Origin of the sequence: Pinirhizobacter soli (assembly GCF_015905305.1) — a bacterium.
Lineage (GTDB): Bacteria > Pseudomonadota > Gammaproteobacteria > Xanthomonadales > Rhodanobacteraceae > Pinirhizobacter > Pinirhizobacter soli.
The window spans coordinates 1-115,343 of the sequence record NZ_JADZLQ010000002.1; the positions used below are offsets into that span (position 1 = coordinate 1).

At 63.4% G+C, this 115,343-nt stretch carries 93 protein-coding genes, 1 tRNA gene and 1 pseudogene (1 of these 95 running past the window's edge); 43 read left to right on the forward strand and 52 right to left on the reverse strand.

Going from position 1 to position 115,343, the window contains the following annotated elements; genetic code table 11:
* The 9 genes from NDK18_RS09760 to NDK18_RS09795 form a co-directional block, all read right to left on the reverse strand.
* Nucleotides 1–434 (reverse strand): hypothetical protein (locus tag NDK18_RS09760; protein ID WP_250627674.1); only part of this gene is annotated, 434 nt, incomplete at its 3' end.
* Nucleotides 435–874: 440 nt separating this feature from the next.
* On the reverse strand, nt 875–1,390 hold the full coding sequence (locus NDK18_RS09765; protein WP_250627675.1) for a hypothetical protein: 516 nt from the start codon (nt 1,388–1,390) through the stop codon (nt 875–877).
* Between the two features lie 82 nt (nt 1,391–1,472).
* Complete coding sequence (locus NDK18_RS09770; protein ID WP_250623317.1) at nt 1,473–1,835, reverse strand: CarD family transcriptional regulator; 363 nt, start codon at nt 1,833–1,835, stop codon at nt 1,473–1,475.
* Entirely contained in the window at nt 1,832–6,448 is a 4,617-nt protein-coding gene (locus NDK18_RS09775) for an RHS repeat-associated core domain-containing protein (protein ID WP_250627676.1), read from the reverse strand. Before NDK18_RS09775 ends, NDK18_RS09770 begins: the two co-directional genes overlap by 4 nt.
* Nucleotides 6,449–6,653: 205 nt before the next feature.
* Entirely contained in the window at nt 6,654–8,108 is a 1,455-nt protein-coding gene (locus NDK18_RS09780) for a hypothetical protein (protein ID WP_250627677.1), read from the reverse strand.
* A 282-nt stretch (nt 8,109–8,390) separates the two neighbouring features.
* Nucleotides 8,391–8,843, reverse strand: coding sequence for a hypothetical protein (locus NDK18_RS09785; RefSeq protein WP_250627678.1), 453 nt, complete (start codon nt 8,841–8,843; stop codon nt 8,391–8,393).
* Between the two features lie 637 nt (nt 8,844–9,480).
* Nucleotides 9,481–9,798, reverse strand: coding sequence for a YecR family lipoprotein (gene yecR / locus NDK18_RS19475; protein ID WP_425600636.1), 318 nt, complete (start codon nt 9,796–9,798; stop codon nt 9,481–9,483).
* Nucleotides 9,799–9,984: 186 nt separating this feature from the next.
* Nucleotides 9,985–12,225: an AAA family ATPase gene (locus tag NDK18_RS09790; RefSeq protein ID WP_250627679.1), complete on the reverse strand. Its 2,241-nt coding sequence runs from the start codon at nt 12,223–12,225 to the stop codon at nt 9,985–9,987.
* A 480-nt stretch (nt 12,226–12,705) separates the two neighbouring features.
* Entirely contained in the window at nt 12,706–13,050 is a 345-nt protein-coding gene (locus NDK18_RS09795; RefSeq protein WP_250627680.1) for a hypothetical protein, read from the reverse strand.
* Between the two features lie 1,242 nt (nt 13,051–14,292).
* On the opposite strand from NDK18_RS09795, the gene NDK18_RS09800 reads away from it, so the two are divergent.
* Nucleotides 14,293–15,882, forward strand: a complete 1,590-nt coding sequence (locus NDK18_RS09800) for a hypothetical protein (RefSeq protein WP_250627681.1) — start codon at nt 14,293–14,295, stop codon at nt 15,880–15,882.
* A 97-nt stretch (nt 15,883–15,979) separates the two neighbouring features.
* On the opposite strand, the gene NDK18_RS09805 is transcribed toward NDK18_RS09800, so the two are convergent.
* The 3 genes from NDK18_RS09805 to NDK18_RS09815 all read right to left on the reverse strand — a co-directional run bounded on the left by NDK18_RS09805 (nt 15,980) and on the right by NDK18_RS09815 (nt 18,103).
* Nucleotides 15,980–16,069 (reverse strand) — tRNA-Ser (locus tag NDK18_RS09805).
* A gap of 75 nt (nt 16,070–16,144) precedes the next feature.
* Nucleotides 16,145–17,425 (reverse strand): serine--tRNA ligase, encoded by a 1,281-nt coding sequence (gene serS, locus NDK18_RS09810; RefSeq protein ID WP_250627682.1) that lies wholly within the window; start codon nt 17,423–17,425, stop codon nt 16,145–16,147.
* A gap of 72 nt (nt 17,426–17,497) precedes the next feature.
* Complete coding sequence (locus NDK18_RS09815; RefSeq protein WP_250627683.1) at nt 17,498–18,103, reverse strand: hypothetical protein; 606 nt, start codon at nt 18,101–18,103, stop codon at nt 17,498–17,500.
* Nucleotides 18,104–18,530: 427 nt separating this feature from the next.
* Here NDK18_RS09815 and NDK18_RS09820 point away from each other — a divergent pair, with 427 nt between their 5' ends.
* The 3 genes from NDK18_RS09820 to NDK18_RS09830 all read left to right on the forward strand — a co-directional run bounded on the left by NDK18_RS09820 (nt 18,531) and on the right by NDK18_RS09830 (nt 23,367).
* Nucleotides 18,531–19,829 (forward strand): carbohydrate-binding protein, encoded by a 1,299-nt coding sequence (locus NDK18_RS09820; RefSeq protein ID WP_250627684.1) that lies wholly within the window; start codon nt 18,531–18,533, stop codon nt 19,827–19,829.
* Between the two features lie 418 nt (nt 19,830–20,247).
* On the forward strand, nt 20,248–22,737 hold the full coding sequence (locus NDK18_RS09825; RefSeq protein WP_250627685.1) for a protease pro-enzyme activation domain-containing protein: 2,490 nt from the start codon (nt 20,248–20,250) through the stop codon (nt 22,735–22,737).
* Between the two features lie 147 nt (nt 22,738–22,884).
* Nucleotides 22,885–23,367 carry a VOC family protein gene (locus NDK18_RS09830; protein WP_250623336.1) on the forward strand — a complete coding sequence of 161 codons (483 nt, stop codon included), beginning with the start codon at nt 22,885–22,887 and terminating at the stop codon, nt 23,365–23,367.
* A 434-nt stretch (nt 23,368–23,801) separates the two neighbouring features.
* Here the strand turns inward: NDK18_RS09830 and NDK18_RS09835 are convergent, their stop codons facing one another.
* The 10 genes from NDK18_RS09835 to NDK18_RS09880 form a co-directional block, all read right to left on the reverse strand.
* Nucleotides 23,802–25,010 (reverse strand): glycoside hydrolase family 27 protein, encoded by a 1,209-nt coding sequence (locus NDK18_RS09835; RefSeq protein ID WP_250623337.1) that lies wholly within the window; start codon nt 25,008–25,010, stop codon nt 23,802–23,804.
* 2 nt (nt 25,011–25,012) lie between these two features.
* On the reverse strand, nt 25,013–26,869 hold the full coding sequence (locus tag NDK18_RS09840; RefSeq protein ID WP_250627686.1) for a glycoside hydrolase family 35 protein: 1,857 nt from the start codon (nt 26,867–26,869) through the stop codon (nt 25,013–25,015).
* Nucleotides 26,869–29,748, reverse strand: a complete 2,880-nt coding sequence (locus tag NDK18_RS09845) for a TonB-dependent receptor (protein ID WP_250623339.1) — start codon at nt 29,746–29,748, stop codon at nt 26,869–26,871. The genes NDK18_RS09840 and NDK18_RS09845 overlap by 1 nt, the downstream gene beginning before the upstream one ends.
* Before the next feature lie 298 nt (nt 29,749–30,046).
* Complete coding sequence (locus NDK18_RS09850; protein WP_250627687.1) at nt 30,047–33,454, reverse strand: glycoside hydrolase family 125 protein; 3,408 nt, start codon at nt 33,452–33,454, stop codon at nt 30,047–30,049.
* Nucleotides 33,455–33,487: 33 nt separating this feature from the next.
* Nucleotides 33,488–34,822 carry a replication-associated recombination protein A gene (locus NDK18_RS09855; RefSeq protein WP_250627688.1) on the reverse strand — a complete coding sequence of 445 codons (1,335 nt, stop codon included), beginning with the start codon at nt 34,820–34,822 and terminating at the stop codon, nt 33,488–33,490.
* 76 nt (nt 34,823–34,898) lie between these two features.
* Nucleotides 34,899–36,287 carry a DUF3999 family protein gene (locus NDK18_RS09860; protein ID WP_250627689.1) on the reverse strand — a complete coding sequence of 463 codons (1,389 nt, stop codon included), beginning with the start codon at nt 36,285–36,287 and terminating at the stop codon, nt 34,899–34,901.
* Nucleotides 36,277–38,994, reverse strand: a complete 2,718-nt coding sequence (locus tag NDK18_RS09865) for a DUF2339 domain-containing protein (protein WP_250627690.1) — start codon at nt 38,992–38,994, stop codon at nt 36,277–36,279. The genes NDK18_RS09860 and NDK18_RS09865 overlap by 11 nt, the downstream gene beginning before the upstream one ends.
* A 59-nt stretch (nt 38,995–39,053) precedes the next feature.
* Nucleotides 39,054–39,707: an outer membrane lipoprotein periplasmic chaperone LolA gene (gene lolA, locus NDK18_RS09870; protein WP_250623344.1), complete on the reverse strand. Its 654-nt coding sequence runs from the start codon at nt 39,705–39,707 to the stop codon at nt 39,054–39,056.
* Between the two features lie 40 nt (nt 39,708–39,747).
* On the reverse strand, nt 39,748–42,078 hold the full coding sequence (locus NDK18_RS09875; RefSeq protein ID WP_250627691.1) for a DNA translocase FtsK: 2,331 nt from the start codon (nt 42,076–42,078) through the stop codon (nt 39,748–39,750).
* Between the two features lie 35 nt (nt 42,079–42,113).
* Nucleotides 42,114–43,175: an alanine dehydrogenase gene (locus NDK18_RS09880; protein WP_250627692.1), complete on the reverse strand. Its 1,062-nt coding sequence runs from the start codon at nt 43,173–43,175 to the stop codon at nt 42,114–42,116.
* 203 nt (nt 43,176–43,378) lie between these two features.
* Between NDK18_RS09880 and trxB the strand changes: the two genes are divergently transcribed.
* From trxB to aat, 4 genes are read left to right on the forward strand one after another with little or no spacing between them, the layout of a single operon-like run.
* Nucleotides 43,379–44,338, forward strand: coding sequence for a thioredoxin-disulfide reductase (gene trxB / locus NDK18_RS09885; protein WP_250627693.1), 960 nt, complete (start codon nt 43,379–43,381; stop codon nt 44,336–44,338).
* Entirely contained in the window at nt 44,335–45,453 is a 1,119-nt protein-coding gene (locus tag NDK18_RS09890) for a GNAT family N-acetyltransferase (protein WP_250627694.1), read from the forward strand. The genes trxB and NDK18_RS09890 overlap by 4 nt, the downstream gene beginning before the upstream one ends.
* Before the next feature lie 3 nt (nt 45,454–45,456).
* Nucleotides 45,457–45,861 (forward strand): VOC family protein, encoded by a 405-nt coding sequence (locus tag NDK18_RS09895; protein WP_250623349.1) that lies wholly within the window; start codon nt 45,457–45,459, stop codon nt 45,859–45,861.
* Nucleotides 45,862–46,557 carry a leucyl/phenylalanyl-tRNA--protein transferase gene (aat, locus tag NDK18_RS09900; protein ID WP_250627695.1) on the forward strand — a complete coding sequence of 232 codons (696 nt, stop codon included), beginning with the start codon at nt 45,862–45,864 and terminating at the stop codon, nt 46,555–46,557.
* On the opposite strand, the gene NDK18_RS09905 is transcribed toward aat, so the two are convergent.
* The 3 genes from NDK18_RS09905 to NDK18_RS09915 all read right to left on the reverse strand — a co-directional run bounded on the left by NDK18_RS09905 (nt 46,554) and on the right by NDK18_RS09915 (nt 50,658).
* Nucleotides 46,554–47,384, reverse strand: a complete 831-nt coding sequence (locus NDK18_RS09905; RefSeq protein ID WP_250627696.1) for an aldo/keto reductase — start codon at nt 47,382–47,384, stop codon at nt 46,554–46,556. The genes aat and NDK18_RS09905 overlap by 4 nt on opposite strands.
* 26 nt (nt 47,385–47,410) lie before the next feature.
* The gene (gene ispG / locus NDK18_RS09910) at nt 47,411–48,664 is read right to left on the reverse strand and encodes a flavodoxin-dependent (E)-4-hydroxy-3-methylbut-2-enyl-diphosphate synthase (RefSeq protein ID WP_250623352.1); all 1,254 of its coding nucleotides are present in this window, start codon (nt 48,662–48,664) and stop codon (nt 47,411–47,413) included.
* A 65-nt stretch (nt 48,665–48,729) separates the two neighbouring features.
* The gene (locus tag NDK18_RS09915) at nt 48,730–50,658 is read right to left on the reverse strand and encodes an acetyl-CoA hydrolase/transferase C-terminal domain-containing protein (protein ID WP_250627697.1); all 1,929 of its coding nucleotides are present in this window, start codon (nt 50,656–50,658) and stop codon (nt 48,730–48,732) included.
* 55 nt (nt 50,659–50,713) lie between these two features.
* Between NDK18_RS09915 and NDK18_RS09920 the strand changes: the two genes are divergently transcribed.
* The 7 genes from NDK18_RS09920 to NDK18_RS09950 all read left to right on the forward strand — a co-directional run bounded on the left by NDK18_RS09920 (nt 50,714) and on the right by NDK18_RS09950 (nt 58,239).
* Nucleotides 50,714–52,204, forward strand: a complete 1,491-nt coding sequence (locus tag NDK18_RS09920; protein WP_250627698.1) for a phospholipase D-like domain-containing protein — start codon at nt 50,714–50,716, stop codon at nt 52,202–52,204.
* 94 nt (nt 52,205–52,298) lie between these two features.
* Complete coding sequence (locus NDK18_RS09925; protein WP_250627699.1) at nt 52,299–53,303, forward strand: aldo/keto reductase; 1,005 nt, start codon at nt 52,299–52,301, stop codon at nt 53,301–53,303.
* Nucleotides 53,300–54,175: an amidohydrolase family protein gene (locus tag NDK18_RS09930; protein ID WP_250627700.1), complete on the forward strand. Its 876-nt coding sequence runs from the start codon at nt 53,300–53,302 to the stop codon at nt 54,173–54,175. Before NDK18_RS09925 ends, NDK18_RS09930 begins: the two co-directional genes overlap by 4 nt.
* Nucleotides 54,172–54,924 (forward strand): SDR family oxidoreductase, encoded by a 753-nt coding sequence (locus NDK18_RS09935; protein ID WP_250623357.1) that lies wholly within the window; start codon nt 54,172–54,174, stop codon nt 54,922–54,924. Before NDK18_RS09930 ends, NDK18_RS09935 begins: the two co-directional genes overlap by 4 nt.
* 10 nt (nt 54,925–54,934) lie before the next feature.
* Entirely contained in the window at nt 54,935–55,789 is an 855-nt protein-coding gene (locus NDK18_RS09940; protein WP_250627701.1) for a fumarylacetoacetate hydrolase family protein, read from the forward strand.
* Between the two features lie 2 nt (nt 55,790–55,791).
* Nucleotides 55,792–57,105, forward strand: a complete 1,314-nt coding sequence (locus NDK18_RS09945; protein WP_250627702.1) for an L-fuconate dehydratase — start codon at nt 55,792–55,794, stop codon at nt 57,103–57,105.
* Nucleotides 57,106–57,108: 3 nt separating this feature from the next.
* Nucleotides 57,109–58,239, forward strand: coding sequence for an alpha-hydroxy acid oxidase (locus tag NDK18_RS09950; protein WP_250623360.1), 1,131 nt, complete (start codon nt 57,109–57,111; stop codon nt 58,237–58,239).
* A gap of 5 nt (nt 58,240–58,244) precedes the next feature.
* On the opposite strand, the gene NDK18_RS09955 is transcribed toward NDK18_RS09950, so the two are convergent.
* Nucleotides 58,245–58,598 (reverse strand): L-rhamnose mutarotase, encoded by a 354-nt coding sequence (locus tag NDK18_RS09955; protein WP_250623361.1) that lies wholly within the window; start codon nt 58,596–58,598, stop codon nt 58,245–58,247.
* Nucleotides 58,598–59,860: an L-fucose:H+ symporter permease gene (fucP, locus tag NDK18_RS09960; protein WP_425600641.1), complete on the reverse strand. Its 1,263-nt coding sequence runs from the start codon at nt 59,858–59,860 to the stop codon at nt 58,598–58,600. The genes NDK18_RS09955 and fucP overlap by 1 nt, the downstream gene beginning before the upstream one ends.
* 172 nt (nt 59,861–60,032) lie before the next feature.
* On the opposite strand from fucP, the gene NDK18_RS09965 reads away from it, so the two are divergent.
* Nucleotides 60,033–60,785, forward strand: a complete 753-nt coding sequence (locus tag NDK18_RS09965) for an IclR family transcriptional regulator (protein ID WP_250627704.1) — start codon at nt 60,033–60,035, stop codon at nt 60,783–60,785.
* An 8-nt stretch (nt 60,786–60,793) separates the two neighbouring features.
* On the opposite strand, the gene NDK18_RS09970 is transcribed toward NDK18_RS09965, so the two are convergent.
* The 3 genes from NDK18_RS09970 to NDK18_RS09980 are packed head-to-tail and all read right to left on the reverse strand — an operon-like array spanning nt 60,794 to nt 63,182.
* Entirely contained in the window at nt 60,794–61,096 is a 303-nt protein-coding gene (locus NDK18_RS09970; protein ID WP_250627705.1) for a DUF6587 family protein, read from the reverse strand.
* Nucleotides 61,093–62,940: a ferrous iron transporter B gene (gene feoB / locus NDK18_RS09975; protein ID WP_250627706.1), complete on the reverse strand. Its 1,848-nt coding sequence runs from the start codon at nt 62,938–62,940 to the stop codon at nt 61,093–61,095. The genes NDK18_RS09970 and feoB overlap by 4 nt, the downstream gene beginning before the upstream one ends.
* Nucleotides 62,937–63,182 (reverse strand): FeoA family protein, encoded by a 246-nt coding sequence (locus NDK18_RS09980; protein ID WP_250623365.1) that lies wholly within the window; start codon nt 63,180–63,182, stop codon nt 62,937–62,939. The genes feoB and NDK18_RS09980 overlap by 4 nt, the downstream gene beginning before the upstream one ends.
* A gap of 79 nt (nt 63,183–63,261) precedes the next feature.
* On the opposite strand from NDK18_RS09980, the gene NDK18_RS09985 reads away from it, so the two are divergent.
* The 19 genes from NDK18_RS09985 to NDK18_RS10075 all read left to right on the forward strand — a co-directional run bounded on the left by NDK18_RS09985 (nt 63,262) and on the right by NDK18_RS10075 (nt 85,408).
* On the forward strand, nt 63,262–64,050 hold the full coding sequence (locus tag NDK18_RS09985) for an enoyl-CoA hydratase-related protein (RefSeq protein WP_250627707.1): 789 nt from the start codon (nt 63,262–63,264) through the stop codon (nt 64,048–64,050).
* A gap of 100 nt (nt 64,051–64,150) precedes the next feature.
* A complete protein-coding gene (locus NDK18_RS09990; RefSeq protein ID WP_250627708.1) occupies nt 64,151–66,151 on the forward strand; it encodes an acetyl-CoA carboxylase biotin carboxylase subunit in 2,001 nt (666 codons plus the stop codon).
* Nucleotides 66,152–66,163: 12 nt separating this feature from the next.
* The gene (locus NDK18_RS09995) at nt 66,164–67,063 is read left to right on the forward strand and encodes a hydroxymethylglutaryl-CoA lyase (RefSeq protein ID WP_250627709.1); all 900 of its coding nucleotides are present in this window, start codon (nt 66,164–66,166) and stop codon (nt 67,061–67,063) included.
* A gap of 39 nt (nt 67,064–67,102) precedes the next feature.
* The gene (locus tag NDK18_RS10000) at nt 67,103–68,389 is read left to right on the forward strand and encodes a metal-dependent hydrolase family protein (protein WP_250627710.1); all 1,287 of its coding nucleotides are present in this window, start codon (nt 67,103–67,105) and stop codon (nt 68,387–68,389) included.
* The gene (locus tag NDK18_RS10005; protein ID WP_250627711.1) at nt 68,386–68,877 is read left to right on the forward strand and encodes a GNAT family N-acetyltransferase; all 492 of its coding nucleotides are present in this window, start codon (nt 68,386–68,388) and stop codon (nt 68,875–68,877) included. Before NDK18_RS10000 ends, NDK18_RS10005 begins: the two co-directional genes overlap by 4 nt.
* A gap of 3 nt (nt 68,878–68,880) precedes the next feature.
* On the forward strand, nt 68,881–69,354 hold the full coding sequence (locus tag NDK18_RS10010) for a GNAT family N-acetyltransferase (RefSeq protein ID WP_250623371.1): 474 nt from the start codon (nt 68,881–68,883) through the stop codon (nt 69,352–69,354).
* Nucleotides 69,351–69,920 (forward strand): GNAT family N-acetyltransferase, encoded by a 570-nt coding sequence (locus tag NDK18_RS10015; protein WP_250623372.1) that lies wholly within the window; start codon nt 69,351–69,353, stop codon nt 69,918–69,920. Before NDK18_RS10010 ends, NDK18_RS10015 begins: the two co-directional genes overlap by 4 nt.
* A 36-nt stretch (nt 69,921–69,956) precedes the next feature.
* A complete protein-coding gene (locus NDK18_RS10020; RefSeq protein ID WP_250623373.1) occupies nt 69,957–70,724 on the forward strand; it encodes an SDR family NAD(P)-dependent oxidoreductase in 768 nt (255 codons plus the stop codon).
* 34 nt (nt 70,725–70,758) lie between these two features.
* Nucleotides 70,759–71,322, forward strand: a complete 564-nt coding sequence (efpL, locus tag NDK18_RS10025; RefSeq protein WP_250623374.1) for an elongation factor P-like protein EfpL — start codon at nt 70,759–70,761, stop codon at nt 71,320–71,322.
* Nucleotides 71,323–71,367: 45 nt separating this feature from the next.
* Nucleotides 71,368–73,419 carry an FUSC family protein gene (locus NDK18_RS10030; RefSeq protein ID WP_250623375.1) on the forward strand — a complete coding sequence of 684 codons (2,052 nt, stop codon included), beginning with the start codon at nt 71,368–71,370 and terminating at the stop codon, nt 73,417–73,419.
* Nucleotides 73,420–73,458: 39 nt separating this feature from the next.
* Nucleotides 73,459–74,493, forward strand: coding sequence for an amidohydrolase family protein (locus NDK18_RS10035; RefSeq protein ID WP_250627712.1), 1,035 nt, complete (start codon nt 73,459–73,461; stop codon nt 74,491–74,493).
* A gap of 5 nt (nt 74,494–74,498) precedes the next feature.
* The gene (locus NDK18_RS10040; protein ID WP_250623377.1) at nt 74,499–75,020 is read left to right on the forward strand and encodes a hypothetical protein; all 522 of its coding nucleotides are present in this window, start codon (nt 74,499–74,501) and stop codon (nt 75,018–75,020) included.
* An 11-nt stretch (nt 75,021–75,031) separates the two neighbouring features.
* Entirely contained in the window at nt 75,032–76,303 is a 1,272-nt protein-coding gene (gene kynU / locus NDK18_RS10045; protein ID WP_250627713.1) for a kynureninase, read from the forward strand.
* Nucleotides 76,304–76,446: 143 nt separating this feature from the next.
* Complete coding sequence (locus NDK18_RS10050) at nt 76,447–77,439, forward strand: L-tyrosine/L-tryptophan isonitrile synthase family protein (protein WP_250627714.1); 993 nt, start codon at nt 76,447–76,449, stop codon at nt 77,437–77,439.
* Nucleotides 77,436–78,296, forward strand: coding sequence for a TauD/TfdA family dioxygenase (locus NDK18_RS10055; protein WP_250623380.1), 861 nt, complete (start codon nt 77,436–77,438; stop codon nt 78,294–78,296). Before NDK18_RS10050 ends, NDK18_RS10055 begins: the two co-directional genes overlap by 4 nt.
* A gap of 552 nt (nt 78,297–78,848) precedes the next feature.
* The gene (locus tag NDK18_RS10060; RefSeq protein WP_250627715.1) at nt 78,849–81,692 is read left to right on the forward strand and encodes a TonB-dependent receptor; all 2,844 of its coding nucleotides are present in this window, start codon (nt 78,849–78,851) and stop codon (nt 81,690–81,692) included.
* A complete protein-coding gene (locus NDK18_RS10065) occupies nt 81,692–83,077 on the forward strand; it encodes an APC family permease (protein WP_250623382.1) in 1,386 nt (461 codons plus the stop codon). The genes NDK18_RS10060 and NDK18_RS10065 overlap by 1 nt, the downstream gene beginning before the upstream one ends.
* Entirely contained in the window at nt 83,056–84,003 is a 948-nt protein-coding gene (locus NDK18_RS10070) for a carbohydrate kinase family protein (RefSeq protein WP_250627716.1), read from the forward strand. The genes NDK18_RS10065 and NDK18_RS10070 overlap by 22 nt, the downstream gene beginning before the upstream one ends.
* Complete coding sequence (locus NDK18_RS10075; RefSeq protein ID WP_250623384.1) at nt 83,981–85,408, forward strand: family 4 glycosyl hydrolase; 1,428 nt, start codon at nt 83,981–83,983, stop codon at nt 85,406–85,408. The genes NDK18_RS10070 and NDK18_RS10075 overlap by 23 nt, the downstream gene beginning before the upstream one ends.
* 275 nt (nt 85,409–85,683) lie before the next feature.
* On the opposite strand, the gene NDK18_RS10080 is transcribed toward NDK18_RS10075, so the two are convergent.
* The 5 genes from NDK18_RS10080 to NDK18_RS10100 form a co-directional block, all read right to left on the reverse strand.
* Nucleotides 85,684–86,847 (reverse strand): AAA family ATPase, encoded by a 1,164-nt coding sequence (locus tag NDK18_RS10080; RefSeq protein WP_250623385.1) that lies wholly within the window; start codon nt 86,845–86,847, stop codon nt 85,684–85,686.
* 11 nt (nt 86,848–86,858) lie between these two features.
* Entirely contained in the window at nt 86,859–87,530 is a 672-nt protein-coding gene (locus tag NDK18_RS10085) for a DUF1345 domain-containing protein (protein WP_250623386.1), read from the reverse strand.
* Between the two features lie 25 nt (nt 87,531–87,555).
* Entirely contained in the window at nt 87,556–88,194 is a 639-nt protein-coding gene (locus NDK18_RS10090; protein ID WP_250627717.1) for a TMEM175 family protein, read from the reverse strand.
* 71 nt (nt 88,195–88,265) lie between these two features.
* Nucleotides 88,266–88,736 (reverse strand): GNAT family N-acetyltransferase, encoded by a 471-nt coding sequence (locus tag NDK18_RS10095; RefSeq protein ID WP_250623388.1) that lies wholly within the window; start codon nt 88,734–88,736, stop codon nt 88,266–88,268.
* Between the two features lie 6 nt (nt 88,737–88,742).
* Nucleotides 88,743–89,156 (reverse strand): hypothetical protein, encoded by a 414-nt coding sequence (locus NDK18_RS10100; protein ID WP_250623389.1) that lies wholly within the window; start codon nt 89,154–89,156, stop codon nt 88,743–88,745.
* Between the two features lie 260 nt (nt 89,157–89,416).
* On the opposite strand from NDK18_RS10100, the gene NDK18_RS10105 reads away from it, so the two are divergent.
* The 3 genes from NDK18_RS10105 to NDK18_RS10115 all read left to right on the forward strand — a co-directional run bounded on the left by NDK18_RS10105 (nt 89,417) and on the right by NDK18_RS10115 (nt 94,024).
* Complete coding sequence (locus NDK18_RS10105) at nt 89,417–92,317, forward strand: bifunctional diguanylate cyclase/phosphodiesterase (RefSeq protein ID WP_250627718.1); 2,901 nt, start codon at nt 89,417–89,419, stop codon at nt 92,315–92,317.
* 69 nt (nt 92,318–92,386) lie between these two features.
* Nucleotides 92,387–93,514, forward strand: coding sequence for an acyltransferase family protein (locus tag NDK18_RS10110; RefSeq protein ID WP_345777077.1), 1,128 nt, complete (start codon nt 92,387–92,389; stop codon nt 93,512–93,514).
* Nucleotides 93,515–93,622: 108 nt separating this feature from the next.
* Nucleotides 93,623–94,024 (forward strand): DUF6326 family protein, encoded by a 402-nt coding sequence (locus NDK18_RS10115; RefSeq protein WP_250623391.1) that lies wholly within the window; start codon nt 93,623–93,625, stop codon nt 94,022–94,024.
* Between the two features lie 7 nt (nt 94,025–94,031).
* On the opposite strand, the gene NDK18_RS10120 is transcribed toward NDK18_RS10115, so the two are convergent.
* Entirely contained in the window at nt 94,032–94,427 is a 396-nt protein-coding gene (locus NDK18_RS10120) for a DOPA 4,5-dioxygenase family protein (RefSeq protein WP_250627719.1), read from the reverse strand.
* A gap of 107 nt (nt 94,428–94,534) precedes the next feature.
* Here NDK18_RS10120 and NDK18_RS10125 point away from each other — a divergent pair, with 107 nt between their 5' ends.
* Both NDK18_RS10125 and NDK18_RS10130 read left to right on the forward strand, forming a co-directional pair.
* On the forward strand, nt 94,535–95,428 hold the full coding sequence (locus NDK18_RS10125; protein WP_250623393.1) for a LysR family transcriptional regulator: 894 nt from the start codon (nt 94,535–94,537) through the stop codon (nt 95,426–95,428).
* A gap of 50 nt (nt 95,429–95,478) precedes the next feature.
* The gene (locus tag NDK18_RS10130) at nt 95,479–97,005 is read left to right on the forward strand and encodes a tetratricopeptide repeat protein (RefSeq protein WP_250627720.1); all 1,527 of its coding nucleotides are present in this window, start codon (nt 95,479–95,481) and stop codon (nt 97,003–97,005) included.
* 64 nt (nt 97,006–97,069) lie between these two features.
* Here NDK18_RS10130 and NDK18_RS10135 read toward each other — a convergent pair.
* The 6 genes and pseudogenes from NDK18_RS10135 to NDK18_RS10160 form a co-directional block, all read right to left on the reverse strand.
* Nucleotides 97,070–97,564, reverse strand: a pseudogene (locus NDK18_RS10135) (PQQ-dependent sugar dehydrogenase family protein); the annotation flags it as partial.
* Nucleotides 97,565–97,630: 66 nt separating this feature from the next.
* A complete protein-coding gene (locus NDK18_RS10140; protein ID WP_250623396.1) occupies nt 97,631–97,957 on the reverse strand; it encodes a hypothetical protein in 327 nt (108 codons plus the stop codon).
* Nucleotides 97,958–98,035: 78 nt separating this feature from the next.
* On the reverse strand, nt 98,036–100,090 hold the full coding sequence (locus tag NDK18_RS10145; protein ID WP_250627722.1) for a M13 family metallopeptidase: 2,055 nt from the start codon (nt 100,088–100,090) through the stop codon (nt 98,036–98,038).
* Nucleotides 100,087–100,581, reverse strand: coding sequence for a cytochrome c oxidase assembly factor Coa1 family protein (locus NDK18_RS10150; RefSeq protein ID WP_250623398.1), 495 nt, complete (start codon nt 100,579–100,581; stop codon nt 100,087–100,089). The genes NDK18_RS10145 and NDK18_RS10150 overlap by 4 nt, the downstream gene beginning before the upstream one ends.
* Nucleotides 100,582–100,811: 230 nt before the next feature.
* Nucleotides 100,812–101,327 carry a pyridoxamine 5'-phosphate oxidase family protein gene (locus NDK18_RS10155; protein ID WP_250627723.1) on the reverse strand — a complete coding sequence of 172 codons (516 nt, stop codon included), beginning with the start codon at nt 101,325–101,327 and terminating at the stop codon, nt 100,812–100,814.
* 84 nt (nt 101,328–101,411) lie between these two features.
* Nucleotides 101,412–101,834 carry a cupin domain-containing protein gene (locus NDK18_RS10160; protein WP_250627724.1) on the reverse strand — a complete coding sequence of 141 codons (423 nt, stop codon included), beginning with the start codon at nt 101,832–101,834 and terminating at the stop codon, nt 101,412–101,414.
* 118 nt (nt 101,835–101,952) lie between these two features.
* Between NDK18_RS10160 and NDK18_RS10165 the strand changes: the two genes are divergently transcribed.
* The gene (locus tag NDK18_RS10165) at nt 101,953–102,903 is read left to right on the forward strand and encodes a LysR family transcriptional regulator (protein WP_250627725.1); all 951 of its coding nucleotides are present in this window, start codon (nt 101,953–101,955) and stop codon (nt 102,901–102,903) included.
* On the opposite strand, the gene NDK18_RS10170 is transcribed toward NDK18_RS10165, so the two are convergent.
* The 10 genes from NDK18_RS10170 to NDK18_RS10215 form a co-directional block, all read right to left on the reverse strand.
* Complete coding sequence (locus NDK18_RS10170) at nt 102,845–104,092, reverse strand: glutamate-5-semialdehyde dehydrogenase (RefSeq protein WP_250627726.1); 1,248 nt, start codon at nt 104,090–104,092, stop codon at nt 102,845–102,847. The genes NDK18_RS10165 and NDK18_RS10170 overlap by 59 nt on opposite strands.
* Nucleotides 104,089–105,222, reverse strand: a complete 1,134-nt coding sequence (gene proB / locus NDK18_RS10175; protein ID WP_250623403.1) for a glutamate 5-kinase — start codon at nt 105,220–105,222, stop codon at nt 104,089–104,091. Before proB ends, NDK18_RS10170 begins: the two co-directional genes overlap by 4 nt.
* A 6-nt stretch (nt 105,223–105,228) precedes the next feature.
* Nucleotides 105,229–106,524, reverse strand: a complete 1,296-nt coding sequence (gene argH / locus NDK18_RS10180) for an argininosuccinate lyase (protein ID WP_250627727.1) — start codon at nt 106,522–106,524, stop codon at nt 105,229–105,231.
* A gap of 5 nt (nt 106,525–106,529) precedes the next feature.
* Entirely contained in the window at nt 106,530–107,480 is a 951-nt protein-coding gene (argC, locus tag NDK18_RS10185) for an N-acetyl-gamma-glutamyl-phosphate reductase (protein ID WP_250623405.1), read from the reverse strand.
* Nucleotides 107,477–108,826 (reverse strand): acetylglutamate kinase, encoded by a 1,350-nt coding sequence (locus NDK18_RS10190; RefSeq protein ID WP_284691330.1) that lies wholly within the window; start codon nt 108,824–108,826, stop codon nt 107,477–107,479. The genes argC and NDK18_RS10190 overlap by 4 nt, the downstream gene beginning before the upstream one ends.
* A complete protein-coding gene (locus tag NDK18_RS10195; protein WP_250623407.1) occupies nt 108,783–109,910 on the reverse strand; it encodes an acetylornithine deacetylase in 1,128 nt (375 codons plus the stop codon). Before NDK18_RS10195 ends, NDK18_RS10190 begins: the two co-directional genes overlap by 44 nt.
* Nucleotides 109,907–111,097, reverse strand: coding sequence for an argininosuccinate synthase (locus NDK18_RS10200; protein WP_250627728.1), 1,191 nt, complete (start codon nt 111,095–111,097; stop codon nt 109,907–109,909). Before NDK18_RS10200 ends, NDK18_RS10195 begins: the two co-directional genes overlap by 4 nt.
* A 31-nt stretch (nt 111,098–111,128) precedes the next feature.
* Nucleotides 111,129–111,740, reverse strand: coding sequence for an FMN-binding negative transcriptional regulator (locus tag NDK18_RS10205; RefSeq protein ID WP_250627729.1), 612 nt, complete (start codon nt 111,738–111,740; stop codon nt 111,129–111,131).
* Between the two features lie 5 nt (nt 111,741–111,745).
* Nucleotides 111,746–112,753, reverse strand: a complete 1,008-nt coding sequence (locus NDK18_RS10210; RefSeq protein ID WP_250623410.1) for an N-acetylornithine carbamoyltransferase — start codon at nt 112,751–112,753, stop codon at nt 111,746–111,748.
* Nucleotides 112,754–113,051: 298 nt separating this feature from the next.
* Nucleotides 113,052–113,603: a glycine zipper 2TM domain-containing protein gene (locus NDK18_RS10215; RefSeq protein ID WP_250623411.1), complete on the reverse strand. Its 552-nt coding sequence runs from the start codon at nt 113,601–113,603 to the stop codon at nt 113,052–113,054.
* Nucleotides 113,604–113,749: 146 nt separating this feature from the next.
* Here NDK18_RS10215 and cysS point away from each other — a divergent pair, with 146 nt between their 5' ends.
* Both cysS and NDK18_RS10225 read left to right on the forward strand, forming a co-directional pair.
* A complete protein-coding gene (gene cysS, locus NDK18_RS10220) occupies nt 113,750–115,123 on the forward strand; it encodes a cysteine--tRNA ligase (protein ID WP_250627730.1) in 1,374 nt (457 codons plus the stop codon).
* Nucleotides 115,120–115,343, forward strand: the 5' portion of a protein-coding gene (locus NDK18_RS10225) for a SufE family protein (RefSeq protein WP_250623413.1). It continues 220 nt past the right edge of the window; the window shows 224 of its 444 coding nt (coding positions 1–224); it begins with the start codon at nt 115,120–115,122; the stop codon falls past the right edge of the window. Before cysS ends, NDK18_RS10225 begins: the two co-directional genes overlap by 4 nt.

Here is a 115,343-nt window from a genome sequence, read left to right on the forward strand (position 1 = left end):
CAGTGCGCATTGGTCGGCAGGCTCGACGCCAGCGAGTTGCACGACAAAGGGGAGCACTCGGCCATGTTGCCCATCGTGAACGACGCTATATCGAACCCTTCCAGCTTCTTGCTGATGGGAGCGACAACGTCCGTGGCAAATGGCTCGGGTTCAAACGCTTCCCAGGCCTTCTCGTCCTCGTCAAATTGAAGCTCGTACGCCTCGTAGTAGAAAAGCCTTAGCCCTTCAAGGGAGATTGAGGCGGCGTTCGCCAACTCGGTGATCTCGTGCGGCGAATTGAATAGCCAATACCCGTTGTGCTTCCAATAGTCGACGTAGTCGGCGAAAGGCTTTGAAACGCAACCGCTGAGCGAGTAGACGTCTGCCACATGCGCGGCCGTCAACCATTCAGGACGGTCGGCGACATGCTTGTAGAGATATCCCAGCGGGATCATGTAAGGTCCCAGAGGTCCATGGAGGTGGCAAAGTCGACGCGAGATAATTCCAAAGAAGGGCGCGACCCCTTCCCCATCCGGTCGACTACATCGAACCACCTATTCTGCTCCCACCACCTATAAAATCGTCACGTGAGCCGTAGCTGTGCGGCCTTCACACAAATCGAAGCTCTCGCCCGTCCTTAGTCTATCCAAGGGCGCGGCTGGCGAAAGAAACCTCGCTCTAGCATTAAACTCGGTGTGTTGAGCTTCCGTCGTATCGAATTCAAGCACCACGCTCCACGTGTCGCCGTTTGGCCAGTCTGTATCCTCAGCAAATCTGGCTACCGTGGAGTAAATTCCACTGGAAGGTCGGTTTAGCTTGGATTGTGACCAAGCAACTCGAACGCGGACTGTTTTTCTCACACTACACGCCCCTTTCTGCTCGTCGCCTTGCATTGTCACCAAACGATATCCATCTTCCCTCTTTGGTGATGGAAAGTTCCTGCCTCTACTTGTACCCGCGAGTCCTGGTCTAGTGGCAAGGTAAGTGTCATGCCGTTCTTGAACGAGATCTTGAAAAATTCATCGGGCTGCTCTTCTGCGCTGTCGACTACTTGACCGATCAACTCACATATCTTGTCTCGAAAACCAAGCTCTCTCGTGTCGCCCGGAGGTAGCGTCACAATAGGATCTGAGAACATATACATCAGAGGTCCGTTGAAATCCACGCCCACGTAATCTTGTACAAAGAGAATAGCGCTGACGGGATTGTCGGCCACACTTGCAAGAAAGTTCGCTTGATTGCTTGTCTTACTAGTCATTGTCGGCGGGTCTATGGAAACGTGACGCAGGGCGACTTTCTCGACCTTGGCGAAAAAACAGTGCATGAAGCGGTCGTGGCTCCAGCCACGCCACACAAACAACTCGGCCTGTTTTCTTCCTGATCCGCACCGGACGGTTACCTCGAATCGCAAGGATGGGTTGATTCGCTCAGCAATTCGCCCTGATCACTCATAACAGCACTGTCGAAGTACCGCGCCTTCCTTTAATACGCGGCTACCAGACAATGTCCGTTACACCTCTATCACTTCGAAAGGTCCCAGCCTCAACCTGCACGCGCGATTCTTGGTCAAGCGGGAGCGTCAGCGTCATTCCGCTCTGAAAAGTTATCTTGAAAAATTCATCCGGCACTTCTTCAACGATCGATACAACTTGACCAATCAATTCACACATTTTGTCTCGAAAGCCAAGTTCTCTTGTGTCTCCGGGAGCAAACGTGACGATAGGCTTCGAGAACATGTACAGCACGGGACCGTTGAAATCCACACCAACATAATTTTGAACGAAGATGATCGCGCTTACGGGGTCATCCTGAACATTTTCAAGAAAAATTTTTCGATTGATGGTTTCAGTGATCATTTGGGCGGCCCGAAAGGTATGTGTCGAATAGGGTCGTTATCTGGAACCGTACGACCTGTGAAAGGGTCAATTCCTTGGTTGGTTTTATTTTCGTAGGTCGCGTAACCATAAGGATACGGGTACTTCCCCGTAGTGGTTGGGTCCATTATGCGCACGCCCGTTGTCTTCGGATCGAATCCATTGCCTCCACTCCCGCCCTCATAACGATATCCCTTGCCGTTCGGAACAGGCTCTGGTCCCTCTGCGCCATCGGGGATAGGCACCACAGTACCGTCAGGAGCGACAACAAAATTCGGGCTATTGCGCCGAGAACTTCCTGGACTGCTCATTTCTTGAGCAGCATCGAAATCTCTAGCCGCACATTCGCCTAACGGCGCGAACTCCGAAGCCGGTATTGGTGGTACGTATTGAGTATGGTCGGCGCGATTTGCCGCCTCCCTCGCCTCCTCCGCCGTTTGTCGATCAAGCCTTTCGATCTCCCGGTTGACTTCCGGAATATTTTCTTCGATCGCATCTTCGTCCGGCGGCCCACCAAACAGTCCAGATGGATCGACCATGCTAAGCGGTCTGCTTGCGGCATAAGCAAAGGTCGAGGGACCTCCTGCCAACTCTAAAGGGTCGCTAGTAAGGTACCGACCTACCGACGGATCGTAGTAGCGGCGGGCGTTGTAGTTGAGGCCGGTCTCGGCATCGGCATACTGCCCGGGGAAGCGTAGATTAAAAAGGTACGAGCCGGTCGGGGCCTTTTCGCCAAACGAATTACCTGCGAGAACCCAGGCCCAAACAACGTTGCCGACGGAATCGGTCACCGCGCGCGGCGTTCCTACAGCGTCGGCATGGATATAACGTACGGCTGTTGCCGTACCTGAAGTGTCCAGTACCGCCACGGGCAAATCGCCGAGCCAAACGTAGGATCGAGGCGTCGAGTTACCCGTCTCCGCTAAAACATGCCCCGCTTCATCATAGGTGAACCGCGCCGAAGCGGGACTACCACCTGCAGAGGTCCGGGCCACGCGTTGCGCCAACGCGTTGTAGGTGTAACTGCCAACCGTCCCGCCGTTGAATTGCGCGAGTGTCAGCTGACCACGTGCATCGTAACCAAAACCGTAGGTCCCACCAGCCTGCGCCACAGCTGTGGTATTGCCTGCTCCATCATTGGCCCGCGCCAAATTGCCAACCGCCGAAACCTGGTGCGTGCCAGCTGTATAGGCAACGGTACCGTTGTCAACCACGCCACCCGATTTCGACAGGCGGTCCCCGGTGCCATTGTAGGTATATGTCTCCAACGCCGCGCCTGCTGCACTGAACGTACCGGTCAGGCGGCGCAACGGATCATAGCTATAACTTTCCGTTGCAGGGCTCGCGCCGGGGTTATCGCCCTGCGCGACCACATCACCCATGGCACTGCGCGCCAAGTGTTCGGAAAATCCAGGTGCCACGACATCGTTGAGCTGATAGTTAGCGTCGTAGCCGCGCGTCACCGTTGCCCCGGAAGCCAGCGTGTAGCCCGACAGCGAGCCAAACGGTAGGTAAGTTGCGGCGGTGATAATCGGTGTGACTGCCCCGCCTGGTGCCGTAACGGAAACAGTAGTCGTATTGCCCAGCGTATCGTGGCCGTAGTTCACCTTGCTGCCATCGGCCCGGGTCTCGCTGAGAAGTCTATTTCCAGGCGTATAGGTGTAGCTGGTGATATCAAGTTGGCCTGCAATCGTTTGCCTCTGCTGGCTGACATTCCCCTGCCGGTCATAGCAAAAGCTGGTCGTCACCCCAGCATCGACCATTCGTGTCAAATGCCCGGCCGGAAATGAGGCCGTGCATCCGGTAACGGTATTGGCTTCATCGTAGAAGTAACTCGTGTCCGCGCCGGTTTGAGAGAAGGTTTCCGACACCTTTCGGTTAAGCGCATCGTAGTGGGTCGTTCGAGTGATGCCCCTGGCGTCCTTGCGCGTGGCTTCATTGCCGGCCAAATCGTAGGTGAAGGTCGAAAGGCCGGTGTCGGGGCTAGTCAAACTCTTCCGCTGACCATAGCCATCAAAGGCCTGAGTGGTCAGCAGCCCGTTCGGATCCGTCACCTGCGTCGTATTGTCCAGCGCGTCGTAGAGATAACCGATGGTCGTGTTGGCAGTCGGGCCAGTGCCCGCACTGTCCTGGATGACATTGGACACGCGGTTGAGTGGGTCATATACGCGTTGGGACTGTGTGCCAACGCCATCCGTCGACTTGACCAGATTGCCATTGGCATCAAAGCCATCGTTGGGCACAGTGAACACCGCACGTCCCATCGCGTCCTTCTTCGACGACAGCAACCCCGTTGCCGTATAGCCCGATGTCCGGCTGCTTACGATGTGCTGACCGCCGTCGATGATCTGAACACCGGTGACCTGACCCGCTGCATTCAGGAACTGGGCGAGTCTGTTGGCTTTCCCGTCAACCGTTCCCACCAACCGATGCGCGTCATCGTAGAGATAGGACAAGACCACCCCATCGGGATCGGTTAACGAGGAAACGTGGTCGAAATGGTCATACACGGTAGACCAGGTGGCATCAGCCGCCGATGGCGTGCCATCACTATTGGCCCGGACGATCAAGCTTTTGACGTTGCCGTTAACATCGTAGCCATAGTCCGTCACCACCCCATTGCTCGACACGGCCCGGGTAGGCCGCCCCACTGCGTCGTATGTCGGGTACCTAGTAACATGCCCAGCCGCATCGGTCACCGACGCTACATCGCCGAAGCTATCGGAATAGGCATAGGTGATGACATCGACCACATCCGTGCGCGGGCCGTCCACCGTCAGCAGCAACCCGACTTTCGGACAAGCGGTGCTCACCGCATCGCAGTAGGTATAGACCGTGCGCCGTACCGATACAGGCGCCGTCCCGGTTGGCGCACAGGTGTAGCTGGCATTGGCTTCGGCATCGAATACGCAGGCCGCGGTCGTCTGACCCCTGGCGTTATAGGCCCAAGCTTGCTTTGCAACGAGCTTGCCCGATGCATCGGCCAGGGTCCGGGTCAAAGGCTTGCGCAGGTTGATATCCCACGTGGTTACGTGCTTCCGGGCGACCGATGTGCCGAAGGCCTCTGTGCGTGAGGTCTCCAGACCCGCGGTGTTGTATTCGCTGACGGTTTGGTAGCCGCGGAAATCGGTATGGACCGTAGGATTGAAGCTACCGTCATAACTGATGGCCGCACTCGATCCACAAGACAGGCAGAAGCCGTCGACGCTGGATAGCTTCGCCCGCTTGTTAACGATCGAATAACCCATCGTGCGAGCGACACCCTCGGGAAACGTCACCGTACTGGTCGTTGAGGTGTAAGCCACCGACACCGCATTGGCCCCTGCGGGTTGGGATGCGCTGGTTACGGCGCCTGTCGTGTCGTAGGTCCAGGATGTGATCGGTTTGCCATCGTCTTCTATCGCCGACAGCGTGTCGATGGCATTCACTGGGGTGAAGTCGAATGTGCGGATAAGCCCGTTGGGATAGGTGATTTTCGTGATGTAGAGGGGGCGGGAATGGGCATACCGGATGGCTTGGCCATCCGGACCTGTCACGGTCGCCAACATGTTGGAACTATCGTAGGTCAGCTGAAGATGACGACCCACGGGATCCGTTACGGTGATCAGAAGCCCAGCTTCGGAGGCGATCGACGTTGAGGTCGTACTGGTGCTGTAAGCGAGGGTCGTTACATGGCCCGTATCGTCCGTAATGGTCTGAAGCACGCCATTGCCGTCGAAATGCTCGTGATTCAGGGTGTCGGGCCGGAACACGTCAAACGCGGTAACCGTACCATCCGCTTTTTTCGAAAGCGTCATCTGGACGTGCACGTCGGGCCGCGCAGTGATGACCGGCGGCCGCTGCGTGTAATCGATAGAGGCGGGTTGGAGGGTGCCGTTGATATAGGCAAACTGATATTCCTTCCCGTCTTCGGTGTCGTAGAGCACACCGGCGGGAACATTCGGCCCAGCCTGCTGTTGGTAAAAGATCCGGCGAACATAGTTCGTGGTCCAGTTCACTCCGACCTGGCCGCTGCGGTCGATGGAATTGAAATAGCGGACGAATGCGCTGGTGCTGGTGTTGTAGTAACGAGCGAACCGAAGCCACGTTCCCCAGTGGCCGTCCTCCTGAACTTCGAAGCCGTTGCCGGTGGCTGCATTGATGGGGTCTCCCACGTTTGGGGAGGTGCCGTCACAATCGCAGTCGGCGCCATCGTTGGCGCTATCACTGAAAGGTATCCACGTGCCCTGGATCTGGCCTATCTCGACAGATTCGCACCAGCCGCCCGCACCGGTGACCGTGGTGAGGTTACCCTCGGTCTCCAGGGTGTACCCAGGGCATTGATCGCCATTGTTGACGTCTTGCAGGAGGATGGCATCCGCCGCTTCCTTGATGGTCAGGAACGACCCAGGAATGGCGTCATCCTCGCCGGGGTTGGCGTAGTAAGGCGCACCGTATTGCCCCATGGTTGCGGGCGCCGCCTGCGCGATCGCCGCCTGGTGCCAGGCACCCGACACGAAACCCATAATGATTACGATGATCGATATCAAGGAAGCGCGAGCGGCGCGCACTCTTTGGTCCGCGAACTTTCGCGGCAGCAGCTTCCATCCAAGCATTCGAATTATCCCCAGTCCGAAGGCGTGATCCCTTCCCACGCCGAGCGTCCGGAGTATTGCCGCTAGCGGTTTTTTTTAGAGCGCACTAATTCGAAAAAACTATGATGGCTGAACGAAAATGGTATGTATTTTCGGCAACAACGACTCAGGCATGAAGCTCAACTGTCCTGCGCTTCTCCAAACCCGCCCTCCCCCAGCCTTCTGGTTAGCCGGAAGACTTGGCTGCGGGCGCCGGCTGTGGCGGGGACGGCTGCAGGGGCGGCAACGGACCCGGCTGGATAACGCAATGCTTAACGGCTTCAGTGCCAGTCGCTGCTCCATCCCCGGGGAAGTCCTCCTGATAACCGGCTGCGCTCTTTTGCGACTCGGTGCTCTGACAAAATACTGCTACCAGCCCGCTGCCGTAAACTTTGTTGTCAGCGATGCCGGTCACTTGATAGCGCACGAGCACACTCGCCTGCATAAGCAGAAGCTGCGACTTGGCCCATGTTGTATAGGTGCCCGCACTGGCGACATTAGCTCCGAGCGCGACGTCAAGCAGGAACACCAGCGACGGACGCGGCTTGCCTTGTTCGGGTTCGGCCTGACTTGCTCGATAAACTTGGTAGCTCCGGTTCATGGCTGCCAACGCGAGGCCGATTTTAGGCTCATACGTGGTTGGGCTTGAGACTCCAACACCGCCGAGCTGATCGATTTTCCCAAGGGCCGATTTGAGCTGGGTATCAGCGTCATCGATCTGCTGCAATGCGCTCGTGCAATCGCTGCTCCCGTTGGACTTCCCAAGCGATTTCCGTCGGGCTGATACCGCACCCTGGTTGACTACCATGGACTTGCGAATGGCATCGAGCCGGTCGAACAAGTCGGGCTTGTACATGCCATCTGGCGTAACGACGTTTCCCTTGCTGAGAAGCGCCCCGGTCACCACAGCTTCCACATCGGCCTGCTCAAGCCCAGACGATCCGGGCTCGCCGCGTTCCACCGTGGCTGCAAACCTGCCAACGATCGACACAAGCGTGCCGACCCCTAGATCGACCCCTGCCAGAAGCGCATTGGCGTGTGGAAAGGCCACACTCAACGCCGCCGTGCTCTGGGTTGAAGCAGCGGCCGCTGGTGCCGTACCCGACTTGATCTGGGCCTCATATAGATTTGACTGTGCGTACAGATTCGCTCTAGCCAGCACGCTTTCAAGGTGCCGCTGAGTAGTTGCTGCCGCAGGTGCCGCGCAAGCCTTCGCCGGAATGTCCTTGATTTCGCTCACCTGGAGCGCGACCGCTTGTTCGATCTCACCGAGTGCATGGTCAATCGTGCGACCCTGTGGCGCAGCCGGTGAATAATCTTGCAGCCTGCCCAGGACGCATTTGTTGGTGCTATCACAACTTCCGGCAATGCCATCCGCGATAGTAGTGCCTGCGCGCTGCAGTGCTACCGCCGCGAGAAAGCTCGCAAGGTTGGGCTTGGTTGCACTGGCCTCACCCGCGCCAGGCTTAGGCGTGTCGGACGCCGGTACATCGGGCGCCCCACCTACGGTACCCGCCGCCGCAGGTGCATTGGCACCTTTGATAGCCGGGGCCGGGCCGGGCTTTTTTGCTGCTGCAAGGGAGGTCGGCTCAATGAGGACCAGTGCCAGGCCACCCAGCAACAGGGACCAAATCGCATTCATGGATCACCTCGAGGGATGTCTGTGAATCCTGCCAGCGGGCCGGGCCCGTGCTCCCCGCACCGGCCCAGGCATAGTTTCAACATGTAGCGGATGTTGTTCCCACGCCAAATGAATCCTTCTCTGAAACTCAAAGAAGTGATCTTCAAGGAACTGCAAGATCCCCAGTTGCGAAAACGTGGCCCTGGCCAAGCTCATGTAACCCAATGTGCGATAGAGCGCTACTGGCCGAACGTTATAGCAGCGGCCCATGACTGAGGCCCGCCACACTTTCTTTCGCGGCGGTCACAAGGTCAGCGGCACACAGTGCGCATTGGTCGGCAGCCTCGACGCCAGCGAGTTGCACGACAAAGGGGAGCACTCGGCCATGTTGCCCATCGTGAACGACGCTATATCGAACCCTTCCAGCTTCTTGCTAATGGGGGCGACAACATCCGTGGCAAATGGCTCGGGTTCAAACGCCTCCCAAGCCTTCTCGTCTTCGTCGAATTGAAGCTCGTACGCCTCGTAGTAGAAAAGCTTCAGCCCTTCAAGGGTGATCGAGGCGGCGTTCGCCAACTCGGTGATCTCGTGCGGCGAATTGAATAGCCAATACCCGTTGTGCTTCCAATAGTCGACGTAGTCGGCGAAAGGCTTTGAGACGCAACCGCTGATCGAATAGACGTCTGCCACATGCGCGGCCGTCAACCATTCAGGGCGGTCGGCGACATGCTTGTAGAGATATCCCAGCGGGATCATGTGCTGCTCCGGGTCATTGCCGGAGGGAGTGCTATGGGCCGAGATCTTAGCCTACGGCGCCGTCAGCGCAGGATTGAGGATCGTTCGATGGGATGTGTAGGGCAACTTTGAGAATATTCGTATGGAGTGGACGCGTGGAAATCGGGATTATGCGCGGGTTGCCGGGAGAGCCTGGCAACCGGGTGTAGAAAACCCGTCAATCGGACCGGCCCCGCAGTCGCTTACCTGCGGGGCCGGTAGGTTCCACGCCATTATGGCGGGCGACCAGGCGGGCTTATGCCCGGCCGTTCGATTGCGGTTTTTCTACCCTGGCTCGCCCGCCACCCTACCCTTTCAAACGGGACCGGGCGACGAGCCACGGTGGCGAATGAACGTACTCGGCGACATGGAGCAGTCTGGTTGACCGTTATTCCAGTGGCGGAAGACCAGGCTAGGGTGTAAATGCCGAGGCGTTCATTCGCCTGATCCGTTTGGGGCACGCGAGATCGTTCTCTCAAGGCGGCAATTCAAGACGCCTGGAGCCCTTCCAGGGAAACCAACCCCTCTTGCCACACCTTCGTTCTATTCTGAGAACCACCCTCAGCAACTTGCCAACTGTTAACAATGGAGGAGTGCCATCCATGGCGCTGATAACCTGTTACTGGCGCGAAGTCCCGCCAGTGCATTGATACTCCTTTACCACCTCCCACGTAGCGCACCCCATGCCGCCGGTTTGCTCGCAGTGTTGCTGAGAACCCCCAAAAGCTTCTGCACTCTGATATCCCCATGCCGCGCATCGTTGCGTCGCTGTGTTCAATGCTTGAGCTTCGCTCAACTGCGGCTTCTCAAACTGCCCATATTCGAACGCTAGGCGCACAACACCATCCGCCCTACTGCCCCCGACAGGGGTCCAAACCTTCTGCGTGGCGCATCCCGCCAATGTTGATACGCATAGGACAAATATGACGCTTTTCATGAATCTCCCCCTGTGTGAAATAACTCAATCAACTCACCATTAGTTCCCTGCCGTAAAACCTCCATTTTCACCCTCTATCGAAAACTCGATAACGCTCAGATGCGAAATCTCCCTTATGGAACTGATTCAACAAGCTAATAGTCGTGGAGCGGGAGGCCAGGGTTGGCATCTATGGCTACCTCGCATTCAGACCGGCTCGGCAATCTGCACCGTAGGAGCATCACCTCCAGCTTGCTCTTCAGTGATGCCCATCATCATTCGGTAGTGCTGCCCCTGCCCTGCCCGCTCGAAAATCAGCTTAAATACGTAGAGGTAAGTTTCAACGGCAACTGCATTGACGGTCATGTACACATCATCAGGCACACCGTGTGATCCGTCATGGGTCCAGGACACCAGCGATAAACAAACCTGAAGCTCCCGGCCCGAGAACTTCGATTGAAGCTTGTCAAGGTTAAGGCCGCCCAGGATACGGAAATAAGACTCAAGGATTCTCCGTAGCGTGTTCTGAATACTTGACTCGACGTTCACTGGATGGCGAACGTCGTGCCATAGAAGTTCATACGAGGATTTGACGGGATTGTCAGGCTGACGCTCAACTACCGAACGCTCGTTACGCTTGCGAACCATCCAGAAGGCTACTTTGTTGCTCGCATCCACCTTGAATGTCACTTCCTTGTGGAAATAGACATTGTGGGTCAGAACGAACAGCTGCCGGACTATCCCGCTCTGGCTCCGCACCTCATCGGCTAGTGTGCGCACTAGAGTCGAAACCACAAACAAGACATCACTATCAAGGCTCGAAACGGGGTCATCAATCACCACTACCCGTTGATCACCCACGCCTGACTCAGTGTTGCTGCCCTTCATGAGGTGATAGAAATAGAGGAAGGTGATGAAGGTTCGCTCGCCTTCGCTGAGGGTATCGGTTGCGTCATCTCCGTTGGTTCGGAGAAGACGATACTCGCTACCGCCCGATTCGCCGAGCTTGAAGCCCGTGAAATTGAAGTCCGTCAGCGTCTGATTAATGGCAGGAATTGACGGCCTCGTGCTGGTAACCTCCCGCTCCAGGGTCCGGATGTCAGCCTGCAGCGTAGCAATGGAAGATTTGTCATTGTCCACTTGTGCCCGGAGCGACTGGATAGCCTTCTCCAATCCGGGTGCATGGCGGTCAAACTCTTCAAAAAAGCCCTTGCACCCCACATCAAGCATGTACCGCCAGACCTCGCCCACAAGGATGATCTTCTGGTTCTCTCTGTCGGCTAGCAGGCGATTGTGCTCATCAACGCGGGTATTGACCACGTCGATAGCAAGCGCAATCTCCCCGAGTACATCACCGACGCGTTCAAGGGTCACCGGCGCGCTTGGCTCGGCCCGCTTCTGTACGAGCCTCGTCCGGTTGATGGCGACCAAGGAGTCAAATAATTCCAGCTGTTTGGTGACGTAGGGCCTGTCTAGCATCTCACCACTTTGGGCCAGGGCCGTCTCGACCTGGCGCCTTGTTGCCTCAACCACTTGCTCATAGGCCTGGATTACCGTCTCGATGGTCGCGATACCTTCGACGAAGGAGCGGTCAAAATAAGCTTCCAGATCTGCCTTGAGCGAGGACGGGATGACTTGCTGGCAAAACGGGCACTTCGGATCGCTCAAGTCGAGGAATCTACGACCCTGGGCCACCCAGTCGGAGTTTTGGAGATGATTGATGAGAGCCGCAATATCAACGTCACTGCGGCCAAGAACACGCTTTGCTAGGACGGGTGAATCTCCGGCCCGGTCAACGGCCTCCACATCAACCATCCCTAGTCTAGGAAGGGCCACGGGCGCAGGCCCAAAGAGAGTTATGGCCTTCGAGACCAGGTCCGCCTCCGTGAGCAAAAGGGACCGGTTGCCCTCCCGGTCTCGGAGCAACCGATCGACAAATCGCTCCTTGTTGTTGCGCACCCCCTCAAAAGCATCCTTGAACCGACCCTCGTTTTCGCGCATAACCTCAAAGGAACGATCACGCAACCGGATCCGAGCCGCCTCCAGCTCACCGACCTTGCCGCCTTTCCCATCCTCCCCCTGCAACGTTCTGGTGTGCTGAATGAGATCAGCCTGCGCGCCTTCCAGCGCACCGCGCGTGGCCCGCAATTGGTCCTGTACCTCAATGGTTGCCTTGCCCAGGGTGAAGATGCCTTTAACTGTCGATGAGCGGAAATTGGCTTCCACGAAGGCGCGGTTGTACGCAAGCACTTGAAGGGGCGAAGGGGTTGTCCAGCTCAGTGCACACCCATCGAAAGGGGGCGCGCATCCACTGGCGAGCAGCGATCCCAGCGTGGATTTCCCCACGCCATTGCCACCAAAGATGTAGTTGCAAGCGGGGACGTCCGCCAGCGTGCACCCAACAGCGGGATAAGTCGCTACATTTGCGACGCGGATGGTCTTGAACATGGTCACCGCCCCCTGGTCGGCGGCCACATCATGGACAGGTACAGATGTACGGGCAAGCGTGAAAATCAAACTTGCCGAATATGCATAGGGCCAGCTGTGAGCGAGAGGGCGATGGCGCCTGCATAGATACAAGGACAAGGCAGCTCAGCACCGTGTCATGGATGGATGCCGAGTCCATTGCCTCCGACACCGCACTAGGCGGCGCGCTTTGGTGCCGTGGGCCATTATTTACATCCAACCAGCTGAGCCGAGGTGTATGCCGCTCTGGCCGTGAAATTGAACGCCCACGCCATCCGTTCAGCGCCAGGAATGGCCGAGCATAAGACAAGAATAAGTATCAACGTTGATCAAATAGCAACGCGCATCTTGCTGCGTGAACCGTCCGCGGCGAACTAAACGCTCCACTCTCCTGAGTTGTCAAAACGACAACCAACTGATCCTGGCCGACGTTCAGTAAGAAGCCGCGTCATAGATCAGTCATTACTTTGAAAGCGACTCCAGCCATCCCGCAAACCTCTCGCAAGTATCCTTTGAAACCATTTCACGGGTGATCTCTCCGGCTGCTACACGACCGTGAAAGCAGAGAGCCAGCATCGGCCTGGACAGACGCGCAATCTTCACCGCGTGAGACACCGATTTGTCAGGGAAGATGGCCAACCCCGGCGAAACCAGAGCCGCGAAGTCTTCGCGCCCGAACGCACCTTCGATACCCGGACAATCTTTAAAAAGCAAGATTCGCCGTTGCTTGTCCTCATCGCTGAACATCCATTTCTTTGCAATATCGCGAGATACTTTTCGACCTTTTTCGTCATCGTCGAACGCCATTTAAAAGTCCAATCGCCAAGCCACGAACAGGTCCGCAATGGTTTTTACATTGTCTGCGCTGGTAATGAGGCGAACGGTCCATGGTGCGAATGCGTAAGCCAATGCGCCCGTTAGACAAATGATGCCGACATCCCAATCGGGAAAGTGATAAGTCAGCGCACCCCAGAGCAACCAGCCCATCCCCAGGCAAAAAAACAAAAAGCTTCCAAGGCCGGAGAACTTCAGCCAGCTCCCCGCGAAGATCAAATCCTGGACCAACCTCCCTCATACGCGGTCCGCCTTCCCGGATTTGATAGGCGGAAGCCGTCTACTCAAGTAGTAGTTCGCGCACAGGACACCAGTAATCATGACAAATATCGAAAAGTTTATTACTCGTGTGGGCATGGGCGGCGAGAGTTCCGGTTCATACGATGGCAATAGGCCGAATCCCAGAAAAAATGTTGCCACGCCCGCAAGTGCCGCGCTTAGTTTGATCGCGAGGCTGCGCATCTGAAGATGCCCGTACGCCAATGGCAGCGCAACCAGAACCAGGATGACTGCGAAGACTCTAGAATGATCTCCCTGGATCAGCATCCATACCGCTCGCACGGCCACGACGATGTAAACCACTGCGATCAATCGATTTAACCACGGCAACAGGCGCGTAACCATTAGCAATTCCCCCTGTTTTTTGCGCAATTACAGCTCGGCGTCCCGCCAAACAAACCATCATTAGCACCCTCAATACCGGCCTCCAGTTCATCAGGCGTCACCGGGCTCCCTCGATAGGGCGAAGCTCCAAACGGCCATTGACCGCCGCCGGCGTTCGCGTAGAACTTAGTCGTATGGTATCCGACGGTTGCGGCAACCATAGGTCCCCATTGATAAGCATTAGCGGCAGCACCACGGGATTCGATTTGCGATTTGCATCTGCGACCCGCTTGGTGTTTTCCCTTTGTATACTTCTTACGTCGTGGAAATTACGCACCATGCCTGTTTTTCATCTGCAGCATAGATGTCACCGCATAGGCCAACGGCCAAATCGTAATTTCTTGCCGGCATTTCCGCAGCATCGGCGCACGATGATGCGCTCAAAGCAAGCGACGCATAAATTGCGACTCTTTCTTGGGTTCTCGTAATCAGGTTACGTGTAGGGAAAATCCTACAAAAAAGCAGGATGTACCTCACAGGATTCGAAACAGATGGGTGCGAAAGTAAAAGGGAGAATCCCTTTCCAACTTTTTCATTTGAAGTGAGAAAACCATGGCCTACTTGACGGTAGTAGACAACGTCTCTGCAATGCTGGCGCTCTCCCACGCGAACGTGGCGTCAGGCGTACAAACAATGGGTTATTACTCGCCCGGTGACGGTGGCGACGGCGTTTATCGAATGGATCTTTCGGATACAACCTCGCCGAGCGACGGCGTTTTGGTGCAGGTGGCCACCGATGGCACTCGCTACAAACTTGAGCCGACCAATGGGGTCGTCAACGTTCGCCAAGGCGGGGCTCGAGGGAATTCGAACGGAACGCCTGGAAATGGTGCTGACGACACAGCGAGAATCCAGGCAACGGTGACTGCGGTGGGTCATGGGGCAATGTACGTGCCAGCGGGGATCTATAGAACGACGTCGGTCATCAATGTGGGCGCTGCCACGAAGATTTATGGTGACGGCTACACGGTCAACAGAACTGGAAATCAGACCGCGCCTAACACTATAGGTAGCGGCTCCTGGTTCTATTTTGACCATACGGGTATAGGCTTTTACCTCACAACGACATTCGCAGGCGGTCTTTTTCGAGGTATCGCCACGTTGAGAAACCAACCACTCAACCTCGTTGCTGGCTGGACGCCCACTGCTAACGACTTTGACTTCCTTCAGAATCCAAGTACGCCAGAGTGGTCTTGGGAGGATGTCATGGTCCTCAACCCTACAAAGGGTTTCTCCCTTGCCAGTCGCCCTCGCTTGCAGAATGTCAGGGGCCAGCCGTTCCAGATTGGTGTATATGTCGACCAATCCACAGATACGGGTAGATTCGAGTCGATACATTTTTGGCCCTACTGGGCCGACAATGCTGCGGTAGAGAACTACCAGATGCACAATCTGGCGCTCTATCAGTTTCTCCGGGCAGACAACCATACTTTGCTAAATTGTTTCGGGATCTTTGCCTGTTGGGGGGTGCGAATCTCAAACGGAGCAACAGGCACGGTGAGCAAGTTGCGCATCACAAGCTGTGATTTTGATTCAGTGGGATACGCGATCATTGTGGAGACGGCAGCAAACGCTGCGACGTTGCAAATTGACAACGTCTCGGTTCAGGGCGATCTCAACAATCAAACATTCGGATTTGGGCTGTACGTGCAATCGAGCAATTGCCGCGTCATGGCATCTGTTTTTAATGCCGTTTACTGCCATCAAGGCGTGGTGCGCTGCGAAGGATCCGGGAACCACATTCAAATCGGCAACATAGAGGGGATCGACTGGGATGTCGCCGCGGCAGGATTTGCTGGCATTGACATAGCTTCCGGCAACGTGTGCTCCGTTGGAACGTATTACCTCACGACAAAGTACAACGCCACCACGAACTATCTCACAGGGCCAATCCAGGTGTACCTCGGTTCGTCAGCTACGACGGGTACGACGGACGCGAACGGGATCATTAACATTCCTCATGGACTCAGGGCGCGACCATCAGTAGCCCATATCGAGCCAGTATCCGATTCCGCGATGGTGACCATTGTCACCGCGACGTCGAATACGACTGTATCCGTTAAGTTCCGGCAAAGCGGGAACGCAGCTCCTTATGTAAATACGCCCATCGCTTTCCAAGTCTCCTATCACAACACGATCTGATGCCAGTAAAAAAAGCGTGTTTGAGTTCGGGCATCAAACGGTGCCCAAGCTGGGATAAATAAAAAAGGCATCCGTTAGGATGCCTTTTTTCAATATTTGGCGGAGAGAGTGGGATTCGAACCCACGGTAGGCTTACACCTACGGCAGTTTTCAAGACTGCTGCCTTAAACCACTCGGCCATCTCTCCGTTGTTTTTCCAGCCAGGCGCATTGCACGCCTGGGTCTTGCCGAACCATTGTACCGTGCCCTACGCCCTCTTGCCTCAGGCAATCGCCTCAAGCCCAGCCATATAGGGCCGCAGCACCTCCGGCACCTCGATCGACCCATCCTCGTTCTGGTAGTTCTCCATCACCGCCACCAGGGTCCGGCCCACGGCCAGTCCGGAGCCGTTGAGCGTATGCACCAGCTCCGGCTTCCCCGTCTCCGGGTTACGCCAGCGTGCCTGCATGCGCCGTGCCTGGAAGTCGTCGCAGTTAGAGCAGCTGGATATCTCGCGGTAGGTGTCCTGGCTGGGTAACCACACTTCCAGGTCATACGTCTTGGTGGCCGCGAAGCCCATGTCGCCCGTGCACAGCAGCACCTTCCGGTACGGCAGGCCCAGCTTCTGCAGCGTTACTTCGGCATGCCCCACCATCTCTTCCAGCTGCGCATGCGATTGTGCGGGGCTGGCGATCTGCACCATTTCCACTTTCTCGAACTGGTGCTGGCGGATCATGCCGCGGGTGTCGCGGCCGTAGCTGCCGGCTTCGGCGCGGAAGCACATGGAGTGCGCGGTCATGCGCATGGGTAGCGCGTCGGCTTCCACGATGGAGTCGCGCACCAGGTTGGTCAGGGCTACTTCGGAGGTGGGGATCAGGTAGCGCTTGGTGTCGGCCACCTGGGTTGCGAAGAGGTCTTCCTCGAACTTCGGCAGCTGGCTGGTGCCTTCCATCGCGTCGGCGTTGACGATCAGCGGCACGTTGCATTCCAGGTAGCCGTGCTGCGTGGTGTGCAGGTCCAGCATGAACTGGGCGAGCGCGCGATGCAGGTGGGCCAGCTGGCCGCGGAGCACCGTGAAGCGGGCGCCGCTGAGCTTGGCGCCGGCGTCGGCGTCGAGCCAGCCGTGGCGGATGCCAAGGTCCACGTGGTCTTTCACCTTGAAGGTGAAGCTGCGCGGCTGGCCCCACTTCAGGATTTCGAGGTTCTCTGTTTCGTCCTTGCCTACCGGCACGCTTTCGTGCGGAAGGTTGGGGATGCGTAAGGATATGGCGGCGAGCTTTTCCTGCACGTCCAGCAGGGCCTGCTCATTCGCCTTGAGCTTGTCGCCAATGCCGGCGACCTCGGCCATCAGCGCGGCTACATCCTCGCCCTTGGCCTTGGCCTGGCCGATCGACTTCGAGCGGGTGTTGCGCAGGTTTTGCAGTTCCTGCGTGGCGGTGGCCAGCGTCTTGCGCTCGGCCTCCAGCGACTCGACCTGGACGATGTCCAGGTCGAAGTTGCGGGTGGTTTTAAGGCGCTCGGCGGTTTCGGCCAAGCGCCCGCGCAGGAGCACAGGATCCAGCATGGGTAGTTCCGGTCAAATCAACAGGTTGGCCGGGGATTATGCTGGTCCCGTGGGCGCACTGGCAATGCGCGGTTACGGCGCCTTGCTCTGGCACGGGACGTAATCACCCCGCTCCTTCGCTCCACGGCCCAGCCACCAGGCCATCGCGGCACCGGCGATCAGCCAGCCCACCAGCTGATAGGCGAAGGTGCCGCCCACCAGCGCCGTGGGGAACGAGTACCAGTTGCCGAACGGCACGATGTTGGCCAGCACGCCGAACAGGCCCATCAGCCCGGCGATGATCACCCGCCGACAGAAGCTCATGGCGGCCGCGGCCATCACGAAGGCAAGGAACAAGGCGCACAAGGTATCGCCTATCCATTGCACCGTCAGTTGGTGGCCCATGGCGGTCATGTCCCGCGGTTCGCTGCGCAACACCACGAAGGCAAAGGGCTCGCGGCTGGATTTTTCGGACATGGCCTTCACCGCAGTGGCGTCGCCCATGTGTGCGGGGTCGGGCGAGGGCAGCAGGAAAGCGTGGTTGCCTGCGGGCAAGGCCACTTTCAAGGCGGCCAACGCGATGTCTTCATTCACGGGCTGGGCAAAGCCCGCTTCCCCTAGCGGCGTGGCCATGTGGGCGAAGGCGCCCCAGATGAACATCACGATCCCGCCCAGAATCCCGGCGATCAAGGTACGCATGCGTTTTCTCCCCTCCCAAGGTGGAACGGACGATAGCGCGTTATTCGGCAAGCGAAACATGTCCGTGGATGGCTTACGGGCGACAACGTTGTCAGATCGGACAAGATCTTGGCTTGATCGTCCTGGGCGACTGGCGCTGCAGCGCAGCGTTGCGAATTGCCTGCCGTGGAAGGTTTTACTTCACAAACGGCCTTGCATCGCAACATAAGCCGTTAAAACTCAAACGTTTACGTCTTCACGACCGATATCACACTTCGCTTCATTGGCGATAGACAACGTTGTCATTCCGGTCTACACCGGACACGGTTTCTCGGTTGACAGCAAGCGCAGGGACGCGGCACGGGCGGTGAGGGGCGCCTCGGGGGAGTCGATGGCGCGCCGCTCGACATTCCTTCCATGGCGGTACATCTAACCGGAGGCAACACCCATGAACCTTAAGACGTCCGGCCTTGCGCTCGGCACCCTTTCCAGTGCGCTCGGCGCCGCGCTGGCCACCCTCGCTCTTTCCGCCGTGCCCGTGCAGACGGCGGAAGCGGCAGGCACCTGCGCAGCAGCCTGGAGTGCTACCCAGGTGTACACCGGCGGCAACACCGCCAGTGAGAACGGCAACAACTACATCGCCAACTGGTGGACACAGGGCAACGACCCGGCCACCAACAGTGGCGGCAGCGGCTCGGGCCAGCCGTGGACTTCGCAAGGGTCATGTACGGGCGGTGGTGGCGGAACCACCCCGCCGGTGGATCCGCCGCCGCCGACCAACCCGCCGCCGGCCGCAGGCTCGCTGGTGTTCAGTCCTTATAAGGACATCACCATAAACCTGGACTGGAACACCAACATCATGTCCACGCTGCTCACCGGCACCCGTATTCCGGTAGTGGGCAGTGGCAGCCTGGTGTCCACGCAGGTGCCGAACCTTGGCGCCATTACGCTTGCCTTTGCTACCGGCGAATGCGGCAGCGAGAACTGGGGCGGCGTGCCGGGTGCGTCGTTCGCGTCGGCCAATATCGCAAGGCTCAATAACGCTGGTGTGAACTACATCGTCTCCACCGGTGGCCAGGCGGGCGTCTTCAGCTGCGGCAGCACGGCGGGCATGGCGTCGTTCCTGAGCCGGTACGGTGGCTCTCACCTGATCGGCATCGACTTCGACATCGAGGGCGGCCAGTCGGCGGCCACGATCAATGGTCTGGTGTCGTCGGCGGTGTATGCGCAAGGCCTGAACCCGAACCTGCGTTTCTCCTTCACCCTGGCAACGCTTGGTGCGTCCGACGGCAGCTTCGGCGGTGTGAACTCGCTGGGCGACAGCGTGATCCGGGCGATCCAGGCATCGAGCCTGCAGAACTACACCATCAACCTGATGGTGATGGATTTCGGCGGACCAAGCGCGGGTGTGTGCGTGGTGAGCGGCGGCGTGTGCAACATGGGCCAGTCCGCGATCCAGGCGGTGAAGAACCTGCAGCACACCTACGGCACTCCGTTTAGCAAGATCGAGCTCACGCCGATGGTTGGCTTGAACGACAACACGTCGGAAACCACAAGCGTGGCCGATGTCGACACGATCACCGCGTACGCCGCCACCAATAAACTCGCCGGCGTGCACTTCTGGTCGCTCGATCGCGACACGCCCTGCCCCGGCGGCTCCACGGGCTTCGCCTCGCCCACCTGCAGCTCGATCAATTCCACCACGCTGCAGTTCACCAAGCGGTTCCTCAGCGACCTAGGCCGCTAACCCTCAAGGGGAACCGAAGGGAGCGTCGTGCCATGGCACGGCGCTCCCTTTTTTTGCGCCGCCAGCCCTTCACTAGGGGTCAGAGTCATTGCGGTTGCAATGACTCTGACCCCTAGTGATTTTTGTGAGGGCGGCCACGCCTACACGGAAACGGCAACTGTATGTGATTGATTTGTGAGCGTAATCGTTTGCGGGTAGTCAAAGTGATGACGTGTGCCGCAAAACCGTCAACCTGACCGGGGTTCGAAAGATTGACGAAAGATGGACCTGCCAACTCTCGGAGGGGGAGGGTCACTAAGGCTGGGGGCCGAGGTGAGTCCATTCCCGTACGACGCATCTGCAGTACTCGTTTAACGAAGTACCGGAGCCGACCGGCAGGGCCGGCGGCACGTCTATGGGTTCATAAAGGACTTAAAGAATGAAGATCGAGGGTTCGAGTAAGTCATTCCGCAAAACGCTTCTTGCACTGGCCGTGACCTCGGCCGTGCTTTCGTTCTCGGCGCATGCCGCGGACAGTTGGGTGAGTACCAATACACGCGCTGCCATGCAGCCGTCCGCCGCCAGCAACGTCGCCACCACGCAAAGCGTGGCCGCCACGGGCTATACCCTTAATGTCACCGGTTCGCCGCACATCGACAGTGGCCTGGTCACGGCGCTTGCGCCCAGCCACCCGCTGCATGTGGAAGTGAGCCTGAAGCTTCGCAATCCGGAAGACCTCGCCGCGTTCAACCAGGCGGTGAATCAGCCGGGTAATGCCAACTTCGGTAAATTCCTCACCCCAGCGCAATTCAAGGCGCGCTTCGCGCCCACCGACGCCCAGGTGCAGAAGGTGGTGGCCCACCTGACGCAAGCCGGCTTCAGCAACATCCAGGTATCGCCGAACAACCTGATGGTCTCCGCCGACGGTACGGCCACCAACGCCACCAACGGCTTCAACACCACCATGAAGTCGTTCACGGCCAACGGCCGCGACTTCTACGCCAACGACCAGCCGGCCATGGTGCCCGCGGCGCTGGGTGATTCCGTCAACGCCGTGCTGGGTCTGCAGAACGTGTCGGTGAAGCACACGCTGCACCACGTCTATCACCCCGAGAACATCGTGGTGCCCGGCTCCAGCGCCACCCCGCAGGCCGCAGGCTCCATCGGCGCGCACAACCCGCAGGACTTCGCCACGATCTACGACAAGGGCTCGGTGCCGGCGGCGACCAACACCGCGGTGGGCATCATTACCTGGGGTTCGATGACCCAGACCATCAAGGATCTGAAAACCTTCACCACCAATGCGGGCCTGGCCACCGTCAACACGCTGGAAACGCGCGTTGGCAGCGGCACCTTCGCCAACGACAACGACAGCAACGGCGAATGGTCGCTCGACAGCCAGGACATCGTGGGTACGTCCGGCGGCGTGAAGCAGCTGATCTTCTATACCTCGGCCAACGGCAACAGCAGCAGTTCGGGTATTACCGACGCCGGGATTACCGCCACCTATAACAAGGCCGTCACCGACAACATCGTCAAGGTGATCAACGTGTCACTGGGTGAAGACGAAACGGCCGCCGAGCAGTCGGGCGTGCAGTCGGCGGACGATGCGATCTTCCAGCAGGCTGTGGCGCAAGGCCAGACCTTCTCGGTGAGCTCCGGCGACGCCGGCGTCTACCAGTGGTCCACCGATCCGCAGTCGGGCTCGCCCGGTTATGTGGCGAACTCCGCCGGTACGGTGAAGATCGACCTCACCCACTATGGCGTGAGTGAGCCGGCCAGCTCCCCGTACGTGATCCAGGTGGGCGGCACCACACTCTCCACCACGGGCACCACGTGGACGGGCGAAACCGTGTGGAATGAAGGCCTGGCCCAGATCGCACCGCCGACGTACACCAACGAGCGCCTGTGGGCGACGGGCGGCGGCACCAGTGCGTTCGAGTCGGCTCCGTCCTGGCAGGTTACGGCGCTGGGCTCGGGCACCACCCATCGTGTGGGCCCGGATGTGTCTTTCGACGCGGCATCGTCGTCGGGCGCATTGATCATCGTGGATGGATCGACCGAGCAGGTGGGTGGTACCAGCCTTGCCTCGCCGATCTTCGTTGGCGTGTGGGCACGTATCGAGTCGGCGGCGAACAACACCATCGGCTTCCCGGCGTCGAACTTCTACGCCGCCTTCCCCACCAATGGGGCGATCCTGCATGACGTGACCTCGGGCAACAACGGTTACCAGAGCCACGGCTACACCGCCACCACGGGCTTCGACCAGGCCACCGGCTACGGCAGCCTGGATATCTCCCAGCTCAACACCTATGCCCAGGCCCACTGGGCCACGGGTGGCGGCGGCGGTACCAACGTGCCGCCGGTGGCGAACTTCAGCGTGGTCACCAGTGGCCTTACCGCCACCTTCACCGACAGCTCCACCGATAGCGATGGCAGCATCGCCTCGCACAGCTGGACCTTCGGCGATGGCGGCACGTCCACGGCCACCAGCCCCAGCCACACCTATACGGCGGCAGGCACCTACACCGTGACCGAAACGGTTACCGACAACGGCGGCGCGACGAATGCGAAGTCGTCTTCCGTCACGGTAACCAGCAGTGGCGGCGGTGGCGGCAACGTGCTGCAGAACGGCGTGGCGGTAACTGGCCTGTCGGCCGCGCACAACGGCAAGCTCAACTACACCGTGGTTATTCCTGCAGGCGCGACCAACCTGAAGATCGCCATCAGCGGTGGCACCGGCGATGCGGACCTCTACACGAAGTTCGGCTCCGCCCCCACCACCAGCAGCTACGATTGCCGCCCGTACGTCACGGGTAACACCGAAAGCTGCTCGGTCACCCATCCTTCAACGGGCACGTACTACATCATGCTCAACGGGTATGCCGCTTTCACGGGCGTCACCTTGAAGGCGACCTGGACGAACTGACACCTTTAAAATGGGTGGGTAAAAAAGGAGGGCCCGGCAGCTTTTGCCGGGCCCTTTCTCGTTTGCTGCCATGGACAGAATTTCCCGTCACGCGGAATCGCGGGCCGTCATTTATATTCGGCCATTCCACCACCAACGGGAGTCGTCATGGCCGGGCCCTATCAGCGCATTTCGCCGTTCCTCTGGTTCGATGACAAGGCCGAAGAAGCAGCGAAGCTCTACGTATCGATCTTCCCCAATTCAAAGATCCACGGCACCACGCAGTATCCCAAGGGCGACACCGGGCCCAGCGGACGGCCGCCGGGCTCGGTAATGACGGTGTCGTTTTCGCTGGACGGCCAGTTGGTGACCGCCATCAACGGCGGCCCGATGTTCAAATTCACCGAGGCGATTTCGCTGGTGGTGATGTGCCATGACCAGACGGAAATCGACCACTACTGGTCGAAGCTCGGCGAAGGTGGCGATCCCAAAGCCCAGGTCTGCGGCTGGCTGAAAGACAAATATGGCCTGTCCTGGCAAATCGTGCCGGAGAATATTTCCGAGATCGCCAACAACCCGAAGGCGATGGAAGCGGTGATGCAGATGAAGAAGCTGGACCTGGCCGTCCTCAACAAAGCGCTCGCGTCGTAGCGGTTGGGGGTTGGGCGGTGGTTGCGTAAGCTGTAATGCGGGCGGCCTTGGGTGGCCGCCCGCACTACTTATGACAAACAGGGGACTTCCATGCCCCATTCATTTCGCTAAGCCGCTTTCGTGCTCGGTGCCGGCGAAATTCCTGAAGAGCGATGGCGCGCAGACCATCTATCGTTTTGCCATATCCCAGAATGGTGGCCGATTCTGCGATTCACTCTTCAACAGCAACCTCACGCTCACGCAGGTTTCCGGCGCTCAGCTGAAGGTCGCCTTTGACGCGGCCAGGAAAACGTGGAGCGGAGAGCTCAGCCCGCGCTAGGCAGCGATGGGACCTAAAAAAGAAGGGCGGACAGGTCACTGTCCGCCCTTCGGCTGTCTGCTGGCCTGTAGAAGCGTCGGGGGTCAGAGTATTCACTCTGACCCCCGCTCTATCTTCAGTTGTTGCTGATCCTATACATGGCGATCGCATGCGCCGGCAGGTTGACCTTGATGGAGCCGTCTCCGCTGGCGTCCGAGTGCTGCCAAAGGTCGCGAACCTTGTACTTGGCTGCAGCTTTCAGGCCAATCTCTTTAGCCGTCACGCTTGCATCCACCGCGGCATCGGTTTCGTTGAACACAGCCACCGCGCGGCTGCCGTCCTTCATGGGTTTGACGATCACATGGATGCCATCGGCGTCGCGCACCTGCTTGCCCTGCACGCCCAGCGGATCCTGGTCCACCGCGATCACTTCCTTGTTCAGCAGGATCTGCAGCGCATCGGGTTTGATCTTGCGAATGTCCGTGCCCACCAGGAGCGGCGACGCCATGATCGCCCAGAGACTGAAGTGGCTTTGGTACTCGACATCCGTCATGCCGCCATTGCCCACTTCCAGCATGTCCGGATCGTTCCAGTGGCCCAGCGAGGCATATTTGTCGAGCACCACGTTCTGCTTGAAGATCTTCAGCATCGAGGCATAGGTATCGGTGATGTCACCGGTGGTACGCCAGGACTGCGCCGATACCGGCGGCTTGCCGGCCCACAGCCACGGCTTGTTCTCGCCCCATTCGCACATGCTGAAGAAAATCTGCCGATGGGTGGCACGCAAGGCGTTGGCCATGTCCAGGTAGCGCTTGTGGGCATCGACCTTGTTGTTGTTGCAGTTGTCGTACTTCAGGTAATCCACGTCCCAGGATGCGAATGTCGCGGCGTCCTGTTTCTCGTGGCCCAGGCCACCGGGGAAACCACGGTTCTCCTGCAACGGCTCACAGGTGGACGTGCCGGCGCTCGAATACAGGCCGAACTTCAGGCCGTGCTCGTGGATGTAAGCGGCCAGTGCCTTGATCCCGCCAGGAAAGCGCTTCGGATTGGCCTGCAACGCGCCGTCCTTGTCGCGCTGCCAGTTGGCCCAGCAGTCATCGACGTTGACATAGGTGTAGCCGGCGTCCTTCAACCCCAGGCTGATGAACTTGTCGGCAACACCGCGGATCATGGCTTCGTCGAACTCGTCGCGGCAATGCGTGGAATTCCAGTTGTTGAAACCCATCTGCGGCAAGGGCGCACTGGCAGCGCCGGCAGCAGCGGCGCCAGCTGAAATAACGGAAACAACGGCGAACGAGACAGCAGTGCGCAGCCAACCGGCACGGCGATGGTTCTTAAGCTTCATCTTCAAGGGACCTTTATGCTGGTTGTTCCAAGGATGGGGTGCTTCAACGTATTGAGCGTGGGCTGGCCTTCCACGAGCAGGTCCAGCACCACCAGTTCATTGCCTTTGGGCTTGAGCCAAGCGCCCGGCACGTAGAGGGTGCGCTGCGGGCCGATGCTCCAGGTGCGTCCGAGCGGACGACCATTGAGCCAGACCATGCCCTTGCCCAGGCCCTTCGTATCAAGGAAGGTGTCCGCCGATGCACTGCCCGAGACCGGCGCGTCGAAACTGCCGCGGTAGAAACATGGTGCGTGGGTGCAAGCTGCGCTGGTGAACTTCAAGGCATCGTTGTTGGTGAAAGGCAGGGAATAAATCTGCCAGTCGGACAACGTCTGCCCTTGCACGCTTACCGAACCTAAGATGCCCTTGCGCTCGGTGCGCACATGCTCGCCAAAATTGATGCGCCCGTCGTTCTGTACCAGCACGTCCAGCGTGTCGCCCTTGGCCAGCTTGATCGGCAACGTGTCCTGCTTCAGCCGGCGATCGAGCGTTCCGATCCGCTTGCCGTTGACATAGACCTGGGCATAGTCCTGAAGCCCGTCGATGTGCAACTGGCCCGCGGCAGCGGTGTCGATGCGCTTGCGATACAGGATGTCGCCATAGGCCTGGTCCAGCGCCTCCATGGTTTTCAGCTCGTGCGAGGTCACCGGCGTGGGCAATGCATCCCACAGCGATGCGGATTCGCCAAGCTTGATGTTACTGATGGCCTGCGTTCCCGGCGTCGGTGGCACGGGAGGCAGATGGTCCCCCGTGGCCTTGGCGATCACTTGGCGAAGCGCAAGGTACTTCGGCGTGACCCTTCCGCTCTCGTCCAGCGGACTGTCGTAGTCGTAGCTGGTGACGTCCGGCTGGTAGCTATCGTCGTCCCAGTTGGCGCCGTTCATCCAGCCGAACGAGGTGCCGCCGTGGAACATGTAGAACGTGACTGAATAGCCTTGGCTCAGCATCCACGCCAGTTCGTCGGCCACCACTTTGGCGTCGGCGACATGATGCGGCGCGCCCCAATGATCGAACCAGCCCACCCAGTATTCGCCGGCCATGAACGGGCCATCGGGCTGCCACGTCTTGAGCCGGGCGAACTGCTCGCGCGCATGGCCGACGCCGAAGTTGATGACCTTGGCCAGGCCCGGCAGCGAACCGGGATGATCGGCGCTATCGGACGTATACAACAGCGAGGCATCAAGACCGCTATCAGTGATGGCCTGGCGGATTTGCGTAAGGTAGGTGCTGTCCGTGCCGAAGCTGCCGTACTCGTTCTCCACCTGCACGGCAATGATGTTGCCGCCGCGGGCCCGCTGCAGCGGAGCCACTTCCTGGCCCAGGCGATGCAACCAGCGTTGCACCGGCTGCATGAACTTCGGATCCGTACTGCGGATCGTGATGTTCGGATCCTTCAACAGCCAGGAGGGGAAGCCGCCCATTTCCCATTCGGCGCAAACATAGGGGCCGGGACGCAGGATCACATAAAGGCCTTCCTGTTGCGCCTCGCGGATGAACTCGGCAACGTCGTTCTGGCCGCTGAAATCGTAGTGGCCGGGCGTGGCTTCGTGCGCGTTCCAGAACACATAAGTGGTGATGGTATTCAGGCCCATGGCCTTGGCCATCTTCAAGCGATCGCGCCAGTACTCGCGTGGGACGCGGGTGTAGTGCATCTCGCCGGAAATCACCCGGAACGGTTTGCCATCGAGCATGAAATGGCCCTGCTCGATGGCGAGACTGCCCCCCGCCACGGTGGGAGACGTGGCGGGGGCCGCTGGCGCGTTGCTCGAAAGCAACGCGCCGAACAGGAGGCCCAATAAGGCATTCCAGGATGATTTCATCAGAAGCTGCCGCGTACCCCCACGGTATAGACCGTGCCATCGGCCTCGGCGTACAGGAACCGGTTCCGATAGACCGAGTAGTCATACAGGTGCTGGTGGGTCAGGTTGGTACCGGAGGCGAACACCGACAGGAATTTATTGATCTGGTAGCTCGCGCTCAGATCTACCTGGCCGTAGCTGCTACGTGTGGCAGGGTTTGCACCGGAACCGTAGGCGATGCTTTCCAGGTACTTGCCGCGCCAGTTATAGGCCACTCGCACCTGTACCGGACCCTTCTCGTAGTACACGCTCGCGTTCGCCGAGTCGCCGATGCCCGGCACGGCAAACTTGCCGCCCGCCGATATTTCGCTGGGCCCAAGCGATGTGCTGCTCTTCACCTTGGTGTAGTTCACGGCCGTCCCCAATCCGTCGAACGGCGCCGGCAGGATGTCCTTGAACTGGTAGTTGAAGGTGAACTCTGCGCCGTAGATGTTGGACGAATTCAGGTTCACCGGCTGCGTCAGCGACCAGATGAACGGCTGTCCGGTGTTGACGTTGGTCAGGAACGGGAACGGCGAGCTGATCAGCGTGCTGAAGTTGCTGACCTTCTTGTAGAACCCTTCCAGCGCCAGGTAGCTGGCGTCGTTCATGTACCACTCCAGGCCCATGTCGTAGTTCCGCGAGGAATACGGCTGCAGCTGCGGGTTACCCTGGGAAATGGTCAGCGAGTTCGGGCGCGTGCCGTAGCTCTTGCTGTAGTACAGGTTGCTCAGCTCAGGCGGGGTCAGGGTCTTGGACAACGAGAAGCGGTAGATCAGGTCGTCAAGCAGGTTCAACTTGAAGTTCATCGAGGGCAGCCACCGGTGGTAGCCACCATCGGCCTGCTGCGGCGCCAGCGCACCATAGGTCACCTGGCCGTTGCTGGTGTCGTTCGGGTCGATGGTGAGGGTCGCCGGCGGCTGGTTGATCGCGACGCTCTCGGAGGTGATGTTCAGGTAGCGCACACCCAGGTCCAGCTGCCAGGGCATCGTGCCGAAGTTGCCGCCGAACAGGGCCCTGGCATAGAACGCCTTCTGGTTCTCCGAGACCTTGTTGAAGCTGCCGGGGTTCGGCGCGGCCCCCAGGGTTCCGCCGTTTGCCGCCAGGCCCGCCAGCAGTGCAGCCCTCTTCTCAGGCGTCAGCTGGTTGTACGCCGCGGGCGTCGCCAGCCATGCCAGGTACTTCCTGCCGTCGTACTGGATCCACTGGTCCGGCACGCCCGGCGAGGACACGCCATGGATCGGCGACGGCGGGGTGTAGAGATATGCGCCGATGGCATCCGCTGGAGCGCTAATCGAATAGCCGCAATAGGCATTGCAGAGGATACCGTTGGGCGTGCTCACGCTCACCGACTTCACCGACTGGTCGGTCTTCTGGATGCCGAAGTCGAGCTCGGTAAGGACCATCCCGTCGAAGGCCTTGGTCAGGTCAATCTTGTACTGCTTGACGTTGTTGGTGACGTTGTTCGTCTGGCCGCCGGCGTTGCAGCAATGCGCCGTGAGGTTGTTGAAGTTGTCCGGAGCCAGGATGTTGCTATAGGACGGCGGCTCGCTGTTGCCGTTGTTGGTCCAGGTGGGATTGGTGCCGAAGTTCTTGGCACCGACCACGAGGAAGTAGCCGTTGGGGCTTTCCTTGTTCCATGCCTTGGAGTTGGACACGTCCACGCTGAGCTTGGTGGTGTCGTCGATCTGGTACGCCGCGTTCAGGCCGTTCTGGAAACTTTTCTCGTAGCTGGGAATGGACGACACGACATAGTCGTTCGCCATCACGTTGGGGCCTTCACCCTTGCGAATGAACTGCGTCACCGTGCCGTTGGCATCGGTGGTAAGGGACTGGATGTCGCCTGTGTTGCCGTACTCGCCGAACTCGTGTTCGAGCTTGTCCACTTTGTAGCTGGAATACAGGCTATCGAGCTGGAAGGTCAGCTTGTCGGTCGGCCTCCAGTCCATCGCCGTGCTGAAGCCCTTGCGCGTGCGCGTCTCGTCCAGGATGTTGCTGGCGAGCGTCTCGGGAACGGCGACGTTCGTGTAGTTGGGATTGGCCGTGCCCGACAACTGTGAAATATTCTGGTTGGTGTACCAGGAGTTGGCCTGGGTGTTGATCTGGGTGTCTTTGCGCTTGTAGTACATCGCCGAGGCAAGCACGCCAAACGTGTGGTCGTCGTTCGTCCAGCCGCCCAGCAGCGATGCCTTGGGCGTGGTCTTGCCTGCCCAGTCACCGGTCAGGTTGCTGTTCACGCCGGCCGCGCTCCACGCGCCGTGAAAACCGCTGAAATCCAGGGGCCGCGCGGTCTGGATGTCCACCACGCCACCGATGTCGACCTCGGGGATGTTGGCCGACGAGGTCTTGTTGACCTGGGCGACGTTGATGATCTCCGAAGGCAGCACGTCGAAGTTGAAGGCGCGCGAACCCGATGACGTGGCCATCGGCCGGCCGTTGATCGTGACGGCGACGAACTCCGGGCCGAAGCCGCGCACGGCGATCTGGCTGGACTCACCGCCACTGCGGTTCACCGACACGCCAGGCACGCGCTGCAGAGCGTCGGCGACGTTCGGATCGGGAAACTTGCCGGTTTCTTCCGCGGAGATGGAATCCACCGTGTTGACCGAGTCTTTCTTGATCGCCTGGGCGCGCTGCAGGGCCGCCAGCTGGCCGGTCACCGTGACCGTGTTCAGGTTGGTCGCATTCTTCTCGTCGGGCTTTTGAGCCGTGCCCGAGGCCGGTGGTACCGCCGCCGTTGAACTGGCTGCTGGTGCGTCTGCGGCCGCTTGCGCAAACCCCTGCGCGCTGTAGCCGAGCAGGCCAACACCGACCATCGCCAATGCCTGACCCACTGAAAGAGCCAACTTGGTTCGCTTCATGGAACGCCCTTTGAATTATTGTGGAAACCCCTCAAAACCCCCCACACCGGATGTGGCATGACTGCGAATCCGGCGCGCCCTAAACACCCACTAAAATCTAATTGTCATATTTTATAATAGTAGTATTCATGCAGCCGCAAGTTGCAGTGCAGCATTTGGCAACATGAATCGGGGAGGGGTCCGATGATGGTATCGATGGCCAGCTTGGGGCATTGCCCAGGAGGCCCTGGCTGCAACGCGGCCAGTACCAACGGTTGCCGCCGACGGCGGGGCACCGAATGGAGGCGAGCTGCCCGTCCTAGGGCCTGGGATGGTCCGGCGCGCCGCGCAGCTTGTTCATATATTCGGTGAAAAAGGCATTGGGCCAGCCGAAATCCTCACGGGTGAGAATCTTCGGGCTGGATGGGTCGAACGACTCGTGCAGGCGGTGGTCGCCCGGGTCGCTGGCCAGCAACATCTTCAGCACGGCCTGCTGCCGTGCCGGATCGTTGGTGGTGAAACCATCGGCCAACAGGCCCAGCGGCCACACCATGCCCTTGGGGGTATGCGGGCTGCCCAGGCCTGCCGCCACGGTGCCGCTGTAGTAGTACGGGTTGGCCGGCGACAGCACGAAGCTGCGCGTTGCTTGGTACACCGGATCATCCAGCCCCACATAGCCGAAGTACGGCGCGGACAGCAGGTTCGGGATGTTCGCATCGTCCATCAGCAAGGCGTGGCCCAGGCCATCCACCTCATACGCATACATGCGCTTGCCATCGGGCCCAGCAACGATGCCGTACTTCTCGATGCCCGCGCGCACTTCGCCTTGCATCTTGCGTGCGCGCCTGCCCATCGAGGCGTCGTGCATCACGTCAGCGGCTTCGGCCATCGCGCCCAGCGCCTGCACCGCCATCATCTCGGCGGGGATCAAATAATTGTAGGTAGACAGGTCATCCGAGGGACGGAAGCCCGTCCAGATCATGCCCGTGCGCGCCACTGGGTTTCGGCCGGACTGTTCGGTTTTCGATTTGAAAACGTACTTGCTGCGCGCCGTGTGGTCCTGTTCGATCTCCATGGTGTCCAGCACGCGGCGAAACGCCTGGCGCACCTGCGGGGTGAAGATCGTGGCGTCGCCGGTTACCTTGTAGTACTTCCATGCCAGCAGCACCGGGTAGCACAGGGAGTCCAATTCGAACTTCCGCTCCCAGATCGAATAATCCTCGCGGAAGGCATTGGCGTAGGGATCGATCAACAGGTACTTGGCCTGGCGCTGCACGACGGCCTTGATCAGCGCCTGCACCTGGGCATCGTGGGCGAAGCCAAGATAGGTGGCCTCCACCTGCACCGAAGAATCGCGCAGCCACTCGGCGGGAATATCGCCCGTGCGCACATAGGCCGTGCCGTCAGCGGTGGCGGCGATCTGCGTGCCGGTGTTCAGCAGCGCCGCGCGCATCATCGCCACCAGTGCCGGGTTAGGATCGGTAAAGTTGCGCGCAGCGTCCACCACCACGTCGGGCTGGGTTACCAGGGCATTGGCCGGGCCGGCGGTGATGAATACCAGTTCCGAGGAGTTGGGTACGGGCAACTTCACCGTCACGCCATCACGCATCAGCACATCGCCGCGTACCGTAGTGTCAGGCGAACTACCGTCGTTGAAATGCAGGCGGTAGTTGCGCGTAGGCTCCAGGCCCTTCAGCACAAAGGCATGCGACCTGGTGGACGTGTCGCTGCCGTGGAAGGCATACAGCACCCCCTGCCCGGTCACCTTGTCGAAGTACTGCATGCCATCGAAATGTGCACCATCCGGGCGCTGGCCCACATGGAAAAGATCCGCCCGGCGGATCAGCGGGCGTAGCTTCGCCTTGTACGTGGCAAGTTCCGCCGCTGCCACGTCGTGCTGCTCGCGCGTCCACTTGCTGCTGTCCATCATCAGGGTGAACCAGCCCATCATCCCGCTGCGCAGCATGTAGCGGAAATTCTCGATGCGCGGGGTGGGCACCTCCATGGCATACGCCTCGAGCATCGCCGGAGGCAGCAGATGGCTTGCGTCGAAGAACGCCTGGCGGTTCGACAACGGATCATACGTATCGACGATGGAGAAATAATCTCCCACCGCAGCGCTACCGAAGTCGACCATGCGGCCGCCGTCGTTGCAGATCTCAAGCAGTAACCCGGGGTGGTCCTTCTTCAGCTTGCGGTAGATGTCGTAATAGGCGAGCGCGGCGTGGTAGCTCACATCCGTGCTGTTGGGCCCGTCCTGCCAGAAGAATTCCTCCTCCTGGTAGCGCTTCACCATCAAGCCATCGCAGATGGCATGAGGATGGTCCTGTCGGTCGCAGCCCTGAGCCACCACGTAGCCATCGTGTTCGAGCATGTCCAGGTGATAGTCGCGCACCAGGCGATCGGCTTCCCCGGCCACCCAGGCCTTGGCCGCGGGCAGGCCAATGTCGATGGTGACGCCCTTGAACTCGGCGGGTTTCCAGCCCTTGGGTGGATCGGTGGTGAGCCAGTTCCTGGTGGCGGGATTGGCCACGCTCATCGCGCCTTTGCGCTTGCTGATACCGGCCTGGGCCCAATCCACCCACAGGCCGAACTTCAAGCCCTTGGCATGGGCGTAGTCGGCGATGGAGGCCAGTCCCTGGGGAAATTTCGCTGGATCCGGAATCCAATCGCCCACGCCGGCAAACCAGCCGGCATCGAGGTGGAACATCTCGAAACCAAGCTCGGCCGAGTCGTCGATCATGCGGCGGGCCTGCGCCGCGTCGATCTTCATGCCGCTGCCCCAGCTGTTGTTGGTCAGCAGCGGATACTTCGGGTCGTTCACCACCACCGGATCGTTCAGCACCTCGCGCACCCATCGACGCTGCAGGTTGCCGGCATCGTCGAGCGTGCCGTGGGTGGCACCGAGGAAGATCGTGGGCGTGGTAAACGCCCTACCGGTGGGGACGATGGTCTGGAATCGTTCGCCGGGATCCTCGTTGAGGCCGGCGCTGATCTCCAGCGTATTGGCTTTGCGGGCCACGTGCATGGCGATGCGACCACTAAATTCCACGCCCATGTAAAGGCCATCGCTGGGCGCGTCACCGGCTCCCCGCAGCATTAGCCAGGGGATGATCTCGCGCGGCTCGCCTTCTTTCGGGTGCGCGAACGGGCTCGAAGTACCCATCCATGTATAACCATCGACCGCGGGCACCACGTGCGTACCTACCGGCGGCGCCTTGCCGGCTCCTTTGTCGATGAACACATGCTCAAGGGCCTGCCCCGGCCAAACATCCAGCGACAGTTGTACGCTTTGCTGCAGGAGCAAAAGCACTGGCTTCCTGCTCCTGTTCTCGATGCGGATATCGTGTTCGAGCGGTCCCTGCTGGGCACGGGCGCGCCATGTCCAGGACAGGCGCAAGTTTGGTTTGGTGGATACGTACACCAGTGTCAACGCGTCACTGGAACTACGCGTGGCGGACGCGTCGAAGGTCCAGTGCACTGGCACCGACGTCTGGCCGATGGTAACGCGGTCGACCAGCGGAACGGTCCCGTTCGACGGCCACGTGGAACCGCGAGCATCGGCTACCGCGATGATGCGCGGCGCGCTGGGCGTAGCCTCGATGGTCAGCGCAGTACTGGTATTGCCGACTCGGTACGTGGTGGCGGCATCGGGCGCGGCGAAGGCGGGCGTGATACCCAGGGTGGCAAGTGCAAGCCATGCAACCTTGTTCCAGCCCTTCCCCATGCGCCCACCCCTTACCCGGCCGTCAAGCGTCGATTATTCCCCATCCCGGGCAGCGCGACGAGCCGCGCGCAAGGCCGCAAGCTTTTCGGCCACTTTCGCTTCCATCCCGCGCTCCACCGGTTCGTAGAACACCATGTCGGCGATGGCATCGGGCAGGCACTGCTGGTCCAGCGCCACGCCGCCCTCCACGTCGTGGTCGTATTGGTAGCCGGTGCCGTAGCCCAATCCCTTCATCAACTTCGTGGGTGCGTTGCGCAGGTGCATGGGCACCTCGAGTGTGCCCATCTTCTGCACGGTGGCGCGGGCGAGGTTGTACGCCTTGTACGCCGCGTTGCTCTTCGGCGCGATGGCCAGCCAGATCGCCAGCTGCGCCAGGCCCAACTCGCCTTCGGGGCTGCCAAGGCGTTCGTAGGTATCCCACGCGTCCAGCGCCATGCGCCAGGCACGCGGCTCGGCAAGGCCAATGTCTTCCACCGCCATGCGCGTCATGCGCCGGGCCAGGTACAGGGGATCGCAACCACCGTCGAGCATGCGCGTGAGCCAATACACCGCGGCATCCGGATCGGATGAGCGCACGGATTTATGCAGCGCGGAGATCTGGTCGTAGAACTGCTCGCCGCTCTTGTCGAAGCGGCGCGTGCGATCGGCCAGCACCTGGGTAAGCGTGGTTTCGTCGATGCGCCCGTCGGTGGCAAGTTCGGCTGCGATCTCAAGCAGGGTAAGCCCGCGGCGCACGTCGCCGTCGGCCGCCTGGGAGATCAGCTGCAGGGAGCCTTCATCCACGGTAAGCCCGAGCGTGCCCAGCCCGCGCACCTCGTCGGCCAGCGCGCGCTTCAGGGTGACCACGATGGCATCGGGGGTGACCGAATCGAGCACGTGCACGCGGCAGCGTGAGAGCAGCGCCGAATTCAATTCGAAGGAAGGATTCTCGGTGGTGGCGCCGACGAAGATGATCACGCCCTTCTCGATGTGCGGCAGGAAGGCATCCTGCTGCGCCTTGTTGAAGCGATGCACCTCGTCGACGAACAACACCGTGCGGCGCCCTTGCGAGAAGTTGACCTCAGCTTCGGCCAGCGCCTTGCGCACATCCGGCAGGCCCGACATCACCGCCGAAATCGCGCGGAAGTCGGCATCGGCATAACGCGCCACCAGCAGGGCCAGGGTGGTCTTGCCGCAACCGGGCGGCCCCCACAGGATCATCGAATGCACCCTGCCCGCCTCCAGCGCCCGGCGCAGCGGCGAAGAGGGATCGATCAGGCGAGGCTGGCCGACGATCTCGTCCAGGCTGGCCGGGCGCATGCGTTCGGCCAGGGGCTTGAGGGCCTCTGGCTCGGCGAACAGCCCCGGGGTCGGGGAATGGCTAGGCATCGGGAGTCACGACAGCGGCGTTCATCAGGGCATTATCGCCCCTGGAGCGTCATCGAGGGCTCAACGGGTTGCCGGTTTAGACCTTGTCTTCACCCTTGGCCGATCGAAGCAGGCTGAGCGCCATGCCGATCACCAGCAGCGCGCCGAGCACCAGCACGCCCCATAGCAGCGGCTTGGTCCAGTCGAAGGGCACCTTGGCCGGTTGTAGGGCGGCTTCGCCCGCGGCGACCGCGGGTTCGCCCAGGTTGGCTAGCGGTGGCTGCCAGTCCGGCCCCTTGTCCAGGCGAAGTTTGTCCAGGGCAGCATCCACCGGCGAGTCGCCGCGGCGTGCGGCGTAGCTGCCCACCATCACACGGTACGGACCCGGGCCCTGTGCCAGGAAGGCGAAGCGGTCGGGGGTGAAGGCCACGCGGAGCGTGGGTGCCTGCTGCAAGACCGGTGTCGAGGTGAGTCGAAGCGCGTGCAGCCGGGTGTCTTCGATGCGCAAGGTGTTGGGCAGCGACTTGCCGGCCGTGGTGGCGATGGTGGCGGTGTCGCCCTGCCCTCCCACGGTGGTTGCGGTGACGTCGCCCAGCGGTGTCCAGGCATCGGTGGTTCCACGCGAATTCAATTGCACGCGTGCCGCTCCATTGGCCTGGGCCAGCTTCACCTGCACCGCGCCCACCGGCAGTGTCGCCGGCAGTTCGTAGACGAAGCCGTGGTCGCCATCGGCCTTGCCGCTGACCTCGACCCACTGGAAGGCAGCCATGCGCTGATCGCCCGCATCGACGAAGCTGCCTTCCACAGTCACGCCTGGGGTGTGTTCCACGTCCCAGGGCACGTCGCCGCCCACCACGCGCAAGCGGTAATAGCGCGCCGGCTCCCCCGACAGCTGGATGCTACGGCTGTCCACGGCATCGTCGCCTCGCGCGATGCTGGTGACAGTGACATCGCCTGCGCGCTCGTCCCAGTGCTGCAGGTCGTCGCTGGCATCCACCGCCAGCTCCAGTTGCACGTCGATGCCATCGAGCTTGTCGATGGTGATGCGTTCGGCCGAAATGGCCCGGCGCGCATCGACGATCCAGTGGCGCGGCGGCTTGGCGGTGAGTTCACCCGCACCCAGGTCGATCTGTACGCTGCCATCGCTGCTGCGACGGATATGGCCGGTGCCGTCCCGCTCGCTGGCGTCGCCAGGGACGGGAAGCAGGCGCGCTTGCAGATGGTACGGATGCGCCACGGCGGGTGCCGGTGCCAGAGGTGCCAACGGCACTTCCACGCCAAGCGAATTCACCACCACCATGTCACGCAAGTTGGCGTCGGACTTGCCGTGGGCGTACAGCGCCGGCGTGGCTTCGATGCGGAAGGCATCTCCCGTACCGTGCGTATCCAGCGGGAACGCGGTGGCGTAATCCGTGCCGGGACTGGCGGCGGCCGTCCCTGAGGCAAGGAATAAAACACTGGCAAGCCAGCGAAGGTCAGGACGCATCGGCGGGCTCCGGAGTGGCGGCTGCGCGGCGCGGAGGCGCCGGCGCGAAGTAGCCGATGGCCGTGCACAGCAGGCCATAGGCAATGAATGAGGCGATACCAAACAAATTCCCCAGGTGGGAACGATCCACCAGCAGCAGCTTGGCCAGCACCACGCCCATCGTGACCGCACCGGCCAGCCACAGGCCGCGCTGGCCACGACGGGAACCGGCGATCCAGGCCAGCACGCCCAGCACGCTCCATGTCACCGTCAATGCCATCTGCGCCACGGAGGATTCGGCGAGACTACCGTCCCACGGCACGTTGCCCAGGTGATGCACGCCGCGCAGGGTGGCGCTGGTGGCGAAGGCCATCAAGGCCACACCCATCAGCAGTGGACGCAGGCGGCGTGTCGATGGCGCTACTTGCGGCGCTGAGAACCAGCCGAACGCCGCAGCCAGGATCGCCAGCATCACCATCTCCACCGGATTCACCAGCGGCACGAAGCGAAGCGGCGTGGCGGTACCTTCGGCAAACAACGAGCAGACGAAGATCACTCCCAGCACCACGAACAACGAATGCAGCAGCATATCCACCGCCGAGTCTTCCGCTTGCAGTGGCCGCTGCACCCACGCCGGGCGGCGCAGTGTGATGAACCACAGCACCAGCGCGGGCGCCACCACCATCACCAGACGCCAGCTGTCATCCAGCCAGTGCCAGCCATCGGCCGCCGCCACCAACGCGCAGGCGATCGTCACTGGTACGCGCCACCACCAGCCAAGCTGCGTGGTCGCCGCCAGGCGCGGGTGGCCTTGCAGGCAAACCATGGCGCGCCAGCCGCTGGCGAAGGTCACCAGCACCGCCAGCAACAGCCAGCCCCCGAGCACCTGCCACGACGGGATCAGGCACAGCACGATCAACACCATCGATACCCAGGTAAGCCCGGCCACCACCAGCCGCATCGCGGTGCCCAGCGCGTGCACCGCACCGCGTTGAAGCTCGGCCACCACCCAGGCGGTGATACCCATGAGGGCCAGGATGCCGGCCGCGGCGTGCGCATCGCCAAGGTGATTCGCAATCTCCACCGTCGTTGGTAGCAACCACCAGACGATGGTCCAGCCAAACAACACCACGGCAGCCACGCGCGAGCGCGGCTTTTCAGATCCATAACGGTGGTAGAGCCACGTGCTGGCCGCGCCACCCACCGCGATCAACAGCGCACCAAGGTAGTTGCGATTGGCCACGGCGGGCGCCTGCCATGACGGCATGTGTCCTGCAGCCCACGCAAGCGCGGCAAGGCCCGCAAGGCCAAGGCCTGACCAACGGGCGAACCAGCGGTCTTGCCGCCACCCCAGCCATACAAGGCCCGCGCCCTCCACTGCAAAGATGCCGGCGGTGACGCTTGCACTGAGCGCCAGCGGCACGGCAAGCGTGGCAAAGCCGATCGCCAGCACCGCCCACGCGTCGCGCAGGATGCCCAGGTCTTTCTGCTTGCGTACGCTGTAGGCCACGAGCAGATACACCACCGCCGCCACCAGCGCCGATACCGCCATCGCCTTGCCCTGCCAGCGCAGCAACGCGCCCTGCAGCAACAGGCTCACCAGCGGGTTGCCGAACAACAGGCAGGCATCGAGCACGCGCTCGCGCGTCTGCGCCGCGCGGCGCAGATAGAGCCAGGGAATGACCAGGTAGAAGAAGAAATTCAGCAGCAGGAACGGTTCGGTGCTGGCGAACTGCTCGGGCTTGTACTGCGTCACGCCCCAGGCGACGCCCACGCCGAAGGTGGCGACGAAGCCCAGCAGGTTCAGCACGCGCCAAGCGCGCTTCCAGGCGATCGCAAGGACCGCCAGGTTCAACAGCGCGTAGTAGGTGAACAGCGCCACGTGGCTGCCGTGGCCGGTGCTGGTAAGGATCGGTGCGGCGAAGCCGGCGACCAGGCCCAGCACGGCGAGCGCCAGCGAATCCTGCAGTACCGCCAGCATGCCGGCGCCGGCCACCAGCACCACCAACATGCCGAACGCTGCCGTGGGCGGCAGCAGTTCGTACAGGCGGAAGGCGGCAAACACGTCGATGGTCAGCACGCCGATCGCACCGCCCTGGAGCGATAGGGCGAACACGCGTCGCTTGAAGCGCTGCCGCCAACCGAAGGCGAGTGCAACGATCGCAGCCAGGGCCACCAGCGCCACGCGCACGGACACCGGCGCATGGAACATGCCGGCATCGGAGGCGTATTTAAGCAAGGCGGCGACGCCGGCGAACAACACCAGCATGCCGATCTTCACCGGCACGTTGCCTTCGGTGAACCAGGCGCCCACGCGATGGATCAGGGCATCGACCCAGGTCGGGCGTGGCGGCACAGGGGGCAGCTCGGGAACGGGTCTATTGCGCGGTGGCGCGGGAGGGACAGGTGGCGGCGTGCCGGGGTCCACGGCGCTGGCCGGCACGGTTGGGGCAGCAGGTGTGGGAGGCGCGTCGATGTCTGGCAAGCGATATTCGACCACCGGTGGTGGTGATACGACCCCTGCTGGCGCCTCACCGGTACGCGGCAATCTGCCGAAGATCCGCTTCGCCTCGGCCAGTTCCTTGCGCGCAAGGTCGATGTCCCGCCGTAGCCCCGACATGCGGGCCCAGGCGATGCCCAGTATCGCGCCGAAGACGGTGGTAAAAAATTCCTGTTGCAGCGCGAATCCCAACACCGCGCCCACCAAGCCCCAGATGAAGTACATCATCCTTTGCGCTCCCCTTGTAACCGCTCGCTGCCGCAGCGCCCCTCGCGCCGCGGCCAGCGTTAATCCTTGATCGGTTGCGTGCTGATCACCGGGGCGTCGCCGACCACGTCGGTACCCTTCGGTGGGGTGAAGTTGAACGTCGCCGCCGGCAGTTCCACGTTGCGCTGCCAGTTGGAAAATTCGATCTGCGTGGTGTTGCCCAGCGGATCCTTGAACGACATCTTCTTCAGGCCCGCGGCATCAAAGCCGAGGTCGGCATAGTCGAACTGCGGATCCTTGGCGGTGGAGGTAAGGCGCAGCCAGGCCACGCCGTCCTTCTCGCCCTGCTCGGTCACCTTGAAATTCTTGTCGATCTGGCCGATGTCGGTGAGCACGGTAAGCGGGCTGTGCGCTTCCTCGCTGCTCTGCACCTTTACCGTGACCTGGTCGAGGTCGGGGTCGTACAGCCATACACGGCTGCCGTCGGCGACGATGGTCTGCTTATAGGGCGCTGTGGTTTCCCAGCGGAACTGGCGCGGCGCCTGCAGGGCCATCGTGCCGGAGCTGGACTTGCCCTTCTTGCCGTTCACGTCAAGCAGCACCTGCGAGAAATTCCCGCTCAGTGAATGCATGCCTTTGGCGAACGCATCCAGGCGCTCGCGCGCAGCGCCGGGCGCGGCATGGGCCACGCTTGCAACGAGGAAACAGGCGGCGATGGCGAGGCGGCGGATCATGCGGTACACCTGGGAATGAAGCGGTTGGAAAACGTGTGGATCAACGGCTCGGCGGTGGCGGCGCCAGCACTTCGCGGTTGCCATTGTGCTGCGGTGCGCTTACCACGCCTTCTTGCTCCATCTGCTCAATGAGGCGCGCGGCGCGGTTGTAGCCGATGCGCAGGTGTCTCTGCACGCCGGAAATCGACGCGCGGCGCGATTCGGTAACGATACGCACCGCCTTGTCGTACAGGGCGTTGTCGCCGTCGCCTTCCTCGGCATCCTGCGGCAGGCCCGAATCGTTGATGAACTTGCCGTCGCCCATCGACTGCACTTCTTCCAGCACGCCCTCGATGTAGTCGGGCTTGCCCTGGGCGCGCAGCCATTCGACCACGTTGTGCACTTCGTGGTCGTCGACGAAGGCGCCGTGCACGCGGTCGGGCGTGGCGGTGCCTGGCGGCAGGTACAGCATGTCGCCGTGGCCGAGCAGCGTTTCGGCGCCGGACTGGTCAAGGATGGTGCGCGAGTCGATCTTGGACGACACCTGGAAGGCGATGCGCGTGGGGATATTGGCCTTGATCAGGCCGGTGATCACGTCCACCGACGGACGCTGCGTGGCCAGGATCAGGTGCACGCCAGCGGCGCGCGCCTTCTGCGCCAGGCGGGCGATCAGTTCTTCCACCTTCTTGCCGACGATCATCATCATGTCGGCGAATTCGTCGATGATGACCACGATGTGCGGCAAGGTGTGCAGCTGGTCGGCGGTCATGCCCGGCATTTCGGGGTTGGGCCGGAACAACGGATCGAGCATCGGCTGGCCGGCAGCCTCGGCTTCGCGCACCTTCTTGTTGAAGCCGCCGAGGTTGCGCACGCCTACCGCTGCCATCAACTTGTAGCGGCGCTCCATCTCGCCCACGCACCAGCGCAGCGCGTTAGCCGCTTCCTTCATGTCGGTAACCACCGGCGCCAGAAGATGCGGGATGCCCTCGTAGACCGAGAGCTCCAGCATCTTCGGGTCGATCATGATCATGCGCACGTCTTTGGGGCTGGACTTGTACAGCAAGCTCAGCACCATGGCGTTCACCGCCACCGACTTACCGGAACCCGTGGTACCGGCCACCAGCAGGTGGGGCATCTTGGCAAGGTCGGCTACCGAGGGCTTGCCTCCGATGTCCTTGCCCAGCGCCAACGCCAGGGGCGACTTCAGCTGGTCGTATTTCTCCGAACGCAGGATTTCCGACAGGTAGACGATCTGCTTCCGGGTGTTGGGAATTTCCAGGCCGATCACGTTCTTGCCCGGGATCACGTCGACCACGCGCACGCTCACCACGGACAGGCCGCGGGCGATGTCCTTGTCCAGGCTCGACACCTGGCTGCCGCGCACGCCGGCGGCGGGTTCCAGTTCGAAGCGGGTGATCACGGGGCCGGGATATACCCCCACGACCTTCGCCTCGATGCGGAAGTCCTTGAGCTTCAGCTCCACCTGGCGCGAGAGCACCTCGAGGGTTTCTTCCGAATAGCCGGCCGGCTGCGGCGGTGGTTCATCCAGCAGCGACAGCGGCGGCAGTTCGCCATCGGCGGCGGCGCCGGTAAACAGGGGAATCTGTGTTTCGCGGGTGGCGCGTTCGCTTTTGGCCACCGGTGCCGCCGGCGCCTCGATGCGCAGCGGCTCGCGCTTAGCCTGCTTCACCGCTTCGACCTTCTTCACCACCTCGCGCTCGGCGCGGGCCTGGCGGGCGGCGTAGACCTCCGGCGCCTGCTTGACCTTGCCGCCGAACCAGCTGGCGAGCTTCAGCACGCCCTGGCCGACAACATCCATCAGCTTGAACCACGACAGCCCGGTGGCCAGGGTGACGGCGATCAGGAACATGGTGAGCAGCAGCAGGGGCGCACCCTTGTCACCGAAGGCGCGTGCCACGGCGTTGCCCACCCAGCGGCCCAGGATGCCGCCCGGCCCTTCCGGAAGCACGGCGGCATCGTGGAAGTTCAGCCACAGCAGGGCCGGGCCGGTAATAAAGAAGAAGACGTAGCCGATCAGCCTTAGCGAAGGCTCCCACGGCGCCACGGTGCGCTCGCCGTGGTGGCGCAGCACCTGCACGCCCAGCACCAGCAGCAGCACCGGGAATACATAGGAGACCAGCCCGAAGATGTAGCGGGAGATGTTGGCGATGTTCGCCCCCACCGCCCCGCCGAAATTCCGGGCGTGGTCGACGTTGCCCAGGTGGCCCCAGCTGGGGTCCTGGTCGTTGTAGCTGAACAGGCAGACCAGCAGGTAGAGCGCCAGCGGCAGCAGCAACAGGGCCCCGGCCTCGCGCAGGCGGCGCCGGGCCTCGTCGCTGAGGCCCGGAGCCGGGGTTTTTTCCTTCTTGGTACTACCTGCGCTTCGCGCCACTTATATAGCCAGTTCTGCTCGTTCGTTGGCGCACATCATGCCATCGACAGGGCCGGATGCACGATCTTGCCCCCTTCGACGTTAATGCCAGCCTTCAGCGGGGCGTAATCGCGCCACTGGTTGCCACCGGCCAGGCGCTGCACGTACGGCAGGATCGCCGCCGAGATGGCCATGGAGGAGGTCTGCGGCACGGCACCGGGCATGTTGGTGACGCAGAAATGCGTAACGCCGTCCACCACGTAGGTGGGTTCCTTCCAGGTGGTGGGACGGGAGGTTTCGAAGCAGCCGCCCTGGTCGATGGAGATGTCCACCAGCACGCTGCCCTTCTCCATGGTCTTGACCATGTCGGCGGTGACCACGCGCGGGGCCTTGGCGGAGGGGATCAGCACGGCGCCGACGACGATGTCGGCCGTGGCCACTTCCTCGGCGACCGAGGATTCATAGGCGTACAGGGCGGTGACGTTGGGAGCCAGGGCCATCATCTCGGCCAGGCGATCCTGGCGCTTGTCGAACACCACCACGTTGGCGCCGGCATTGGCCGCCAGGGCCGCGGCGTTGCTGCCGGCGGCGCCGGCGCCCAGCACCACGACCTTGCCGCGCGGGGTGGAGGCCATGCCGCCCAGGAGCTTGCCCTTGCCGCCGTTGGGCTGGTGCAGGAGGGTGGTGCCGATCTGGGTGGCGATGCGGCCGGCGATGACGGACATCGGCAGCAGCAGCGGCAGCGAGCCGTTTTCATCCACCGACTCGAATGCCACGCCGGTGAGGCCGATGTCGAGCAGGCGCGAGGTGAGCTCCGGCTCGGCGGCCAGATGCAGGTAGCAGAACAGCAGGTGGTGCTTCTTCAGCAGGGCCAGGTCGCCAGCGATCGGCTCCTTGACCTTCACGATCAGCTCGCCGGCCTCGTAGAGGGCTGCGGCGTCCGGGACAATCTTGATACCGACTTTGCTGTAGTCCTCGTCGGAAAAACCGCTCTTGGCGCCGGCACCGGCCTGGATGAACACCTCGTGGCCGCGGCGGACGAGGTCGGCGGCGGCGGCGGGGACGAGGGCGACGCGGCCTTCGAGGGTTTTGGTTTCTGAGGGAATACCGATACGCATGCTGGAAAATCCTGTGGGGAAAGTCACACGCCAGGCCCGTGGGGACGGGCCGGACACTCTTGCCTTACGCCTGCGACCTTGATTCAACCCGCTCGGTTCCCCATTCTGTCGGGCTCGAAAGGTCGTTACTGGACCTCGAAACCGGCTTTACAAGTGCCCTCAAGCGCGTCACCCAAATCGCAATCAAACCTCAAGGATTATACATGAGCACCCCCAAGCACAGTCGCCTGCTGATCCTGGGTTCCGGCCCAGCGGGCTACACGGCCGCCGTCTACGCCGCGCGGGCCAACCTGAAGCCCACGATGGTCACGGGGCTCCAGCAGGGCGGGCAGCTGATGACCACCACCGACGTGGAAAACTGGCCGGGTGACCAGAAGGTCACGGGTCCGGACCTGATGCAGCGCATGGCCGAGCACGCCGAGCACTTCGAGACGGAGATGGTGTTCGACCACATCCACTCGGTGGAACTGTCAGAGCGCCCCTTCCATCTGAAGGGTGACGCCGGCAGCTACACCTGTGACGCGCTGATCATCACCACCGGGGCCACCGCCAAGTACCTGGGCCTGGCCTCCGAGGAGCACTTCAAGGGCAAGGGCGTGTCTGCCTGCGCCACCTGCGACGGCTTCTTCTTCCGCGAACAGGACGTGGCCGTGATTGGCGGCGGCAACACCGCCGTGGAAGAGGCACTGTACTTGTCCAACATCGCACGCAAGGTGTACCTGGTGCACCGCCGCGACAAGCTGCGTGCGGAAAAGATCATGCAGGACAAGCTGTTCGAGAAGGCCGCCGCCGGCAAGATCGAGCTGGTCTGGAACCACTCGGTGGATGAAGTGCTGGGCGACGCCTCCGGCGTCAACGGCGTGCGCGTGATGGACGTCAACTCCGGCGCCACGCGTGACATCCCCGTCAGCGGATTCTTCGTCGCCATCGGCCATACCCCGAACACCGGCATTTTCGACGGACAGCTGGACATGCACGACGGCTACATCAAGATCCGCAGCGGCCTGGACGGCATGGCCACCATGACCTCCGTGCCGGGCGTGTTCGCCGCCGGCGACGTGGCCGACCACGTCTACCGCCAGGCCGTGACCTCGGCCGGTTTCGGCTGCATGGCGGCACTGGACGCCGAGCGCTGGCTGGACCAGCAGAACCTGATGGGGTGATCCGCATCCTGGACAGCCTCGCCGATGTGGATCCCGCCGTATGGGATTCCCTGGTCGGTGACGGAAATCCCTTCGTGTCCCACGCCTTCCTGCGAGGGATGGAGGAGCACGGCTGCCTGCGCGAGGACTATGGCTGGCAGCCGCACCACCTGGGCCTGTACGAAGGCGAGCGCCTGGTCGGCGCGGTGCCGGCCTACCTGAAGGGCAATTCCCACGGCGAGTTCGTCTTCGACTTCGCCTGGGCCCACGCCTACGAGAATGCCGGCGGCGACTACTACCCGAAACTGCTGGCAGCCGCGCCCTACTCGCCTGTTCCCGGTCCCCGGCTGCTAGCGTCCTCCGTAAAGCACAAGCGCCTGCTGGTTGCGGGCCTGGTGGCCGAGACGCAGCGGCTGGGCCTTTCGTCCGTGCACGCCAATTTCCTTGAAGAAGCCGATCTCGACGCCTTCGACGAGCGTTGGCTGGCACGCTTCGACTGGCAGTTCCACTGGCACAACCAGGGCTACGCCAACTTCGACGATTTCCTTGGCGCACTGTCGTCGAAGAAGCGGAAGAACATCCGCCAGGAGCGCCGCCAGGCTGCGGAGTCGGGCCTGACCCTCGGTATGACAGGCGGTGCCGACTTGAGCGCAGCCGACTGGCGGGCCATCCACGCGCTATACGAATCCACCTTCGAGATGAAGGGCAACCACGCGGCGCTGACATCGGGCTTCTTCCGGCACCTTGGCCGGTCGCTTGGCAACAACGTACAGGTAGCCACGGCGCGCATGGGCGGCCAACTGGTGGCGATGGCGTTTTTCCTGGTGGGCGGTGGCAGCTTGTATGGCCGCTACTGGGGTGCCGTGGTGGAGGTGCCGGGACTGCATTTCGAGCTTTGCTACTACCGCGGCATCGAATACGCCATCGCCCGGGGCCTGCACACGTTCGAGCCCGGAGCCCAGGGCGAACACAAGCTGGCGCGCGGCTTCCTGCCCACGCGAACGCATTCACGACATTATCTGGTGCACGATGGTTTCCACGAGGCCGTCGCCGATGCGCTACGGCATGAACGCCGTGCGCGCGAGGCCTATGGAGATCAATTGATGGAACACAGCCCCTATGCCGAGCGAACTTAAGCCATGAAACAATCGATCGTGCATGTCGCCCTGGTCGTCGACGACTACGACGAGGCCATCGCCTTCTACGTCGGGAAGCTACGCTTCACGCTGGTGGAAGACACCTACCAGCCCGAGCAGGACAAGCGCTGGGTGGTGGTTGCGCCGCCCGGCTCCACCGGCACCAGCCTGCTGCTGGCCAAGGCAAGCAACGCCGAGCAAGCGCCCTTCGTCGGCAATCAGGCTGGCGGCCGCGTGTTCCTGTTCCTCAATACCGACGATTTCTGGCGCGATTACAAGCACATGCAAGCCGAAGGCGTGCGCTTCGTGCGTGAGCCTGCGGAACAACCCTACGGCACGGTGGCGGTGTTCGAAGACCTCTACGGCAACCGCTGGGACCTGCTGCAACTCAACGCGCGCGATGCATAGATGATCCACCTGCCCAAACTGCATCCTGGCGTGTCGGAGTCGTTTCCGGACCCGCGTACGGCATTGGAAGAGCCCAATGGCCTGCTCGCCTTCGGCGGCGACCTTTCCACCGACAGGCTGCTGTCCGCCTACCGCCAGGGCATCTTCCCCTGGTACAACCCGGGCGAACCGATCCTGTGGTGGTCGCCCAACCCGCGCTGCGTGTTCGAAACCGCCAATGTCCATGTCAGCCGCAGCATGCGCCAGCTGCTTTCACGCAGCACGTGGACCTACACCATCGACAAGGCTTTCGGCCGGGTCATCCGCGCCTGCGCCGGCGAACGCGAAGGCCAGCGCGGCACCTGGATCGGCGAGCCGATGATCGAAGCCTATGAAGCCCTGCATAGCGAAGGCCACGCACACAGCGTGGAGGTGTGGGACGGCGAAAACCTCGTCGGCGGCATCTATGGGCTTGCCATCGGCCGCCTGTTCTGCGGCGAGTCGATGTTCAGCCATGCCACGGGCGGATCGAAAGCGGCGCTGATCGCCCTGTGCCGGTTGCTTGAAAGCAACGGCATGCCGCTGCTCGACGCCCAGGTGACGAACCCACACCTTTTGAGCATGGGCGCGATCGAATTGTCGCGCGACGAATTCCTCGGCCACGCCGCGGCACTGGTCCGCGAGAAACGGCCTGCCGACATGTGGGGCTGGATCTAGTTCAGCGTATCCGGATTCGGCCCGATGCGATGGCCCGCATCCAGCGCCGCGATCTTACCCAGGTCTGCCGTGCTCAGCAGGAAATCGAACACATCGAAGTTTTCCTCGATGCGCGCCGGTGTCTGCGACTTCGGGATCACCATATGGCCGGTCTGCAGGTGCCAGCGCAGGATCACCTGGGCGACGGACTTGCCATGGGCTTTGGAAATCTCCACAAGCACCGGGTGCTTCAGCAGGTCGCCACCCTGCCCCAGCGGGCTCCAGGCTTCGGTGACGATGTTCTTCTCGCGGTGATGTTTCACCACGTCGTCCTGCTGGAAATCCGGATGCAATTCGATCTGGTTCACCACCGGGGTAACACCGGTCTCGGCGATCAGATGGTCCAGATGGGCGGGATTGAAGTTGGACACGCCGACGCTGCGGATGCGCCCTTCCTCGCGCAGGCGGATCATCGCCTTGAAGGTGTCGACGTAAGTGCCCTTGGCCGGCATCGGCCAGTGGATCAGGTACATGTCGACGTAGTCGGTGCCAAGGAGCTTCAGGCTTTTGTCGAAGGCTCGCAGCGTGTTGTCGAAACCCTGGTCGGCATTCCACAGCTTGGTGGTAAGGAAAATCTCCTCGCGGGGAACACCGCCCCGGCGCAGGCCTTCGCCCGTGCCCTTCTCGTTGCCGTAGATGGCGGCGGTGTCGACGGAGCGGTAGCCGGTCTGGATGGCCTTGGCCACCGACTCAGTAGCCACGCTGTCATCGATCTGCCATACGCCAAAGCCCAGCTGCGGTGCCGTATGGCCGTCGTTGAGCGTAAGCAGGGGTTGCCTGGTGGTCATGCGATGCTCCATAGGGAAAACGGAAATTACCGCTGGACGTAATGCGTTTCGACGTAGTTGTCGAGGATGCCGACGAATTCCTCGGCGATGTTGTCGCCGCGCAGGGTCATGGCTTTTTCGCCGTCGATGAACACCGGTGCCGAAGGTGCCTCGCCGTTGCCCGGCAACGAGATGCCGATGTTGGCGTGGCGCGATTCGCCCGGGCCGTTGACGATGCAGCCCATCACGGCCAGGGTGAGGTTTTCCACGCCGTCGTACTTCACCCGCCATTCGGGCATCTTGCCGCGCACGTGAGCCTGCACGGTCTTGGCAAGTTCCTGGAAGAATTCGCTGGTGGTGCGGCCGCAGCCCGGGCACGCGGTAACCAACGGGGTGAATGCGCGCAGGCCCATGGTCTGCAGCAGTTCCTGCGCCACTATCACTTCGTTGGTGCGCGACTGGCCCGGTTCCGGGGTAAGCGAGATGCGGATGGTGTCGCCGATGCCTTCCTGCATCAGCACGGCCAATGCCGCCGCCGACGCCGTGATGCCCTTGGAGCCCATGCCGGCTTCGGTCAGGCCCAGGTGCAGGGCGTAATCGCCACGGGTGGCGATGTCACGGTAGACGGCGATCAATTCCTGCACACCGGAAACCTTGCAGCTTAAGATAATGCGATCCCGCGGCAGGCCGATCTCCTCGGCACGGGCGGCCGAATCCAGCGCCGAACGGATCAGCGCTTCACGCGCCACGTGGCTGGCATCCCAGGGATCGCTGCGCTTTGAGTTTTCATCCATCAGCGCCGCCACCATGGACTGGTCCAGCGAGCCCCAGTTGGCACCGATGCGCACGGGTTTGTCGTACTTAAGCGCGAACTCGATGATCGAGGCGAACTGGGTGTCCTTCTTCTTGCCGAAGCCCACATTGCCCGGGTTGATACGGTACTTGGCCAACGCCTCGGCGCAGGCGGGCTCGCCCTGCAGCAGCTGATGGCCGTTGTAGTGGAAGTCGCCGATGATCGGCACCTGCACGCCCATCATCTGAAGGCGTTCGGCGATGCGCGGCACGGCGGCCGCGGCGGCTGGCGTATTGACCGTGATGCGCACCAGTTCCGAGCCGGCGCGGGCCAGTTCGGCAATCTGCTTGGCCGTGCTTGCCGGGTCTTCGGTGTCGGTATTGGTCATCGACTGCACCACCACCGGGGCGCCACCGCCCACCAAAACGTTGCCGACGCGGACGCCGATACTGGGGCGGCGCGCTTGAGGCATGGCATCGCGCGGGGAATAACGGGAAGCTTCGGTCATGGGGTCGATATGGGGGCTATGCGGCCAGGCCACTAGGATACCGCAAGCGCCATGACCGCCCGCGGTCAGGCGGCATGCACGCGGCGCAGGGCCGCCCGCAGCAGGCGCATTTGCAGGGCATCGGCTATTTTCAGCGGCCCTTCAAAGCCCATGCGCGCCAGGGCTTCTTCCTCCCCCGACACCGCCTTGCCCGGCCGCAGCAACGCTCCCGTCAGGCGTAGCCGCCCGCCCCACGACGCCGACATCGAGCGCAGCCACGCCAGCGCGGGCAGCAGGCGCAGTTCCTCCGGCGAGAAATCACTGCCAAAAGGAAATTCCGGCGCAGCCAGGGCAGGCATCGCCAGGCGCAAGGCCTCCGGGGTGTTCCGGAGCCAGGCGTCGGGCACCACGAAACCGGCCTGGAGCTTGCCGGCCTTCTTCGCCTGGGCCACCAGGCCGTCGATGAACCGCGCATCGGCAATGGCAAGCATGGCCTGCACGCATTCGGTATCGCTGCGTCCGCGCAGGTCCGCCACGCCGTATTCGGTGACCACGATGTCGCGCAGATGTCGCGGGATAGTGGTGTGCGGGTAGTTCCACACGATGTTCGACACAACCTTGCCGCCGGTACTGCGCGTGGATCGCATCAGCAACACCGAGCGGCCTCCCGGCAACTCGTGCGCCATGGCAACGAAGTTGTACTGCCCGCCCACGCCGCTGACCACCTCGCCGTCGGCCAGTGCATCGGACACGGCCGCGCCCAACGGCGTGGCCATCATGCAGGTATTGAAGAAGCGCGCGTCCCGCCGTTGCAGCGCGGCGAGGGCCTGGTGGTCGCCGTAGAGCTGGTTGACGTTGGAGACCCGGCACAGGTCGATGCCATCCGGGTCTTCGGCCTCCCGCTGGTGCAGCCAGCGGTAGAGTTCGCGCGAACCCAACACGAAGGCACCGCGCAGGTAGTGGCCACCGCGGTGGGGATCGGCATCGGGCTCGCCACGGGCGGAACGGCGCTCGCGTTCGACGTCGTCGAAAGTGCGGCGCTTGAGCACGCCGCCGCGCTCCAGGTGCATGAAACCATCCATCACCATTTCGCTCGCACCATAGATGCCGCGCTCGAAAGGCTCGATACCTCCTTCGCGCAAGGCCATCGAACGCGTGACGCCACGGCCATCGAGCGCTTCAAGTGCTTCGCTCCACACAGCGTTCCGGCCATGCCGCAGCAGCAATGCATTCACGATGGCATCGGACAGCGCGCCGATGCCGATTTCCAGGCAGCCGCCGTCACGCACCAGGGCGCTGGCGTGGATGCCCAGCGCGTGCTCGGTCACTGTCACCGGCTGGCGTGGCAGCGCGAACAAGGAAGGCGTTGTCTCCGGCGTCACGACGACGTCGAAGAAGCCCGCTGGCGCCTCGGCATTGCCCGAAACGAAAGGCATGTCCGGATGCACCACTGCCACGCATAGCGCCCGTGGCTGCCCCGCCGCCACTTGCCGGTCGAGGAAATCGAAGGTGAGGTCTGGATTGGTCGACAGGCTGATGCGCTCACCAGAGGCCGCCACCAGTTGCACCAGCGCATTGATCTGGCGGTCCACCAGGTCGCGCGCGACGTGGGTGTAGTTCTGGCTGATGTAGTCGCGCTGTGCGGGCGCCGAGTGCAGCAGCGCGCCGCTTTGCAGGTAGAACTCGTGCACGTGCACGTTGGCCGGCAGCACGCCCTGCGCCTGCGCTGCTGCGTAATCCAGGCCGCGGAAATCGGGGCCCAGATGGCGATCGAGGAACGGATCAAGGAAGCGGGCTTCCAGGCCCGGCTTCGCCCGCGGGCGCGTGAGCGACAACGCGCTGAAGATCGTCAGGGAAGTTTCAGGCCTCGCCGCCGCCTCCGCATAAAGCGCGTTGAGCAGATCGTGCGGCTTGCCTAGTCCCAGGGGCGCGGCCACGCGCGGGTGGCCGCCCGTGGCCGCGAGGATGCGCGCCACGACGGCTGCGATATCCGGTAGACGTTCCGATGACGGCATGCACGGCATCATGCCAGACTCGCTTTCATCGCATGCAAGGGAAACACAAAACCCCATGACTTCCCGCCACGCCCGCCAGGCAGCGTCGGACCGGCGCCTTGCCGAACAGGCGCTCAGCCGCTCAGCGCGTGCACCATTGGTCACCGGCAACGATGTTGGCCTGATGATCGATGCCCAGGTGCATTTCGACCAATGGCTCGATGCCATCAGGAGTGCGAAGGAGCGGATATTCCTCGAGAACTACATCATTCGTGACGACGAGGTTGGCCGGGCTTTCCGGGATGCACTGGTCGAGCGCGCCAGCGCCGGCGTGTTCGTGGCGGTGATCTGCGACTGGGTCGGTTGCCTGGGGCAATCGCGACCGTCGTTCTGGACGCCGCTGCGCGCCGCCGGTGGCCAGGTGCGCATACACAACCCGCCGCGCATCGGTAGCCCCTTCGGCTGGGTAAGCCGCAACCACCGCAAACTGCTGACCACCGACGGCTGCCTGGGTTTCCTCTCGGGGGTGTGCATCAGCGCCAAATGGCTGGGCAACCCGAAGAAGAATGTCCCGCCCTGGCGCGACACCGGCGTGTCGATCCGTGGCCCGGCGGTTGCGGAACTGGACAACGCCTTCTTCGATAGCTGGGCCGACATCGCCGATCCGCTGGAACTGCCCTCGCCCGTGGCGTGTCCTGATGCAGGGAATATCGCCCTTCGCGTGGTGGCCAACCAGCCCTACACGGCCGGCACCTATCGCCTGGACCAGATGATCGCCGCGCTGGCCACCAAATCCCTGTGGCTGACCGATGCCTACTTCGTGGGCATCGCACCCTACGTGCAAGCGCTGTGCGCCGCCGCGCGCGACGGCGTGGACGTTCGCCTGCTGGTACCGGGCAGCAGCGACATCCCGTTGGTAGCCGGCATGTCGCGCTCGGGCTACAAGCCGCTGCTCAAAGCCGGTGTGCGCGTGTTCGAATGGAACGGCTCGATGCTGCACGCCAAGACGGCCGTTGCCGACGGCCAATGGGCGCGGGTGGGTTCGTCCAATCTCAATATCCAAAGCTGGCTGGGCAATCGCGAGATCGACGTGGCGATTGAAGATGAGGGTTTTGCCGGGAAGATGGCCCACCAATACGAGGTGGACCTGGAGAATGCCACCGAGATCGTACTCGCGCCCTCGCGCCGCCAGCATGGCGGTGAACGCGTGGCCAGCAGCGAACCCCGGCCGCACCGTCCGTCGCGGCCCGGTGGAAGTTCAAGCCGTGCCGCCGCCAGCGCCCTGCGCTTGGCCAATACCGTCGGTGCAGCACTTAGCCAGCGCCGGGTGCTGGGCGACACGGAAACTGGGCCAGTGCTCGCAGGCTTCCTGGGCCTGCTGGTGCTCGGTGCCATCGGCGTGTTCTGGCCACGTGGCCTGGCGTGGCCTATTGCGGCGATTGCCCTGTGGTTCTCGTTGAACCTTGGCGTGCAGTGGTTGCAGTTGCGCGCCCGGCGCAGGAAGGCGAAGCCTGATAAACCCGATTCCGCGGTGGAGCCGCGCCCCGTTTCGAAACAAGCCGAATAAGCACTCGCCGAATCCCCCGGTTGTTGCATCGCAGCTTGGCTTTGTACACATATGAACGTAAAGTTCATATACACACAGCACCACGGAACCTGAGATGCCCCTGCCCCGCCAGGCGCCCGACCGCCCTGACCGCCTGCGATCGCGGATAGGGGCGTTGTCGCCGCTGTCCTTCGGCGCGGCGCCGATCGGCAACCTCTACGCAGGCGTCGACGATGCAGTGGCACAGGCCGCCATCGGCGCCGCGCTCGAGGCGGGCATCACTCATTTCGATACGGCGCCGTACTACGGCTATGGCCTGTCGGAGAGCCGCCTGGGTGAAGCCCTGGGCCGCGTGGATCGCCCCCGCTTCACGCTGTCCACCAAGGCCGGGCGGCTTGTCGAGCACGGCAACGCATCGGGAAACGACGGCTTCGCCGTGCAGGGCCGGCATGCGGTGTTCGACTACAGCCGCGACGGCGTCACGCGTTCGGTGGAGGAGAGCCTGCGCAGGCTCCGTACCGACTACATCGACATCCTGCTGCTGCACGACATCGGCAGCCTCGTCCACGGCGAGCACGCCCCTGCTGTATTGCGGCAGGCGCTGGATGAGGCCCTTCCCGCCATGGCATCGCTTCGCGACCAGGGCATATGCAAGGCGATCGGCATTGGCGTGAATGAAGAATCCGTGTGCCTGGACGTCATGCCGCGCTTCGAGCTCGACACGATCCTGCTGGCCGGCCGCTTCACCTTGTTCGAGCAGGCGCAGAGCCGTCGCGTGATGGCCATGGCATATAACGATGGCGTGGCGGTGATGGCGGGCGCGCCCTATAACTCGGGCCTCCTGGGCGCCGGCGACGGCCCGGGCGCTACCTACGACTACGAACCCGCCAGCGATGCCATCCGCGCGCGGGCCCAGCGTTACTACGACATCGGCCGCGCCGAACACGTCGACATCGGCGCGGCGGCGCTGCAATTCCCGCTGACGCATCCGGCCGTGGCCACCGTGGTCTGCGGGCTGCGCTCGCCTGAAGAAGTGCACGCGGCCACGCAACGCATGACCACTTCGCTGCCCGCCACATTGTGGGCGCGCCTGCGCGACGAAGGCCTGGTAGCCGCATGATCCTGGACGCGCACCAGCACTACTGGAAACCTTCGCGTGGCGACTACGGCTGGCTCGCTGGCGCACCGGCTTCCCTGCGCCGGGATTTTCTTCCCCAGGACATCGCCGCCATCCGCGATGAAGCCGGTGTTGAAGCTTTCGTGCTGGTGCAGGCGGCTCCCAGCGAGGATGAAACCCGCTTCCTGTTCGAAATGGCACGCCTGGATACCACCGCGGTGGGCGTGGTGGGCTGGGTGGATTTCGAAGCACCCGACGTAGACGTACGCATCGCATCGCTCATCGCCGATGGCGGCGGCTTGCTGGTGGGGCTGCGGCCCATGGCGCAAGACATCGACGATCCCGACTGGCTCGACAGCGAACGCATCGACGCCGCGTTCGCCTGTCTGCACTCAAGCGACCTGGCGTTCGATGCACTGGTGGGGCCGTTGCAATGGCCCGCGTTGCAACGGCGACTGGACCGCGAGCCACGGCTTCGCGTGGTGGTGGACCACGGTGCCAAGCCCGACCTTGCCGATGGCAGCTTCTCGCGCTGGGCCACGTGCATCGAACGGCTGGCCCGGTACCCCAACGTGCACTGCAAGTTCTCGGGCCTGTTGACCCAACTCACGCCCGACCAGGACGAAGCCACCATCACGCCGTACGTCGAGCACCTGTTCTCAAGCTTCGGGCCTGCGCGCCTGATGTGGGGCAGCGACTGGCCGGTGGCGACGTTGCGCTGCGATTACGCGCACTGGCTGCGATTGGCCTTGCGCCATGTCCGTGCGCTCGCGCCCGACCATGAGGCTGCGGTGATGGGCGAGAACGCTGCGCGTTTCTACCGTCTTGACCTTGCCCGCCCATCCCTTCCCGTCCATGCCATGGCCCGCCAATGATCCTCGAAACCTCCCGCCGCCTGGCGGGCAAACGCGCCCTTGTCACTGCCGCGGGCGCCGGCATCGGCCGCGCCACGGCGCTTGCCTTTGCCGCGGCCGGAGCCGAAGTGCTGGCAACCGACATCGACGCTTCGGCATTGCCGTCGCTCGAAGGCTTGCATCCTGGCATCCGCACCCAGGTGCTGGATGTCACCGATCCTGAAGCCGTCGCCGCCATCGCGCAGCATCCCCTGGATGTGTTGTTCAACTGCGCGGGCTTCGTGCACGCCGGGACCATCCTTGATACCGACGAAAGCGCCTGGCGCCGCTCGTTCGCGATCAACGTGGACAGCATGTACCACCTCTGCCGCGCAGTGCTTCCAGGCATGCTCGAACGCCGCCAGGGCAGCATCGTGAACATGTCCTCGGTGGCGTCCAGCATCAAGGGCGTACCCAACCGCTTTGCCTACGGCGCCACCAAGGCCGCGGTGATCGGCCTGACCCGCTCGATCGCTGCGGATTTCGTTTCGCGCGGCGTGCGCTGCAATGCCATTTGCCCGGGCACCGTGAAAACACCTTCGCTCGCCGAGCGCGTTCGCGCCCTCGGTGGCGACGAAACCGCGGCCTGGAAAAGTTTCACTGACCGCCAGCCAATGGGCCGCCTGGGCGAGCCCGGGGAAATCGCGGCGCTCGCGGTGTACCTGGCCTCCGACGAATCGTCTTTCACCACCGGCACCGTGCACGTCATCGACGGCGGCTGGTCGAACTAGGAATGTATCGATGAAACTTTTCCGACATGGCAATCCCGGCGCCGAGCGTCCGGGCCTCGTGGATGCCGATGGCGCGCTGCGCGACCTGAGTAGCAAGGTCAACGACATCACCGGCGCCACGCTGTCGCCGGCATCGCTCATGAGCCTGGCGTCGATCGATCCATCCACCCTTCCCCGCCTCGACGCCGGTGTCCGCCTGGGTGCCGCCGTGGGCCAGGTGGGCAAGATGATCTGCGTGGGCATGAACTACGCCGACCACGCCGCCGAAACCGGCGCGCCCATCCCCGAACAGCCGGTGCTGTTCATGAAAGCCACCACGGCCATCATGGGCCCGAACGACGACGTAGTGATTCCGCGCGGCTCGGTGAAGACCGATTGGGAAGTGGAGCTTGGCGTGGTGATCGGCACCGTCGCGCGCGATGTGACGGTTGACCAGGCACTAAGCCACGTCGCCGGCTACATGGTGGTGAACGACCTCTCCGAGCGCGAATTCCAGATGGAGCACGGCGGCCAGTGGGTGAAGGGCAAAAGCTGCGACACCTTCGGTCCATTGGGCCCCTGGCTGGTCACGACCGACGAAATCGGCGATCCGCAGAACCTGGACCTGTGGCTCAGCGTCAATGGCCATCGATATCAATCGAGCAACACGAAGAACATGGTGTTCGGCGTGGCGAAACTGGTGAGCTACATCAGCCGCTACATGACCCTGATGCCCGGCGATGTGATCAGCACCGGCACGCCGGGGGGCGTGGGCCTCGGACTGAAGCCACCCACGTACCTCAAGCCCGGCGACGTGATGGAACTGGGCATCGAAGGCCTTGGCACGCAACGTCAGGTGGCGCATGCGCATAAGGCGGACCGCTGACCATGGCGAAGATCACCGCGCTGGAAACCGTCGACGTCCGTTTCCCCACCTCGCGGGAACTGGATGGTTCCGATGCGATGAACCCGGATCCGGATTATTCGGCCGCCTATGTGGTGCTGCGCACCGACGAGGGCGAGCTTTCAGGCTATGGCCTGGTGTTCACCATCGGCCGCGGCAACGACGTGCAGACGGCGGCGCTCGATGCGCTGCGCCCGCACGTGGTGGGCCTTGACCTGGCCGACGTGGTGGACAACCTCGGCGGTTTCTCCGCGCGCCTGGTGGGTGATTCGCAGCTGCGCTGGCTTGGCCCTGAAAAGGGCGTGATGCACATGGCCATCGGCGCGGTGGTCAATGCTGCCTGGGACATGGCCGCGCGTCGCGCCGGTTTGCCCTTGTGGCGCTTCATCGCCCAGATGAGCCCCGAGGCCCTCGTGGCCACCATCGATTTCCGGTACCTCACCGACGCCCTCACGCCGGAAGAGGCGCTGGGAATGCTGCGCGCGGCCCAGCCGCACCGGGCCGCGCGCATCTCCCGGCTGTTGGAGGAAGGCTACCCGGCCTATACGACATCGCCCGGCTGGCTGGGCTATAGCGACGAGAAACTGCAGCGCCTGGCACGCGAGGCGGTGGCCGAGGGTTTCAACACCATCAAATTGAAAGTAGGCGCGCACGTGGACGACGACGTTCGCCGCTGCCAGCTTGCACGCCAGGCCGTGGGGCCGGACGTTGCCATCGCCGTGGACGCCAACCAGCGATGGGACGTACCGCAGGCGATCGAGTGGATGCACCGGCTTGAAGCATTCAATCTTGCCTGGATCGAAGAGCCCACCAGCCCCGACGACATCCTGGGCCACGCCGCCATCCGCCGCGCCATCAACACACCGGTATCCACCGGCGAGCACACTCATAACCGGGTGATGTTCAAGCAACTACTGCAGGCCGGGAGCGTCGACCTGATCCAGATCGATGCCGCGCGCGTGGGCGGCGTGAACGAGAACCTGGCCATCCTGTTGCTGGCGGCGAAGTTCGGCGTGCGCGTATTCCCGCATGCGGGAGGCGTGGGCCTGTGCGAACTGGTGCAGCACCTGGCCATGGCCGACTACGTCGCCATCACCGGCCTGAAAGACGACCGCGCGATCGAGTTCGTCGATCACCTGCACGAGCACTTCGTGGACCCGGCAACCATCCGCAACGGGCGCTACCTCGCGCCGGTTGCTCCGGGCTTCTCGGCCCAGATGCACCAGGCCTCGATCGACGCCCACCGCTTCCCCGACGGCCCGGTATGGCAGGATGCGCCTGTCGCCATGACGGGCTAGCCGATGACCACCATCACCAACGTGGCGGACCTGCGCGAACTGGCGCGCCGCCGCGTACCGCGCGCCTTCTTCGAATACGCCGACCGCGGCTCCTACGACGAATCCACCCTCCGCGAGAACGCCCGCGCCCTTGATCGGATCAAGCTGCGCCAACGGGTGATGATCGACGTCGACCGGCGCAACCTGGCCACCACCTTCATCGGCCAGCCGGTAAGCCTGCCGCTGGCCATCGCGCCCACAGGGCTTACCGGGTTGCAGTACGGCGGTGGCGAGATCCTTGGTGCGCGGGCTGCGGCCGAGGCCGGCATTCCCTTTACCTTGAGCACCATGTCGATCTGCTCGATCGAGCAGGTGGCCGCGGCCAGCGATACGCCGTTCTGGTTCCAGGTGTATGTGATGCGCGACCGCGGCTTCACCCGCGAACTGATCCAGCGCGCGCACGCGGCAAAGTGTTCGGCACTGATGCTTACCGTGGACCTCACCATCCAGGGCCAACGCCATCGGGAAATAAAGAACGGCCTGGCGGTGCCACCGAAGCTGACCCTGCGCAACGCGGTGGACATCATGAGCAAGCCGCGCTGGGCATGGAACGTACTGCGTGCGCCCAGCCGCTCGTTCGGCAACCTCGCCGGGCGCATCGGCGGCGACAGTCTCACCACCCTGGCGCAGTGGATCGCCAGCCAGTTCGATCCCACGCTCACCTGGGCCGATCTGGCATGGATCCGCGAGGCGTGGCCCGGCAAGCTGATCATCAAGGGCATCATGGATCCCCGTGACGCGAAGCTTGCCGCCGATCATGGCGTGGACGCGATCGTCGTATCCAACCATGGCGGCCGCCAGCTCGACGGCGCCCCGGCCAGCATCGATGCGCTGCCCGCCGTGGTACAGGAAGTGGGCGACCGTTGCGAAGTGTTGTTCGACGGCGGCATCACCAGCGGCCAAGCGCTGTTCAAGGCACTGGCACTTGGCGCACGCGGCGCGCTGATGGGCAAGGCGTTCCTTTATGGACTTGGTGCCATGGGCCAGCCTGGTGTTGCCGCTGCGATCGAGATCATCCGCAAGGAACTAAGTACCACCATGGCGCTGTGCGGCCAGACCGACGTCAGGGCGATCAATAACGACGCGCTCTGGTAGCCGTTTCACGGCAAACGGAATATCTCGTCCATCGGCACCCACTTCTGCCCGTCGGCCGCCCACGGCAGCCGCTCCTGGAAGGTGTCCATCAATTGTTCCCAGGCCTGTATGCGCGGATTGGAAGCATCCGAGGCTGCCTTGGCGGCTGCGTCATAGCCGGGGCCGGGCTCCATCACCATCACCAGGCGGTTGCCGGTGCGGTAGATGCGCATGTCGATGATGCCGGCATCGCGGATGGATTTGACTACGTCCGGCCAGATCGTATCGGCGCGATGCCAGCGCTCGTACTCGGCGATCGCCCGCGCGTCGTTGCGAAGGTCCAGCGTAAAGACCTGGTGCAAATGGGCCTCGCCCGGCATCAGGCGTGTGTCCGCACATGGTGCCGCGCGAAAGCGCCCACCACGACGAACGCAATACCCGGCACGACCATCGCGTACGCGATGCCGAACCGATCGGACACGGCGCCGAGCACTGCCGTCAGCACCGCACCGCCGATGATGGTCATCACCAGCAGCGCCGAGCCGATCTTGCGCTCGTCGTCGTCGCAGTCGCGCACGGCCAGGCCGAAGATGGTCGGGTACATCACCGACATGAAGAAACTCACGCCCACCAGCGCGCATGCACCCACCAGGCCCGGCACCAGCATGGCAACGAGCACCAGTGCCACGTTGACGGCGGCAAAGCCCAGCAGCAAGCGCTCGGCCGGCACGCGCTTCATCAACGCCGTGCCAGTGAATCGCCCGGCCAGGAAGGCCACCATGCACGCGGTGAGGAAATTGGCCGCTTCCTTCGCTGGCGTTCCCGGCATGCCGAATTGCACGTAGCGGATCAGGTAACTCCACACGCCCACCTGCGCACCCACGTAGAAGAACTGCGCGGCCAGGGCGAACACGAACGAGCGGTCGCGCAGCAGGCGGCCCATCACGCCATGGCGTGCGGGCGCTTCGTCGGCCGCGATGTCCGACGCCGGGAACCGGGTGACCAGGATCAGCACCGCCCAGGCCACTACCACCACGCCGATCACGAAGTACGGCCACTGCACCGCGCTGGTTTCCTGCGCCAGGTACGCCGAGCGCGTAGCCGCATCCATCGCAGCCATCTGCGCCGGCGTGTGCTCGATGCCGGAGAAAATGAAATGCTGCCCCACCAGCACGCCGGTGATCGAGCCCAACGGATTGAAGGCCTGGGCCAGGTTCAACCGGCGCGTGCCGGATTCTGCCGGCCCCAGCAAGGTCACGAACGGATTGGCCGAGGTCTCCAGGAAGGCCAGTCCGCTGGCGATCACGAACAGCGCGAACAGGAACAGGCCGTACGTACCCAGGCTCGCCGCGGGCCAGAACAGGAAGGCGCCCGCGCCGTACAGGAGCAGGCCGAACACCACCGCGCTCTTATAGCCGTAGCGGCGCATGAACAGGCCCGCCGGCATGGCGATCAGGAAATACCCGAGGTAGAACGCGCTCTGCACCAGCCCGGCCTGGAAGTCGCTCAGCACGAACGACTTCTTGAACTGCGCCACCAGCACGTCGTTAAGGTTGTTGGCCAGGCCCCAGAGGAAGAACAACGCGACGATCAAGACGAATGGACCGAGCAGGCCTGCGGTTGCCTGCCGACTGGCCGGCATCGGTAACGGGGTGGCGCTCGCCATCAACTGCTCCTGTGGTCACCGGTGCACGCGTTGTGCAAATATGAACTTAGTGTTCATGCACGCACAAGACGCAGTGCAGCAAAACCATGCATGGCGCCCCGCCTTGCCGATCAGGCAAGCTTGCACGTCGTCACTTTTTGAAGCGGACATGGCCAAGGAACCGACCAAATACCGTGCCCCGGCCCTCGACAAGGGCCTGGACATCATTGAACTGCTGGCCGCGGCGCCGGCGGCCTTGAGCATTGCCGAAATCTCCGAGGGCGTCGGCCGCTCGCGCGGCGAGATCTTCCGCATGCTCCAGGTACTGGAGGAACGCGACTACATCGCCCGCAATGAAGGCGACGGCAGCTACGCCATCACTCCCCGCCTGTTCCGACTGGGCATGGAGCAGCCGCCGGTGAAGAACGTGGTGGAAACCGCCCTGCCCGTGATGCATCGCCTGGCCGGCCAGATCGAACAAAGCTGCCACCTGGTGGTGCCTTCGGGCGAGCAGATCGTGGTGGTGGCGCGTATCGATCCGCCCGGCGACATCGGCCTGGTGGTTCGCGTCGGCCACCGCCGGCCGATGGCCCAGGCGACCTCCGGGCTGGTGCTATTGGCGTGGCAAGGTGACGCCGTCAGGGACCACTGGCTGGATGTCGTCGAAGCGCACGACGACAGCGTCGAGCGCAAGGCCCTGCTCCGTCGGCTGGCGAAGATCCGCGAGAAAGGCTACGCCTCGGCCCCGAGCCACGTCGTCGGCGGCGTCACCGACCTCTCCGCGCCCATCCTTGAACACGGCCATGCCGTGTGCGCACTGACCGTGCCCTTCATCGCGCGTGAAGGATCGTCCATCGACATGGCGATGACGGTAAGCACCTTGTGCAAGGCCGCGGCGGATATATCTGCCGAACTCGGCTAGCGAGGGCTTTAAGACCGCGCGCGCGGCCGGAAATGCAGCGCCTGTACGTCGGGCTGGTTGCCCACCGGCTTCGGCCCGCAGCTGCCGCAACTGCCGCAACCATCGCCGCAGCTACCCGTAGCGGCCTTTGGCTGCATGCGCTGGCCGAGGATACGCATCCATGCCGAGCGCGATGGCTCGTTGAGCGCCGCTGACAGCCGTGCCTGCACCCGCGTCGCTGTTTTCGGCAACAGTTTGCGGAAGGCCGTGACCGCAGCCAACAGCAGCGCGATGCCGATCACGATGGCCTGGATGACAGCGAAGGCCGTCATGAGAGCGCGCTCGCGATCTGGTAAGTGGCGAACGACGCCAGGTACGCCAGGCCGAACAGGTAGCCCGCGGCGATCGCCACGTTGCGCCAGGAATTGGTTTCGCGGCGGATCACCGCCAGCGTCGACATGCATTGCGGAGCGAACACGTACCAGGCCAGCAGAGACAACGCGGTAGCCAGCGACCACTGCTGCGAAATCAGCGTACCCAGTTGCGAAACCACGGCGTCCTCGCCACCGGACATGGCGTAGACCGTACCCAGCGACGCCACTGCCACCTCGCGCGCGGCCAGTCCCGGCACCAGCGCCACGCAGATCTGCCAGTTGAAGCCGATCGGGGCAAAGATGTAGTGCAGCAGATGACCGATGCGCCCCGCCAGGCTGTAGTCGATCGCGGGCAAGGTAGCGTTGGCCGGCGGCCCCGGGAAGCTCGCCAGGAACCACAGCAGCACGGTAAGCGCCAGGATGATGCCGCCCACCCGGCGCAGGAAGATCTTGCTGCGCTCCCACAGCCCCAGGGCGATGTCCCGCGCATGCGGCACGCGATAGGACGGCAGCTCCATGATCAACGCGTGCTCGCTCTTGTCGCGGCGCATGCGCTTGATCACCCAGGCCACCGCCAGCGCACTGAAGATGCCGGCGAAATACAGCACGAACAGCACGATGCCCTGCAGGTTGAACACCCCGCCCACGATGCGCGGCGGGATGAACGCCGCGATCAGCAAGGTATACACCGGCAGGCGCGCAGAACACGTCATCAGCGGCGCCACCATGATCGTGGTCAGGCGGTCGCGCGGATCGTTGATGCTGCGCGTGGCCATGATGCCGGGGATGGCGCAGGCGAAACTGGACAGCAGCGGAATGAACGCGCGTCCGGTAAGGCCCGCCTTGAACATCGTGCGGTCGAGCAGGAACGCCGCCCGCGGCAGGTAGCCGGATTCTTCCAGCACCAGGATGAAGAAGAACAGGATCAGGATCTGCGGCAGGAACACCAGCACGGCGCCAAGGCCTGCGAACACGCCGTCGTTCAACAGGCTATGCAGCGCGCTGCCAGCGGGGAGGAAGCCGGTGGACCAGGCGCCCAGCCAGGTGATGCCCGCCTGGATGCCATCCATCACCGGCTTAGCCCAGGAAAACACCGCCTGGAAGATGAAGAACATCAACCCCGCCAGGATCACCATGCCCATCACTGGATGCAGTGCCCAACGGTCCAGCGCGTCGTCGACGGCGGCGGTCTCGCGCGGCATGGTGACAGTGGCGGTAAGGAGCTCACGGACCTGGGCGTGCATCTGGGCGGGGGTCAGCGGAGCCGGATCGGAGGGCGCCGCTTCCGGCACGTCGCCGTCCACGCGCTCGATCAGCGCCTTCGCGCCGCCCCGCTGCACGGCGACGGTCTGCACCACCGGCACGCCAAGGCGCCGCTGCAGTTCGTCGACGTCGATCACGATGCCGCGCCGTTTGGCGGCGTCCATCATGTTCAGCGCCAGCACCACCGGCCGGCCCAGCTGGCGCACTTCCAGCACGAAGCGCAGGTGCAAGCGCAGGTTCGTGGCATCGGCCACGCAGACGATGAGGTCGGGTGCGGCCTCGCCCGGGTAGCGACCCAGGCAGACATCGCGGGTGATGGCTTCATCCGGGCTGGTGGCGGCGAAGCTGTACGCGCCCGGGAGATCAAGCAGCTGGAAACTGCGGCCCGACGGCGCCACGAAGCGACCTTCCTTGCGCTCGACGGTGACGCCGGCGTAGTTGGCTACCTTCTGCCGGCCGCCGGTGAGCTGGTTGAACAGTGCGGTTTTGCCACAGTTCGGGTTGCCGACCAGGGCAATGCGCAGGACTGACTCACTCATGCCGTAGCCTCCTGGCTTACCGTCACCCGCGCAGCCTCCGACCGGCGCAGCGCAAAGCGCGTGGAGCCGATCTGCACCAGCAGCGGATCGCCACCGAGCGGCCCGCGGGCGACAATGCGCACGGGCTCGCCGCTGACAAAACCCAGCTCGCGCAGGCGCTGGGCGATGGGGTCGGCGGGGTGGGCATCTTCGACATCCTGGACCATGGCGGGCGCGCCTCTGGGCAACTCGGACAACCGCACGGATGATTACTCAAATAAGAATAATTCGCATTATACGCCGTTGTATCCTTTCTTGCACATTACCTACGGGGCTTAATCCATGACCGACGCCGTCCTGCTCGAACGCTCCGGCACCCTGGCCACGATCACCCTCAACCGTCCGGCGGTGCACAACGCCTTCGACGACGCGCTGATCGCCTCCCTCACCGCCCTGCTGGCCGACGTCGAGGCGGACGAAAGCGTCCGGGCAGTGGTTCTGACCGGCGAGGGCGCGAGCTTCTCCGCCGGGGCGGACCTCAACTGGATGCGCGGCATGGCCGGCGCCAGCGAGGAGGAGAACCGTACCGACTCCGAACGCCTGGCAGCGCTGATGCACCGCCTGCAGTTCCTCTCCAAGCCCACCATCGCACGCGTCAATGGCGCGGCTTACGGCGGTGGCGTGGGCCTGATCGCCTGCTGCGATATCGCCATCGGCGTGTTCGGTACCAAGTTCTCGCTGTCGGAAGTGAAGCTGGGGCTGGTACCGGCGGTGATCTCCCCCTACGTGGTGGCAGCCGTCGGCCCGCGCCATGCACGGCGATTGTTCGTCACCGGCGAAGTGTTCGACGCCAGCCACGCCCAGCGCATCGGCCTGCTGCACGAAGTGGTTCCGGCTGATGAACTGGACAACGCCGTGGCCAACGCCGTGGCCCTGCTGTGGCCCGGCGGCCCGGTGGCGCAGCGCGAGGCGAAGATGCTGGCGCTGGCCATGGCCGGACAGACGGCCGAGGAAGCCCAGCGCGTGGACATCCAGAACGCCGCCTTGATCGCCCGCCTGCGCGTGTCAGCCGAAGGCCAGGAAGGCCTGCAGGCGTTCCTTGAAAAACGCGGACCGACATGGCGTAGCTGAAAGTCGCCGTCGCACGGACGCCATGCTGCAACGCACGCGGGCGTTTTCGCTGAATCTGCTAGCGTTCACCGTTTGAACAAATCTTTTCCCAGGCCTGCGCATGTTTGATTGCATCCTCATTGCCAACCGCGGCGAGATCGCCTGCCGCGTCATCCGTACCTGCCGTCGGCTCGGCATCAGGACGGTGGCGGTGTATTCCGAGGCCGACGCCAACGCCCAGCATGTGCGCCTTGCCGATGAAGCCTGGCCGATCGGCGGCCCGCGGCCGGCCGATTCCTACCTGCGCGGCGATGCCATCATCGAGGTGGCGAAGAAGACCGGTGCCCAGGCCATTCATCCTGGCTATGGATTCTTGTCGGAAAACACCGGCTTCGCCCGTGCCTGCGCCGCGGCCGGCATCGTCTTCATCGGCCCACGGCCGGAAAGCATCGATGCCATGGGCTCAAAGGCGGCCGCCAAGGCGCTGATGGAAAAGCACGGCGTACCTTTAGTGCCGGGCTACCACGGCGACAACCAGGATCCTGGGCACCTGGCCGAACAGGCCGCGAAGACCGGTTTCCCGCTGATGATCAAGGCGGCCTCCGGCGGTGGTGGCAAGGGCATGCGCATCGTGCGCGACGCTGGCGCCTTCGCCGAAGCCCTCGCGTCCGCGCAACGCGAAGCGGCCAGCGCCTTCGGCGACACACGGGTGATCCTGGAGCGCTACGTCGAACACCCGCGCCACATCGAATTCCAGGTGTTCGGCGACACCCACGGCCATGTCATCCATCTGAACGAGCGCGAATGCTCGGCCCAGCGCCGCTACCAGAAGGTGCTGGAAGAAACCCCCTCGCCTTTCCTGGAGATCGACAGCCGCGCGCGCATGGGCGAAGCCGCTGTGGCGGCAGCCCAGGCGGTGGATTACGTGGGCGCGGGCACGGTGGAGTTCATCGTGGCGCAGGACGGTGAATTCTTCTTCATGGAAATGAATACCCGCCTGCAGGTGGAACATCCGGTGACCGAGGAAACGCTTAGGCTCGACCTGGTTGAATGGCAGCTGCGCATCGCCGCCGGTGGCTACCTGCCGCTGGCCCAGGGTGATGTGCAGGCCCGCGGCCACGCGATCGAGGTGCGCCTTTACGCCGAGGACCCGGAGCAGAACTTCCTGCCGGGCTCGGGCAAGCTCACACACCTGCGCCTGCCCGAACCCTCGCCGCATGTGCGGCTGGATGCCGGCGTGGTGGAAGGCGACACGGTAAGCATCTTCTACGACCCGATGATCGCCAAGCTGATCGTGTTCGATCGCGACCGGCCGCGTGCGCTCGAACGCCTGCGCGAAGCGCTGGCCGCCTGCGAGATCGTGGGGCCCGCCTCGAACATCGCCTTCCTCGAACGCCTGGTGCGCCATCCGGCGGTGGTGGAAGGCAATATCGACACCGGCTACCTCGATCGGCACCTGGATCAGTTCCTCAAAGGCGCCACGCCGTCCACGGACGGCGACGTCTTCGCCGCTGCCACGGCCGTGCTGCTGGACGAAGAAGCCCGGGCCACGGCGGCGCCTGGCGATCCGCATTCGCCGTGGGCGGCCAATGACGCCTGGCGCAACGCGCATCCGGGTAAGCGCCTGGTGGCCCTGGTGGTGGATGGCGAGCGCCGAGACATCGCAGCTTATGGCCACGACGGCACGTATCACCTGAGGTCCGGCGAGGCCAGCACGGAAGTATCCGGCGCGCGGCTGGCCGATGGCGTGCTAACCGCGCGTTTCGACGGCCATGCGTACCGGCTTCGCGTGCACCTGGATGCCGGGCACGTGGCCGTCCACGATACCGCCGGCTTCCGCCACGCGTTCGACCGCGCCCCCGCTTTCGCCTGGGTCCTCGCCGACGCGGTAGGCGATGACCGCCTGCTGGCGCCGATGCCTGGCCGCATCGTGCTGGTGCGCGTGAAGCCCGGCGACACCGTCACGGCCGGCCAGGATCTGCTGGTGATGGAGGCGATGAAGATGGAGCTGGCCTTGAAGGCGCCGCGCGACGGCACCATCGAGTCGGTAGGCGCGGCCCAGGGCGACTTCGTTGAAGCCGACCGCGTGCTGGTCCGCCTGGCCGCGAACGATCAAGCCTGAAGGATTCAACCGATGAACGCAGCAAATTTTGTACGCATCGTCGAAGTAGGCGCGCGCGATGGATTGCAGAACGAAAAAACGCTGCTCCCCGCCGACGTCAAGATCGCGCTTATCGATCGCCTCTCTTCCACGGGCCTGTCGGTGGTGGAAGCCACCAGCTTCGTCAGCCCCAAATGGGTACCGCAGCTGGCCGATGCCGCGCAGGTGTACGCCGGCATCCGCAAGGTGCCGGGAGTGACCTACCCCGTGCTGGTGCCCAACGAGCAGGGTTATGAGCGTGCCCGCGCCGTGGGCGTCACCGAGATCGCCGTGTTCACCGCGGCCTCCGAAGCGTTCAACCAGAAGAACATCAACGCCTCGATCGATGAAAGCATCGACCGCTTCCGCCCGGTCATGGCCCGCGCCCGCGAAGACGGCGTATCCGTGCGTGGCTACGTGTCCACGGTGCTGGGCTGCCCCTACCAGGGCGAGGTGCCGCTGTCCGACGTGGTACGCGTGGCCAAGGCGTTGCATGAACTGGGCTGCCATGAAATCTCGCTCGGCGACACCATCGGCGTGGGCACGCCGGCCAAGGCGCGCGCGATGCTGCGCGCCGTCGCCGCCGAAGTGCCGATGGACGCACTGGCCGTGCATTTCCACGACACCTACGGCCAGGCCCTGGCCAATATCCTTTCCTGCCTGGAAGAAGGCGTGCGCGTGGTCGATAGCGCCGTTTCTGGCACAGGCGGTTGCCCATACGCCAAGGGCGCCACCGGCAACGTCGCCAGCGAAGACGTGGTGTACATGCTGCACGGCATGGGCATGCAGACCGGCGTGGACCTCGACCTCCTTATCGCCACCGGCGCGTGGCTTGCCGCGCAGCTGGGCAAGGAAACCGCCAGCCGGGTGACGCGGGCGCGCACCGCGGCCTGAGCGGGCTATCATCGAGGTTCCGGTTGAATGGGGAACCCTATGCCGCGCACCATCTTTTTCGTTGCGTTGCTGCTTACGCTGGTGGCGCCTGCAGCCGCGCGGGACACGCTGCTCGTTCCCGACCGCGTCTGGACGGCCGAAGGCAACGCCACCCACACAGGTTGGGCCGTGCTGGTGCGCGATGGCGTGATCGCCGGCGTCGGACCACGCGAGGGCTTGCACCCGACCGCCGATGCCCGTGAAATTCCCCTGCCGGGCGCCACGCTGATGCCGGGCCTGATCGACCTTCATTCCCATGTATTCCTGCACCCGTACAACGAAACCCTGTGGAACGACCAGGTGCTCAAGGAAGCACCCGACTACCGCGTGCTCGAGGCCGCAGCCCATGCGCGGGACACGCTGATGTCGGGCTTTACCGCCTTGCGCGACCTGGGCACGGAAGGCGCCGGCTTCGGCGACGTCGCCATCAAGCGCGCGATCAACGAAGGGCTGATCCCGGGACCGCGGATGTTCGTGGCCACGCGCGCGATCGTCGCCACCGCCAGTTACGGCCCCGGCCCCCACGGCTTTCGACCCGACCTTGACCTCCCCTCCGGCGCCCAGGAAGTGAGCGGCGTGGACGAAGCCATGCGCGCGGTGCGCGAACAGGCAGCACATGGCGCGGACTGGATCAAGCTGTACGCCGATTACCGCGTGGGTCCCGATGGCGGCACCATGCCCACCTTCACCGCGGCCGAACTCAAGGCCATCGTCGATACCGCGCACCTCGGTGGCCGGCCAGTGGCAGCCCACGCCGCCTCGCGCGAAGGCGTGGCGATGGCGGTGGCGGCGGGTGTGGACACCATCGAACACGGCTACGGCACCGACGAAGCCACGTTCGCCCGGATGAAGAAGCAAGGCACCACCTACGAGCCCACGCTCACCGCGGTGGACGCCACCGAGGAATACTTCAACCATTACAAGCCCGGCGACCCGCCCACCGACAAGATGCGCGAGGCCGAGCACGCCTTCCGCACCGCGCTCAAAGTGGGCGTGACCATCGGCAACGGCTCGGACGTGGGCGTGTTCACCCATGGCACCAACTGGCGCGAGCCGGTGGCCATGGTGCGCGACGGCATGACCCCGCCCCAGGCACTTCACGCCGCCACCGACGTCGCCGCGCGTATCCTCCGTCAGGGCGACCGCTTCGGCCGCATCGCCGTGGGGATGCGCGCCGACCTTGCAGCGTTCTCGGGTGACCCCAGCGCCCACATCGAAGACCTTGCCCATCCGGTGCTGGTGATGAAGGATGGAACCCTCTACCGCAGCCCCGACGGCCATCCATGAGTCCCAGTTTCCAGATCCGCCCGATCGAACCACGCGACGATGCCTCCATGGCGGCGATCATCCGTGAAGTGATGCCCGAGTTCGGCGCCGACGGCCCGGGCTTTGCCATCCACGATGAAGAAGTCGACTGCATGGCCGAGGCCTATGCGCGCGAAGACACCGCCTACTACGTGGTGATCATGGACGGCGAGGTCGTCGGCGGCGCCGGTATCGCGCCGCTGGTGAACGCACAGGAGAAAGACGTCTGCGAGCTGCGCAAGATGTACTTCCTGCCCAAGGCGCGCGGCATCGGTGCGGGTGCGGCGATGATGCAGTGCTGCCTGGAAGCGGCGCGGCGCCTGGGCTTCGGGCGCTGCTACCTGGAAACCCTCACCGGCATGGATTCGGCGCAAACGCTCTACCGCCGCCACGGCTTCGAGCCTATGGACCACCCGATGGGTGGTACCGGGCACTTCAGCTGCGATCGCTTCTTTATCCGGGATCTGTAGCCCGTGGCCAGCCAACCGCCCCAGCTCACCTTCCAGGTCGACGACCCGGGGGCCCAGGACATCGTGCCGCTGATCGATGAATTCGAAGGCTACCTGGCCGAGCTCTACCCCGAAAGCGAACGCCGCCCGGGCGATGCCGCCTCTCCGCTGCACCGTCCGAACGTCACCTTCATGACCGCGCGCGTGGATGGCGTGCCGGTGGCCTGCGGCGCCTTCGCCGACCACGACGACTACGTCGAGGTGGCCAAGATGTACGTCATCCCCACCGTGCGCGGGCTGGGCCTGGGCAAGCAGTTGCTCGAAGCCCTGGAAGACCAGATCCGCCGCTCCGGCGGCAAGTTGATACGGCTGGAGTCCGGGACCGCCCAGACCGAGGCCCAGGAACTCTACGAACGTGCCGGATACCGCCGCTGCGGCAACTTCGGCACGCATCGCGCCACGCCGCACAGCATCTTCATGGAAAAGTCCCTCGCATGATCCGCATTGCCACCGCAGGCGACGCCGCCGCCTGCCACGACATCTACGCCCCCGCGGTGCTGCATTCCGCCATCACCTTCGAGACGGAGCTGCCCGGAGCCCAGGCCATGGCCGGGCGCATCGAAGCGCGGCTGGCCCACTACCCGTGGCTGGTGTTCGAAGACGAAGGCCAGGTGCTCGGCTATGCCTATGCCGGTCGCTTCCGCGAACGCGCCGCCTACGACTGGATCGCCGAGACATCGGTTTATGTACATGAAAACGCGCGCCGGCGCGGCATCGCCCGGCGCCTGTACACATGCCTGCTGGATGTGATGCAGATGCAGGGCTTCAACCAGGCCGTGGGGGCGATCACCCTGCCCGGTGAAAGCAGCGTGGCCATGCACGGCGCGCTCGGTTTCCAGCCGGCCGGCGTATGGCGCCATTGCGGTTATAAGCTCGGCCAGTGGCACGATGTCGGCCTATGGCAAAGGGAATTGGCGGTCCCGGCGAATCCGCCGCCCGCCGTCCTGCCGTTTGCCCGCATGCGCCACGATTCCGCCCTGCAGGTAAGGCTTGCGCTCGGGTAAGATGACGGTCTTTGCACGACGCACAGGACCTTCCCCATGCAGCTTGGACACGTCAAGGCAGTGATCACCGGTGGCGCCTCGGGGCTGGGCTATGCGGTGGCCCGGCACCTGGTGGACCACGGCGCGAAAGTCGCGCTGTTCGACGTCAACGACGCGAAGGGCGCGTCCTCCTGCGAGGCACTGGGCGACAACGCGCATTTCCGCCGGGTGGATGTCACCTCCGAAGACGACGTGGCCAAGAATGTCGCCGCCGCGCGCGAGACCATGGGCGGCCTGAACGTGGTGGTGAACTGCGCCGGCATCCTCGGTGCCGGCCGCGTGGTGGGCAAGGAAGGCGCGATGCCACTGGCCAACTTCAGCAACACCATCATGGTGAACCTGGTGGGCAGCTTCAACGTGGCCAAGGCCGCGGCCAACCTGATGCAGGCCAACGATGCCGGTGAAGATGGCGAGCGTGGCGTGATCATCAACACAGCTTCCGTGGCGGCCTTTGAAGGCCAGATCGGCCAGGCCGCGTACTCAGCCTCCAAGGGAGGCGTGGTGGGCATGACCTTGCCCATGGCGCGCGAACTCGCGCGCTTCGGCATCCGCGTGGTCACCATCGCCCCGGGCATCTTCTGGACACCGATGGTCGACAGCATGACGCCGCAGGTGCAGGAATCACTGTCGGCCACCATTCCGTTCCCGGCGCGCCTGGGCAAACCCGATGAATTCGCAAGCACCGTCGGCTTCGTGGTGCAGAGCCGTTACATCAACGGCGAGACCATCCGCCTGGACGGCGCCGTGCGCCTGCAGCCTAAGTAATCACCCCTTCCAGCCCAACACCCGAGCCCTTCGCATGAAAGCTTCCGACGTCAAGCGCGGTACCGTGATCGAGAACGACGGCACCGTGTACCAGGTGCGTGACATCGAGCGCAGCTCGCCCACCGCGCGTGGTGGCAACGTCACCTTCCGCTTCACCCTGTATTCGATCCCCGGCGGCCGCAAGTTCGACCTTTCGCTGCGCGCCGACGACGACCTGAAGGAAGTGGAATTGAGCCGGCGCCAGGCGACCTATTCCTACATGGATGGCGAGGCCTTCGTGTTCATGGACGCCGAGGACTACACACAGTACCTGTTGCCGCCGGAGATGGTGGGCGACAACGCTGGCTATATCGTCGAGGGGCTTGAAGGCTACTATGTTCAGGTGATCGACGACGCTCCTGTCGGCCTGCAGGTACCGACCAACGTGGTGCTGACCGTCACCGACACCGCGCCGGAATTGAAGGGCGCCAGCGCCACCAAGCGCACCAAGCCCGCCACGCTCGAAACCGGTGTCGAGGTACAGGTACCTGAGTACATCACTACCGGCGAGAAGGTCACGGTGAATACCCTCACCGGCGAATTCGCCGGCCGCGCCTAGAAACCCAAAGGGGCTGCCTGCAGCCCCTTCCCCCTCGAGCAACGGATGACCTCGGGCTTCTCCCTCCCCCGCAGCGTGCTGCAGTCGCTCACCACCACGCGCCGGCCCGACGTGCCGATGCGCGTGGCACTGCGCAACGCCGCGGCGGTGGCGATCCCACTGGCCATCGGCGTGGCCACAGGCCACGAGGGCGTCGGCATCGGCATCGCGGCGGGCGCGCTGGACACGATGTTTTCCGACCAGCCGGGCCCTTACCAGCAACGCCTGCAGCGGCTTTTCCTGGCGGCGCTCGCGGCTGGCGGCGCGGCGCTGCTGGGGTTCCTGGTCGGAAGCCATCCGCTCAGCCTGTCGCTGGCCACCGCTGTGCTGGGTTTCTTCGGCGGCATGCTGGTGATCTTCGGGCCGGACATCGCCCGCGTTGGCATGACCAGCATGCTGCTGCTGGTGATCACCGCCGCCACGCCGCTGCCCGTGGGCCAGGCCATCGGCGCGTCGCTGCTGATCTTCGGCGGCGGCATGTTGCTGACGTTGTTCTCGATCGCGGCGTGGCCGCTGCAGCGCTACCGGCCCGAGCGCCACGCCCTGGCCGAGGTTTACCGGGGCCTGGCCATCCTGGCGGCCCAACCGCCAAGCCAGGGCACTGAAGCGCCGGCGCTCAGCGACGCGATGACCAACCTGCAGCACACCCTGCTGGGGCGCTTTCATGCACGCGGGCGTGCCATGGAAGCCTTCCGCGTGCTGCTGGACATAGCCGAACGGATCCGCCTGGAACTGATCACCATGCAGGAGATGGGCTTCGATGGCAGCCTGCCGCGGATGATCCGCGCCGACGCCGCGCGGGTGTTGCGTGGCGTGGCTCGCGCGCTGGACGAGGCCGGGCCGCCGACGCGCGCGGAGGCGGCGCTGAAAACCCTGCAGGCCAGCGAGCAGGCCTTGTTCGGCCAGGCGGAGCCCAGTTTCGCCAGCAACCACGTACACGCGTTGTCGGGCCAGCTGGCCGCGGCCGTGCGCAACGCCAACTGGGCCGGCAGCCGTGGTGAGATCCGCGCCGAGACCGCCGAAAGCAGCCTTCCGGCACCGCTGCGCAGCGGTTCGGCGCTGGCGGCGATACGCGCCAACATGATCCCGCAGTCGATCGCCTTCCGGCACGCGGTTCGCTGCGCGGTGGTGCTTACGCTGGCGGTGGCCATCTCGCGCTACGCCCACCTGCCGCATGGCTACTGGCTGCCGATGACCGCCGCCATCGTGCTGCGACCCGACTTCGGCGCCACATTGAATTTCGGCCTGTTGCGCGTGGTGGGCACAATACTGGGCCTGGTGCTCACCACCCTGGTGCTGCGTTTTACCCCTGATGCGCCCTGGGCGCACATCGCGGTGCTGGCGATCCTGTGCGTGGGCTTCCGTTATCTGGCCACGGCGCACTACGGCATCGCGGTGGCGGCCCTCACGGGTACCGTGGTGATCCTGCTGTCGTTCGACGGCGTCGAGTCCGCCGCGGCCATGTCCGACCGCGTGCTCAATACCGTGCTTGGCTCGGCCATGGCACTGGTGGCCTACGTGGTGTGGCCCTCGTGGGAGCGCACACGCGCCCGCGCTGCGCTGGCCGACATGCTCGGCGCCTACGCGACGTACCTTGCCACCCTGGCAGGCCCCGCCACACCCCGCGAGCGTCGCGACGCACGCACCTTGTCGCGCACCGCGCGTACCAACGCCCAGGCCTCGCTCGACCGCATGCGCTCGGAGCCCGCCACACCGGTGCACCTGATGGAAATGGCGCAAACGCTTTTCGCCAACGGCAACCGCCTGGCCCGCACGGCGATGACGCTCGAGGCCATGATGGACGACATGGACGACTTCAACCGCGACCTGGTCTGGCCACTGGTGCGTGAGTCGTCCGCGGCATTGCACACACTCGCCGATGCCCTGCGTCATTCCCAACCTCCCGATGCCCTGCCAGACCTGCGTTCCCGGCAACGGGAAATCGTCACTGCACTGACCGGGACGCGGGGAGCGGGCATGGCCCAACAGATGGTGACCGTCACCGACCGGCTGGTAGATAACGTCAATACGATCAACCACATCCTTCAACGACGTTAAGTGCCGTCGAGGGCGGCCCGCCGGGTTACACTTGGTGCCATGCTGAAGATCGATACCCACGCCCACATCCTGCCCAGGCAGTGGCCGGACCTCGCCGCCAAGTACGGCGACGACCGCTTCCCCGTGATGCAGCACACCGGGGGATCGCACCGGATCTACAAGGACGGAAAATTCTTCCGCGAGGTGTGGGAGTCGGCCTTCGATGCCGAACACCGTATCGCCGACTACGCCCGCCACGGCGTGGACGTGCAGGTAATCTCCACCGTCCCTGTGCTGTTCTCGTACTGGGCCAAGGGCCACCAGGCGCTGGAGCTTCACCGGTTCCTGAACGACCACGCCGCGCAGCTGTGTCACGACCATCGCCGGCACATCGCCGCCATCGGTACCGTGCCGCTGCAATCGCCCACGCTTGCCATCCAGGAGATGGAGCGCTGCGTGGACGAGCTTGGCTTGCAGGGCGTGCAGATCGGCTCGCATTGCAACGACTGGAACCTGGACGCCCCAGAGCTGTTCCCGTTCTTCGAAGCCGCAGCGGACCTCGGCGCGGCGATCCTGGTGCACCCCTGGGACATGATGGGCGCAGCCGGCATGCCGCGTTACTGGATGCCGTGGCTGGTGGGCATGCCCGCGGAGCAATCCCGCGCGGCGTGCTCTTTGGTATTCGGCGGCGTGCTTGAACGCCTGCCGCAGCTGCGCATCATGCTGGCCCACGGCGGTGGCAGCTTCCCAGCCAGCATCGGCCGCATCGAACACGGCTTCCGCATGCGCCCGGACCTGGTCGCCACCGACAACGCGCGCAACCCGCGCGAGTACATGCACCGGATGTATTTCGATTCCTGCGTGCACGATCCGCGTGCGCTTCAGTACCTGCTCGACACGGCCGGCGTATCGCAAGTGATGCTGGGCACCGACTATCCCTTCCCACTGGGCGAACAGGTGCCCGGAAGCGGCATCGATGCGCTTGGCCTGGACGACGAAAGCCGCGCACGACTCTTCCATGGCACGGCACTGGAATGGCTGCAGCTGCCGCACAGCCGTTTCGAGCGACACCAACCCCTTAACCCCGGGAATTGAACCGAATGATCCTTCCGCGCCGCACGCATCTTGCCGCCCTCGCCGCCATCGGGTTGCTCATCCAGGCATCGGCCATGGCCGGCGACGTCACCATGGCCAATGGTGCCGTGCGCTTCAGCGTGCCCGACAGCTGGGTGCCGATCATGCAGACCCAGGGCGATCCGGAAACCCAGGTATTCCAGGTACCCGACCCCTCGCCTGCCGGTGCCAAGACGCTCTCTCGCGTCACCGTATCGGTAAAGCAGGCAGGCAACATGGCCGGCTACCAGTCGTGGATGGGACAGCAGACCGCCCGTGCACGCCAGCTTTCAGGTTATGCGCCTGATACCCATCGCGCCGCCACGCCGAACGACTACTTCTATACCGCGCAGGAAACCGGCGCGCAGTTCACCTACCACGAGCGTTATGCCTTCAGTGGCAACCTTGCCATCCAGCTGCGCTGCGTGCGCCCGGCCACGGGCGACGCACGCTGGCAGGCCACGTTCGATGCCGGCTGCGACGACGTCGCCAGCCATTTGCCGCAGTGAGCCCAAGCACCATGGATTACCGCAACGACCTGGCCTGGGCGAAGGCCCAGGACGACGCCGATCCGCTCAAGGGTTTTCGTGACCGCTTCCTGATCCCGCCGCACGAAGGGCACGACAGCCTGTACTTCTGCGGCAATTCCCTGGGGCTGCAACCGCGCAGCGTGCGCGATGCGATCGCGTCCGAGCTCAACTACTGGGGAGAGCTCGCGGTGGAAGGCCACTTCCGCGGCAAGCTGCCATGGTTGTCATATCACGAGTACGTACGCGACAACCTGGCCGAGGTGGTCGGCGCCCTTCCATCCGAAGTGGTGGCGATGAACACCCTGGGCGTGAACCTGCACCTGATGATGGTGAGCTTCTACCGCCCCACGCAAGAACGCCATGCGATCCTGATCGAGGCAGGCGCCTTCCCCACCGATCGCTATGCGGTGGAGTCGCAGATCCGGTTCCATGGCTTCGACCCCGCCACCTCGTTGATCGAACTGGAAGCGGACGAACCCAACGGCAGCATCTCGATGGCTGCGATCGAACGCGCCATCGGCGAACACGGTGCAAAACTTGCGCTGGTGATGCTGCCCGGCGTGCAGTACCGCACAGGCCAGTCGTTCGACCTTGCCGCCATCACCCGGCTGGGCCACGCGCAGGGCGCGGTGGTGGGTTTCGACCTTGCCCATTCGGTAGGCAACACCGTGTTGAACCTGCACGATGCCGGTGCGGACTTTGCCATCTGGTGCAGCTACAAGTATTTGAACGGCGGCCCCGGTGCCGTGGCCGGTGTCTTCGTCCACGAGCGGCACGCCACTGCGGACCTCCCGCGTTTCGCCGGCTGGTGGGGCCACGACAAGGCCACGCGCTTCCAGATGGGCCCGCACTTCCAGGCGACGCCCGGCGCGGAAGGCTGGCAGCTGTCGAACCCGCCGATCCTGTCGCTGGCACCGCTGCGCATGTCGCTGGATATCTTCCACGAGGCCGGCATGTCGCGCCTGGTTGAAAAGTCGCGCAAGCTCACCGGTTACCTTGAATGGTTGATCCAGGCGGACCTGGCCGACGTGCTCGAAGTAGTAACACCGGCAGATCCCACCCGCCGTGGTTCGCAGTTGTCGATCCGCGTGAAGTCTGGCCGCGATGCCGGCCGCTCGCTGTTCCAATACCTGATGGACAACGGCGTGATCGGTGACTGGCGCGAGCCGGATGTGATCCGCATGGCTCCGGTTGCGCTTTACAACCGCTTCGCCGATTGCATCGGCTTTGCAGGCCATGTCCGGGCGTGGGCAACACGATAATTCTGTCAGCCCCGGCGCAATCTCTTACAAGCGGCCTAGTTCTCAACCCACTCCGGTAGTCGTGGACTACCGGTAATGGAGCCGTGCGTGAATGCGTACCTTTCTTGCTCACCGCAGACGCGGCTGATGGAGAGCAAGCCTACATGGACATCGACTATTTCGCGCGTAAGCAAGCGCCGGACACCTCACCCAGTGCGATCGCCGTCAGGATATTGGACGAACTGCTGCGGTGGCGCCGTCGCCCGGACGATCGTGACGACCACGCCAGCGTACGCCACCACCACTTGCCGAGACTGCAAAAAGCCATTGAATGCGCAGCGCCGCTGACCTTCCTCCTCCCGGCTTTTCCGGCAAAATCGCCCAATCCAAGAAAGGTACTCGGTAATCTGCCCGATACTGCCGAGAGAATCGCACTGACGTTCTTGAACGATCTGTGCCAACGGATCGGGGAATATCACAAGCCAGGTGCGCGGGTGTTGCTGTGTTCCGATGGGCATGTCTTCGCCGACACCATCCGTGTCGCCGATGCCACGGTTGCCCAGTATCAGGTGCAGCTGCGCGAACTGGCGAGGGAGATCGCGCCGTCAAGCATCGAGGTCGTCAACCTTCATGACGCACTTCCGGCAGAACACGCCGAATTCGGCTTCGAGCAGGCTCGCGCCTACTTGATGCAGCACTACGGAAAGTCCGCGGATGACACGCGCGCTCAGTACATGGCGGATGAGGTAGGCCGGGCCCACTATCGTGCCATCACCCGCTTCATGTTCGAAGATGGACTCACGCCAGACTACAACGGCTCGCGCAACGCCCTGCAAGTGGACTCAAGGCAACGCGCCATCGAAGTGATTCGGCGCAGCCAGGCCTGGGGCAACCTGCTCGACCAGGCCTACCCCAGAACGTTGAGGTTATCCATCCATCCCCAGGCGCCGGCGTCGCCTAAATTTGGCATCCATCTATCGGACTGCGTCGATACCTGGCTCACCCCGTGGCATGCGGTGGCGGTGGACGTCGGCGGCCAGTTCCGCTTGATGAAACGCGAGGATGTCGAGCGCGCTGGTGGACGGGTGGTGCATGTCGACGGGCGTCCTTCGCATTTCGTCATCGAACACGCTCGTTGCCAGGGAGAATCCCGGTGAAGCAAGCCGCGCTTCCGTCCCTTCATCGACAGGTATCGATCACACCGCTTGCGTCATTTGGCGCCCTCGTTACACCGGCCCATTCGGTCATGGATTACCTGGATCTACCTGTCGATCACCTCCGTGCACTGGCGAGGCATAGCAAGATCGTCCTGCTCCGGGGGTTCACCAACCGCTTCTCAGGCCAGGCACTTGCCGATTACGCGCGCCACTGGGGCCGGATCATGACGGGGTCTTACGGCGATGTGCTCGACCTTGTCGAAAAAGAAGAGTCGCACGACAGCATCTTCGATTCATTGTCGCTGCCCCTTCATTGGGACGGTATGTACATGCCGACGATCCCCGAGTTCCAGGTATTCCATTGCGCCGATGCAGGCCCATTGAACACGGGCGGCGAGACGGTCTTCGTCGATACCGTGGGCCTGCTTGAACATGCAGGGGCATCGGTACGGGATACCTGGCGCGCCATTGAAACGACCAGTTGCATTCGTGCCGTATCCCACTATGGGGGCAGCGTGCGCAGCGCACTGGTGGTCGAACACCCGGTTCATCACGTGCCAACGCTTCGCTACAGCCCGCCCGTCGATGCCATCCCGGGCTTCAGGAATCCCAACACGGTTATCTACGAAGGACTCGACCAGGCATCGATGGACGAAAGCATTGCCCTATTGCACCGTTGCCTTGCGCATCCGGCACATCGCTACGAGCATGCATGGCGAACCGGCGACGTGCTGATCGCAGATAACCTCGCCCTTCTGCATGGCAGGAACGCATTCGTGCATGGATCGAAGCGGCACCTGCAACGCGTGCATATCCATGCTGATCCGGTACTCATCAACACCGGCTTCTTTCCCTGAAGAATAGTGATGGCACCACCGCCGCCGAAGTGGTGGCGGTGGACCGCTAGACGGCCAAATGCTGCAACACGGAATAAAAAAAGTCCAAATGGCCAGTTGACGCGTCCGATCAGGGTGGGTTACCGTCCGGCCATTCCCGTGATGTCGGATTTCGGCAAAAACGGGTGTCAAGCCACTGGGATTTCCTGATGGGGCACGGTTGTCCGACAACGCAGGCGTTTGGCTGCATACCCGCTCATGAGCGGGCGCGGTCGCCCTTCGTTCGGATTCGTGCCCGCGTTCGCTCCCGTGCCAAGCTCAGCGCCCTGCGCTCCCGGTCGAAGTGCCTGTCCGGCTATTCCCCGCCGTATCCAGCCTGAAGCAGCGGCTGTTTGACCTGATCGGCTCGTTTCCCGGCTGTCCATAAACACTTTGCCGCGCCTCTTATCGATGCGCGACAGGTGCCGGCCGGCTATTGGTTGCCCAAGACGACTTCCCGATGGGTGCGAACAGTGTTCACCGATGGCGGGCGCGTGCCCGTCATGGCCGTCACGCATCGGGTGGGGAGTTCACATGAGCAAGCACAGGAATATCCGCAGGAACCGTTTGAATCTGGCCGTCCTGGCCGCTCTGGGCACGGCGTTGGTGTCGGGGCCTTTGATGGCGCAGACCACATCAACGCCCGACGCTGCCGCTCCGGTGGCAGCGCCGGCCACCGCGCAAGCCGATGACCAGGCGACACCAGGCAAGCCGTCATCGAAGCCGCAAGTAGCCCAGGCCAAGACGCTCAAGGCCGTGTCGGTGGTGGCTAACCGCTACGACGCCAGCACCTTGCAGATGAACGCGCAGAATACCGTGGACGTGTTGTCCGCCAGTGACCTGCAGCACACCGCCGTGCACAACGTGGCCGAAGCGCTGGGCCTCATGCCCGGCGTGAATGTCACCACCACCGGCACCGGTTACTTCGGCGGCATCGATGGTGCGGCACGCGGCGAAGGCATGTTCGCTTCTGTGCGCGGCTTGCCGTCCGAGTACAACGTGAACCTGATCGACGGCGTGGACGTCGCCCAGGGCATGCCCTATAGCCGAAGCGTGCAGCTGTCGCTGCTGCCGCCGTCGGGCCTGCAGACCATCGTGATCAACAAGACCTCGATGGCCGACATGGACGGCGATGCCATCGGCGGCACCATCGATTTCCGCACGCCCACGGCATTCGATTTCGCCAAGGACACCAGTGGCAGCATCACCGCCAGCGGGCGTTCGGAAAGCCAGGCGAGGGAATATGGCGGAAGCGGGCTTGGCGGGGGACTGGCCGGCGAGTTCCAGACCAAGTTCGGCAGCGAACACCAGTTCGGCATCTACGCCAGCGGCTACTACGACTACCGGAACATCGCCAACAGCGAAGTGGGCGCCGCTGAAAGCGCGTTGAATGACGGCTCCTGGGAATTCGCCCACACCAACGCGGACGGCAGCAACGCTGCCGGCTACAACCCGGCGCGGAACCTCACCAGCACCGGCCTGAATGCCGGCATCGCATCGGGTTTCGAACGACGCTATGGCGGCAATATCGCCTTCAACTGGAAGGTGGACGACACGCTCGATGTCTATGCCCGCGCGACCTACGCCTACGCAAAAACCGAGCAGGACACCACCTACAACCAGCTCCTGCCGCAGAATGTTACCTACGTACCCGACGGCTCGGGCGGCTACGTGCCGAACATCGGGCGCATCGCCAACCGCTTCTGGTACGAAACCAATCCCGAACGCGCCGACATCGCCACCTTCCAGTTCGGCGCCGACAAGCGGGCCGGCGGCTGGACGATCTCACCGAAACTGTTCTACAGCTACGGCCATAACGACCGCCCGGCGCACGTGGAGATCGACGGTCGCGAGGACAAATATTCCCAGGACAACTTCGCCTTCGGCGGAAGCTCGCTTACCACCTACAAGGACGGTTTCCCGTATCCGCTGCTGACCCCAGGCCTGATCAATTCCGTGAACAACATCCCGGCCATGTGGGCCAACGACAGCGGCGAGTTGACCAAGTCGCGATCGGGCCAGAAGAAGGGCGGCGCCTCGGTCGACTTCCAGTATGACTTCGACGGCGGCGCACTTTCCTCGGTCAAGTTCGGCGTGAAATACTCCGATAGCTCCCGCGAATTCACCAATCGCGACTGGTCCACGCCTGGCATCAACGATGGCGTGACCACCCTGGGCGACCTGGGGATCTTCAGCGGGAATTATTCATCGATCTTCCCCAACAAGTACCTGTGGCAGACACCGAAGGTGAACCACGCCGCCGTGGTGGACCTGATCCGCGCCAACTTCGCCGACGACGAGCTGGACACCTGCGGCAGCAATTACATCAACAACTACAACTGCAACACCATGCGCGGTACGGAGGCTGTCAGTGCGGCCTACGCCATGGCCACGTTCGATGTGGGCAATCTTGAGATTATCCCAGGCGTGCGCTTCGAACATACGTCGATCAACAATACCTTCTGGACGACGCCTGCCAGGGACGACGACGGCAACCCGGTAACCGGTTACTTCTCCAACAACCGCACCGTGTACAACGAGCCGCTGCCCAGCATCGCCGCCAGCTGGCGGCCGACGGCGAACTCCGTGTACCGCGGATCGGTATGGATGAGCTATACGCGCCCAGCCTTCGTGCAGCTGGGCGGCGGCTCGCAGGTAAGCATCTCCGATGGCGTGACCACCATCACCGAAGGCAATCCGAACCTGAAGCCCATCAAGTCGACCAACCTTGATCTCTCCGGCCAGTGGACGACCGACCAGGGCGGCTTCGCCTCGGTGGCGGCCTTCTACAAGCAGCTGCACGATTACATCTATGACAGCGGCGGCGGACAGGCGAACCCCAATCTCTCCGGTGAAGGCACGGTGCTTACCAAGACCCCGACCAACGGTGGCGACGGCAAGGTGTATGGACTGGAAGTGGCCCTGCGGCAGAAATTCCAGAACCTTCCCGAGCCCTTCGATGGGCTGGGCGTATCGGTGAACTACACACGCCAGAAGTCCCGCGTGGATCTTGGCATCGCAGGCTTCGAGGATGAACGGCTGCAGAGCGCGCCCAACGTGCTGGGCAACGCCGAGGTGTTCTACGAGAAGAACGGCTTCGACCTTGACCTGGGCTACCACTACGCCAGCTCCTTCCTTTCCACCTACGACTACCTCAACCAGGGCTCGCCCTGGGACGACCTGTGGGTAAGGCCAATCCGAAGGGTGGACCTGCATGCCGGCTACGAATTCGATCAGCACTTCCGGGCGGACCTGTCGGTATCGAACCTGACCGGGAACTACAGCTATTGGTCGCACATCGGTAGGCATGACCTGGCCATCAGCGATATCGTGCAGGCGGGGCGAACCACCCTGCTGACCCTGAAGTACTCGTTCTAGTGCAGAGCCGCCCACGCCTTCAGATCGATACGACGACAGCGACGGGATTGCCGACGGCGCCGCCGCGCGTCATCGGTTTCTGGGGCGGGCTGTCGGCCAACGTCCTGAACATGATCGGCATCGGGCCGTTCATCACCATCCCGCTGGCGCTCACCGCGCTGGCGGGACCCCAGGTGCTGTTGGGCTGGGTCGCGGGGGCTTTCCTTTGCCTGTGCGATGGCCTGGTGTGGGCAGAACTGGGCTCGGCAATCCCTGAGTCGGGTGGGCCCTACCACTACGTGCGCGAAGCCTATGGCCGGGATACCTACGGCAAGCTGTTCGGATTTCTGTACCTGTGGCAGACCCTGCTGGCGGCGCCTCTCTCCATCGGCTCGGCCTCCGTGGGCTTCGCGCAATACCTGGCCTTCCTGGTCCCTTCGATGGCCCCCTGGCAGCAATCGGCCGTGGCCGCCGCGTTGTGCCTCTTCAACACCGCCCTGCTGTACCGGCGCGTAGGCTCGATACAGAAGCTCTCGGTCCTGATCACCGTGCTGGTACTGGGCGCCTGCGCCTGGATCGTCGCCAGCGGCGTGCTGCACTTCGACACGCGCCTGGCGGGAAATTTCCTCAACATGGGAAATCCCGACCCCCACGGTTTCTGGCTGGGCCTGGGCGCGGTGGCGCTGATCGCCGTCTACGACTACGGCGGCTACAACAACGTGTGCATGCTCGGCGGCGAGATGAAAGAGCCTCGCCGCAACATACCCCTTGCCGTGCTTTTTTCGATCCCGCTGGTGGCCGTGCTGTACCTCGGGCTCAACATCACCATCCTTGGGGTGCTGCCGTGGAACGTGGCGGCGCAGTCGAAGGCGGTGGTGGCCGATTTCATGCAGGCTATCTACGGCCACGCGGGCAGTACCACGGCGGTGGTGGTGATCCTGGTGGCAAGCTGGGCATCGGCGCTGGTGGTGCTCCTGGGTTACTCCCGCGTGCCGTTCACCGCGGCTCGTGGCGGGCAGTTCTTCGCCGTGTTCGGGCGGCTGCACCCGCGCGGCGCCTTCCCCACGGTATCGCTGGTGTTCGTGGGCGTGACGTCGGCCTTGGCCTGCCTGCTGCCGCTGGACGATCTCATCGCGGTGTTGATCCTGGTGCAGGTGATGTTCCAGTTCATCGCGCAGTGTTTTGCCGTGGTGTTCCTTCGCCGCCGTCCGGACCGCGACCCCCACGCATTCTCGATGCCGCTGTACCCGCTGCCGATCGTCATCAGCGTGGCGGGTTGGTTGTATATCGTGGCGACCGGCCAGCCAAAACACGTGGCAGCCGGCGCACTGGCGCTGTTGGGTGGCAGCGTCGTCTTCCTGATCCAGGCCAAGCGGGAGCGTTCATGGCCCTTCCGACATCCATGAAGGCCTTCGATGTCGCCGTCGTGGGCGAGGTGTATATCGACCATGTCTTTACGGGCCTTCAATCCTGGCCGCGCCCCGGCGAGGAAGTGCTTTCGCGTGGCTATGTGCGCGAGCCTGGCGGTGGCACCGCGAATACCGCCTGTGGCCTGGCGCGGCTGGGCCGCTGCGTGCATTTGTTCGGCCTGGTCGGCGCCATCGACCTGCCCTGGTTTACCGCCCGACTGGGCGACTTCGGCGTCTCCACGCAGGGCCTTCGCGCCCATCCGGCGGGCACGGGAGTGACCGCCAGCGCGTCGATGGCCGACGACCGTGGATTCTTTACCTACAAAGGCGCCAACACGAACCTGGGCCAGCTACTGAGCGATGAAGATGTCATCGCGGACCTGTGTGCCGCGCGCCACGTGCATTTCGCCATGCCCCTGGAACGAACCATCGCGCAGAGCCTGCTGCCGCGCCTGGAGCACGCTGGCTGCACGACATCGCTGGACGTTGGTTTCAGCCCGGAATGGCTTGTCGATCCGGTGAACCGCGATACCTGCCTGGAAGTGGATTATTTCCTGCCGAACCACAAAGAGTGCGAACTGCTGCTGGGCAGCGGGCACGACGACGCGTTCGCCGCGTTCGTGCGCGAAGAGGGCTTCGGCCACGGTGCGCTGAAACTTGGGCCGGAGGGCGCACTGGGCGTGGAACTCGAACGCACATGGCGGGTAAAACCACCCCCGGTCGTCATTCGCGACACCACCGGCGCCGGCGACGCTTTCGATGCGGGATTCATCGATGCCCTGCTCGACGGGCGCGATCTCAACACATGCCTGGAGCGGGCCTGCATTTGCGGCGCGTTGTGCGCGACCGAAGCAGGCGCGCTGGCGGGGTTGCCAGATATTCATCAGCTTGGGAGTTTTCATGAGCAAACCTACCGACGGTAAAGTTGCCCTGATCGGTGGCGGCGGCGTGCGTGCGCCGCTGGTGGTCTATGGCGTGAACGAGGCGGCACAGGCGCTGGGCGCCGAAGAAATGGTGTTGTGGGACCCTGATGCCACGCGGCTTGCCATCATGGTGTCCTTGGGCAAGGCCATCGTCGCCGAGTTCGGCGGTGACTTGCGCGTGCGCGGCGCCAGCAGCATCGAAGAAGCCATCGAAGGTTCGCGATTCGTCCTGAACAGCGTGCGCGTGGGCGGCATCGCCGGGCGTGCCGCCGATGAAATGGCCGCCATCGCGCGCGGCTACCCGGGACAGGAAACCACCGGCCCCGCCGGCATCGCCATGGCGCTGCGCACGGTACCGGTGGCGATCGAGCAGGCGCGGCTGGTGGAACGGCTCAGCCCCGATGCGTGGCTTGTGAACTTCACCAACCCAGCGGGCCTCATTACCCAGGCTGTGAGCAAACATACGCGCGCCAACATCGTGGGCATCTGCGATACCCCCACCGAACTCTTCCACAACATCGCCCGCGCACTAGGGTTACCCAACGAGGATGTGATCTGCGATTACGTGGGCCTGAACCACTTGGGCTGGGTACGCGGCGTGTGGCACAACGGCCAGGACGTGTTCGACCGCCTGCTCGAGGACGAAACGCTGCTCCGCCAGCTCTACCTGGCGCCACTGTTCGACGTAAACATGATCCGGTCGCTGCGCCTGATACCCACGGAATATCTCTTCTTCTATTACGAGCGCCAGCGGGCGCTTGCCAACCAGCGCAGTCAGGGCGCCAGCCGGGGTGCCGAGATTGAACAACTCAACGTCGCCCTGATCGACACCCTTACTTCCAGGCTAAATGCCGGCGATGGCCAAGGCGCGGTGCAGGCCTATGCCGCGTACCTCAACCAGCGGTCGGGTTCCTATATGAAGCTCGAGGCTGAAGGCGGTTCGGCATTCGACGAAGGCGTGGAGCTTGATGTCGACCCGTTCCGCGTCAGCTCCGGCTACCACCGCATCGCCATCGACGTGATGAGCGCGCTTACCGGCGCCAGGCCCGCCACCATCGTGGTGAACACGCGCAACCAGGGCGCGATCCCGGGCTTGCCCGAGGACGACATCGTGGAGATCGCTTCACAGATCGACCGGAACATCATTACGCCGGAAGCCACCGACGCCTTGCCCGATGCCGTGCTCGGCATGGTCCAGTCGGTGAAAGCCTATGAGCGCGCCGTCATCGATGCTTCTCTATCCGGCGATTGGCTGGGAGCACGCAAGGCCATGCTGATCCATCCCGCCGTCGGCGAATGGTCGCCCTCGCAACAATTGCTCGAAGGTCTGTTCGGCCACGTACACGACGACGGCGAATGCCTGTGCGAAGGAAGGATCCCCTGGTCGGTGGCGCGTCCTAAGTAGGTGCCACGCCTTAAGCCCTGCCGCCTTCCGGCGGCAGGGCCTTTTGTCACCCTCAACTAGCGCGCGGCGGCCTTCTTCGCGTCCTTGGCAGCCTTCTTTTCCTTCATCGTCTTGGCGGGCTTCTTCTTGTCGCTTTTCTTTGAATCCATGCCTTTACTCATCGCACGTTTCCTCTGGTTGTACTGGCGCTAACTTTACTCCGAAGCTGGTGTTATTGCCCGATGGCGACCACCCAGGCTGAATACGGCAGCAGCGTGGCGCCTTCAGGCGCGGGGTTAGCGGCTTGGCCAATACCAGGCCGGCTCATCCAGCTCCCGCTGTCCCTGCACTTTCGTTTGGCTCAGGTCCTTTTCCAGCGAGATGAGGTTGCATCGTGGATCCTCCTCCAGCGCCGCGATCAGTCGCGGCGCATGGGAAACAACCCACACCTGGCTGCGCCTGGATGCATGGATGACCAGCCGGGCCAGTGCCGGCAGCAAGTCCGGATGCAGGCTGGTCTCCGGTTCGTTCAGCACCATCAGCGGCGGCGGCCTGGGTGTATGGAGCGCTGCTATCCAAAGCAGGAACCTGAGCGTCCCATCGGAGAGTTCCGCCGCCGACAAGGGCCGCAGCAAGCCATGCTGCTTGAACGCCAGGCCAAACAGCCCATCGCCCATGGTCACGCTCACCGACGCGCCGGGAAAAGCGTCATCGACGGCTTCGTCCAAGGCCGCCGGATCACCCACTTCCCGGATGGTCTGCCAGGCGGCCGCCAGGTCGCTGCCGTCGTGGCTGAGCACCGTGGTGCGCGTACCCAGTTGCCGCAGCCGCGCGGGAGCATCGCGGTCGGATCGGAAATGATCATAGAAGCGCCACCCGCGTATGGATTCGCGCATGGCCAGCACCTCGGGTGCGCCCTGCGGATCGGCGACCTGCGTAAAGATGCTTTCGTACTGGTTCAAGTGTTCGGACAGGACGCGCCAATGCTTAGCGTCCCGCGAACGGACCATCGGTCCGCGCCGGTCGATAAGCAGGTTCGACGAACGCAGGTACGGGCCTGCCCAGATCGCCTCCGCCTTGATCTCCGGATCCCTTTCGAAGGCGGATCGAGGCACGGGCGGCGGCAAGCCCAGGTCGATGGCGTAACCGAAGTCCGAGCCTGCGAACCCCAGCTTCAGCGCCACGGGCTCCTGGCGTGGACCGCCCTGGATCGGCACTTCGCCCCGTTGCATGCGACGGCTCAATTTTTCCGGCCCGGCCCAAAGCGTGGAGTCCAGCCCACCCTCGCGGGCTAGCGCGTTGACCACGCCACCGCGCGCGGTCTCCGCCAGCAGGCGAAGCGCTTTGTACAGGTTGGACTTGCCGCTGCCGTTCGCACCGGTGATGAGGTTCAGCGGCCCAAGGGGCACGACCAACGATCGCAGCGAGCGATAGTTGGCAATGGCCAGGGTCTTGAGCATGTCGGTACCCTTCAGGCGCGGCTGGCCACCACGTTCACGGTAATGGCGATGATCACCACATTGAAGAAGAAGGCGATCACGCTTTGCCCCAATGCCGTGCGGCGAAGATACTGGTCGGCGATCTGCACGTCGGACACCTGGAAGCACATGCCGATGACGGCGGCGAAGTACAAGAAATCCCAGTAGTCCGGTTCCTTCGTACCCGGGAACTGCAAGCGCTCGGACCCGTTGTTGCACATGTAGTAGTCATACGCGTAGTGCATGGCGAACATGGTGTTGAAGAAAAGCCATGTCAGCAGCAGGCTGCCGCAGGCCGCCACCACGCCCCAGGTACTGTTGTCGTGCGCGCTACCCAATTCAATGGCCAGCGCCACAAGTACGGTGCCGGCCACGATCACGCTGCTCCACAGTACCGCCCAGCGGCCCGGCGCCTGCGACCTTGCACGCAGCCTCATCTTCTTGCTGTCCGAACGAGCGAACAGATGCGCTACCGAACCAAGGAAACTGATCGCCGCCGCGTCGAAGGCCGTGAGCAGGGCCAGGTTGAAGCTCTTGCCCACCACCAGCAGGGTCACCAGCAGGACGATGAAGACAGCGCCGGCGATGGTCCAGCGCGGACGCACGCGCAGGTGCCGGAACCACCCATGCTGATGCTCCGTTGCTGCATGTCCTTTCTCGGTCATTTAATTCTCCGCTTTGCCTTCAAGTTCATGACCGGACGGGTGCTTCACCACGGCCAAGCCAAAGAGACACCAATCGCAAGCCAATGCCGGCGGCGGCCACGGGCACCACCGCCCAGGTAAAGCCAAGCGTATAGAGCACCATGGCAAGGAAGATCACCGCCACGAACAAATATTCCGCCAGCCAGGAAAAACAGCGCCGGCGCGTCAGGGCCGGCGCCAGGCCCGCCACGAGAGAACTGTAGCCCCAGGCCAGGCCAAGGCTGGCATAAGTGGCCGACACGATGGCTCCATAGGCCACGACGCCCGAATGCGTGGCGTTGTCCAGGTTGGTCAGGAAATAGCGGACCACCACCGGCAGCAGGCCCACCAGGCTCAGCAACAGCAGGTTCAGCCAAGTGGACGGCCCGTCCACGTCGCTCATGTGGGCCAGGTTCCGCCGATGCGCCACCCAGACCGCGGCGATCAGCAGGAAGCTCATGAAGTACACGCCCAGCGGGAGGGCCCATATATCGAAGAACGATTTGCCCGCTTCGAATTCCGGCCGAAGCTCTACTGCCGATAACGTCAATGCAATGGCGAACACGCCATCGGACATCATCACCAGCCGGTCCAGATGCCGCTGGCGGATGTGTTCTTCCGGAACATGCGAAGCTGCTGGTGCCATGCAAGACGCCCCCTGGAGAATGGTCCGTATGATGCCCCAATCAAGGCATCGGCCGCATCGGCGTGGAAAGGCTAATCCAGCCGCTTGCGGAAATTCAGCCGCGCCACTTCATAACCCATCTTCGTATTGAGCGCGATCATGCGCTCGTTGGAGACGCGTACATTGGTGTCCATGAAAGCCGAACCCATGGCGCGCGCCCATGTTTCGGCAAGCTCCTTGAGCCTTGTCGCCACACCGCGGCCACGATGATCCGGGTTTACCCATAACGCCCGGACATGGCACGCGGGAAGCTGGTCTATCGTCATCATGTTCAAGCGGATAACGCCCACCATGCTGCCGTCGTCAAAAGCGGCAAGGCAGTGGTGCTTCGACGCGTCCCGGGTTAGCTGGCTGATGATCTCTTCACTCTTTTTCTTGCGCTCGTCATCGGAATCCGGGATATGCCCCTGGGTCGAATCCCGACCTGAGTTTTCGCAAAAAAGGGTAAAGGAGTGGACCTCGGCCAGGTCGCGGGGGTCGATCGGGCGATAGATGATCGCCATGCCAGCCTAGGCCTCGCTTTCCAGGCGGTGGCCGAGCAACTTGTTGATGCACGCACCGAGCCCCAGGCCCGCAAACCAGACCACTGCGATCCAGTAGGTATCGAAGTGCGGTGCCAGGCCGAAGCTCTCCAGGAAGCCCCAGACCGTGGCAAAGCTCAAGGCCAGGCCGCTTGCGATCAGTGTCTGCCGGACGGTGAGGAAACGAATGTATTCATCGGTCTCTTCCACCAGGTAGCGGCCGATTGCGGCGAAGATACCGATCAGCGGCAACGCGGGCAACACGGCCACCACATAGGCCAGGGGACCGGGTAGATGGCCGCTACGGATCGCTGTTTCGGCCGTGAACAGAAGCGCCACATAGACCAGGCTGAGCACGATGACCGTGCGGTTGTAGCGTTTGTACGCGCGTTGACGTGCCACCTGGGGCTCTCCCTGAAATGTCAAGCAGACTTTACATCCGCGGAAATCATACCGCAATCCCGGCGCCGTTTGAGACGCCATCGGCAGGTAGAGCTAAAGAATTCCCGTAACCTGCCGATTCAGAATGCAGTCTTGAGTGCATGGTTCGCTTCGGCCCTGGCAACAAGCGAACGTTAAGGGGTCCGATGGCGTCGATACATGCTGAGGGGATTCCGCCGATCACGGAGCGCCGATCCGCAGGCGTGGTCTGGCGTGCAGGCATGATTCTTGGCCTGTTGTTGGGCACGGGGCTTGCACTGCTGCTGCGCAGCGACAGGCTCACCCGCATGGAAGCAGCCGAAAGGCAGGCCATGGCACTGGCATCGGGTGGCGAGCGGTTGCTTATCGCCGAAATCCGTACCCTCGAACGCGCCATGACCGGGGTGGCCTTCGATGTCTTGACCGCGGAGCGCACCACGCCTGCCGAGGCATCCACGCTTACGGCCGATGCGATCACCGGCGTGCTGCAGCGCCAGCCGGAATTGGTGTCGCTGACGATCGTCGACGCCAACGGCCAAAGCCTGATGGCGAACCATGAAGGCGACCCGGCGTTGCCAGCGTGGGTGGCAGCGGCCAGTTCCGGCGACCGCACGAGCCTGCGCATGGGGCCGATGGCCAAGGTAGGCGGCATCTGGATAGTACCGCTGGCGGTACCCCTGGATCAGCATCGATGGGTGCTGGCACGGGTCAAGGCTACGCAAATGCAACACGTCGTTGACGACCTCGATGCAGGCACGAACGGTGTTGCCGCCGTCTCCGATCAATACGGCACGATCCTGGCCCGAAGCCAGCAGTCCAATACGCTGGTAGGCACATCGGTCTTCCGCCTGTTTGCGCCTTACGTGGGCCACCACGGCGAGCGCATCAGCGCCATCGACGGCACCCGCCGCATCACCGCCGACAGCTTGCTCGGCACGTACCCGGTTCGGGTGGGCGTGGGCATGGCGGTGAGCGAACTGCTCAGGCCCTGGTATGTACTGGTGGGAATAAGCGCTGCGATCTACGCGCTGTACTGGCTCGCCTTTGCCTACCTGTACCAGCGCATCAGGACCGCGGATATTTCGCGGGCCACTTACCTGAAGACGATCACCACCAGTGCCCGTCGCCTGACCCAGGCACAACAGGCCGGCAAGACCGGCACCTGGAGCGTGGAGCGGGCTTCCCGCCGGCTGGAGTGGTCGGCCACGGTGGCACAGATCTTCGGGCTCGATCCTGGCCTGGTCTCTACCACCGTCGACTTCTTCTACTCGATGGTCCATCGCGACGACATCCGCGAAGTGGGCCGGAGCGTGCGCAACGCCTGGGTCCACGGAACACCCATCGACCTTCAGTACCGGCTGATCCGGCCCGATGGCGACGTACGCGTGATCGCAACGAAGGGCGCCCTGATCACCGATCGGGACGAAGCCACGCTCGCCGGCACCATCGTGGACGTGACCGAGCGTGTGCAGAGCGAGGCCAACCTCGCCGACGCCGAACGCCGCTTCCGCCTGATGTTCGACAAGAATCCCCTTCCCTTCTGGGTGTTCGACATCCAGACCCTGGCCTTCATGGAAGTGAACGAGGCCGCCCAGCGTGCCTACGGCTACACGCGTGATGAATTCCTGGCCATGACGATCCTGGACATACGGCCGGAAGGCTACGAAGCGCGGGTGATGGACAGCATAGGCGACAACGAAGGGTTCGACGAGACGAGCGTGTGGATCCATCGCCGGCGTGACGGCAGCACATTCGAAGTGAGGGTGCATGCCGCGGATATCGAAATTGGCGGTCGGCATGGCCGTCTGGTGCTGGCGGAGGATGTCAGCGAACGCATGGCTACCCAGCGCAACCTCGCCTACCGCGCCACCCACGATCCCACGACGGACCTTCTGAACATCGAGGCGCTGGTCGAAGAACTCGATGGCCGGGCTACCCCTGAAGGTTGGTACGACATTGCCTACGTACAGCTGCATGGGTTGGATGTCATCGCTGATACCTTCGGCCTGGCGGTGGGCCGGGAAGTCATCAAGGTGGTGGCAGCCCGCTTCGCCAAACTCGGCGCCGCCTTCGGCCTGGCGGCGCATCGCCCGGGCGAGACCTTCGTGCTGGCCATGCTCGACTTCCCGCGGAACGATGAGGCCCTGGCTGCCCTGATGGCGGCAGCCACCGACCCAGTACCCTGGCATTCGGCGATCCATTCGCTGGATGCGCGGATCGGGCTGGCTTCCTTCCCTGCCGAGGGCGCCACGGCCGAGAAAGTGATCGGCCATGCCGCGCTTGCGGCACAGCGCGCCGGTGTCGCCGAGGGTACGGTGCGCCGCTTCGAACCGACCATGGCCAACAGCTCACGGCAACGCTTGCAGCTCACCGCACGCATGCGTGCGGCGATCGAGGACGAACAGTTGCTGCTGCACTTCCAGCCGGTGATCAGCGTGGCCACGGGCCACGTGGTGATGCTCGAAGCGCTCGTGCGATGGCCGCAAGGCGATGGCCTGTTCATGCCGCCGTCGGAGTTCGTGCCGTTGTGCGAGGAGACCGGCCTGATCCTTCCGTTGGGCGCGTGGGTACTCCGCCAGGCTGCAGCCGCGCACCGGCACCTGACCACCGCCGGCTGGGGCCGGTTGGGTATCGCGGTGAACGTATCGGCGATCGAATTCGCCCGCGTCGACGTGGCCTTGGAAATCGACCGCGTGATCAAGTCCTACGGCCTGCGCCGGGGCGCGCTGCACGTAGAGCTGACCGAAAGCAGCTTCATGCACCAGCCCGAACGCGCATTACGAGCCATGCAAGCCTTGCAGGCCCTGGGCGTTCCCGTGGCGCTGGACGACTTCGGCACCGGGTTTTCAAGCCTCGCGTACCTCCGCAGCCTGCCGATCAACACGCTGAAGATCGACCGGGTGTTCGTGACCGACGTCACCACCAATGCACGATCGGCGTCGATCTGCCTGGCGCTGATCGCGCTAAGCCACAGCCTGGACCTCACCGTGGTTGCCGAAGGCGTCGAAACCGTCGAGCAACTGGAGTGGTTGAAGACCCACCAGTGCGACTTCGTGCAGGGCTATCTGGTGTCCCCTCCGTTGCCGATGGATGCCATAGTGAGGCAGCTTGGATCCAGCAAGCCAGGCGGCGTCATCAGCTAGCCCGCTCGCCGCCCTCGAATTGCCCTGATCCTGTCGCTATCCTTGCGAATTACCGCAGGGAGGCATTGTGTGCGCCGGTTACCAGGGCTTGATCTATTACGCGCAGTGGCGATCCTGTCGGTCGTTTGTACCCATTCCTGGCTTGCCGGGGGCATGGGGGATGGCTTTGACTGGATCACGACCTATGGATGGATGGGGGTCGACCTCTTCTTTGCCTTGAGTGGCTACCTGATCGGCCGGCAAGTCCTGGCTCGATTCCAGCTTGATGGCCAACTCAACCTCAAGGCCTTCTACCGGCAACGCGCCTACCGCATCCTGCCGGCGTACCTGGTGGTGGTGGCGTTCTATTTCTGCTTCCCTTCCTTGCGTGAAACCCCCGCCATCCAGCCGCTCTGGCAATTCCTGACCTTCACGATGAACCTGTTCGTGGTCCAGGACTCAGGCCACGCGTTTTCGTCTGCGTGGTCGCTATGCGTGGAGGAACACTTCTACCTGATATTCCCGCTGGCGGTCTTGGCCATGGCGCCCCATGCCAACGTGCGCCGCGTAGCAACCATCATCCTGGGGCTATGCGTTGCCGGCATGATCTGGCGTGGATGGGCCTGGTGGCAATCGGCAGCGCCCTCGGCCGAGGATGGCGGCGTATGGGAAATGAATATCCGTCGCTACATGGAGATGGTGTACTACCCCACGTATGCACGCCTGGATGGGCTGCTGGCAGGCATTACGCTTGCCATCGTCAGCGTCCATCGGAAGGCGTGGTGGGAACGTGTCCAGCGACATTCGAACGTGCTCGCCCTGGCGGGTGCGGGGGTGGTCGGAATCTCGGTATGGATCTTCAGCGATATCCAGACATTCGGGGCCTGCGTCATCGGTTTTCCCGTGCTTTCGATCGGGCTGGCCCTGCTGGTGGCGGCCGCCGCGGCACCGGGCGGTGTGCTTGCGAAAGTGCGCGTGCCGGGCGCTGCATGGATCGCGGCTGTGTCATACAGCCTGTACCTCAGCCACAAGGCCGTGCTTAGCCTCGCATTCAAGCATCTGCCTGCAGCCCTTACCCAGCATGGCATCCTGACCTTCGCCTGCTGCCTGCTCGCTGCTCTATGCGTGGCCGCCCTGCTTCACTATCTGGTTGAACGTCCGTTCCTGCGTCTGCGCGACCGGAAAGCACGCTCATCGCTGGCCCCAGCGGCGGCATAGGAAAAAGTCAGCGGGCGCGACGGTACTTCCGGCACTCCGGGTGCCCTGCCTTCAGGGCAATACTTGCGCCGCAGGCGTGGGTCGCCACGCCATTGACCGGGGTCGGGAATGGCAGCACTGGACGATATGAAGGTGCACATAAGGCTCAAGTTGTCCGCGCTGTGGACGGCCTTGATGTTCTGCTACATCTACGGCGATTACTTCGGGCTTTATGTGCCCGGACAACTGCAGGGCATGCTCAATGGCGAGGGCCCGATCGGGCCCACCAGCGAGGCCACGCTGGTGGCGACGGCGTTGCTGCTTGCCGTGCCCGGTCTAATGGTGGCGTTGTGCATGCTGTTGCCGACCAGGACATGCCGGTGGACGAACGTCGTACTGGGGCTGTTCTACACAGCCATCATGCTGCTGACGATGCCAGGCGCCTGGTGGTTCTACCTGACGCTTGGCGTGATCGAGATAGCGGTATCGATGCTGATCGTCGTACTCGCGTGGCGATGGCCGCGAGGGTAAGCCTGTTTCAAAAGTCCGTCTTGCCAAATCGTGGGACACCCTTGTTCTGGCCAGGCGGATCAAGCGTCGATAGATCCAGTTCGATTCGATCACCGATCCATGTCGCCAGGGTCGTGTGGTCGGCCAGGTCGTCGTCGGTGAGGGGATGGACCAGGGCAGTCAGGCCCGAACCCTCAAGGATCTCCAGCACCGTCGGCAGCGTTCGCTTCAGATAGTGGAACTCGAACTGGGAGATCGGGTGGGGACCTGCCTTTCCATCCCGAAGTTGGCCGACAAACAGCAGCCCGGGCATGCCACCGGATTGCTTCACCGCGGCCAGGCGAAGGCGCAGCGCGTCGGCTTGGTCGCGTTGTTCGGGCACGTAATAGACGTGTGCGTGGTAAGGGGCATCAGCATCATTCATTCCACGTCCTTCGCATTGCCAGGATTGAAGACCCCCATGATGCACGTGGACGGTCGGTGGATAAACATGGCATATTTTCACCAATTCAAAACCCCCGGGTTTTAAGTGTGAACAAGCTTGCCAGCATGGAGATGTTTGTACGGGTGGTGGACCTTGGCAGTTTCAGCGCCGCCGCGGATGCCTGCGGCGTCTCGCCGACCATGGTTGCCAAGCACATCCGTGAAATCGAAGCGCGCCTGGGCGCACGCGTACTGCATCGCACGACGCGTCGGCAGACACTCTCGGACGTCGGAAGGCTTTACTACGATCGATGCAGGCAGGCCCTGGCCAGCATCGAATTCGCCGAATCGAGCGCCTCGGAATTGCAGGCGAGCCCGCGGGGATTGCTCAGGCTCGTCGCGCCGGTGAGTTTCGGCACGCATAGCCTGGTGCCGGCACTTGGCCAGTACATGGCCGAACATCCGGATGTGACCATTGAACTGACGCTCGATAACGGTCGTCCGCGCCTGCTGGACGATGGTTTCGATGTGGGCGTCCTGGTTGGCGAGCCGGACGATGCCAACCTGGTGGCACGACCGCTCAAGCCCTATCGACGGATACTTGCCGCAGCGCCGGCCTACCTGGCGAAGCGGGGCCAGCCCATGCATCCGCGGGAGCTGGCTGAACATGACTGCCTGGGCCCCTCATACTGGCGTCGATACGACCACTGGCGTCTTGCCGGGCCTGAAGACGAAACGTGCCAGGTAGCTGTGCAGGGCCGCTTCTCCGCCAACCAGGGAAACACCCTTCGTGTGGCCGCCCTGAACGGCATGGGTATCGCATTGCAGCCTGAGGCCGTGCTGGCCGACGACCTGGCCGCCGGCAGGCTTGTGCCGGTGCTGCCCGAATGGTCGCTCATGCCCTCGCCCATGTACCTGGTCTATGCCTCCGATCGCCATCCCACGGCGAAGCTGCGCACGGTGATCGATTTCCTTCTGTCGAGATTTGGCGTGGCGTTCTGAGAGAAGCGGATTGGCCTATGATCGAGGCCACCGGCTGCCGGAATCGCACCATGAAGCGACTCACCGCACTGCTGATAGCAAGCGTGATGTTCCACGCGCCGGTGGCTTCATCCCAGGAAATGCACTCGCATCCGGCGCCGGAGAAACTGGGCAAGGTGAGCTTCGCAACGTCGTGCGCGCCGAAGGTCGCCCGCGACTTCGAGCGCGCCGTCGCCCTGCTTCATTCGTTTGCCTATACCGCTTCTGAAAAGGCCTTCAGCGATGTCGCCTCGGCGGACCCGGCTTGTGCGATGGCGCATTGGGGCATCGCGATGTCCTACTTCCATGAGCTTTGGAGCCCGCCGGACCCCGATGAGCTTGCCAAGGGCGAGGCGGAAACCGAAAAGGCCAGTCGCTTGCGTGTCCGGACCGAACGCGAACGCCTTTTCATCGCGGCGATCGCTGCGTACTACCGCGATGCCGATCATGTACCGCCCGCCGCCCGGGCCAAGGCCTATGAAGCGGCGATGGCCACGGCAGCCAAACGCTATCCGGCGGATACCGAGATACAGGTGTTCTACGCCCTGTCGTTGGTCGCAACGGCGGCACCGGAAGACAAATCGCACGCCAACCAGAAGCGCGCGGGCGCGATCCTGGAACCGATCTATCGTGATCATCCCGATCACCCGGGCGTTGCCCACTATCTGATCCACACCTACGACAGTACGGAACTTGCGCCACGGGGCCTGGCCGCGGCACGCGCCTACTCGAAGATCGCCCCTTCCGCGCCGCATGCCCTGCACATGCCATCGCATATTTTCACGCGGCTGGGGCTGTGGGACGAATCCATCACATCGAACGTGGCGGCGCGCGCGGCGGCACACAGCCAGGGCGACCTCGGCGAGGAACTGCATGCGATGGACTACCTCACCTATGCCTATCTCCAGCGCGGCAGGCGCGCTGACGCCGAAGGCGTGGTGCGGTCACTGTCCACGATGGGCATCCAGGCCGGGAGTGACTTCAAGGCGGGATATGCAGCAACCGCCATGGCGGTGCGCCTGGCCATGGAGGGGCGTCAATGGGACGTGGCCTCGAATCTGCAACCACAGGCAAGCTCGTCCCCGGAAGTGGCCGCCATTGTCTATTGGGCCCGCGCCGTCGCCCAGGCGCGCGCCGGCCACCCACAAGCGGCCGATCCTGATATTGCGAAGCTCGAGACCTGCCGGCAGCAGCTGACGGCCGGTGGAAAGACCTACTGGGCGACCCAGGTCGAAATCCTTTCGAAGGAAAGCAAAGCCTGGCAACTGGCGGCGCAATCGCATCCCGACCAGGCCATCGAAGGACTTCGGCTGGCCGCGGACCTCGAAGACGGCATTGAGAAACTCCCATTGACGCCAGGCCCGATCATTCCGGCGCGCGAGCAGCTTGGCGACTTGCTGCTGGAAACGCATCGGCCCCGGGAAGCGCTTGAAGCCTATCGCTTGGCATTGGCTGCAGCGCCCGGCAGACGCGGGGCGCTTAGCGGCGCGGCCCAGGCAGCCGACGCCATCGGCGATACCCGGACAGCCAGCCAGATGCGGACGCTCCTGTCCAAGTGATGGACTGACGCGACCGCTCGCCCTATTGCGACGTCACCCGCCAAACCGTGTTGCCGACATCGTCCGCCCGCCGGTATTCCACGTCCAGGCCATTTTCGGTGATGTTGCTGTTGGAGCCGACACCCACGTAAAGCTTGCTGCCGTCGGGGCTGGCAAGCAGCGCCTTGGTCCAATGATGGTTGATGGTGCTGGGCAAATCGGTGAACGCCTCGCCTGGCACCGTGATGCTGGTTTCGCCGGCCTGGTAGGGGAACCTCACGATGCCGTCGGTGTTGGCGACATAAAGGAAGCCGCCGATCAACTGCACCCCGAAGGGCGAATTCAGGTGCTCGATGAAGACGTGCTTCTCCCACTCTCCACCGCCGGCCTTGCGCAGCAAGGTGATCCTGTTGCCGCCCTTGGCGCCCTTCCCGGACTGGTTCTTGACCATGCCGGCGATCAATTGCTTGGGCGTGGTCACAGGTTCCGTACCCGGGCCGTTGGACTCCACTACCAGCACGTCTCCATTGGGCAGAAGGCAAAGCTGGCGTGGGTGGGCAAGGTCGCTTGCGATCTTCTCGCTTTATCCGCGCAGCCGCCCAGGATGGCCGCGCATGCCGCGGCCATGACGCTGCGGTAGAGAAACTTATTCATGGACGAGATCCCCCGCGGCTGCCTGCATGGCGATGATGACGTGGCCGGTGGCCAGGAGGATCACCGTGCACGCCGAGAGCCATACGCCCGTGGGAATCACCGCATAGGCATCCCGGCTATGCACGAAGGCATTGATGATCGCCACCACGATGGCTACCAGGTTCAGCCAGAAGTCCAGGCGTGCGGCCCGCAATACGGTTCGCGCGTAGGTGATGTCGAAGACCAGCGCCGCAACAAAGAAACCGAAGGGGATAGGATTGAGCAGACCATAGATGGTGTTGGCCACCATGGAGCCACGCGGTGCGACACGGGAGCTCATGGGATTCTCGTTGGAAGGAAGGGGCCGGTCCACGGCAAGCTAATCCATCGGGCGTCTACGCTTTGTCTGGATGATTGCCTACCAGATTTGCACTCTTTGCCCCGGCGGCAGGTACAGCCGATCGCCAGCCTTAACCCCGAAGGCCTCGTACCAGGCATCGATATTCCGGAAAGGGATGTTGACGCGTTCCGGGTATGGCGAGTGCACGTCGTCCGTCACCTGGTCGCGCAGCGCTTCGGGCGTCTTTTTGCCTCGCCACAGCCGGGCCCATGCAAGGAAGAAGCGCTGGTCACCGGTAAAACCATCCACCGTGGATGCCGTCTTGCCTGTCAGGGATCGGTGATAGGCATCCAGGGCCAGGGTAACGCCGCCGAGGTCGGCGATATTCTCGCCCATGGTCTGGCCGGCATCGACATGCATGCCGGGCACGGGTTCGGTGGCGGAGTATTGCCTGCCAAGCGTGGCGGCGCGACGGGCGAATGCGCGGTCGTCGGCTTTGCCCCACCAGTCTCGAAGGAGGTTGTCCGCATCCATGTGGCGGCCGTCATCGTCGAAACCGTGCGTGAATTCGTGGCCGATATACGAACCGAGCGCGCCGTAGTTCGCGGCCGCATCGCCTTGTCGATCGAACAGGGGCGGCTGCAGCAGCGCCGCGGGGAATTCGATATTCAACGCCTCGCCGTTCTCGGCGTCCACCGTCTGCGGCGCTTCCTCCCACTCGGTCGGGTCCACCGGGCGGGAGAGTCGCCCGAGCTCGTAGCGCCAGTCCACGGCGGCTGATCGCAGGACGTCGCCGACCAGGTCGTCGTCTCGAATCACGTCGGGGGCATCCTGGCGCCAGTGGTCGGGGTAGCCGACATTCACCGTGTAGGCGAGCAGTTTGCGCTGCGCCTCTGCCCTGGTTTCGGGCGACATCCATGCAAGCTTGTCGATGCGACTGCGATACGCATCGCGCAGCTCCCGGATCATCGCTCGCACGCTGTCGCGCGAAGATGCCGGGAAATACTTCGCCACGTACAGCTGCCCTACGCTCCAGCGCAGGCTTCCGAAGCATACCGACGGGTCGCCGGGGCACCCGCTGCCGGAGATGGTCTGGACGGCCAGGTGCCAGGGCGCCGGCGGCGATGATTGTCCCGCCAGCGCCATGCCATGGAAGCGAAACCATGCATCGGTGAAGTCGGTGGACAGCACAGGCGATGCGTGATCGATGATACGTGCAGCCTGCCAAGCCTCGATGGTGGACAACGGTGTTGCGGCGAACAGCTTGGCGACCTGCGGAAAAGCAGCCTTTTCCACCATCACCAGACGGGCGTTCTCGGGAATGCCCGAAGCTGCAAGGAAGCGCTGCCATGCGAACCCCGGCGCCTGTCGTTCAAGCTCGGCAAGTGTCACCTGGTTGTTCGTCGACAGTACGTCACGCTGTTGTGCCTGGCTCCAGCTGGCGCTGGCCAGCGCCGTTTCGAAGTCCAGCACCCGGCCAGCCGCATCCGCGGGTAACGGCCAGCCGATGCGCGCAAACGATGCAGTGAGGTAGTTGCGATACGCCGAGCGTTGCGCAGCAAATCGCTTGTCGAGATAGTAAGCACGATCAGGTAGCGCGGTGCCGGAAAGGCTCAGGAACACCGCCGCGTGTTCTGGATCGCGATGATCCACGTCCACGGTGAGCCCGAACAGCGATCCCTCGAAGCTCATCGGCGCCCGGCCCATCAGCGCCACTTGCGCATCTTTCGTGGTTGCCTGGCGTACGCCGTCGAGCAGCGGCTTGATGGGTTGCCACCCTAGTGCATCGCGTCTTGGCTGGTCGAGGTAAGCGCGATAGTACGCCCCCACTTTTCCGGCGGCATCGGAGGGCTCGTGGCCTGAGGCCGACGCCTGGGCCTCCATCAGTTCATGCAATTGCCCCGTTGTTCGGTCAATCATGCCCTGCAGCGTGCCCACCTCCATGTGGTCGCTCGGCAGTGGCGTGGTATCGAGCCAATGGCCGTTGGCATAGCGGTAGAAATCATCCCCTGGCCTGATGGCAGCATCGCCGCCATCGGGGACTTTTGCTGTTATCGAGTTCTCGGCGGCCGCAAGCGTCGTCGTCAGCGCACACAGAAAAGCGCAAAGCGCGAGCCTGGGTAGCTTGCTCATGGTTGCTTGATGTCGATCCGGCGCCCGCTCGCTGAATCCTGGAATACCTCGCGTTTGGCCTCCCATTGGCCCAGGTGTTTCTCCGCCTCGACGTAGATCGTGCCTTTGCCATGCGGGCCCTCAAGCTCGAAGGAAAGATCCGCCCGCCCATCCGGGCCGCTAACCTGGATGCTGCCCATCGGCGTGTCTGCCGACATCGGTTCGCCGACGATCTGGACGACTTCCGCATTGGCCCTGGCATTGGCAAGGGCCACCTGATACGCGCCGGAGCTCTTCATCCCGTGGGTGATGGTCAGGAACATCCCGACCAAAAAAAGCGGCAGCAAAACCCATACCGCGATGCCCCACCTGGCCCAGGTACGCTGGGTGGCCCTGAACTGTTCAACGCTGTCCCAGTGCCTGTTCTGCCAGGCCCAGGCGCTGCCCTTGGCGCCCAGCACGAACATCATGACGATGCCGACCAACGGGATGAAAACAAGCAGGGCGATCATCGTGCTGTTGCCGATGCCCCAGATCCAGTTCAGGAGGAACGCTCCCCAGTTCCAACGATCGACTTCCGACGGTACTTCAGACGATGGACCGCGCCCGGATGTGTTCTCCATGCCCTACCCTTATTCCCCTGGTCAGGAATGAGTGTCGCGCAAGGCCTCGCCGCGCGGCAAGGGCGCAGGATCTCGCGAATGTGTACGGGCAGCAGCAGAAGCTCCTGCCTGCAGCACCCTCACGCCGGCGCGCTGTGCCAGGTGTTGTCCGCATCACGTTCCAGGCAAGTGGGACGGATACCGAAGGGTTCGGGTGTAACTCCCTTGATCCACAGCGCCATGCGTTCGACGCGGACCTCGACGAACGCAACGTTGGCCTGGTCTTCGGGGCTTGGAAAATACGCCGCATAGGCGTCCTTCCAGTAACGCCGTACGTCTTCGAAGCCACCAAGCAGGCCCGCGCTTCCCGTCAGCCACGCGAAAGCCTGTTGGGCGTCATCCTGGACGATGAGTCCGATGGTTTCCGAACGCAGGATCTCCGCCGCCTTCTTCGAACGCATGTCGGTGACGAAGCGGATGATCCAGGCGTGTTGATCGTGGTGGTGAAGGATGCGTCCCATCGGCCTTGCGTTGGTGCCATCGAGCGCATCGGTGGTGACCAGCCAGCAGAACTGCACATGGGCCACGAGCTCTGCGGCCCCTTCAAGGTAGCCCCGCGCGTCGTCGGCGCAAAGGGCTTGTTGCAGGTCTGCCATGGCATTCTTCCGGCTAAAAGCGTCGTGGGATGGACTGCTCCGGGGATGTTACCCGTTCAACGCCATCTTGCACGGAGTCCAGGTTCAGCCAGGCGGAAGCATCTGGATCAACGGTTGGTTCTCTTCCTCCAGCAGGTAATTGGCCACGAAGGTCGCGGGGCCGCCCACGGGATCAAAGTGTTCGATCACGGTGTTGGCGGGCTCAAAGACGGCCGAACCCGCGGGATATTCCTTGGCCGGTTGACCTTCTACCTGGAATAGGATGGTTCCCTTGACCACGTAGCAGATGACCGGAGCCGGATGCCGGTGACGCCCTGTAGGCTGCCCTTCGGCCAGGGTAATTTCCTTGACCTCGACCCTGCCCACCCGGGTTCCTGCCGCCAGCGATGCCGACAACAACGGCTTGCGCACGATGTCACCCGTCCCGGCCGCCGCGGGGCCAGCGGCTCCGCACGCAGCGCACGCAGCAGCCATCAGCAAGGCGCCCTTGCCTGCGATCTTCTTCATGATCCACCTCTTTGCTATCGTCGGCGGACACAGCGTCGCGCCTGGCAGGAATAAGTCTGCGCCTGGGTGCCGCCGCGATAAATCCCCCGCAGGGGAATGCAACGTTGCAGGTGACGCAATGAAGTCGGACCGGTTCGTGCAATTGATGCACTTCGTCGAGGTGGCGCGCCAGCGCGGCTTTACCCAGGCTGCCGGCGTGCTGGGCGTAAGTGCGTCGTCGGTGAGCCGCAGCGTGTCCCGCCTGGAAGAGCGCCTTGGCGTGCGCCTGGTGCAGCGTACAAGCCGATCGGTAAGCCTGACCGAAGCCGGCCAGGCCTATTTCACGCGGTGCGAAGCGCTGCTGGCGCAGCTCGATGCGGCCGATGCGTTGGCGGACAACGCCAGTCAGGAAATGGCCGGGCGCATACGGCTTAGCGTGCCCACGGGCTTGACCGATGCGCGCGTGATGCCGGCGCTGGCCATCTTCATGGCTGACCACCCGCGCGTTCAGGTGGAACTGTTCGCGGGTAATCGTTACGTGGACCTGATCGACGAGGGCTACGACCTCGCCATCCGCGTGGGCGACCTGCCCGACTCCGAGCAGGTCGCGCGCCGCATCGGCGAGAACCGCCGCGTACTGGTGGCGACGCCACGGTACCTCGATGCGCACGGCTCCCCGACAAAGCCGGCCGACCTTGCCGATTACGCGGGTTTGCAGTTGGGCAACGCAGCGCCCGCGCCCGTCTGGATTTTCCGGCAGAGATCGCACCAAGTAAGCGTGCAACCGCGCGGCAGCCTGCTGTGCAACCACGCCGCGGCGATTCGTCTGGCCGCCCTGGCGCACCTGGGCGTGGCCGTCCTTCCCGACATGCTTGTCGATGAAGACACACGGCAAGGCGCACTGGTGGAGCTGCTACCCAGCTGGTCACTACCCGCCCAACCCATCCACGCACTTTTTCCTTCTAACCGGCATATCCCGGCGAAGGTGAGGCTGCTCGTGGATCACTTGGCGTCCGTGCTTGCCTCTCCTGCTACGCCACCGGGTGGCGCACCTGCCCTTCCCCGCGCACGACGAACCGCTCGATCGTGAGCGACTCGGCGCCCATCGGCCCATAAGCATGCAGGCGGGTGGTGGAGATGCCGATCTCGGCGCCCAGGCCCAGTTCGCCGCCGTCGCTGAAGCGCGAGGAGGCGTTGACCATCACCACGGCCGAACGTAGGGCCGCTACGAAGCGATCAGCGGTGGCGGCGTTGCGCGTGGCGATCACCTCGGTGTGGTCGGAGCCGAATCGACGGATGTGCGCGATGGTGTCGTCCAGGCTGTCCACCACGCGCACCGCGATGATCAGGTCGAGGAATTCGGCGGCATAGTCTTCTTCGGTGGCGCTGGCCATGGTCGCAATGGCACGCGACCGGTCGCAACCGCGCCACTCGACCTGGGATAACGCGGCTACGGCCCGGGGCAGGAACTGGGCGGCCACGTCGGCATGCACCAGCAGCGTTTCCAGTGCGTTGCACACGCCGGGACGGCTCGCCTTGCCATCCACCAGCAGGCGCAGGGCAAGATCAAGGTCGGCTGCGCTGTCCACGTACAGATGGCACACGCCCTTGTAGTGCTTGATCACCGGCACGCGGGCGTGCTCGGCGACGAAGCGGATCAGGCCTTCCCCGCCGCGGGGAATGGCAAGGTCGATGACGTCGGTGAGCTGCAGGAGCTGCACCATGGCGTCGCGCGAAAGATCCTCTACCACGCTCACGGCAGCGCCGGGCACGCCGTTAGCTTCCAGCGCCGTGGCGATCGCACGGGCAATGGCCGCATTCGAATGCGCCGCCTCCGAACCGCCGCGCAACACCACGCCATTGCCCGCCATCAGGCACAGCGCGGCGGCATCGGCGGTGACGTTGGGACGGGCCTCGTAGATCATCGCGATGGTGCCTAGCGGCACACGCACGCGCTCCACCACGATGCCGTTGGGGCGGATTTCGCGGCGCGTCACCACGCCGACGGGATCGGGCAAAGTCGCCACGTCGCGGACACCCTGGGCCATGGCCTGTATACGAGTGTCGTCCAGGCGCAGACGGTCGAGCATGGCCGTGGCGATGCCCCGGGCTTGAGCGGCTTCGGTGTCGAGCGAATTCGCGGCCCGTATGTCCGTGCTCGCAGCCACGATCGCATCGGCCATGGCGTGCAGCAATCGGCGCCGCGCATCACCGTCCAGCGCGGCGACCGTAGACGATGCGTCCCTGCATGCCAACGCCTGTTCAACGATGCCCTTCATGCGATCTCCTTAGCCATCACCATGTCGTCGCGATGCACGACGGACTCGCCATAGCTATAGCCGAGCACGCCATCGATATCACGGGTATGCCGGCCGGCGATGCGACGGATGTCCGTCGCCGCATACTGGGTGATGCCGCGGGCGATGCGCTGGCCGTCATGGTGGATGTCCACCATGTCGCCGCGGCTGAATTCCCCGCGCGCCGAGGTAATGCCGCCTGGCAGCAACGAAGCGCCACGCCCGGTGATCGCCGCGGCAGCGCCCGCATCCACGTCGATGCCGCCATCCACGGCCGGTGCATGGCGCAGCCAATATTTGCGTGCGGCCAGGCGCCCGCCGGCAGCATGCAGCCACGTACCGCGGAAACGCTGCTGGGCAAGCAGCCGAACGGTATCGGCGTCGCTGCCATCGAAGAGGATCGTAGCGATACCAGCGCTGGCCGCCTTCTGCGCCGCCTGCAGTTTGGTCACCATGCCACCGGTGCCAGCGGCGGAGCCGGCTCCGCCGGCCATGCGCAGGATGTCCACGGTGATCGCCGCCACGTCGTCCACAGGCTGCGCGCCCGGATCGCGTGGATGGGCGGAATAAAGGCCACCGATATCGGTGGCGATCAGAAGCAGGTCGGCGTCCACCAGCGCCGCCACAGTGGCGGCCAGGTTGTCGTTGTCACCGAGCTTCAACTCCTCCACCGCCACGGTGTCGTTCTCATTCACCACCGGCAACGCACCGATAGCCAGGAGCTCGGTAAGCGTGGCGCGGGCGTTGAGGTAGCGGCGGCGGTTGCGCAGGTCGTCGTGGGTCAACAGTACCTGGGCCACGGGACGATCGAAGAAACGTTGCCACAGGGCCATCAGCGAGGCCTGGCCAAGTGCCGCCAGGGCCTGGCGCTGGGCAAGGGGTGCGTGCTCACCCACGGTCTTGCCAGCCACGGCGCGACCAGCCGCCACGGCCCCGGAGGATACGATCACCACGTCGCGTCCCAGCGCATGGCAGGCGGAAACGAAATGGGCCAGCCCCAGCGCGTGCCTCGGCGTGACGCCACCATCCGGTGCCGCCAACAGGCTGCTGCCGACCTTCAGCACGGCGCGGCGCCAGGGTGGCAGTGCGCGTTCGCTGAAGGCCGGTGCCATGGCCGCCTAGCCTGCCAGCGCGTCGAGGCGGGCGCGGAGTTCGTCCAGTCCCAGCGCATGCCCCGCTCCGGGCGACACGCGCGCGGCGAGGCTGGATTCAGGGCTCCGGCCCTCGCCCGCCGATGCTGCCGTCTCGGCGGCGGCACGGTAAGCATCACGGAACGGTACGCCGGCGGCGGCCTGCTCGATGGCCACGTCCGTGGCATACATCGCAGGCTCGATCGCCGCGCGCATGCGCTCGGCCTTCCATGTCATCCGGGCCAGCATGTCCGGCACCAGTTCCAGCGCTGACAATCCATGGGTGAAGCCATGGAACAGCGAGCCCTTGGAGAATTGCAGGTCGCGCTGGTAGCCGGAAGGGAGCGACAGCAGCTGTTCGATCTCGGTGCGCGCGGCGGCGACCGTGGCGTAACTGGCTCGCAGCAGTTCCACCACGTCCGGGTTGCGCTTGTTCGGCATGATCGACGAACCGGTGGTGTATTCGGCGGGAAGGGAGACGAAGTCGAACTCGGCCGTGGTGAACAGCGAGAGGTCCCAGGCCAGGCGACGCAGGTCCAGCAACGCGGATGTCATCGCCTCCAGCGCGGCCATCTCGAACTTGCCGCGCGACAGCTGCGCATAGATCGGTGACACCTGCATACGGCCGAAGCCAAGCGCGGCGGTGGTGTACTGGCGATCAAGCGGCAGGTTCACGCCGTAGCCCGCGGCAGTGCCAAGCGGATTGGCGTCGATCCAGTCGGCGGTGGCGCGCGCGCGGACGGCGTTGTCGATGAAGCCTTCGGCGAAGCCTGCGAACCACATGGCCGTGGACGAGACCACGGCCCGCTGCAGGTGTGTGTAGCCTGGCAGGGGCAGGCTTTCGGCCGCGGCGCGGTCAAGGCAGGTGCGGGCAATGGCGATGTCGAGCGCCGCCAGATGGGCGAGCTGGTCCTTCAGCCACAGGCGCGTGGCCACCAGGATCTGGTCGTTGCGGCTGCGACCGGTATGCACGCGGCGGCCGGCATCGCCCAGGCGCTCGGTGAGGCGCGCCTCGATGGCCGAGTGGCCGTCTTCGAAGCGGTCGTCCAAGACGAAGCTGCCGCTGCGGAAATCATCGGCCAGGACGTTGAGCTCGCGCGCAATGGCGGCGGCTTCGTCGTGGCTGACCACGCCGATGCGTGCCAGGCCCTGCACGTGGGCCTGGCTGGCCTGGATGTCGTGCAGGAAGAATTCCCGGTCAAGCACGACATCGGCGCCTGCGAGGAATTTCATGATCCGCGCGTCCACCTTGCTGTCGGCTTTTTGCCACAGGGGTTGTGCCATGGCGATCAGTCCTTGGGAATGGCAGTGAACTCGTCGAAGCCGAGCACCTGGTTGAGGTTCTGCATGGCCTGGGTGGCCGCGCCTTTAAGGAGATTGTCCAGCGTTGCCACCACCACCACGCGCTTGCCATCGTTGGATACGGTGAAGCCGCCGACTTCCGCATGGTGCTTGTGGGCGATGCGGCTCACCCACGGCGCTTCATCGAGCACCTTTACCAACGGCTCGCTGGCATAGCGCTGACGGAAGCGTGCGGCGATATCTTCCACCTTCACCGGTCGCGCCACGTAGATATTGGTGGTGACGGTAAGGCCACGGAAATGCGGTGCAACGTGCGGCAGGAATTCCACCGGCACGCCCAGGTGGCGGCTTGCTTCGCGCTCGTGCGTGTGGCCGGTGAGCGTGTACGGGATCAGGTTGTCGCGGAGCTTCTCCGGATCGTTCTTGTCCGAAGGCGTGGTGCCGGCGCCGGAATAGCCCGATACGCCGAACGACACCGGCGGTGCTGCCAGGAGATCCTTCAGCGGCTCGACCGATAACTGGATGGCCGTGGCGTAGCAACCGGGATTGCTTACTTTCTTCTGGCCACGCCATAGCCCGCGGGTCAATTCCGGCAGGCCGTAGTACCAAGCTTCGTTGAAGCGGTAGTCGGCCGAGAGGTCCACGATCACGGTGTCCGGTTTTGCGGCATCCAGCGCCTCGACGTAGGGCGCTGCCTTGCCATTGGGCAAGGCCAGCACGACGGCGTCGGCGCCCTTCGCTGCCACGCCCTCGGCATCCAGGCTCTCGTAGCGGAGATCGCCGGCGAAACCGTCGATGTGGTCGGCCACGCGCTCACCGGCAAGCTCGCGCGAGGATACAAAAGCGAGCTCAAGGCCTGGATGAGCCTGGACCAGGCGGATCAATTCAGCGCCGGTGTGCCCGCGGGCGCCAACGATGCCGATGCTTTTTGAAATCATGGTTCCACCAAGGTGGCAGGCCGCACGGCGCAATGCGCCACGCAGCGTTCGATATCCGCGAAGTCGGGCATGCCGTACCAGAACACTTTCCAGCGTTCCTGTTTGTAGCAGCCGTCGGATTCAGCGTAGTAGAAATGATTGATGGCATTGCCATGGCGCGAACGCCAGAACAGGCGTGGGTTTTCATCGCGCATCACCTGCCATACGGCACGCCCCAGGCCTTCGCCCTGGGCGTCGTCGAGCACGGCGAACTTGTCCAGGTAGGTGTAGCCGTCTTCGTTGGTGAGGATCATCGCAGCGCGATAGTTCTCGCTGACGTAGATGCGATAAGGCGTGGTTCGCTCGAAGTAATCGGCAACCACCGACCGGCCGAAGCTCGATTCCACCAGGCTGCGCATGCGCTCAAGGTCCACGCCCTGCCACGACTCGAACTTCAGCACGCGCTCGCCACGGCGCACCAGCGTGCCCGAACCCTTGTGGGTGAAGAGTTCCTTGGCCAGTTCCGAGGGCTGGGTGATCGACACGCTGGAGGTCAACGGCAGGCCGTCCAGAAGATCCTTGATCTGCTCGATCTTCAGGCGCATGCCCGAATGCAACCAGGGCTGCTTCAGCAGCGCATCGTATTCGGTGGACAGGTTGATCGAATCGATGATCCTGCCTTCGCCATCGAGCAAGCCGCCGGTGCCGGTGAGGAAGACGATCTTGTATGGCTGCAGTACGCGTACCAGTTCGTTGGCGGCGAAATCGGCGTTGATGTTCAGGATCTGGCCGCTGTCGGTTTCGCCCAGGCTCGCGATCACAGGGATGGAGCCAGCACGCAGGCTCGCCTCGATCGGCGCCAGGTTGATCTCGCGCACCTTGCCGACCAGGCCGTAGGTTTCCCGGTCGAGGAAATCGGAAGCGAACACGCCCGAGGGCACCGAGGTGGCGCGAGTATCGGACTGTTGCAGCGCTTCGACCAAGCGCAGGTTCTGTGCCTGGAATACGCGGCGCACGATGGCCAGCGCCTGGGGCGAGGTAACGCGCAGCCCACCCACGGTCTGTTTCACGATTCCCGCGGCCGAGAGTTCCTCGTCCAGTTGCGGTCCGGCGCCATGCAGCACGATCGGCGTCAGCCCCACCTGCTGCAGGAAGGCCAGCGAGGAGGTGAGCGCGGGCAGATCATCGCGCAGCACCGCGCCGCCGACCTTCACCACCGCGAAGCGGCTGGCGTCGAGTTGCGAGAAGCGTTTCAGGTATTGCTGGATTTCCCGTGCGCTGCCCATGCTCGAGAGCAGGCGCACAATGGTCTTTCGAGTGTGCTTATGCGTTTCCACTGTCCACGATCCTGTAGATGGTGCGGGCATAGTCTTCAAGTTGGGCAAGCGACACCCACTCATCGGCGGTGTGCGCCTGGGCGATATTCCCGGGGCCGTAGACGAACGAGATGAAGCCGGCGGCGGAGAACAGCGCAGCTTCCGTCCAGAAGTCCACGGCGTTGCCCACGGGAATGCCCAGGTCATCGGCGATATCGCGTGCGGCCAGGCGGCGTGCCTCGGCGGTGGCGGTGTCGCCGGCGGGAAGCGAATCGCCGCGGAAGGTCTCGCCGTATTCCACGGGCAAGGGCTCGACCAGGGTACGGAAGGTCTCGAGCATGCGATCGGCGTCCATCGATGGCAGGGGACGGAAGCCGAAGCGGATGTCGCCGGTGGGCGCGATCATGTTGGCCTTGATGCCACCCTCGACCTTGCCGATGTTGAAACGCAGGCCTGTCAAACCACCGAAACGCTCGTGCGACTGCGCCTGCTGGAAGTCCAGTGCGGCGGCACCCCAGCGGATGGCCTGGTGCAAGGCGCTGTCGCTGGGCTGCTGGTCACCCGAGGCATGCCCTGCCCGGCCCTTGAAGCGCATCTGCACCGAGTGGATGCCGCGGTGGGCCAGCACCGCCTCGCCCTGGGTGGGCTCCGCGACGATCACGGCTTCGTACCGGGGATTGGATTTCAGGAACCCCTCGATGCAGCGCGCATCGTTGGCTTCCTCGTCCGTGGACAGCAGGATGGCCATGTCACCCTTGGAAGCCTGCGCCACGGCTACCAGTGCTGCGGCCGCACCCTTGATGTCGCAGGCGCCCAGGCCCACGGCGCGGTCTTCCGTTACCGTCAAGGTGTGCGGATTCTGCGTCCAGTGCGGCGAATCGGGCACCGTATCCAGGTGCACGTTGAACAGGTATTTCGGATTTCCCCGCGTGGCAAACAGGGTGACCGCGCCCGCACCGTAATCGGTAACGGCCACGTCGAAACCCTGCAGCTGGTCGCGCAAGTAATCGAAGATGCCGCCGGTGCCGATCTCGCGCGGCGGATTGCGCGTGTCGTGGCTGACGAGAGCACGCAGGTGCCCGAGCGTGGCCTTTAGCAGCCCAGCGCTATCGATGGTGGTATCGGCGGTGCTCATCGGTTCACTTCGGCCCAGAGGGTGGAGCTCATGCCGAAGAGCTTGATGAAGCCTTCGGCCTCGGCCACGCCCCAGTCAGCCGACTGGGCATAGGTTGCGCCCTTGGCATTCAAGATATGCGGCGAGCGAATCTCCACCGCGGTCACCTGTGCACCGGAAGTGTGCAGCACCACTTCGCCGGTGACGCAGGCCTGGCTGGAAGCCAGGTACGCTTCAAGGTCGGTCTTGATCGGATCATGGAAGAAACCCTCGTACACCACCTCCACCCACTTGCGGGCGACTTCCGGCTTGAAGCGGTTCTGCTGTTTGGTCAGCACGGCTTCTTCCAGTGCGCGATGCGCTGCCAGCAGGCTGATCAGCCCCGGTGCTTCATAGACGATGCGCCCCTTGAGGCCGATCGTGGTGTCGCCGGTGTACATGCCGCGGCCCACGCCGTACGGGGCGAACAGCGCATTCAACGTCGCCAGCAGCTTGGCACCGGGGAGTTTCTGCCCGTCGATGGAAACCGCCTCGCCCTTCTCGAAGCCGATCGTCACTCTCAAGGCTTCTGAAGGCCATTCGGCGCGCGGCTTGCACCAGCCGCGGGAGCCTTCGCCCGGTTCCTTCCAGTGATCGATCTCGCCACCGGAAAGGGTAACGCCCAGGAGGTTCTCGTTGATGGTGTAGCTCTTCTGCTTGGCGCGCACTTCGAAACCGCGCTCTTCCAGGTAGGCCTGCTCGTAGGCACGGGTCTGCGTGTGCTCTTTCTGGATCTCGCGGATCGGGGCGACGATCTCGTAATCGCCCAGCGCCTTCACGGCCAGGTCGAAGCGGACCTGGTCGTTGCCCATGCCGGTGCAGCCGTGGGCGATGGCGCGCGTGCCCAATTCCTGGGCGCGGGCAATCGCCGCATCGACGATCAGGTAGCGATCGGATACCAGCAGCGGGTACTGGCCCTGGTAGCCCTCGCCGGCGTACACGAACGGCTTGACGAAGCCTTCCCAGATCGCCGGGCCGCCATCGACGGTGCGGTGGCTGGCCACCTTCAGTTCGGCCGCGCGCTCTTCGATGAAGGCGCGCTCTTCGGCATCGACGCCGCCGGTGTCGGCGAACACGGTATGCACGGCCCAGCCGCGCTCCTGCAGGTAGGGCACGCAGAAGCTGGTGTCGAGGCCACCGGAGAAGGCGAGAACGATGTCTTTGCTCATGGGTAGGTATCTGTCCTGGGGATTTAATTTTTCAAGCGTGAGAGGTCATGAGATCAGCCAGCGCGGCGTCGCCGGGCTCGCCGCGCCGGTGCAGCCCGGCGATCACGCCGGCACGGTTGGCCGGTGGATGGTTCTGGTTCAATTTGTACTTCGCCTCGATGCGCTCGACGACTATCTCGATGCCGCTGATCGCACCCAGCAGTTTTTCAACGTAGTCGGCTGGCGCATCGTGCACGTGCCACGGGGCGGGTTCGCCAGCCTCGAAGCGGTCGGTGAGCCGATCGAGCAAGGCGCGCAGCCAGGTCTTGTCCTGCGTCACGCGCAGGCGGCCATGCACGTGGGCCACGGCGTAGTTCCAGGTGGGAACGTCGCGGCCGGTCTCGTGTTTGCTGGGATACCAGTTCGGGCTGATGTAGCCGTCGGGTCCGTGGAAAATCGCAAGCACCGCGGCGCCGTCGAACGACGCCAGTTCGTTGCCGCGGGCCACGTGGCCATGCAGGTTGCCCTCCACCAGTTCCATCGGCAGGTGATTGACGACGGAGCCATCATTCCCCTGCACGATCACCGTGGCGAACGGATGCGCACGCAGCAGCGCGTGCACGACATCGGCGCGGCTTTCGGCGAAGGCTACGGGCGTGTACATGGAGATTACTGTCCGGCCAGCAGCGAGGCCATCACCGCCTTCTGTACGTGCAGGCGGTTCTCGGCCTCGTCGATGGCGATGCAGGCGGGCGAATCCATCACCGCGTCGGTCGCCTTGACGTTCCTGCGCAGCGGCAGGCAATGGCTGAAGAGGCCGCTATCGGTAAGCGCCATCTTCGCCTCATCCACAATGAAGTGCTTGTTGGCATCGCGAATGGCTTTTTCTTCTTCCCAGCGGCCGAAGAACGGGATCGCGCCCCAGCTCTTGGCGTACACGACATGGGCGCCGCTGTAGGCCTCTTCGATGTCGTGCGACACGCGCAGCGAACCACCGTTGGCCTTCGCGTTCTCGCGGCCGAAGGCCATGTAGCGCTCGTCCAGGATGTAATCAGGCGTGGGGCAAAGCAGGGTGACGTCCATGCCCATCTTGGTGGCGATCAGGAGCGCCGAGTTCGCCACCGCCGTGTTGAGCGGCTTGGGGTGGTAGGTCCAGGTAAGCACGTATTTCTTCTTCGAAAGATCACCCAGGTGCTCGCGCATGGCCATGGCGTGGGCCAGTTCCTGGCAGGGATGGGTGATGGTCTCCATGTTCACCACCGGCACCGTGGCATGCTTGGCGAAGGCTGCTATCACCTTGTCCTTGCGGTCTTCGTTCCAGTCGATGAACTTCGGAAAGGCGCGCACGGCGATCATGTCCACATAGCGCGACAGCACGCGGGCCACTTCGGCAATGTGCTCCTCGGTGTCACCGTCCATCACCGTCCCCGCCTCGAACTCGATGGGCCACGCATCCTTGCCCGGTGCCAGCACGATGGCATGCCCACCCAGCTGGAAGGCACCCAGCTCGAAGCTGGTGCGGGTGCGCATGGACGGGTTGAAGAACATCAGGGCGATGGATTTGCCCGCCATCTGCTTACCTTGCCTGCTGCGCTTGAAGGCAGCCGCCTGGTCGAGCAGCGCGTCGATCTCGGCGCGGCTGTAATCCTGCGTGGTAAGAAAATGGCGGATGGTCATCTATGGGTTCCAGAAAGGGGAAAACTCGGGACGAAAACGAAAAAACCCGGCACGGTGGCCGGGTTTTTTAGTCGATGCGCATGAAACGCGTGCGACAGCCTACCCGGCGCCATGTTCGGCCAGCGGTCGACGAGCACGCGAGGTCATCCCGGCGGCCATGCGGGCGCTGGTGAGGACTTCGGCGGTATAGACGGCTGCGGACATGGGGATTCCGGAAGGTGAACGGCAATAATGACCGGCTTTGGTGCGATGCGCAAGAAGAAAGAAGCCGCCCGGGGGCGGCTTCTTCTTTCAAGGATCAGTCGGCCGGGGAGACCGAGACGCGGACCCGGAGGCGCTCGCCCGGGTCGTAGGCCAGGCGCGAGTTGTAGACCTCGCCCCGGTAACGGTATTCGACATCGTAGCCCATGATGCGGCGCTGCTCGGAAACGGCGCGCACATCGCGGCAGGTGGTCTGGGTGCTGGTGTAGCTGCCGTCCGGACCACGGCTGGCAGCGTTGCCGACGGCACCGCCGGCGACCGCGCCGGCCACGGTGGCAGCCTTGCGGCCATCACCCTTGCCGATGGTGTTGCCCAGGACGCCGCCGACCACGGCACCCAGGATGGTGCCCGCCGCACTGCCGGTGCCACGGCTCTGGGTGGTGACTTCCTGGTCGTAGCATTCCTGGCGCGGGGTTTCGGTACGGGCGATGCCGTAGACCGGATCCACGCGGAGCACGTCGGCCCAGCCGAAATGGGCGTTATCGGCGTCACCCGACGGCGGCGGCGGCGGACCATAGCGGCCGTCCTGCGCGAAGGCCCCCGTGGTCGCAAAGGCAAGCAACAGGGCTGGTAGGACGAAACGGGACATGCGATCGGTCTCCGAAAAAAGGCGCAGGGCCTGCGCATGGAGGTTATTTTCGTCGGTTCACGCTGAATCGACGCTTAGAATATGACCAGCCGTCCGGCGCCTTGCTACCATGTCCGGCTGGCCTTGAAACCCGCCCGGAAGCGTCCATGCCGATCACCCTGCACAACACCCTCACCCGCCGTAGCGAAGTGTTCGTTCCGGCCGACCCTGAACGGGTGACGATGTACCTGTGCGGCCCTACCGTCTACGACTACGTCCACATCGGCAATGCCCGCCCCGCCGTGGTGTTCGACGTGCTTTCGCGCCTGCTGCGCCGCCATTTCCCCAAGCTGGTGTACGCCCGCAACATCACCGACGTGGACGACAAGATCAACGCCGCCGCAGCCGCCGCCGGCGTGCCGATCAGCCAGATCACCGACCGATTCGCCCAAGCCTACCGCCAGGATATGGCAGCCCTGGGTGTGTTGCCGCCGGACATCGAACCCCACGTCACCGACCATATCGATGAAATCGTGGAAATGATCAGCAAGCTGATCGAGGGCGGCCACGCCTACGAGGGGGAGGGCCACGTGCTGTTCGACGTAGCTTCCTACGAAGCCTACGGCGCCCTCTCGGGCCGCGACCCGGAAGACATGATCGCCGGCGCGCGCGTGGAGGTAGCTCCTTACAAAAAGAACCCCGCCGACTTCGTCCTGTGGAAGCCCTCCGACGCTAGCCTGCCCGGCTGGGACAGCCCCTGGGGCCGCGGCCGCCCGGGCTGGCACATCGAGTGCTCGGCGATGAGCGCGGCGCACCTGGGACAGACCATCGACATCCATGCCGGCGGCGTGGACCTGGTCTTCCCCCATCACGAGAACGAAGTGGCGCAGAGCACTTGCGCGCACGGCGGTCGCCTGTTCGCCCGTTTCTGGCTACATAACGGCCTGCTGAACATGGAAGGCCGCAAGATGTCCAAGTCGCTGGGCAACGTGCTGGTCTTGCACGAATTGCTCAAGATGCACCCGCCCGAAGCGCTGCGCCTGCTGCTGTTGCGCGGCCACTACCGGCAGCCGCTGGACTGGTCGCCCGCCACCATCGCGCAAGCCATCCGCACCCTGGACGGCTGGTACGGCGTGCTGCGTGACCTGGCCGACATCGATCCCATCGACTCGGCGATCCCCGCAGCGGTGGAAGCGGCCCTGTGCGACGACATCAATACGCCGCAGGCCCTTGCGGAAATCGCCCACCTGGCCGACGCCGCGCGCAAGGCGCCGATCGGCGAGCGCCCGGCGGCCAAGGGTGCGCTGCTCGCCGCTGGCGCGGCGCTTGGGCTGTTGGAGCAGGATCCGGAAGCATGGTTCAAGCGTGGCATCAGCGAGGATGTCGATGCCGACGCGGTGGAAGCCTTGCTGCAACGCCGCCGCGAAGCACGCGATGCGCGCGACTGGGCTGGCGCCGATGCCATCCGCGATGAACTTTCCGCCATGGGCGTGACCATCGAGGATGGCCCGCAAGGCACTCGCTGGAGCCTGGCCAAATGAACATCCCACGGGAAATCGCCCCGCAGGAAACCACTTCTGCCCAGGCCCAGGCCGCCATCGTCGAGGAGTTCGCCTTCTTCAGCGACTGGAGCGAGCGCTACCAGTACCTGATCGACCTCGGCCGTCAGCTGCCGCCTTTCCCCGATAACCTGAAGATAGAGCAGTACCGGGTGCACGGGTGTCAGTCGATGGTGTGGCTGGTGCCCTCGGGCGACGCCGC

Bases quoted from the DNA above. Each gene is read 5' to 3' on its own strand.
- NDK18_RS10145 (WP_250627722.1), bottom strand. From the start codon at position 100,090: ATGAGCAAGCTACCCAGGCTCGCGCTTTGCGCTTTTCTGTGTGCGCTG.
- feoB (WP_250627706.1), bottom strand. From the start codon at position 62,940: ATGAGTGAGTCAGTCCTGCGCATTGCCCTGGTCGGCAACCCGAACTGT.
- NDK18_RS10050 (WP_250627714.1), top strand. From the start codon at position 76,447: ATGGACATCGACTATTTCGCGCGTAAGCAAGCGCCGGACACCTCACCC.
- NDK18_RS10150 (WP_250623398.1), bottom strand. From the start codon at position 100,581: ATGATCGCCCTGCTTGTTTTCATCCCGTTGGTCGGCATCGTCATGATG.
- NDK18_RS10130 (WP_250627720.1), top strand. From the start codon at position 95,479: ATGAAGCGACTCACCGCACTGCTGATAGCAAGCGTGATGTTCCACGCG.
- NDK18_RS10160 (WP_250627724.1), bottom strand. From the start codon at position 101,834: ATGAAGAAGATCGCAGGCAAGGGCGCCTTGCTGATGGCTGCTGCGTGC.
- NDK18_RS09940 (WP_250627701.1), top strand. From the start codon at position 54,935: ATGAAACTTTTCCGACATGGCAATCCCGGCGCCGAGCGTCCGGGCCTC.
- argH (WP_250627727.1), bottom strand. From the start codon at position 106,524: ATGGCACAACCCCTGTGGCAAAAAGCCGACAGCAAGGTGGACGCGCGG.
- NDK18_RS09905 (WP_250627696.1), bottom strand. From the start codon at position 47,384: ATGACCACCAGGCAACCCCTGCTTACGCTCAACGACGGCCATACGGCA.
- NDK18_RS09880 (WP_250627692.1), bottom strand. From the start codon at position 43,175: ATGCGTATCGGTATTCCCTCAGAAACCAAAACCCTCGAAGGCCGCGTC.
- NDK18_RS09945 (WP_250627702.1), top strand. From the start codon at position 55,792: ATGGCGAAGATCACCGCGCTGGAAACCGTCGACGTCCGTTTCCCCACC.
- kynU (WP_250627713.1), top strand. From the start codon at position 75,032: ATGGATTACCGCAACGACCTGGCCTGGGCGAAGGCCCAGGACGACGCC.
- ispG (WP_250623352.1), bottom strand. From the start codon at position 48,664: ATGACCGAAGCTTCCCGTTATTCCCCGCGCGATGCCATGCCTCAAGCG.
- NDK18_RS09865 (WP_250627690.1), bottom strand. From the start codon at position 38,994: ATGATGTACTTCATCTGGGGCTTGGTGGGCGCGGTGTTGGGATTCGCG.
- NDK18_RS09775 (WP_250627676.1), bottom strand. From the start codon at position 6,448: ATGCTTGGATGGAAGCTGCTGCCGCGAAAGTTCGCGGACCAAAGAGTG.
- NDK18_RS10035 (WP_250627712.1), top strand. From the start codon at position 73,459: ATGCTGAAGATCGATACCCACGCCCACATCCTGCCCAGGCAGTGGCCG.
- aat (WP_250627695.1), top strand. From the start codon at position 45,862: ATGATCCACCTGCCCAAACTGCATCCTGGCGTGTCGGAGTCGTTTCCG.
- NDK18_RS09915 (WP_250627697.1), bottom strand. From the start codon at position 50,658: ATGCCGTCATCGGAACGTCTACCGGATATCGCAGCCGTCGTGGCGCGC.
- argC (WP_250623405.1), bottom strand. From the start codon at position 107,480: ATGATTTCAAAAAGCATCGGCATCGTTGGCGCCCGCGGGCACACCGGC.
- NDK18_RS09930 (WP_250627700.1), top strand. From the start codon at position 53,300: ATGATCCTGGACGCGCACCAGCACTACTGGAAACCTTCGCGTGGCGAC.
- NDK18_RS10210 (WP_250623410.1), bottom strand. From the start codon at position 112,753: ATGACCATCCGCCATTTTCTTACCACGCAGGATTACAGCCGCGCCGAG.
- NDK18_RS10095 (WP_250623388.1), bottom strand. From the start codon at position 88,736: ATGGCGATCATCTATCGCCCGATCGACCCCCGCGACCTGGCCGAGGTC.
- NDK18_RS10020 (WP_250623373.1), top strand. From the start codon at position 69,957: ATGCAGCTTGGACACGTCAAGGCAGTGATCACCGGTGGCGCCTCGGGG.
- serS (WP_250627682.1), bottom strand. From the start codon at position 17,425: ATGCTGGATCCTGTGCTCCTGCGCGGGCGCTTGGCCGAAACCGCCGAG.
- NDK18_RS09845 (WP_250623339.1), bottom strand. From the start codon at position 29,748: ATGAAGCGAACCAAGTTGGCTCTTTCAGTGGGTCAGGCATTGGCGATG.
- NDK18_RS10060 (WP_250627715.1), top strand. From the start codon at position 78,849: ATGAGCAAGCACAGGAATATCCGCAGGAACCGTTTGAATCTGGCCGTC.
- NDK18_RS10005 (WP_250627711.1), top strand. From the start codon at position 68,386: ATGAGTCCCAGTTTCCAGATCCGCCCGATCGAACCACGCGACGATGCC.
- NDK18_RS09790 (WP_250627679.1), bottom strand. From the start codon at position 12,225: ATGTTCAAGACCATCCGCGTCGCAAATGTAGCGACTTATCCCGCTGTT.
- NDK18_RS10200 (WP_250627728.1), bottom strand. From the start codon at position 111,097: ATGAGCAAAGACATCGTTCTCGCCTTCTCCGGTGGCCTCGACACCAGC.
- NDK18_RS09835 (WP_250623337.1), bottom strand. From the start codon at position 25,010: ATGAAGCTTAAGAACCATCGCCGTGCCGGTTGGCTGCGCACTGCTGTC.
- NDK18_RS09935 (WP_250623357.1), top strand. From the start codon at position 54,172: ATGATCCTCGAAACCTCCCGCCGCCTGGCGGGCAAACGCGCCCTTGTC.
- NDK18_RS10090 (WP_250627717.1), bottom strand. From the start codon at position 88,194: ATGGCACCAGCAGCTTCGCATGTTCCGGAAGAACACATCCGCCAGCGG.
- NDK18_RS10155 (WP_250627723.1), bottom strand. From the start codon at position 101,327: ATGGCAGACCTGCAACAAGCCCTTTGCGCCGACGACGCGCGGGGCTAC.
- NDK18_RS09955 (WP_250623361.1), bottom strand. From the start codon at position 58,598: ATGCCGGGCGAGGCCCATTTGCACCAGGTCTTTACGCTGGACCTTCGC.
- NDK18_RS10085 (WP_250623386.1), bottom strand. From the start codon at position 87,530: ATGACCGAGAAAGGACATGCAGCAACGGAGCATCAGCATGGGTGGTTC.
- NDK18_RS09995 (WP_250627709.1), top strand. From the start codon at position 66,164: ATGAACGCAGCAAATTTTGTACGCATCGTCGAAGTAGGCGCGCGCGAT.
- NDK18_RS10070 (WP_250627716.1), top strand. From the start codon at position 83,056: ATGGCCCTTCCGACATCCATGAAGGCCTTCGATGTCGCCGTCGTGGGC.
- trxB (WP_250627693.1), top strand. From the start codon at position 43,379: ATGAGCACCCCCAAGCACAGTCGCCTGCTGATCCTGGGTTCCGGCCCA.
- NDK18_RS10215 (WP_250623411.1), bottom strand. From the start codon at position 113,603: ATGTCCCGTTTCGTCCTACCAGCCCTGTTGCTTGCCTTTGCGACCACG.
- NDK18_RS09950 (WP_250623360.1), top strand. From the start codon at position 57,109: ATGACCACCATCACCAACGTGGCGGACCTGCGCGAACTGGCGCGCCGC.
- NDK18_RS10195 (WP_250623407.1), bottom strand. From the start codon at position 109,910: ATGAGCACCGCCGATACCACCATCGATAGCGCTGGGCTGCTAAAGGCC.
- yecR (WP_425600636.1), bottom strand. From the start codon at position 9,798: ATGAAAAGCGTCATATTTGTCCTATGCGTATCAACATTGGCGGGATGC.
- NDK18_RS10190 (WP_284691330.1), bottom strand. From the start codon at position 108,826: ATGCCCGCACCATCTACAGGATCGTGGACAGTGGAAACGCATAAGCAC.
- NDK18_RS09860 (WP_250627689.1), bottom strand. From the start codon at position 36,287: ATGCGTCCTGACCTTCGCTGGCTTGCCAGTGTTTTATTCCTTGCCTCA.
- NDK18_RS09785 (WP_250627678.1), bottom strand. From the start codon at position 8,843: ATGATCCCGCTGGGATATCTCTACAAGCATGTCGCCGACCGCCCTGAA.
- NDK18_RS10170 (WP_250627726.1), bottom strand. From the start codon at position 104,092: ATGAAGGGCATCGTTGAACAGGCGTTGGCATGCAGGGACGCATCGTCT.
- NDK18_RS09970 (WP_250627705.1), bottom strand. From the start codon at position 61,096: ATGACGGCCTTCGCTGTCATCCAGGCCATCGTGATCGGCATCGCGCTG.
- NDK18_RS10080 (WP_250623385.1), bottom strand. From the start codon at position 86,847: ATGCTCAAGACCCTGGCCATTGCCAACTATCGCTCGCTGCGATCGTTG.
- NDK18_RS09795 (WP_250627680.1), bottom strand. From the start codon at position 13,050: ATGGCGTTCGACGATGACGAAAAAGGTCGAAAAGTATCTCGCGATATT.
- NDK18_RS09855 (WP_250627688.1), bottom strand. From the start codon at position 34,822: ATGCCTAGCCATTCCCCGACCCCGGGGCTGTTCGCCGAGCCAGAGGCC.
- NDK18_RS10165 (WP_250627725.1), top strand. From the start codon at position 101,953: ATGAAGTCGGACCGGTTCGTGCAATTGATGCACTTCGTCGAGGTGGCG.
- NDK18_RS10030 (WP_250623375.1), top strand. From the start codon at position 71,368: ATGACCTCGGGCTTCTCCCTCCCCCGCAGCGTGCTGCAGTCGCTCACC.
- NDK18_RS09990 (WP_250627708.1), top strand. From the start codon at position 64,151: ATGTTTGATTGCATCCTCATTGCCAACCGCGGCGAGATCGCCTGCCGC.
- NDK18_RS09895 (WP_250623349.1), top strand. From the start codon at position 45,457: ATGAAACAATCGATCGTGCATGTCGCCCTGGTCGTCGACGACTACGAC.
- lolA (WP_250623344.1), bottom strand. From the start codon at position 39,707: ATGATCCGCCGCCTCGCCATCGCCGCCTGTTTCCTCGTTGCAAGCGTG.
- NDK18_RS09850 (WP_250627687.1), bottom strand. From the start codon at position 33,454: ATGGGGAAGGGCTGGAACAAGGTTGCATGGCTTGCACTTGCCACCCTG.
- fucP (WP_425600641.1), bottom strand. From the start codon at position 59,860: ATGCCGGCCAGTCGGCAGGCAACCGCAGGCCTGCTCGGTCCATTCGTC.
- cysS (WP_250627730.1), top strand. From the start codon at position 113,750: ATGCCGATCACCCTGCACAACACCCTCACCCGCCGTAGCGAAGTGTTC.
- efpL (WP_250623374.1), top strand. From the start codon at position 70,759: ATGAAAGCTTCCGACGTCAAGCGCGGTACCGTGATCGAGAACGACGGC.
- NDK18_RS10015 (WP_250623372.1), top strand. From the start codon at position 69,351: ATGATCCGCATTGCCACCGCAGGCGACGCCGCCGCCTGCCACGACATC.
- NDK18_RS09985 (WP_250627707.1), top strand. From the start codon at position 63,262: ATGACCGACGCCGTCCTGCTCGAACGCTCCGGCACCCTGGCCACGATC.
- NDK18_RS10040 (WP_250623377.1), top strand. From the start codon at position 74,499: ATGATCCTTCCGCGCCGCACGCATCTTGCCGCCCTCGCCGCCATCGGG.
- NDK18_RS09920 (WP_250627698.1), top strand. From the start codon at position 50,714: ATGACTTCCCGCCACGCCCGCCAGGCAGCGTCGGACCGGCGCCTTGCC.
- NDK18_RS10075 (WP_250623384.1), top strand. From the start codon at position 83,981: ATGAGCAAACCTACCGACGGTAAAGTTGCCCTGATCGGTGGCGGCGGC.
- NDK18_RS09770 (WP_250623317.1), bottom strand. From the start codon at position 1,835: ATGATCACTGAAACCATCAATCGAAAAATTTTTCTTGAAAATGTTCAG.
- NDK18_RS10105 (WP_250627718.1), top strand. From the start codon at position 89,417: ATGATTCTTGGCCTGTTGTTGGGCACGGGGCTTGCACTGCTGCTGCGC.
- NDK18_RS09800 (WP_250627681.1), top strand. From the start codon at position 14,293: ATGGCCTACTTGACGGTAGTAGACAACGTCTCTGCAATGCTGGCGCTC.
- NDK18_RS09780 (WP_250627677.1), bottom strand. From the start codon at position 8,108: ATGAATGCGATTTGGTCCCTGTTGCTGGGTGGCCTGGCACTGGTCCTC.
- NDK18_RS09965 (WP_250627704.1), top strand. From the start codon at position 60,033: ATGGCCAAGGAACCGACCAAATACCGTGCCCCGGCCCTCGACAAGGGC.
- NDK18_RS09830 (WP_250623336.1), top strand. From the start codon at position 22,885: ATGGCCGGGCCCTATCAGCGCATTTCGCCGTTCCTCTGGTTCGATGAC.
- NDK18_RS09820 (WP_250627684.1), top strand. From the start codon at position 18,531: ATGAACCTTAAGACGTCCGGCCTTGCGCTCGGCACCCTTTCCAGTGCG.
- NDK18_RS10120 (WP_250627719.1), bottom strand. From the start codon at position 94,427: ATGAATGATGCTGATGCCCCTTACCACGCACACGTCTATTACGTGCCC.
- NDK18_RS10115 (WP_250623391.1), top strand. From the start codon at position 93,623: ATGGCAGCACTGGACGATATGAAGGTGCACATAAGGCTCAAGTTGTCC.
- NDK18_RS09925 (WP_250627699.1), top strand. From the start codon at position 52,299: ATGCCCCTGCCCCGCCAGGCGCCCGACCGCCCTGACCGCCTGCGATCG.
- NDK18_RS10205 (WP_250627729.1), bottom strand. From the start codon at position 111,740: ATGTACACGCCCGTAGCCTTCGCCGAAAGCCGCGCCGATGTCGTGCAC.
- proB (WP_250623403.1), bottom strand. From the start codon at position 105,222: ATGGCACCGGCCTTCAGCGAACGCGCACTGCCACCCTGGCGCCGCGCC.
- NDK18_RS09840 (WP_250627686.1), bottom strand. From the start codon at position 26,869: ATGAAATCATCCTGGAATGCCTTATTGGGCCTCCTGTTCGGCGCGTTG.
- NDK18_RS10140 (WP_250623396.1), bottom strand. From the start codon at position 97,957: ATGAGCTCCCGTGTCGCACCGCGTGGCTCCATGGTGGCCAACACCATC.
- NDK18_RS09825 (WP_250627685.1), top strand. From the start codon at position 20,248: ATGAAGATCGAGGGTTCGAGTAAGTCATTCCGCAAAACGCTTCTTGCA.
- NDK18_RS09815 (WP_250627683.1), bottom strand. From the start codon at position 18,103: ATGCGTACCTTGATCGCCGGGATTCTGGGCGGGATCGTGATGTTCATC.
- NDK18_RS10000 (WP_250627710.1), top strand. From the start codon at position 67,103: ATGCCGCGCACCATCTTTTTCGTTGCGTTGCTGCTTACGCTGGTGGCG.